This is a genomic window from Kineosporia sp. NBRC 101677, from assembly GCF_030269265.1.
GTDB lineage: Bacteria > Actinomycetota > Actinomycetes > Actinomycetales > Kineosporiaceae > Kineosporia > Kineosporia rhizophila.
This window is the reverse complement of the sequence record NZ_BSTA01000005.1, coordinates 287,481-402,823: the sequence shown is the minus strand read 5'-3', so window position 1 is coordinate 402,823 and position 115,343 is coordinate 287,481. Positions and strand designations below refer to the sequence as shown.

69 protein-coding genes, 2 pseudogenes and 1 riboswitch (2 of these 72 cut by a window edge) are annotated in these 115,343 nt (G+C 71.6%); of the genes and pseudogenes, 41 read left to right on the top strand and 30 right to left on the bottom strand.

The window, feature by feature from the left end; translation table 11 throughout:
• From QSK18_RS17660 to QSK18_RS17650, 4 genes and pseudogenes are all read left to right on the top strand, one after another.
• Positions 1-10,768 (top strand): annotated as a pseudogene (locus QSK18_RS17660) (SDR family NAD(P)-dependent oxidoreductase) (its annotated part extends 7,475 nt beyond the left edge of the window); the annotation flags it as partial.
• Positions 10,769-10,786: 18 nt separating this feature from the next.
• A complete protein-coding gene (locus tag QSK18_RS36275) occupies positions 10,787-14,749 on the top strand; it encodes an SDR family NAD(P)-dependent oxidoreductase (RefSeq protein WP_502894210.1) in 3,963 nt (1,320 codons plus the stop codon).
• A 44-nt stretch (positions 14,750-14,793) separates the two neighbouring features.
• Complete coding sequence (locus QSK18_RS17655) at positions 14,794-33,045, top strand: type I polyketide synthase (RefSeq protein ID WP_285620550.1); 18,252 nt, start codon at positions 14,794-14,796, stop codon at positions 33,043-33,045.
• Between the two features lie 244 nt (positions 33,046-33,289).
• Positions 33,290-33,982: a hypothetical protein gene (locus tag QSK18_RS17650; protein WP_285620548.1), complete on the top strand. Its 693-nt coding sequence runs from the start codon at positions 33,290-33,292 to the stop codon at positions 33,980-33,982.
• A gap of 48 nt (positions 33,983-34,030) precedes the next feature.
• On the opposite strand, the gene QSK18_RS17645 is transcribed toward QSK18_RS17650, so the two are convergent.
• Positions 34,031-37,033, bottom strand: a complete 3,003-nt coding sequence (locus QSK18_RS17645) for a non-ribosomal peptide synthetase (protein WP_285620546.1) — start codon at positions 37,031-37,033, stop codon at positions 34,031-34,033.
• Between the two features lie 231 nt (positions 37,034-37,264).
• On the opposite strand from QSK18_RS17645, the gene QSK18_RS17640 reads away from it, so the two are divergent.
• Positions 37,265-38,503 carry a monooxygenase gene (locus tag QSK18_RS17640; protein WP_285620544.1) on the top strand — a complete coding sequence of 413 codons (1,239 nt, stop codon included), beginning with the start codon at positions 37,265-37,267 and terminating at the stop codon, positions 38,501-38,503.
• A gap of 82 nt (positions 38,504-38,585) precedes the next feature.
• On the opposite strand, the gene QSK18_RS17635 is transcribed toward QSK18_RS17640, so the two are convergent.
• The 4 genes from QSK18_RS17635 to QSK18_RS17620 all read right to left on the bottom strand — a co-directional run bounded on the left by QSK18_RS17635 (position 38,586) and on the right by QSK18_RS17620 (position 43,605).
• A complete protein-coding gene (locus QSK18_RS17635; protein WP_285620541.1) occupies positions 38,586-39,785 on the bottom strand; it encodes a cytochrome P450 in 1,200 nt (399 codons plus the stop codon).
• 86 nt (positions 39,786-39,871) lie between these two features.
• On the bottom strand, positions 39,872-41,482 hold the full coding sequence (locus QSK18_RS17630) for an alpha/beta fold hydrolase (protein WP_285620538.1): 1,611 nt from the start codon (positions 41,480-41,482) through the stop codon (positions 39,872-39,874).
• Between the two features lie 39 nt (positions 41,483-41,521).
• Positions 41,522-42,277, bottom strand: a complete 756-nt coding sequence (locus QSK18_RS17625) for a thioesterase II family protein (RefSeq protein WP_232812100.1) — start codon at positions 42,275-42,277, stop codon at positions 41,522-41,524.
• Positions 42,278-42,450: 173 nt separating this feature from the next.
• Positions 42,451-43,605 carry a ParB/RepB/Spo0J family partition protein gene (locus QSK18_RS17620; RefSeq protein WP_285620530.1) on the bottom strand — a complete coding sequence of 385 codons (1,155 nt, stop codon included), beginning with the start codon at positions 43,603-43,605 and terminating at the stop codon, positions 42,451-42,453.
• A gap of 501 nt (positions 43,606-44,106) precedes the next feature.
• Between QSK18_RS17620 and QSK18_RS17615 the strand changes: the two genes are divergently transcribed.
• From QSK18_RS17615 to QSK18_RS17590, 6 genes are all read left to right on the top strand, one after another.
• Positions 44,107-44,880 (top strand): LuxR C-terminal-related transcriptional regulator, encoded by a 774-nt coding sequence (locus QSK18_RS17615; protein WP_232812098.1) that lies wholly within the window; start codon positions 44,107-44,109, stop codon positions 44,878-44,880.
• A 220-nt stretch (positions 44,881-45,100) separates the two neighbouring features.
• Positions 45,101-45,412 carry a hypothetical protein gene (locus tag QSK18_RS17610; protein WP_232812097.1) on the top strand — a complete coding sequence of 104 codons (312 nt, stop codon included), beginning with the start codon at positions 45,101-45,103 and terminating at the stop codon, positions 45,410-45,412.
• 119 nt (positions 45,413-45,531) lie between these two features.
• On the top strand, positions 45,532-47,271 hold the full coding sequence (locus QSK18_RS17605) for an ABC transporter ATP-binding protein (protein ID WP_285620525.1): 1,740 nt from the start codon (positions 45,532-45,534) through the stop codon (positions 47,269-47,271).
• Entirely contained in the window at positions 47,268-49,235 is a 1,968-nt protein-coding gene (locus tag QSK18_RS17600; RefSeq protein ID WP_285620522.1) for an ABC transporter ATP-binding protein, read from the top strand. Before QSK18_RS17605 ends, QSK18_RS17600 begins: the two co-directional genes overlap by 4 nt.
• A complete protein-coding gene (locus QSK18_RS17595; RefSeq protein WP_352396583.1) occupies positions 49,213-50,679 on the top strand; it encodes an acyl-CoA carboxylase subunit beta in 1,467 nt (488 codons plus the stop codon). The genes QSK18_RS17600 and QSK18_RS17595 overlap by 23 nt, the downstream gene beginning before the upstream one ends.
• A 64-nt stretch (positions 50,680-50,743) precedes the next feature.
• Positions 50,744-53,038: a putative bifunctional diguanylate cyclase/phosphodiesterase gene (locus QSK18_RS17590; RefSeq protein WP_285620517.1), complete on the top strand. Its 2,295-nt coding sequence runs from the start codon at positions 50,744-50,746 to the stop codon at positions 53,036-53,038.
• A gap of 4 nt (positions 53,039-53,042) precedes the next feature.
• Here QSK18_RS17590 and QSK18_RS17585 read toward each other — a convergent pair whose 3' ends face one another.
• The 4 genes from QSK18_RS17585 to QSK18_RS17570 are packed head-to-tail and all read right to left on the bottom strand — an operon-like array spanning position 53,043 to position 58,891.
• On the bottom strand, positions 53,043-54,317 hold the full coding sequence (locus tag QSK18_RS17585; protein ID WP_285620514.1) for an ABC transporter substrate-binding protein: 1,275 nt from the start codon (positions 54,315-54,317) through the stop codon (positions 53,043-53,045).
• 49 nt (positions 54,318-54,366) lie between these two features.
• The gene (locus tag QSK18_RS17580) at positions 54,367-57,132 is read right to left on the bottom strand and encodes an alpha-L-rhamnosidase (RefSeq protein ID WP_285620511.1); all 2,766 of its coding nucleotides are present in this window, start codon (positions 57,130-57,132) and stop codon (positions 54,367-54,369) included.
• Positions 57,129-57,950 (bottom strand): carbohydrate ABC transporter permease, encoded by an 822-nt coding sequence (locus QSK18_RS17575; protein ID WP_232812090.1) that lies wholly within the window; start codon positions 57,948-57,950, stop codon positions 57,129-57,131. The genes QSK18_RS17580 and QSK18_RS17575 overlap by 4 nt, the downstream gene beginning before the upstream one ends.
• Positions 57,947-58,891 carry a carbohydrate ABC transporter permease gene (locus tag QSK18_RS17570; protein WP_285620506.1) on the bottom strand — a complete coding sequence of 315 codons (945 nt, stop codon included), beginning with the start codon at positions 58,889-58,891 and terminating at the stop codon, positions 57,947-57,949. The genes QSK18_RS17575 and QSK18_RS17570 overlap by 4 nt, the downstream gene beginning before the upstream one ends.
• 227 nt (positions 58,892-59,118) lie before the next feature.
• Between QSK18_RS17570 and QSK18_RS17565 the strand changes: the two genes are divergently transcribed.
• Both QSK18_RS17565 and QSK18_RS17560 read left to right on the top strand, forming a co-directional pair.
• On the top strand, positions 59,119-60,183 hold the full coding sequence (locus QSK18_RS17565) for a LacI family DNA-binding transcriptional regulator (protein ID WP_232812088.1): 1,065 nt from the start codon (positions 59,119-59,121) through the stop codon (positions 60,181-60,183).
• Positions 60,184-60,415: 232 nt separating this feature from the next.
• A complete protein-coding gene (locus tag QSK18_RS17560; RefSeq protein WP_232812087.1) occupies positions 60,416-61,354 on the top strand; it encodes a DUF808 domain-containing protein in 939 nt (312 codons plus the stop codon).
• Positions 61,355-61,433: 79 nt separating this feature from the next.
• On the opposite strand, the gene QSK18_RS17555 is transcribed toward QSK18_RS17560, so the two are convergent.
• From QSK18_RS17555 to QSK18_RS17535, 5 genes are all read right to left on the bottom strand, one after another.
• Positions 61,434-62,945, bottom strand: coding sequence for a tripartite tricarboxylate transporter permease (locus QSK18_RS17555; protein ID WP_285620503.1), 1,512 nt, complete (start codon positions 62,943-62,945; stop codon positions 61,434-61,436).
• Between the two features lie 27 nt (positions 62,946-62,972).
• Complete coding sequence (locus QSK18_RS17550; protein WP_285620498.1) at positions 62,973-63,488, bottom strand: tripartite tricarboxylate transporter TctB family protein; 516 nt, start codon at positions 63,486-63,488, stop codon at positions 62,973-62,975.
• Positions 63,488-64,501, bottom strand: a complete 1,014-nt coding sequence (locus QSK18_RS17545; RefSeq protein ID WP_285620496.1) for a tripartite tricarboxylate transporter substrate binding protein — start codon at positions 64,499-64,501, stop codon at positions 63,488-63,490. The genes QSK18_RS17550 and QSK18_RS17545 overlap by 1 nt, the downstream gene beginning before the upstream one ends.
• Positions 64,502-64,645: 144 nt before the next feature.
• Positions 64,646-67,081 carry an RCC1 domain-containing protein gene (locus QSK18_RS17540; RefSeq protein WP_285620493.1) on the bottom strand — a complete coding sequence of 812 codons (2,436 nt, stop codon included), beginning with the start codon at positions 67,079-67,081 and terminating at the stop codon, positions 64,646-64,648.
• Between the two features lie 83 nt (positions 67,082-67,164).
• Positions 67,165-67,905 carry a GntR family transcriptional regulator gene (locus QSK18_RS17535; RefSeq protein WP_285620488.1) on the bottom strand — a complete coding sequence of 247 codons (741 nt, stop codon included), beginning with the start codon at positions 67,903-67,905 and terminating at the stop codon, positions 67,165-67,167.
• A 140-nt stretch (positions 67,906-68,045) separates the two neighbouring features.
• Between QSK18_RS17535 and QSK18_RS17530 the strand changes: the two genes are divergently transcribed.
• From QSK18_RS17530 to QSK18_RS17505, 6 genes are read left to right on the top strand one after another with little or no spacing between them, the layout of a single operon-like run.
• Positions 68,046-68,945: a TIM barrel protein gene (locus tag QSK18_RS17530; RefSeq protein ID WP_285620483.1), complete on the top strand. Its 900-nt coding sequence runs from the start codon at positions 68,046-68,048 to the stop codon at positions 68,943-68,945.
• A 17-nt stretch (positions 68,946-68,962) separates the two neighbouring features.
• Positions 68,963-69,889: a 5-dehydro-2-deoxygluconokinase gene (iolC, locus tag QSK18_RS17525; RefSeq protein WP_352396582.1), complete on the top strand. Its 927-nt coding sequence runs from the start codon at positions 68,963-68,965 to the stop codon at positions 69,887-69,889.
• Positions 69,886-70,779, top strand: a complete 894-nt coding sequence (locus tag QSK18_RS17520; RefSeq protein WP_285620476.1) for a Cgl0159 family (beta/alpha)8-fold protein — start codon at positions 69,886-69,888, stop codon at positions 70,777-70,779. The genes iolC and QSK18_RS17520 overlap by 4 nt, the downstream gene beginning before the upstream one ends.
• The gene (iolB, locus tag QSK18_RS17515; RefSeq protein ID WP_285620473.1) at positions 70,776-71,642 is read left to right on the top strand and encodes a 5-deoxy-glucuronate isomerase; all 867 of its coding nucleotides are present in this window, start codon (positions 70,776-70,778) and stop codon (positions 71,640-71,642) included. Before QSK18_RS17520 ends, iolB begins: the two co-directional genes overlap by 4 nt.
• The gene (gene iolD / locus QSK18_RS17510; RefSeq protein ID WP_285620469.1) at positions 71,639-73,552 is read left to right on the top strand and encodes a 3D-(3,5/4)-trihydroxycyclohexane-1,2-dione acylhydrolase (decyclizing); all 1,914 of its coding nucleotides are present in this window, start codon (positions 71,639-71,641) and stop codon (positions 73,550-73,552) included. Before iolB ends, iolD begins: the two co-directional genes overlap by 4 nt.
• A complete protein-coding gene (locus QSK18_RS17505) occupies positions 73,549-74,541 on the top strand; it encodes a Gfo/Idh/MocA family protein (RefSeq protein WP_285620466.1) in 993 nt (330 codons plus the stop codon). The genes iolD and QSK18_RS17505 overlap by 4 nt, the downstream gene beginning before the upstream one ends.
• Before the next feature lie 10 nt (positions 74,542-74,551).
• Here the strand turns inward: QSK18_RS17505 and QSK18_RS17500 are convergent, their stop codons facing one another.
• Positions 74,552-75,079 carry a GNAT family N-acetyltransferase gene (locus QSK18_RS17500; protein ID WP_285620463.1) on the bottom strand — a complete coding sequence of 176 codons (528 nt, stop codon included), beginning with the start codon at positions 75,077-75,079 and terminating at the stop codon, positions 74,552-74,554.
• A gap of 117 nt (positions 75,080-75,196) precedes the next feature.
• Here QSK18_RS17500 and QSK18_RS17495 point away from each other — a divergent pair, with 117 nt between their 5' ends.
• The 9 genes from QSK18_RS17495 to QSK18_RS35975 all read left to right on the top strand — a co-directional run bounded on the left by QSK18_RS17495 (position 75,197) and on the right by QSK18_RS35975 (position 84,438).
• Entirely contained in the window at positions 75,197-76,084 is an 888-nt protein-coding gene (locus QSK18_RS17495) for an endo alpha-1,4 polygalactosaminidase (protein WP_502894209.1), read from the top strand.
• A gap of 180 nt (positions 76,085-76,264) precedes the next feature.
• A complete protein-coding gene (gene glnT, locus QSK18_RS17490) occupies positions 76,265-77,587 on the top strand; it encodes a type III glutamate--ammonia ligase (RefSeq protein WP_285620457.1) in 1,323 nt (440 codons plus the stop codon).
• A gap of 25 nt (positions 77,588-77,612) precedes the next feature.
• Positions 77,613-78,512, top strand: a complete 900-nt coding sequence (locus QSK18_RS17485) for a class II glutamine amidotransferase domain-containing protein (protein ID WP_232812072.1) — start codon at positions 77,613-77,615, stop codon at positions 78,510-78,512.
• Complete coding sequence (locus QSK18_RS17480; protein WP_285620453.1) at positions 78,500-79,183, top strand: hypothetical protein; 684 nt, start codon at positions 78,500-78,502, stop codon at positions 79,181-79,183. The genes QSK18_RS17485 and QSK18_RS17480 overlap by 13 nt, the downstream gene beginning before the upstream one ends.
• Before the next feature lie 15 nt (positions 79,184-79,198).
• Complete coding sequence (locus tag QSK18_RS17475) at positions 79,199-80,542, top strand: FMN-binding glutamate synthase family protein (protein ID WP_285620451.1); 1,344 nt, start codon at positions 79,199-79,201, stop codon at positions 80,540-80,542.
• Positions 80,543-80,617: 75 nt separating this feature from the next.
• Positions 80,618-81,310: a helix-turn-helix domain-containing protein gene (locus tag QSK18_RS17470; RefSeq protein WP_285620448.1), complete on the top strand. Its 693-nt coding sequence runs from the start codon at positions 80,618-80,620 to the stop codon at positions 81,308-81,310.
• A gap of 102 nt (positions 81,311-81,412) precedes the next feature.
• A complete protein-coding gene (locus QSK18_RS17465) occupies positions 81,413-82,141 on the top strand; it encodes a FadR/GntR family transcriptional regulator (RefSeq protein WP_285620438.1) in 729 nt (242 codons plus the stop codon).
• 132 nt (positions 82,142-82,273) lie between these two features.
• Positions 82,274-83,041 carry a dienelactone hydrolase family protein gene (locus QSK18_RS17460; protein WP_232812067.1) on the top strand — a complete coding sequence of 256 codons (768 nt, stop codon included), beginning with the start codon at positions 82,274-82,276 and terminating at the stop codon, positions 83,039-83,041.
• Positions 83,038-84,438 carry a DnaJ domain-containing protein gene (locus QSK18_RS35975; RefSeq protein WP_352396574.1) on the top strand — a complete coding sequence of 467 codons (1,401 nt, stop codon included), beginning with the start codon at positions 83,038-83,040 and terminating at the stop codon, positions 84,436-84,438. The genes QSK18_RS17460 and QSK18_RS35975 overlap by 4 nt, the downstream gene beginning before the upstream one ends.
• Before the next feature lie 25 nt (positions 84,439-84,463).
• Here the strand turns inward: QSK18_RS35975 and QSK18_RS17450 are convergent, their stop codons facing one another.
• The 5 genes from QSK18_RS17450 to pdhA all read right to left on the bottom strand — a co-directional run bounded on the left by QSK18_RS17450 (position 84,464) and on the right by pdhA (position 92,284).
• Positions 84,464-86,272, bottom strand: coding sequence for an ABC transporter permease subunit (locus QSK18_RS17450; RefSeq protein ID WP_285620418.1), 1,809 nt, complete (start codon positions 86,270-86,272; stop codon positions 84,464-84,466).
• Positions 86,227-87,747: an ABC transporter substrate-binding protein gene (locus tag QSK18_RS17445; protein WP_285620415.1), complete on the bottom strand. Its 1,521-nt coding sequence runs from the start codon at positions 87,745-87,747 to the stop codon at positions 86,227-86,229. The genes QSK18_RS17450 and QSK18_RS17445 overlap by 46 nt, the downstream gene beginning before the upstream one ends.
• A gap of 28 nt (positions 87,748-87,775) precedes the next feature.
• Positions 87,776-87,997, bottom strand: a riboswitch (cobalamin riboswitch).
• Positions 87,998-88,114: 117 nt separating this feature from the next.
• Positions 88,115-90,094, bottom strand: a complete 1,980-nt coding sequence (locus tag QSK18_RS17440; protein ID WP_232814184.1) for a dihydrolipoamide acetyltransferase family protein — start codon at positions 90,092-90,094, stop codon at positions 88,115-88,117.
• A complete protein-coding gene (locus QSK18_RS17435) occupies positions 90,087-91,058 on the bottom strand; it encodes an alpha-ketoacid dehydrogenase subunit beta (protein WP_502894208.1) in 972 nt (323 codons plus the stop codon). Before QSK18_RS17435 ends, QSK18_RS17440 begins: the two co-directional genes overlap by 8 nt.
• Positions 91,059-91,114: 56 nt before the next feature.
• A complete protein-coding gene (gene pdhA, locus QSK18_RS17430; protein WP_285620410.1) occupies positions 91,115-92,284 on the bottom strand; it encodes a pyruvate dehydrogenase (acetyl-transferring) E1 component subunit alpha in 1,170 nt (389 codons plus the stop codon).
• 253 nt (positions 92,285-92,537) lie between these two features.
• On the opposite strand from pdhA, the gene QSK18_RS17425 reads away from it, so the two are divergent.
• The 3 genes and pseudogenes from QSK18_RS17425 to QSK18_RS35970 form a co-directional block, all read left to right on the top strand.
• Complete coding sequence (locus QSK18_RS17425; protein WP_232814181.1) at positions 92,538-93,674, top strand: sensor histidine kinase; 1,137 nt, start codon at positions 92,538-92,540, stop codon at positions 93,672-93,674.
• Between the two features lie 169 nt (positions 93,675-93,843).
• Positions 93,844-94,593 (top strand): response regulator, encoded by a 750-nt coding sequence (locus tag QSK18_RS17420; protein WP_285620405.1) that lies wholly within the window; start codon positions 93,844-93,846, stop codon positions 94,591-94,593.
• A gap of 94 nt (positions 94,594-94,687) precedes the next feature.
• Positions 94,688-95,563: pseudogene (locus QSK18_RS35970) on the top strand (glycosyltransferase family 87 protein); the annotation flags it as partial.
• Positions 95,564-96,106: 543 nt separating this feature from the next.
• Here QSK18_RS35970 and QSK18_RS17410 read toward each other — a convergent pair.
• Positions 96,107-97,033 (bottom strand): quinone oxidoreductase family protein, encoded by a 927-nt coding sequence (locus QSK18_RS17410; RefSeq protein ID WP_232814177.1) that lies wholly within the window; start codon positions 97,031-97,033, stop codon positions 96,107-96,109.
• A 332-nt stretch (positions 97,034-97,365) separates the two neighbouring features.
• On the opposite strand from QSK18_RS17410, the gene QSK18_RS17405 reads away from it, so the two are divergent.
• Together QSK18_RS17405 and QSK18_RS17400 are read left to right on the top strand one after the other, a co-directional pair.
• Positions 97,366-99,477 carry a methyl-accepting chemotaxis protein gene (locus QSK18_RS17405; RefSeq protein ID WP_232814176.1) on the top strand — a complete coding sequence of 704 codons (2,112 nt, stop codon included), beginning with the start codon at positions 97,366-97,368 and terminating at the stop codon, positions 99,475-99,477.
• 88 nt (positions 99,478-99,565) lie between these two features.
• A complete protein-coding gene (locus QSK18_RS17400; RefSeq protein WP_285620394.1) occupies positions 99,566-99,766 on the top strand; it encodes a hypothetical protein in 201 nt (66 codons plus the stop codon).
• Positions 99,767-99,778: 12 nt separating this feature from the next.
• On the opposite strand, the gene QSK18_RS17395 is transcribed toward QSK18_RS17400, so the two are convergent.
• From QSK18_RS17395 to QSK18_RS17385, 3 genes are read right to left on the bottom strand one after another with little or no spacing between them, the layout of a single operon-like run.
• Positions 99,779-101,302, bottom strand: a complete 1,524-nt coding sequence (locus QSK18_RS17395) for an MFS transporter (protein WP_285620392.1) — start codon at positions 101,300-101,302, stop codon at positions 99,779-99,781.
• Positions 101,303-101,350: 48 nt separating this feature from the next.
• A complete protein-coding gene (locus QSK18_RS17390) occupies positions 101,351-102,775 on the bottom strand; it encodes a DHA2 family efflux MFS transporter permease subunit (RefSeq protein ID WP_285620388.1) in 1,425 nt (474 codons plus the stop codon).
• Positions 102,776-102,834: 59 nt separating this feature from the next.
• Complete coding sequence (locus QSK18_RS17385; protein WP_232814172.1) at positions 102,835-103,911, bottom strand: enoyl-CoA hydratase/isomerase family protein; 1,077 nt, start codon at positions 103,909-103,911, stop codon at positions 102,835-102,837.
• Positions 103,912-103,995: 84 nt separating this feature from the next.
• Here QSK18_RS17385 and QSK18_RS17380 point away from each other — a divergent pair, with 84 nt between their 5' ends.
• From QSK18_RS17380 to QSK18_RS17365, 4 genes are all read left to right on the top strand, one after another.
• Complete coding sequence (locus QSK18_RS17380; RefSeq protein ID WP_285620383.1) at positions 103,996-104,958, top strand: aldo/keto reductase; 963 nt, start codon at positions 103,996-103,998, stop codon at positions 104,956-104,958.
• Positions 104,959-105,407: 449 nt separating this feature from the next.
• Entirely contained in the window at positions 105,408-105,833 is a 426-nt protein-coding gene (locus QSK18_RS17375; RefSeq protein ID WP_285620379.1) for a hypothetical protein, read from the top strand.
• Between the two features lie 117 nt (positions 105,834-105,950).
• Positions 105,951-106,673, top strand: a complete 723-nt coding sequence (locus tag QSK18_RS17370; protein WP_232814169.1) for a TNT domain-containing protein — start codon at positions 105,951-105,953, stop codon at positions 106,671-106,673.
• Positions 106,674-106,725: 52 nt separating this feature from the next.
• A complete protein-coding gene (locus tag QSK18_RS17365) occupies positions 106,726-107,181 on the top strand; it encodes a GNAT family N-acetyltransferase (protein WP_352396580.1) in 456 nt (151 codons plus the stop codon).
• 62 nt (positions 107,182-107,243) lie between these two features.
• Here QSK18_RS17365 and QSK18_RS17360 read toward each other — a convergent pair whose 3' ends face one another.
• From QSK18_RS17360 to QSK18_RS17350, 3 genes are all read right to left on the bottom strand, one after another.
• On the bottom strand, positions 107,244-108,377 hold the full coding sequence (locus QSK18_RS17360; protein ID WP_232814167.1) for a DUF1996 domain-containing protein: 1,134 nt from the start codon (positions 108,375-108,377) through the stop codon (positions 107,244-107,246).
• Positions 108,378-108,545: 168 nt separating this feature from the next.
• A complete protein-coding gene (locus QSK18_RS17355) occupies positions 108,546-109,175 on the bottom strand; it encodes a response regulator (RefSeq protein ID WP_285620373.1) in 630 nt (209 codons plus the stop codon).
• The gene (locus QSK18_RS17350) at positions 109,172-110,434 is read right to left on the bottom strand and encodes a sensor histidine kinase (protein WP_285620371.1); all 1,263 of its coding nucleotides are present in this window, start codon (positions 110,432-110,434) and stop codon (positions 109,172-109,174) included. Before QSK18_RS17350 ends, QSK18_RS17355 begins: the two co-directional genes overlap by 4 nt.
• Before the next feature lie 652 nt (positions 110,435-111,086).
• On the opposite strand from QSK18_RS17350, the gene QSK18_RS17345 reads away from it, so the two are divergent.
• Positions 111,087-112,130 (top strand): DUF1996 domain-containing protein, encoded by a 1,044-nt coding sequence (locus tag QSK18_RS17345; protein WP_285620369.1) that lies wholly within the window; start codon positions 111,087-111,089, stop codon positions 112,128-112,130.
• Here QSK18_RS17345 and QSK18_RS17340 read toward each other — a convergent pair whose 3' ends face one another.
• A complete protein-coding gene (locus QSK18_RS17340; protein WP_285620368.1) occupies positions 112,131-112,841 on the bottom strand; it encodes a maleylpyruvate isomerase family mycothiol-dependent enzyme in 711 nt (236 codons plus the stop codon). It abuts the gene before it with no gap.
• On the bottom strand, positions 112,838-113,344 hold the full coding sequence (locus tag QSK18_RS17335; RefSeq protein ID WP_285620367.1) for a MarR family winged helix-turn-helix transcriptional regulator: 507 nt from the start codon (positions 113,342-113,344) through the stop codon (positions 112,838-112,840). Before QSK18_RS17335 ends, QSK18_RS17340 begins: the two co-directional genes overlap by 4 nt.
• Positions 113,345-113,630: 286 nt before the next feature.
• Between QSK18_RS17335 and QSK18_RS17330 the strand changes: the two genes are divergently transcribed.
• The 3 genes from QSK18_RS17330 (at position 113,631) to QSK18_RS17320 (ending at position 115,009) form a co-directional block, all read left to right on the top strand.
• Positions 113,631-113,918 carry a hypothetical protein gene (locus QSK18_RS17330; RefSeq protein ID WP_232814161.1) on the top strand — a complete coding sequence of 96 codons (288 nt, stop codon included), beginning with the start codon at positions 113,631-113,633 and terminating at the stop codon, positions 113,916-113,918.
• Positions 113,919-114,028: 110 nt separating this feature from the next.
• Positions 114,029-114,259 (top strand): DUF397 domain-containing protein, encoded by a 231-nt coding sequence (locus tag QSK18_RS17325; protein ID WP_232814160.1) that lies wholly within the window; start codon positions 114,029-114,031, stop codon positions 114,257-114,259.
• Positions 114,260-114,592: 333 nt separating this feature from the next.
• Positions 114,593-115,009, top strand: a complete 417-nt coding sequence (locus QSK18_RS17320) for a GNAT family N-acetyltransferase (protein ID WP_285620363.1) — start codon at positions 114,593-114,595, stop codon at positions 115,007-115,009.
• Here QSK18_RS17320 and QSK18_RS17315 read toward each other — a convergent pair.
• Positions 114,986-115,343: the 3' end of an MFS transporter gene (locus QSK18_RS17315; protein ID WP_285620361.1), read on the bottom strand. The gene runs 899 nt beyond the window's last position; 358 of the gene's 1,257 nt are visible here — the last part of the coding sequence; its start codon lies beyond the right edge, outside the window; it ends in the stop codon at positions 114,986-114,988. The genes QSK18_RS17320 and QSK18_RS17315 overlap by 24 nt on opposite strands.

Below are 115,343 nucleotides of genomic sequence, written 5' to 3'. Positions count from 1 at the left end.
TCCCGGGCTGCTGGGTCTCGAAGGCGCCGGTGTGGTGCTCGAGACCGGCCCGGAGGTGACTTCGGTCGCGGCCGGAGATGCCGTGATGGGCCTCTTCGAGGCTGCTTTCGCGCCGATCGCGATCGCCGACGAGCGGCTGCTGGCGCCGGTTCCGGACGGCTGGACGATGGCCGAGGCCGCTTCCGCGCCGGTGGTCTACCTGACCGCCTGGCACGCGCTGGTCTCGGTGGCCGGGCTGCAGGCGGGCGAGTCGGTGCTCATCCACGCCGCCGCCGGTGGTGTCGGCTCGGCGGCCGTGCAGGTGGCCCGCCATTTGGGCGCCGAGGTGTTCGGCACGGCCAGCCCGGGCAAGTGGCCGATGCTGCACGCGGCGGGTCTGGACCCGGACCACGTGGCCAGTTCCCGCACCCTGGAGTTCGAGGACGCGTTCGGCCGGGTCGATGTCGTCCTGGACTCCCTGGCCGGGGATTTCGTCGACGCATCGCTGCGGCTGGCGGCCGGGCCCCAGGGCCGCTTCGTGGAGATCGGCAAGACCGACGTCCGGGATCCGGACGAGGTGGCCCGCGCGCACGACGGTCTGGCCTACTCGGCGTTCGACCTGCTCGAGCTCGACCCCGGTGCGATCGCCCCGATGTTCCAGGCGCTTTCGGCGCTCTTCGCCGACGGTTCGCTGCGGCCGTTGCCGGTGGCGGCCTGGGACGTGCGGCAGGCGGTCGAGGCGTTCCGCTACCTGAGCCAGGCCCGCAACGTGGGCAAGGTCGTGCTCACGCTGCCCTCGCTCCGGCGTTCGGGAACCGTTCTGATCAGCGGAGTCTCCGGTGCGCTGGGCGGCCTGGTCGCCCGTCATCTGGTGGCTTCCGGGAACGCCGCACGACAGTACGTGCTGCTGTCACGCCGCGGCCCGGCTGCGCCCGGAACCGCAGCCCTGGTGGCCGATCTGGCCGCGCGCGGGGTGAATGTGCAGCTGCTCGCAGCCGACGTCGCCGACCGCAGCCAACTGGCGTCCGTGCTTGGTGCTCTTCCTGCTGCGGCCCCGCTGCGGACCGTGGTGCACGCGGCGGGCGTGCTCGACGACGGCGTCATCGCCGCGCTGACCCCCGAGCGACTGCAGGCGGTTCTGCAGCCCAAGGTGGACGGCGCGTGGAACCTGCACGCCCTCACCCGGGGTGCGGATCTGGATCATTTCGTGCTGTTCTCGTCGGTGGCGGGGCTCTGGGGCAACGCCGGTCAGGCCGGCTATGCAGCGGCCAACACCTTCCTCGACGCCCTGGCCGCAGCCCGCCGGGCGGAAGGCCTTCCGGCCACGTCGCTGGCCTGGGGCCCCTGGCAGCTGGAAGCCGCTCAAGGCGGCGGCATGGCCGACGCGCTCACCGACGCCGACTGGCAGCGTTTCGCCCGCCAGGGCCTCGCGCCGCACACCGCCACCGAAGGGCTGGCACTACTCGACTCCGCCCTGGGCCTGCCGCACGCCCTGCTGGTTCCTGCTCGTCTGGCGTTGCGGTCGGTCCGTGGCTCCCTGCCTGCGCTGCTTTCCGGCCTCACGTCCGGGCAGACCACCGTCTCTCGTACCCGGCGCGTGGCCGGCGCGGCGAGCGCAGGTGGCACTGGGCTGGCCGGGCGCCTGGCCTCGATGAGCGAGGCCGACCGTGACCGCACGGTGCTCGACCTGGTGCGGGCGCAGGCCGCCCTGGTGCTGGGAATGTCCGGGGTCGAGGCGGTCTCGCCGTCCGCCGCGTTCCGCGACCTGGGCATTGACTCGCTCACCGCCGTCGAGCTGCGCAACCGGCTGGGCTCGGTCACCGACCTGCGGCTGCCGGCCGGGGTGGTGTTCGACTACCCCACGCCGACTCTGCTCACCGGCTTCCTGCGGGCCCGGCTGATCCCCGAGGACGTGGTCGCGTCCTCGGCCCGCGAACTGGTCCCCACAGTCGCTCGCACCGAGGAGGACCAGCTGGTCATCGTCGGCATCGGCTGCCGCTTCCCCGGGGGCGTCGGCTCTTCCGGCGAGTTCTGGCAGCTGCTGGCCGACGGCGTGGACACCGTCTCCACCTTCCCGGCCGACCGCGGCCCCACCTGGGACGGGGTGTTCGAGGGCGAGAGCCCGCACACCCGCACCGGTGCCTTCCTGCACGACGCGGGCGACTTCGACGCCCAGTTCTTCGGCATCAGCCCCCGCGAGGCGCTGGCCATGGACCCGCAGCAGCGGCTGCTGCTGGAGACCTCCTGGCAGGCGCTGGAAGATGCGGGGATCGACCCGGGCTCGCTGCACGGCAGCGCCACCGGGGTCTTCGCCGGCCTGATCTACCACGACTACGCGGTCGGCGGGGTGATGCCCGAGGAGGTCCAGGGCTACCTGACCACCGGTGGCTCGGGCGGGGTGGCCTCCGGTCGCGTCGCCTACGCCCTGGGTCTGGAGGGACCCGCGGTCACCGTGGACACGGCCTGCTCCTCCTCTCTGGTGGCCCTGCACCTGGCCGCCCAGGCCCTGCGCTCGGGGGAGTGCGACCTGGCCCTGGCCGGTGGCGTCACCGTTATGGCCACGCCCGGAACGTTCCTGGAGTTCGCCCGGCAGCGGGGGCTCTCGAGCGACGGCCGCTGCAAGGCCTACGCCCAGGCCGCCGACGGCACCGGGTGGGGCGAGGGCGTGGGCATGCTGGTGGTCGAGCGCCTGTCGGACGCCCGGCGCAAGGGGCACCGGGTGCTGGCGGTGCTCGCCGGTACGGCGGTCAACCAGGACGGCGCTTCCAACGGCCTGACCGCGCCCAACGGCCCCTCGCAGCAGCGGGTGATCCAGTCGGCCCTGGCCGCCGCCGGTCTCTCGGCGGCTGACGTGGACGTGGTGGAGGGGCACGGCACCGGCACCCGGCTGGGCGACCCGATCGAGGCCGAGGCGCTGATCGCTACCTACGGGCAGGCCCGCGACGACCGCAACCCGGTACTGCTGGGCTCGGTGAAGTCGAACATCGGCCACACCCAGGCCGCGGCCGGGGTGGCCGGTGTGATCAAGATGATCGAGTCGATGGCGCACGGCACGGTCCCCGCCACCCTGCACGTGGACGAGCCGTCCGCACACGTGGAATGGGACGCCGGGGCGGTGCGTCTGGTCACCGAGTCCACGCCGTGGCCGGATCGACAGGAAACCGGCCGCCCGCGCCGGGCCGCCGTCTCCAGCTTCGGCTTCTCCGGCACCAACGCCCACGTCATCCTCGAGCAGGCGCCGGCCGAGGACACCGCCCGCCGGGCCACCGTCGTCCCCACCGCCGACGGCTCCGCCGAGTCGGTCGTGGCGATGCCGGTGATCCCCTGGACGATCTCCGCCCGGGGCCGCGACAGCCTGGCCGCCCAGGCCCTCCGGCTGCGCGAGCACCTGCACGGACAGCCCGAACTCGACCCGCTGGACGTCGGCTGGTCGCTGGCCACCGCCCGGGCCCACCTGCCCGAGCGCGCGGTGCTCACCGGTAGCTCCCGCGACGAACTGCTCACCCGCCTGGACGAGCTGATCGCCGGCCCGGCCGGTGAGGGCGCCGTCGGCGGTGACCAGATCGCCTTCGTGTTCACCGGTCAGGGCGCGCAGCGGGCCGGCATGGGCCAGCAGCTTTACCAGGTGTACCCGGTGTACGCGAGGGCCTTCGACGAGGTCTGCGCGGCGCTGGAGGAGCACCTGGGCGGGCCGGGCTCGCTGCGGGACGTGCTCCTGGCCGGCGAGCAGATCGACCAGACGCAGTGGGCCCAGGCCGGGCTGTTCGCGCTCGAGGTGGCGCTGTTCCGGCTGCTGGAGTCCTGGGGCGTTCAGCCCTCGGCCGTGGCCGGCCACTCGATCGGTGAGCTGGCCGCCGCGCACGTGGCCGGGGTCTGGTCGCTGGCCGACGCGGCCGTGGTGGTCGCGGCCCGGGGCCGGCTGATGCAGGCACTGCCCTCCGGCGGCGCCATGCTCTCGGTGCGGGCCGGCGAGGACGACGTGCGGCTGCTGACCGCCGGTATCGACGCGCAGTTCGACGGGCTGAGCATCGCCGCGGTCAACGCCCCCGACGCGGTGGTGCTGTCCGGCCCGCAGGAGGCCGTCGCCGCCGCCGAGGAACACCTGAGCGCGCAGAACCTGCGGGTGCGCCGGCTGCGGGTCTCGCACGCCTTCCACTCGGCCCTGATGGAACCGATGCTGGCCGAGTTCGCGGCCGTCACCGCATCGGTCACCTACGCCGCGCCGCGCATCCCGCTGGTCTCCACCCTGACCGGGCTGCCCGCCGGGCCGGAACTGCTCGACCCGGCGTACTGGGTGCGCCAGGTGCGCGAGGCCGTGCGCTTCTCTGACGCCGTCACCGCCCTGCGCGACCTCGGGGTGCGCACCTTCGTCGAGATCGGCCCCGACGGCGTGCTCTCCGGCCTGGGTGCCGGGTTCGCCGCCGAGAACGAGGCCTGGATCCCGGCACTGCGCCGCGACCGCGACGAACCGAAGACCCTGGTCTCGGCCCTCGGCGCCGTGCACACGCGGGGCGGGCTCGTGGACTGGTCGGTGCTCTTCGCCGGCACCGGCGCCCGCCGGGTCACCCTGCCGCCCTACGCCTTCACCCGGCAGCGCTACTGGCTCGAGGCCGGAAGCGGCGCGGCCGACGCGGTCGGGCTGGGACAGGTCGGCGCCGCGCACCCGTTGCTGGGCGCGAGCACCACCATTGCCGCCGGCGGCGTGCTGCTGACCGGCCGCCTGTCGCTGCGCTCGCAGCCCTGGCTGGGCGAGCACGTGGTGGCCGGGCAGGTGGTCGTGCCCGGCGCCGCGCTGGTCGAGATGGCCGTGCGGGCCGGGGACGAGACCGGCCAGACCCGGGTGGCGGAGCTGGTGGTCGAGACCCCGCTGATCCTGCCGCCGGACAACGTGATGGCCGGCACTCGCGTGCAGGTCACGGTCGAGCCTGCGGACGACAACGGCCGCAGCGCCCTGGCCATCCACTCCCAGCCCGAGGGACGCACCGGCGCCTGGACCCGTCACGCCACCGGTGTGCTCGCGGTGCCGGACGACGTTCCGGCCCCGGCCCGGCTCACCGAATGGCCTCCGGCCGGTGCGGCCGAGACCGACCTGGACAACTTCTACGCCGACCTCGCCACCACCGGCCTGAGCTACGGCTCCCTGTTCCAGGGAGTGCGGCGCGGCTGGCGGCGCGGTGACGAGCTGTTCGCCGAGGTGGCTCTGCCCGAGCAGGCCCAGCTCGACGGATTCGCCCTGCACCCGGCCCTGCTCGACGCCTCGCTGCACCTGCTCGGCACCTCCGGGCAGCCCGGCGAAGGCCCACTGCTGCCGTTCGCCTGGACCGACGTGATGGTCCACGCCACCGGTGCGGACACCGTGCGGGTGCGTCTGGCCCCAGCCGCAGAGGGCTTCTCGGTCACCCTGGCCGACGAGAACGGTGACATCGTCGCCTCGGTCGCCTCGCTCGTCCTGCGCGCCCTCCCGGCCGACGGCCTGACCGGCGACAAGGCCGGTCAGGACTCGCTGTACGAGGTGAGCTGGGTGCCCGTGCGGGCTGCCGCAGCCGTCGCCGAGCGCACCTGGGCCGTGGTGGGCACCGACCTGCCGGGCTCGGAAGCGGTGCAGAGCTACGAGAGCCTGGCGCAGTTCGAAGCCGCCCTGGCCCACGGCGCCCCGGCACCGGACGTGGTCGTCGTAGCCGCCCACCCGAGCGCCCGCCCCGACGTTGCAGAGGTCGCCCACGACACTGCCGCCGAGCTGCTTTCCCGACTCCAGACCTGGCTGAGCACCGAGGCCTTCGGCGAGTCGCAGCTGCTGATCCTCACCGACCACGCACTTGACGCCGGGCCGGGCGCCGTTCCCGACCCCGCCGCGTCCACCGTTGTGGGTCTGGTCCGGGTGGCCTCGGCCGAGAACCCGGGCCGCCTCGTCCTGGCCGACCTCGACGGCACGCCGGAAGTCTTCGGCCTGCTGCAGGCCGGGATCGATGCGGGCGAGCCCGAATTCGCGGTTCGTCAAGGCGAGTTGCGCGTGCCGCGACTGACCCGACCGACTCAGCCCCTCGCCGTGCCCAGTTCCGAAAACAAGAATTGGCGGCTGGACTTCACCGCCCGCGGCACCCTGGAGAACCTCACCCTCGCCCCGGTCGAGACCAGCAACGTCCTGGCCCCGGGCCAGGTCCGGGTCGGCCTGCGGGCAGCCGGCGTGAACTTCCGCGACGTACTCAACGTGCTCGGCATGTACCCCGGCGACGCCGGGCAGCTCGGTCTCGAAGGGGCCGGCGTGGTGCTGGAGGTGGCGGACGGCGTCACCCGCCTGCAGCCCGGCGACCACGTGATGGGCCTCTTCACGGCCGCTTTCGGCCCCGAAGTGGTGACCGACGAACGTCTTCTGGTCGCCGTGCCCAACGGCTGGAGCCTGACCGAGGCGGCGGCCGCGCCCGTCGTCTATCTCACCGCCTACTACGCCTTGGTCGATCTGGCCGGGCTGGGCAGCGGTGAGCGCATCCTGATCCACGCGGCCGCTGGTGGGGTCGGCATCGCCGCCGTGCAGCTGGCCCGCTACCTGGGTGCTGAAGTGTTCGGTACCGCCAGCACCCCGAAATGGCAGACCCTGCGCGAACTCGGCCTGCCCGCCACCCACATCGCCTCCTCCCGCACCCTGGAGTTCGAAGACGCGTTCCGCGCGGTCACCGGGGGAGCCGGGGTCGACGTGGTGCTCGACTCCCTGGCCGGTGAGTTCGTCGACGCCTCGGCCCGGCTGGCCGCGGGCGGCCGGTTCGTCGAGATGGGCAAGACCGACGTGCGCGACCCGGAGGTGATGGCCGCCGCGCACGACGGGCTGCAGTACTGCTCGTTCGACCTGCTCGACACCAGCCCGGACCGGATCGCGCAGATGTTCGCCGCGCTGTCCGAGCTGTTCGCGGCCGGCGTCCTCACTCCGCTGCCGGTGGCCACCTGGGACGTGCGCCGGGCCCCGGAAGCCTTCCGTCACCTGAGCCAGGCCCGCAACGTGGGCAAGGTCGTCCTGACCATCCCGGCCGTCACCACGGCCCCCGGAACCGTCCTGATCACGGGTGCTTCCGGCGCCCTGGGCGGGATCGTGGCCCGCGACCTGGCCCGGAGGGGCGAGGCCGAGGCCCTGGTACTGCTCTCGCGCCGCGGCCCGGCGGCGCCCGGACTACCCGCTCTCGCCGCCGATCTCGCCGAGCTCGGGGCGGACGTGCAGGTGGTGGCGGCCGACGTCGCCGACCGTGCCCACCTCGGAAACGTCCTGGCCTCCACCCCCGATCTGCGGGGCGTGTTCCACGCGGCCGGTGTGCTCGACGACGGCGTGCTCGGCGCCCAGACCGCGCAGCGTCTGCACGCGGTGCTGCGGCCGAAGGCCGACGGGGCCTGGCACCTGCACGAACTCACCCTGGACCGGGACCTACGGCACTTCGTGCTGTTCTCCAGCATCGCGGGCCTGTGGGGCAACCCCGGGCAGGCCAACTACGCCGCCGCCAACACCTTCCTCGACGCGCTGGCCGCCCACCGCCGCTCGCGCGGCCTGGCTGCCCAGTCGCTGGCCTGGGGCCCGTGGTCGGCCGAGGGCGCCGGAGGCATGACCTCGGCCCTGGCCCAGGCCGACTGGGAACGGCTCAGCCGCTCCGGCACCGTGCCGCTGGCCAACGAGGAGGGCCTGGCCCTGCTCGCCGCCGCGGACGCGTTCGCCCGGCCCGCGCTGGTGCCCGTGCACCTGGACACGGTGGCGCTGGAGGCCCAGGAGAGCATCGCCCCCCTGCTGTCGTCGGTGGTCAGAAGGGCGGCCCGGCGCAAGGTCGGCGCCCCGGCCCGGGCCGGCGGCAACGCGCTGGCCGACCTGCTCGCCGCGCTGCCCGAGACCGAGCACGAACCGGCCCTGCTGGAAGTGGTCCACACCCAGACCGCACTGGTCCTCGGGTTGCCCGGAGCCGACGCGATCCAGGCCGGCGACACCTTCAAGGACCTGGGCATCGACTCGCTGACGGCGCTGGAACTGCGCAACCGGGTCAACGAGGTCACCGGTCTGCGGATGCCGGCCACCCTGGTCTTCGACTACCCCACGCCCACCGTGCTGGCCGCGCACCTGCGCGCCGAGATCGTCGGCCGGGCGAGTTCCGTCCCGGCCGGCCCGGCCGTGCCGGCCGGGGCCCGGGCCGCGGTGGCCGGGGACGAACTGGTGATCGTCGGGATCGGCTGCCGCTTCCCCGGCGGGGCCGGCTCGGCCCAGGAGTTCTGGAACCTGCTGGCCGAGGGGCAGGACGCGGTCGGCGGTTTCCCGGTCGACCGGGGCCCGCAGTGGGCCGGGGTGGTCGACCACGACCCGGACGCCGGTGGCAAGAGCTACGCCGCCGAGGGCGGATTCCTCTACGACGCCGGTGACTTCGACGCCCGCTTCTTCGGCATCAACGCCCGCGAGGCGCTGGCCATGGACCCGCAGCAGCGGCTGCTGCTGGAGACCTCCTGGGAGGCCCTGGAAGACGCCGGCATCGACCCCAGTGGGCTGCAGGGCAGCGACACCGGGGTCTTCGCCGGCCTGATCTACCACGACTACGGCGTGGGCGGCAGCACCCCGGACGAGGTCGAGGGCTACCTGAGCACCGGCACCTCCGGCGGTGTCGCCTCCGGCCGGGTGGCCTACGCGCTCGGGCTCGAGGGCCCCGCCGTCACGGTGGACACGGCCTGCTCGTCGTCGCTGGTCGCCCTGCACCTGGCGGCCCAGGCCCTGCGGGCCGGGGACTGCACGCTGGCCCTGGCCGGTGGGGTCACGGTGATGGCCACGCCCGGCACCTTCGTGGAGTTCTCCCGCCAGCGCGGCCTCGCGGCCGACGGCCGCTGCAAGGCCTACGCCGATGCCGCCGACGGCACCGGCTGGGGTGAAGGCGTGGGTGTCCTGGTGCTGGAGAAGCTTTCGGACGCCCGCCGCAACGGACATCGGATCCTCGCGGTTCTGCGGGGGTCGGCAATGAACCAGGACGGCGCCTCCAACGGCCTCACGGCACCCAACGGGCCCTCGCAGCAACGCGTCATCCGCGCCGCCCTGGCCTCGGCCGGGCTGGGTGTGGCAGACGTGGACGTGGTCGAGGGCCACGGCACCGGCACCCGGCTGGGCGACCCGATCGAGGCGCAGGCGCTGCTGGCCACCTACGGGCAACGCAGTCAGGAACGGCATGGGGCTGCTCCGCTGCTGCTGGGCTCGGTGAAGTCGAACATCGGCCACACCCAGGCCGCCGCGGGCGTCGCCGGGATCATCAAGATGATCCAGGCCATGCAGCACGGCATCGTCCCGGCCACCCTGCACGTGGACGCACCCAGCTCGCACGTGGACTGGGAGACCGGCGCCGTGCAGCTGGTCACCGAGCCGACCGCCTGGCCGGCCACCGGCCGTCCCCGCCGGGCCGGCATCTCGTCGTTCGGGTTCTCCGGCACCAACGCCCACGTGATCATCGAACAGGCGCCGCCGGTGCCCGAGCCGGAGGTGACGCGCGCCCCGATGCCGGTCGTGCCCTGGCTCGTGTCCGGTCGTGGCCCGGCCGGTCTGGCCGCCCAGGCCGCCCGGCTGGCCGACGCCCTGCCCGAGAAGCTCACCCCCGAGCACGCTGTCGACCTGGGCTGGTCGCTGACCACCCAGCGCCCCGACCTGACCCACCGCGCGGTCGTGCTCGGCCGCACCCCCGGCGAACTCGCCGAGGCGCTGCGGGACCTGGACGGGAAGGCGATCACCGGCCTGGCCGGGACGGTGGGCAAGACCGGGTTCGTCTTCACCGGCCAGGGCGCCCAGCGCCTGGGCATGGGGCAGGAGCTGTACGCCGCCCACCCGGTGTTCGCCGACGCCTTCGACGCGGTCTGCGCGGGCCTGGAGGAACACCTCGACCAGGCCGGTCTGACGCTGAAGACGGTGATCGGCGGCGAAGGTTCGCTGGACGACACGGTCTGGGCCCAGGCCGGGCTGTTCGCGCTCGAGGTGGCCCTGTTCCGGCTGCTGGAGTCGTGGGGAGTCAGGCCCGCGGTGATGGCCGGGCACTCGATCGGTGAACTGGCGGCGGCGCACGTGGCCGGGGTGTGGTCGCTGGCCGACGCCTGCGCCGTGGTCGCCGCTCGCGGCCGGCTGATGCAGGCCCTGCCCTCCGGCGGCGCCATGCTGGCCGTCGCCCTGCCGGAAAGTGCCGTGCTGGAACGGATCGCCGACTTCGACGGAATCGGTGTCGCAGCCGTCAACGGCCCGGCCGCGGTGGTCGTCTCCGGCGCCGCCGACCAGGTCGAGGCGCTCGCGGGCGAACTGGAGAAGGACGAGGTGCGGATCCGCCGGCTGCGGGTCTCCCACGCCTTCCACTCCGCACTGATGGAGCCGATGCTGGCCGAGTTCGCGAAGGTGACCCGCTCGGTCTCCTACGCCGTGCCGCGGATCCCGCTGGTCTCCACGCTCACCGGCGAACCGGTCACCGGGGCGGTGCTGGAGCCCGGCTACTGGGTGCGGCAGGTGCGGGAGGCGGTGCGCTTCGACGACGCGGTGAACGCGCTGCGCGAGTCCGGGGTGCGCACGTTCGTCGAGCTGGGCCCGGACGGGGTGCTCACCGGGCTGGGCTCGCAGACCGAGGCGGAGGGCGAGCTGTGGGTGCCCACCCTGCGACGCGACCGCGACGAGGCGATGACGCTGCTGAGCGCGCTCGCCCACGTGCACGTGCGCGGCGGCGACGTGGACTGGGCCAGCGTCTTCGCCGGCACCGGTGCGCAGCGGGTGGCCTTGCCCACCCGCGCCTTCGTACGACAGACCTACTGGCTCACCCCCGACACCGGCCGGCTCGACCTGGGGGCCAAGGGCTTCGAGTCCTCCGACCACCCCCTGCTCGGGGCCGCGCTCGACCTGTCCAACGGCGGCGGGGTGGTGATGACCGGACGGCTTTCCCTGCGCACCCAGCCCTGGCTGGCCGACCACGTGGTCGGTGGACGGGTGGTGGTGCCCGGGGCTGCCCTGGTCGAGATGGCGGTGCGGGCCGGCGACGAGGTCGGCTGCACCCGGATCGGGGAGCTGATCGTCCAGGCACCGCTGGTGCTTTCGGAGAAGGACGCCGCCCGGGTGCAGGTCACCGTCGGGGCGGACGGCCCGGACGGCGCCCGTGAGCTGACCATCCACTCCCGGCGCGAGGACGACCCGGGCGCCTGGACGCTGCACGCATCCGGAGCGGTCCTGACCTCCCCGGACCAGGCCTGCCTGGACCAGGCCCCGACCGACCTGTCCGAGTGGCCGCCGGTCGACGCCGAGCCCTACGACCTGGCCGGTTTCTACCCGGACCTGGCCGACGGTGGCCTGGCCTACGGCCCCCGGTTCCAGGCGGTGCGGGCGGCCTGGCGCCGGGGCGAGGAACTGTTCGCCGAGGTCGAGCTCGGCGACGGCCTGCCGGTGTCCGGCTTCGCGCTGCACCCGGTGCTGCTCGACGCCTCGCTGCACCTGCTCGGGACCACCCGTCACGACGAGTCCGGCCCGCTGCTGCCGTTCGCCTGGACCGACGTGGACGTGCACACCGCCGGCGCCGTCACCGCCCGGGTCCGCCTGACGCCCGCAGGCGACGAGGGCGTCTCGGTCACCCTGGCCGACGAGTCCGGCGACCTGGTCGCCACAGTGGGATCCCTGGTGCTGCGCGCCCTACCCAGCGGCATCACCGTGGGCAGCGCCCAGCTGGCCCGCGAGGCGCTCTACGAACTCGACTGGATCCCGGCCCGCGCCGACGAGACGACCGAGCACGACACCGACGGCTGGGTCGTGCTGGGCGGCACACTCGGTCTGCCCGGGATCACCCGCCACCCGGATCTGACCGCCCTGCTGGCCGACGTCTCGGCTCGTCCGCACACCGTGATCGTGCCGTGCATCCCCGAGGACGAGCCCACCGACGTCTCGGTGGAGCTGCCCGGCGCCGCCCGGGAGGCGGTCGCCGCGGTGCTCGGCACCCTGCAGGCCTGGCTGGCCGCCGACGAGCTGGCCGACAGCCGGTTGGTGCTGGTGACCCGGCTGGCCGTGGACGCCGGGGCCGCACCGGTCGACGTGACCGCGGCGGGAGTCTGGGGCCTGGCCCGGGTGGCGGCGGCCGAGAACCCCGGCCGGATCGTGCTGGTCGACCTGGAGACCCAGGACAACGCCATCGAGGCGCTGACCGGGGCCCTGGCCACGCACGAGGCCCAGGTCGCGGTGCGGGCCGGCCAGCCGCTGATGCCGCGCCTGGTGCGCGCCGCGGTCGGGCTCACCGTTCCCACGCTGGATGCTCTGGATGCTCTGAATGCTCAGGATGTGACCGAGGGAGGCGGGGCCAGCCGGTCCCCGGCGTTCGCGGGCGTGTCCGCACCGGCCGAGGGATCAGGCCCGAGCGCGGTCAGCTGGCGCCTGGAGTGCACCGGCCGGGGCACGCTGGAGAACCTGGCCCTCGTGCCCACCCGGGCGGGCACCCGTCCTCTGGCCCCCAACGAGGTCCGCGTCGCCCTGCGCGCCGCGGGCGTGAACTTCCGCGACGTGCTCAACGTGCTCGGCATGTACCCCGGCGAGGCCGGTCTGCTCGGCCTCGAAGGTGCCGGTGTGGTGCTGGAAGTCGGCGCCGACGTCACCGCGCTCAGGCCCGGCGACCGGGTGATGGGCCTGTTCGACGGCGCCTTCGCCCCGGTCGCGGTCACCGACTCGCGCCTGGTGGTGCCGGTGCCCGAGGGCTGGAGCCTGGCCGAGGCGGCGGCCGCGCCGGTCGTGTACCTCACCGCCTGGTACGCCCTGGTGGTCCTGGCCGGCCTCGGCGAGGGCGAGCGGGTGCTGATCCACGCCGCCGCCGGCGGTGTCGGGATCGCGGCCGTGCAGCTGGCCCGGCACCTGGGCGCCGACGTCTTCGGCACCGCCAGCCCGGGGAAGTGGCCGGTGCTGCGCGCTCTGGGCCTGGACGAGACCCGGATCGCCTCCTCCCGCACCACCGGGTTCGAGGCCGCGTTCCGCGCCCAGACCGGCGCCGCGGGCATCGACGTGGTGCTGGACTCACTGGCCGGCGAGTTCGTCGACGCCTCGCTGCGCCTGGCCGCCGGGCCCGGCGGCCGTTTCGTCGAGATGGGCAAGACCGACGTCCGCGACCCGGACGAGGTCCTGGTCGAACACGACGGTCTCAGCTACCAGGCGTTCGACCTGCTCGACTGCACCCCCGAACTGATCGCGGAGATGTTCGCCGCGCTGTCGGGCCTGTTCGCCGCCGGGGTGCTCAAGCCGCTCCCGGTGGCCGCCTGGGACGTCCGTCGTACCCCCGAGGCGTTCCGGCACCTCAGTCAGGCCCGCAACGTGGGCAAGGTGGTGCTCACCTTGCCCAGCTTCTCCCGCCGCAGCGGCACGGTCCTGGTCACCGGCGCCTCGGGCGCTCTCGGGGGCCTGGTGGCGCGCCATCTGGCCCACCAGAACAGCGCCCAGGACGACGACCTTCTGCTCCTGTCCCGGCGCGGGCCCTCGGCTCCCGGCGCGGCCCTGCTGGCCGCCGATCTGGCCGAGACCGGCGTCGGGGTGCGGGTGGTCGCCGCCGACGCGGCGGATCGCGCCGGGCTCGCGAGTGTCCTGGCCGCCGTCCCTTCGCAACGCCCGCTGAGTGTGGTGTTCCACGCCGCCGGGGTGCTGCAGGACACGGTGATCGGCTCGCTCACCGCCGAGTCGCTGGAGGAGGTGATGCGGCCCAAGGTCGACGGCGCCTGGAACCTGCACGAACTCACCCGGCACGCGGATCTGGACCGGTTCGTGCTCTTCTCGTCGGTCGCGGGCACCTGGGGCAACCCCGGGCAGGGCAACTACGCCGCAGCGAACACGGTGCTCGACGCACTGGCCGGACACCGCCGCCGCGCCGGCCTGGCCGCCACCTCACTGGCCTGGGGCCCGTGGGACCTGGACCCGGCTCTGACCGGAACCACCGGCGGCATGGCCGGCACCCTCACCGAGGGCGACCGCAAACGCTTGGCCCGCCAGGGCTTCGTACCGCTCACCGCGGCCGACGGGCTGGCCCTGCTGGACGTGGCCGTCGACGCCGTCGAACTCGAGGGCCAGACCCCGGGCGCAGGGCGGGCCCTGCTGGTGGCCGCCCGCCTGGACCGGGTGGCCCTGCGCAACCGCGACGCGGCGGGGCTGCCCCCGGTCGCGGCGGGCCTGGTCGCCGGGCCTGTCCCGGCTGCCGCCGCCCGGCGCACGTCGACCACCCCGATCAGCGGCGACGTGCCCGACGTGGCCGGCGAGAAGGACGTGGCCGCCGGGCTTCTCACCCTGGGCGCGGACGAACGGCAGAAGGCCATCCGCGACCTGGTGGTGGCGCAGGCCGCCCACGTGCTCGGGCTTCCCGGGCCGGAGGCGGTCGAGGTCAGCCGCTCCTTCCGGGAACTGGGCTTCGACTCGCTCACCGCGGTCGAGCTACGCAACCGGCTGGGCACGGCCACCGGACTGCGCCTGGGCGCGGCCGTGGTGTTCGACCACCCCACGCCGGACGCGCTCACCGGTCACCTGCACCGCCAGCTCGGCGGCGAGGACAGCGGCGAGAACGAGGTGCTGGCGGCGTTCTCCGGCCTGGAGAAGGTCGAGTCGGCGCTGGCCACCCTGCTGGCCGACGAGTCTGCCCGTTCCCGGGTCACCGCCCGGGTGGAGGAGCTGCTGACCGCCCTGCGGCGCAACCGGGCCGAGGACGACCAGGACAGCCCGGAGGTGTCCGTCGCCGATCGCATCGAAGCGGCCGAGGACGACGACATCTTCGATTTCATCGACAAAGAGCTGGGAATTTAGCGCTTCGGCGCTACGGATTCGTGGCAAGTGGAGAGGGTCGCCGGATGGCCAACGAGGACAAGCTTCGCGACTATCTCAAGCGGGTCACCACCGACCTGGCGCAGACGCGGGAGCGACTGCGCCGGATCGAGGAGGACCGGTTCGAGCCGATGGCCGTGGTGGGGATGGCCTGCCGGTTCCCCGGCGGGGTGGCCTCGCCGGAGGAGTTCTGGGATCTGCTCACCGCCGGCCGGGACACGGTCGGCGAGTTCCCGCAGAACCGGGGCACGCAGTGGGGCGAGGTCTACGACGCCGACCCCGAGGCGTTCGGCAAGAGCTACTCGCGTGAGGGCGCGTTCCTGCCCGGGGCGGGCGACTTCGACGCGCAGTTCTTCGGGATCAGCCCGCGCGAGGCCCTGGCCATGGACCCGCAGCAACGACTCCTGCTCGAGACCTCCTGGGAGGCGCTGGAGAACGCCGGGATCGACCCGGCCGGCCTGCACGGCAGCCCGACCGGCGTCTTCGCCGGCCTGATCTACCACGACTACGCCGCCGACGGGATCGACGAGGTCGAGGGCTACGTCAGCACCGGCGCCTCGGGCGGGGTCGCCTCCGGCCGCGTCTCCTACGCCCTCGGCCTGGAGGGCCCGGCCCTCACCGTCGACACGGCCTGCTCGTCCTCGCTGGTCGCGATGCACCTGGCCGCCGCCGCGCTGCGCTCGGGGGAGTGCAACCTGGCCCTGGCCGGCGGGGTCACCGTGATGGCCCGGCCGGGCACCTTCGTGGAGTTCTCCCGCCAGCGCGGCCTGGCCGCCGACGGCCGCTGCAAGGCCTACGCCGACGCCGCCGACGGCACCGGCTGGGGCGAGGGCGTCGGCGTCCTCGTGCTCGAGAAGCTCTCCGACGCCAAGAAGAACGGCCACCGCGTACTGGCCGTGCTGCGCGGCAGCGCGATCAACCAGGACGGTGCCACCAACGGCCTGACCGCGCCGAACGGCCCCTCCCAGCAACGGGTGATCCAGGCCGCGCTGGCCGGCGCCGGGCTCTCGGCCGGTGAGGTCGACGTGATCGAGGGCCACGGCACCGGCACCCGGCTGGGCGACCCGATCGAGGCCGAGGCCCTGCTGGCCACCTACGGGCAGGCTCATGACGACGAGAACCCGGTGCTGCTTGGCTCGGTCAAGTCGAACATCGGTCACACCCAGGCCGCCGCCGGGGTGGCCGGGGTGATCAAGATGATCCAGGCGATGCGCCACGGCGTGGTCCCGGCCACCCTGCACGTGGACTCGCCCAGCTCGCACGTGGACTGGGCCGCGGGGGCGATCGAGCTGGTCACCGAGCCGGTCGCCTGGCCGCGCCGCGACCGGCCGCGCCGCGCGGGCATCTCGTCCTTCGGGTTCTCCGGCACCAACGCCCACGTCATCATCGAGGAGGCCCCCGAGGAAACCTCGACGCTGGGTGACGCGCCGGCCGCCGAGAACCCCACCACGGCAATGGCCGTGCCCTGGCTGCTGTCGGCCCGCAGCGCCGAGGGCCTGGCCGAGCAGGCCCGCAGCCTGGCCGATTTCGTCCGTGAGCGCCCCTCCGGCGAAACCCTGCACGAATCCCCGCTGGGGCAGCGGATCGACCCGGCCGATGTCGGCTGGTCGCTGGCCACCGCCCGCGCCGGGCTCTCGCACCGCGCAGTGGTCGTGGGTTCGTCGGCCGCCGAGTTGGTCTCCGGGCTGTCCGATCTGGCTGATGCCCCAACAATGGACGTGGTGGCCGGCCCGGCGGGCCGGCTCGCGTTCGTCTTCACCGGACAGGGCGCACAGCGCCTCGCGATGGGTCAGCAGCTGCATGCCGCCTATCCGGTCTTCGCTCAGGCCTTCGACGCCGTCGGTGCCGAGCTGGACCAGCATCTCGACCGGCCGCTGGCCGACGTGATCCGCGGCGACGACCAGGAACTGCTGAACCAGACCCAGTACGCCCAGGCCGGCCTGTTCGCGGTCGAGGTGGCGCTGTTCCGTCTGCTCGAGTCCTGGGGAGTCCGGCCCGACCTGATGGCCGGGCACTCGATCGGCGAGCTGGCCGCGGCCCACGTGGCCGGGGTCTGGTCGCTCGCCGACGCCTGCACGGTGGTCGCCGCCCGTGGCCGGCTGATGCAGGCCCTGCCCTCCGGCGGGGCGATGCTCGCGGTCCAGGCCGACGAGGCCACCGTGCGCGAGGTGATCGACAGCATCGAGGGCGTCGACCTCGGCGCCGTCAATGGCCCGGCCGCTGTGGTGGTCTCGGGCCAGGCTGAGGCGGTCGCCCGGGTGCGGGAGCACTTCGAGGCCCAGGACGTGCGGGTGCGCAGTCTGCGGGTCTCCCATGCCTTCCACTCGGCCCTGATGGAGCCGATGCTGGCCGAGTTCGCCCGGGTCACCGCTTCGGTGGCCTACGAGCGTCCGCAGATCGCGATCGTCTCGACCGTCACCGGGCTGCCGGTGACCGACGAGCTCACCGATCCGGCCTACTGGGTCCGGCAGGTGCGCGAGCCGGTGCGGCTTGCGGACGCGGTGAAGGTGCTGCGCGAGCGTGACGTGCGTACCTTCGTCGAGCTGGGCCCGGACGGTGTGCTCTCCGCCCTCGGTGCCGACGACGCTGCTCAAGCGGGTGAGGCCTGGCTGCCGGTGCTGCGCCGCGACCGGGACGAGGCCACCTGCCTGATCACCGCTCTGGGCAAGGTGCACACCCGGGGCCTGACGGTGGACTGGCCGGCCTTCTACACCGGCACCGGTGCCCGCCGGGTGGACCTGCCGACGTACTCCTTCACGCACGAGCACTACTGGGTCGTCCCGCGCACCGACAGTGCCGATCTGGCCGGCCTGGGGCAGTCGGTGGCCGGGCATCCGCTGCTCGGAGCCACCGTCAGCCTGGCCGCCAGCGGCGGGCTCATGCTCACCGGCCGGCTGGCTCTGCACACCCAGCCCTGGCTGGCCGACCACCGGGTGGCCGGGCAGGTGGTGGTACCCGGCACGGCCCTGGTCGAGATGGCCGTGCGGGCCGGTGACGAGATCGGCCTGGGACGGCTCTCCGAGCTGGTGATCGAGGCGCCGATGGTGCTTCCGGCCACCTCCGGACTGCGCGTGCAGGTGGTGCTGGGGTCTTCCGGCCAGGTCTCGATCCATTCCCAGGCCGAGCACGACGACGTCACCGGCACCTGGTTCCGGCACGCCGCCGGCCTGTTGGAGCCGGCAGGGCCGGACACCGTCACCCAGTCCGCAACCACGCAACCGGCCGCCTGGCCGCCCGCTGGCGCTGATGCGTCCATTGTTGATTATCAAGCTCTTTCGGACACTGGGCTGAGCTATGGCCCGGTGTTCCAGGGAGTGAAGGCCGTCTGGCGCCGCGGTGACGAGGTGTTCGCCGAGGTCGCCCTGCCCGAGACGGTGGACGTTTCGGGCTTCGGGCTGCACCCGGCATTGCTCGATGCTGCCCTGCACGGCATCTCCGTGGCCGCCGGGGCACAGGTGCGCGTTCCGTTTGCCTGGAACGACGTGGTGGTGCACGCCACCGGCGCCCGTGCGGCCCGGGTGCGCATTGCTCCGGTCGGCGACGCCTACAGCGTGGATCTCACGGACGACTCTGGTCAGCCGATCGCGACTGTGGGTTCCCTTTCACTACAGGCTTTCACGGCTAAGAGCCAGGATGCCGGGCTGCTGCGCGAAGCGCTCTTCGGCCTCGACTGGGTGCGTGCCGAGGCCACTGAGACGCCGGTCGACGACTGGGCGGTGATCGGTGGGACGGGCCTCGAAGGAGTGCGGCGCTTCGACGATCTGGGCGAGCTGGTTGGGGCTTACCCCGAGGACGCGCTGCCGAAGACCGTCGTCGTGTTCTGCCTTCCCAACACGTCGGCCGTGGTGGCTCTGCCTGAGGGCGCGGCGACCGCTGTCACCGATCTGCTCGGAATGCTTCAGAGCTGGCTCCGGGAAACGGCTCTCGCCTCGTCCCGGCTGTTGGTCGTTACCGAGCGCGCGGTGGATGCCGGGGGAGTGCGGCTGAACCTGAGGGCTTCGGCCCTGACCGGTCTGGTGCGCGCAGCCGCAGCGGAGAACCCGGGCCGGATCGCCTTGGCCGACGTCGATGAGCTGGCCGACCTGATGGGCCCGGCGGGCGACGGCGACCGCATGGCTGCTTTCAGTGCCCTGCTCTCGGGCGGGGCCTCCCTCAGTGAGCCCGAGTTCGCCGTTCGCCAGGGCAAGATCCTGGTTCCGCGCCTGGTCCGTCCCGCTCAGGCGCTCACCGTGCCGCAGGGCAGCTGGCGCCTGGACTTCACCGGCCGGGGCACCCTGCAGAACCTCGAGCTGGCCCCGATGGAACCGGCCGCCGAGCTGCAGCCCGGCCAGGTGCGCGTTCAGTTGCGCGCCGGTGGCCTGAACTTCCGCGACGTGCTCAACGTGCTCGGCATGTACCCGGGCGATCCGGGCAAGCTGGGCCTGGAAGGCGCCGGCGTGGTCGTCGAGACCGCCGCCGACGTCACCGCCCTGCAGCCCGGAGACCACGTGATGGGTCTGTTCCCGGGGGTGTTCGGCCCCGAGGCGGTGGCCGACCAGCGCATGCTCGCCCCGGTGCCGCCGGGCTGGACCCTGGCCGAGGGCGCCGCAGCTCCGGTTGTCTTCCTCACCGCCTACTACGCGCTGGTCGAACTGGCCGACCTCAAGCGCGACGAGAAGATCCTGATCCACGCCGCCGCCGGTGGCGTGGGCATCGCCGCCGTCCAGCTGGCCCAGCACCTGGGCGCGCACGTGTTCGGCACCGCCAGCACCCCGAAGTGGCCGGTGCTGCGCGAGCTCGGACTGACCGACGACCACATCGCCTCCTCCCGAACCCTGGACTTCGAGCCGGCCTTCCGCGCCGTCAGCGGTGGCGGGGTGGACGTGGTCCTGGACTCGCTCGCCGGTGACTTCGTGGATGCCTCGCTGCGGCTGGCTGCGGGTGAAGGCCACCGGTTCGTCGAGATGGGCAAGGCCGACATCCGCGAGGCCGCCGACGTGGCCTGTGAGCACGAGGGCCTCTGGTACCAGGCGTTCGACCTGCTGGAGCTCGGACCGGACGAGATCGGCCGGATGCTCTCGGCGCTGACCGGGCTCTTCGCCACCGGTGCCCTGCGGCCCCTGCCGGTCGCCGCCTGGGACGTGCGCCAGGCCCCGGAAGCCTTCCGCTACCTGCAGCAGGCCCGCAACGTGGGCAAGGTCGTGCTCACCTTCCCATCGGCCGACCTGAGCGGCACCATCCTGCTCACGGGTGCCTCCGGCGCCCTCGGCGCGCTCGTCGCCCGGCAACTGGCCCGCCAGCTCGCCGCCTCCGCTGTCCTGCCCACTGGCAACAACACCGCGGCCTCCCCGGCAGCCGCCGCATCGACTACGCCGGGCACCACGCCTGCCGCCACGCCTGCCGCCACGCAGGGCAGCAAGCTGGCTGCCACGCCTGCCGCTACGCCCGCCAGCCCGCTGAGTGCCACGCCCGGCGTCGCTTCCCCGCCCGAACTGGTGTTGCTTTCCCGCCGCGGCCCCTCGGCCACCGGAACCGCCGCTCTCGCCGCTGAACTGGCCACCACCGGCGTCACCGTGCGGGTCCTGGCGGTGGACGCCGCCGACCGCGCACCCATGGCCGCCGTGATCGCCGGACTCAGGGGCCCTCTGAAGGGCGTCGTGCACGCAGCCGGTGTGATCGACGACGGACTGATCGGCGCCCTGACCCCCGAACGCCTGCGCCCTGTCCTGCGCGCCAAGATCGACGGCGCCTGGAACCTGCACGAGCTCACCCGTAGCACCGACCTCGACCTGTTCGCGGTCTTCTCCTCCGTCGCAGGCGTTCTCGGCAACCCCGGCCAGGCCAACTACGCCGCCGCCAACACCTTCCTCGACGCCCTCGCCGCCGCCCGCCGGGCCGAAGGCCTGCCCGGCGTCTCGCTGGCCTGGGGCCCTTGGCAGCTAACGACCGACAGCACCGCCGGAGGCATGACGGGGCACCTGACCGCGGCCGACTGGCAGCGCATGGCCGCGCAGGGCATGCAGCCGCTGAGCGAGTCCGACGGTCTCGCGCTGTTCGACGCGGTCAGCCGGACCACCCCCGCCCAGGCTCTCCTCGTACCCGCCCGCATCGACCGAGCCCGTCTGCGTCGCGCCACCGAGGTCCCGGCCCTGCTCTCCGGCCTGGCCCCGGCCCACTCGTCCCGGCGCGCTCTGAGCGCCACCACAACCACCACTGGGGAAGGCCTCGCCCAGCGCCTGGCCCCGCTCAGCCCCGCCGAGAGCGAAGAACTGGTACGCGACCTCGTCCTGAGCCAGGCCGCCACCGTGCTCGGCATGAACGGGCTCTCGGCCGTGGACACCGGCCGCTCGTTCCGAGAACTGGGCTTCGACTCGCTCACCGCGGTCGAACTGCGTAACCGCCTGGGCGCCGCAACCGGCCTGAAGCTCCCGGCCACTCTGGTGTTCGACTACCCGACCCCGACCGCGCTGGCCGCCTTCGTGATCCGCGAACTGGTGGACGACGTCCTTACGTCGGTCACCGTCCCGGCCCCGGAATCGGCCGCAGGGACGGCCGACGACCCAATCGTGATTGTCGGCATGGGCTGCCGATTCCCGGGCGGGGTCGGCTCGGCGGGCCAGTACTGGGACCTGCTCACCTCAGGCACCGACGCGATCACCGGCTTCCCCCGCGACCGCGGCCCGGCCTGGGAGGGCGTCGTCGACCCAGACCCGGCGGCCAGCGGCAAGACCTATTCGGGGGTCGGCGGATTCCTGCACGACGCCGGTGACTTCGACGCGCACTTCTTCGGCATCAGCCCCCGCGAGGCGCTGGCCATGGACCCGCAGCAGCGCCTGCTGCTCGAAACCTCCTGGGAGGCGCTGGAGAACGCCGGGATCAACCCCGAGTCGCTGCCCGGCAGCGCGACCGGCGTGTTCACCGGCCTGATCTACCACGACTACAGCACGGGTGATGTACCCGTCGAAGAGGTGGAAGGCTACGTCAGCACCGGCAATTCGGGCGGTGTGGCCTCGGGTCGGGTGTCCTACGTGCTGGGCCTCGAAGGGCCCGCGGTCACCGTGGACACGGCCTGCTCCTCCTCGCTGGTCGCCCTGCACCTGGCCGTTCAGGCGCTGAGGTCGGGGGAGTGCGACCTCGCGCTCGCCAGCGGCGCTACCGTCATGGCCACCCCCGGCACGTTCGTCGAGTTCTCCCGCCAACGTGGGCTGGCCGTGAACGGCCGCTGCAAGGCCTACGCCGACGCCGCCGACGGCACCGGTTGGGGTGAGGGCGTCGGTGTCCTTGTGGTGGAGAAGCTTTCGGACGCTCGCCGCAACGGACATCGGATCCTCGCGGTGGTGCGGGGGTCGGCTATGAACCAGGACGGCGCGTCCAACGGCCTCACCGCCCCGAACGGACCGTCCCAGCAACGCGTCATCCGGGCCGCTCTGGCCGGCGCCGGACTGGAAGCGGGCGACGTGGACGTGGTCGAGGGCCACGGCACCGGCACCCGCCTTGGCGACCCGATCGAGGCCCAGGCTCTGCTCGCGACGTACGGCCAGGCTCACGACGACGAGAATCCGCTGCTGCTGGGCTCGGTGAAGTCGAACATCGGCCACACCCAGGCGGCCGCGGGCGTAGCCGGGATCATCAAGATGGTCGAGGCGATGCGGCACGGCGTGGTCCCGGCTACCCTGCACGTAGACGCGCCCAGCACCCAGGTCGACTGGAGCACCGGCGCCGTCCAGCTCGTCACGGCGGAAACGGCCTGGCCGCAGACCGGCCGTCCCCGCCGGGCCGCCGTGTCGAGCTTCGGCTTCAGCGGCACCAACGCCCACGTGATCCTGGAACAGGCCCCGGACGAGCTCGAGCCGAAGGCGACCCCCGCCTCCGCCCCGCCCACTGCCTCCGCGACCGCCACGGTCACCGCCTCGGCGCGGTCCGCTTCGGCCGCCACCTCCACCGAACCCATCTCCGTCCACCCGACCCCCACCCCCGCGGCACCGGTGCTTCCCTGGCTGATCTCGGCCCGCAGCCGAGCCGGCCTCGCAGCCCAGGCTGCCCGCCTGGCCGCCGCCGTCCGCGAGGGCATCACCACCGGCACCGCCTCAGCCACTGGCACAGCCTCAGCCGCCGGCACAGCCTCGGCCGCCGACACTGCCTCGGCCACCGGCACTGCCTCGGCCGCCGACATTGCCTGGTCACTGGCCACCACCCGCGCCCAGATGGGCCACCGAGCGGTGGTCGTCGGTGCCTCCGAGGCCGAACTTCTCGACAACCTCCAGGCCCTCGCCGACGATCGGCCGGGCGAGCACGCCGTCGGGCACACCGGGGCCCTGGGCAAGGTGGCCTTCGTCTTCACCGGCCAGGGTGCCCAGCGGATCGGCATGGGGCAGCAGCTCCACGCCACCTACCCGGTCTTCGCCGAGGCCTTCGACGCGGTCTGCGCGGGCCTGGAAGAACACCTTGGTCAGCACCGCTCCGGACTCACGCTCAAGCAGGTCATCGCCGGGGAAGTCAGCGACAGTATCAACCAGACGGTGTGGGCCCAGGCCGGTCTGTTCGCCGTCGAGGTCGCCCTGTTCCGCCTGCTCGAGTCCTGGGGTGTGCGTCCGGCGCTGGTGGCCGGGCACTCAATCGGTGAGCTGGCGGCCGCGCACGTCGCCGGGGTCTGGTCATTGGCCGACGCCTGTGCCGTGGTCGCCGCCCGCGGTCGGCTGATGCAGGCTCTGCCCGAGGGTGGGGCCATGCTGTCGGTCGCGGCTTCGGAGGACGTGGTCCGGGAAGCCCTGAACAGTGGCGTGAGCATCGCCGCGGTCAACGGTCCCAACGCCGTGGTGGTCTCCGGCCCGGAAACCGACGTCGACCAGTTGGCCGAGCTCTTCACCCAGCGCGAGATCCGGGTGCGCAAGCTGCGCGTCTCGCACGCCTTCCACTCGGCCCTGATGGAACCCATGCTGGCCGAGTTCGGCCGGGTCACGGCCTCGGTCTCCTATGCCACGCCAAAGATCCCGCTGGTCTCCACGCTGACCGGCGCCCTGGCCGGCGACGAGCTGACCGACCCGCAGTACTGGGTACGTCAGGTGCGGGAAGCCGTGCGGTTCGCCGACGCGGTGAGCACGCTGCGGGAGAGCGGAGTCAGGACGTTCGTCGAGCTCGGACCGGACGGCGTGCTGTCCGGCCTGGGTGCGCAGAGCGCGGAAGAGGACGAGGCCTGGCTGCCGCTGCAGCGTCGTGACCGGGCCGAGGCCACCACCCTGGTCTCGGCCCTGGGCCGGTTCCACGTGCGGGGCGGCGGGGTGGACTGGCCACGGTTCTTCGCCGGTTCCGGCGCTCGCCGGGTCGACCTGCCCACCTACGCCTTCACCCGCCAGCGCTACTGGCTGAGCTCGGGCACCGGCCGCTCGGACGCCACCGGTCTCGGTCTCGGCTCCTCCGGCCACCCGCTGCTCGGCGCTGCCGTCAACCTCCCTGCCAGCGGTGGGCTGGTTCTTACCGGCCGGCTCTCTACCGTCGCTCAGCCCTGGCTGGCCCAGCACCAGGTGGCCGGCAGGATCGTCGTGCCCGGCGCCGCGCTGGTCGAGATGGCCGTCCGGGCCGGTGACGAGGCGGGCCGCTCGCAGCTGTCCGAGCTGATCATCGAGGCGCCCCTCGTGCTCGCGGAACAGGGCGGCGTGCGGGTGCAGGTGACGGTGGACGGCGACGACCTGGCCATCTACTCCCAGCCCGAACGGGAAGACCCGTCCAACGCCTGGACCCGACACGCTGTGGGCCGGCTCGGGGACATCGAAGACGGCGCATCTATCGGCGAGGCCGCGGTCTGGCCCCCGGTGACGGCCGAGCCTGAGAGCCTGGACGGCTTCTACGCAGGTCTGGCCGAGCAGGGCCTGAGCTATGGCGCCCTGTTCCAGGGGGTGCAGGCGGTCTGGCGTCGCGGGGACGAGCTGTTCGCCGAGATCCAGCTGCCCGAAGACACGCCCGTCAGCGGTTTCGGGATCCACCCCGCGCTCCTCGACGCCGCCCTGCACCCGATCGCGCTGGCCAGCGCCAGCGCCAGCGCCAACGCCAGCGACAGCAGCGGCAACGGCACTGGCAGCCGCCCCCGGTTGCCGTTCGCCTGGACCGACGTCACCGTGCACGCCACCGGCGCTCGCGCTGGTCGTGTGCACCTGACCCCGGCCGCTTCGGGAGACGGCACGGCGCTGACCCTGGCCGACGGCTCAGGCGTTCCGATCGTCACCATCGGCAACTTGGCGCTGCGTCCACTGGAAGCCCAGGTTGCCGAGACCGGCAGTGAAGCCCTCTTCACCGTGGAATGGGTCAACCCGCCGAGCGACTTCGCGACCGAAAAGCAGCACACCTCGTTGGGCAGTCTGGCCATCCTGCGACCCGCCAGCCCGGTGAAGGAGGCCCCCCTGGGCCTACCGGCTGCCACCCCGGTCCACTCCAGCGTCGCCCAACTCCTGGCCACCCTCGGCGACGAATCCGCAACCATGCCCGCCACCCTCGTCCTCAATCTGCCGGCCAACACCGACACGAACGCCGCAGCGCCGCTGCCAGAGCGAGTTCGGGCCACGGCCGCCCAAACCCTGCAGAGCGTCCAGGATTGGCTCTCGGAAACCCCTTTGGCCGGAACACGCCTGGTCGTCGTCACTCACAACGGCATCGCCGCCGGCCCCGGCCAGCACGACCTCGACCTGGCCGCGGCCTCGGTCTGGGGCCTGATCCGGGTGGCGGCGAGCGAGAACCCCGGCCGGCTGGCCCTGATCGACCTCGACGGCAGCGAGACTCCGGAGCAGTTCCAGACCGCGCTCGCCTCTGCCGAACCCCAGATCGCCGTCCGGGCAGGCCAGTTCCTGGTTCCCCGCCTGGCCCGCGCCACGAAGAACACCGCGCTGAAGACCCCCGCCGTGGACAACTGGCGGCTGGACTTCACTGAGCGCGGCACCCTCGACAACCTGACGCTGGCCGAGACCGAACCGGTCCAGCGGCTGAGCCCCGGCCAGGTCCGGGTGGCGCTCAAGGCTGGCGGAGTGAACTTCCGCGACGTGCTGAACGTGCTCGGCATGTACCCGGGCGAAGCCGGTCAGCTGGGCCTGGAAGGCGCGGGCGTCGTGCTCGAAACCGCGCCCGACGTTGCTGAGTTCCGGCCCGGCGACCTCGTGATGGGCCTGTTCACGGCCGCGTTCGCCCCTGAGGTGGTCACCGACCAGCGACTGCTGGCCAAGGTGCCCCAGGGGTGGAGCATCGCCGAGGCGGCCGCGGCCCCGGTGGTCTTCCTCACCGCCTACCACGCCCTCGTCGAACTGGCTGATCTGCAGGCCGGTGAGTCGATCCTGATCCACGCCGCGGCGGGTGGCGTCGGCATCGCCGCCGTGCAGTTGGCCCAGCACCTCGGCGCCACCGTCTTCGGCACCGCCAGCCCGTCGAAGTGGTCGGTGCTGAAGGATCTCGGCCTTGCGCCCGAGCGCATCGCCTCCTCGCGAACCCTGGACTTCGAGCAGGCGTTCCGGGCCCAGAACGGCGGTGTGGACGTCGTTCTCGATTCGCTGGCCGGTGAGTTCGTGGATGCTTCGCTGCGGCTGGCGGCCGGCTCGCACAACCGGTTCGTGGAGATGGGCAAGGCTGACATCCGCAACGCCGTGGACGTGGCCCGTGACCACGACGGTCTGCAGTACCAGGCGTTCGACCTGCTCGAGCTGGACCCGTCCGAGATCGGCCGGATGTTCGCCGCGCTCACCGACCTGTTCGCAGCCGGCGCCCTGCGGCCCCTGCCGGTGGCGGCCTGGGACGTGCGGCGGGCCGTCGACGCCTTCCGCCACCTCAGCCAGGCCCGCAACATCGGCAAGGTCGTGCTCACCTTCCCCCAGCCGCGGCGAGCCGGAAGTGTCCTCATCACAGGTGCTTCCGGGGCTCTGGGTGGCCTGATCGCACGGCACTTCGCCGACACCGGTCAGGCTGAGCGCATCGTCCTGCTCTCGCGCCGGGGCAACACCACCGATTTGGCCGCCGAACTGGTCGAGCTCGGGGTTGCAGTGGACGTGGTGGCCGCCGATGTGGCCGACCGCGCCGCTCTGGAGCAGGTCATCGCGGGCACGCCCAACCTCCGGGCCGTGATCCACGCGGCCGGCGTTCTGGACGACGCAGTGCTGACCTCGCTCACCCCGCAGGCCCTGGAAGCAGCGCTGCGGCCGAAGGTGGACGGCGCCTGGCACCTGCACGAGCTCACCCGGCACCTGGATCTGGACGCGTTCGTGCTGTTCTCGAGCATCGCCGGCATCTGGGGCAACCCCGGGCAGGGCGGTTACGCGGCCGCCAACACCGTGCTCGACGCCCTGGCCGCCCACCGCCAGGCCGCCGGGCTGCCAGCGACCTCCCTGGCCTGGGGTCCGTGGCAGCTTGCTGAGCAAGCGGGTATGGCCGGGAACCTGGGCCAGGCCGACTGGCAGCGCATGGCCGCCCAGGGCCTCGAACCGCTCAGCGCCGCTGACGGACTCGCCCTGCTCGACACCGCCGCGACCGACGACCGGGCCCTGCTCGTTCCGGCCCGGCTCGACCCCAGCGTCTTCACCAGCAGCAATGTGCCGGCCCTGATGGCGGGCCTGGTCACCCGCAGTCGCAGCACCCGGCGGGCCGCCACCGGCTCGGCCCGCCGCTCAGACCTTTCCCAGCTCACCGAGGCCGAACTGAAGACGCTGGTGCTCTCCCGGGCGGCAGCAGTTCTCGGGCTGGCCGGGCCTGAGGCGGTCGACGCCGACCGCTCGTTCCGGGAACTCGGTTTCGACTCGCTCACCGCAGTGGAACTACGCAACCAGCTCGGCGAGGCGACCGGACTGCGGCTGCCCGCCACGCTCGTCTTCGATTACCCGACGCCCACCGCGCTGACCGCCTACGTCCTCGGCGAGCTGGGTGGAGGCGCCGACAAGACCCAAGAGACCACCGATGGACGAGTGGTGGCGGCGGACGACGACCCGATCGTCATCGTCGGGATGGGCTGCCGGTTCCCCGGCGATGCCGACGGTGAGGTCGCCTCGGCCGACGAGTTCTGGCAGATGCTGGCCGAGGGCAGGGACGCGGTCGGGGGGTTCCCACTCGACCGTGGCCCCGAATGGGCAACGGTTTTCGACGCCGACCCGGCCGCAGTAGGCAAGAGCTACGCGCGGGACGGGGCCTTCCTGCGGAACGCGGGCGACTTCGACGCCCAGTTCTTCGGGATCAGCCCTCGCGAGGCGCTGGCCATGGACCCGCAGCAGCGTCTGCTGATGGAAACGTCCTGGCAGGCCCTGGAAGACGCCGGCATCGACATCGCGGGCCTGCACGGCAGCGACACCGGCGTGTTCACCGGCCTGATCTACCACGACTACAGCAGCGGCGGCGCCGTCCCCGGCGATGTCGAAGGCTTTGTCGGAACGGGCATCTCGGGCGGTGTCGCATCGGGCCGGGTGGCCTACGCACTCGGCCTCGAGGGCCCGGCCGTCACCGTGGACACGGCCTGCTCGTCCTCACTCGTGGCCCTGCACCTGGCCGCCCAGGCCCTGCGCTCGGGGGAGTGCACGCTGGCCCTGGCCGGGGGTGCCACGGTGATGGCCACGCCCAGCATCTTCGTCGACTTCTCCCGCCAGCGCGGCCTCGCGGCCGATGGCCGCTGCAAGGCCTACGCCGACGCGGCCGACGGCACCGGTTGGGGTGAGGGCGTGGGTGTCCTTGTGGTCGAAAAGCTTTCGGACGCTCGACGCAACAATCATCGAATCCTCGCGGTGGTGCGGGGGTCGGCAATGAATCAGGACGGCGCGTCCAACGGTCTCACCGCGCCGAACGGGCCTTCACAGCAGCGGGTCATCCGGGCGGCCCTGGCCAACGCCGGGCTTCAGCCCGGTGACGTAGACGTGGTGGAGGGCCACGGCACCGGCACCCGGCTGGGCGACCCGATCGAGGCCCAGGCCCTGCTCGCGACGTACGGCCAGGCTCACGACGACGAGAATCCATTGCTGCTGGGCTCGGTCAAGTCGAACATCGGCCACACCCAGGCAGCGGCCGGCGTGGCCGGGATCATCAAGATGGTCCAGGCCATGCAGCACGGCGTGGTCCCGGCCACCCTGCACGTGGACGAGCCCAGCCACCAGGTCGACTGGGAGGCCGGCAGCATCCGGCTGACCACCGAACTCACCCCCTGGCCGGACCGGCCGGGCACCGGGCGCCTGCGCCGGGCCGGGATCTCCAGCTTCGGCTTCTCCGGCACCAACGCCCACGTGATCATCGAGCAGCCGCCTGCCCCGGAACCGGAGGAGAGCATGCACAACGCCCTGCCTGCGCACGGGAACACGCACGGGAACGGTGCAATCGCAGCACCCGTCCTGCCCTGGGTGATCTCGGCCCGCGGTGAGGACCGGCTCGCAGCCCAGGCCCAGCGCCTGCGCGAGTTCGTCGCCGCCCGCCCCGGCCTGCGCGAGCAGGACGTGGCCTGGTCCCTGGCCACCAACCGCACTGCGCTGACCCACCGGGCCGTGGTGGTCGGCAGCGGCCGCGACGAACTGCTCGAGGGTCTGGCCGGACGTCTGGTGCTCACCGGCGCCACCGGAGAACTGGGTCGCCTGGCCTACGTTTTCACCGGCCAGGGCGCGCAGCGGGTCGAGATGGGCGAGCAGCTCTACGCCGCCTATCCGGTGTTCGCGCAGGCCTTCGACGCGGTCTGCGCCGGGCTGGAGGAGCACCTCGACCAGCCGGGCCGCTACCTGCGGGCGATCATCGGCGGCGACGGCTCGGGCGACAACGTGCTCGACCGCACGGTGTGGGCGCAGGCCGGTCTGTTCGCGGTCGAGGTCGCGCTGTTCCGTCTGCTGGAGTCCTGGGGCATCCGCCCCGACCTGGTCGCCGGGCACTCGATCGGTGAGCTGGCGGCGGCGCACGTGGCCGGGGTCTGGTCGCTGTCCGACGCCTGCGCCGTGGTCGGCGCGCGCGGCCGGCTCATGCAGGCGCTGCCCGCCGGTGGCGCCATGCTCGCCGTCCAGGCCACCGAGGCCGAGGTGGCCGAAGTGCTCTCAACAATGGACGGGGTGGCCGTCGCAGCGGTGAACGGCCCCACTGCGGTGGTCGTCTCGGGCGACGAGAAGGCGGTCGCCGAGGTCCGGTCGGTCTTCCGGGAACGTGGCGTATGGGTCCGGGACCTCCGGGTCTCGCACGCCTTCCACTCCCCGCTGATGGAACCCATGCTGGCCGAGTACGCGCAGGTCACGGCCTCGGTCTCGTACTCGCGGCCGAGCATCCCGCTGGTCTCGACGGTCACCGGGAAGCCGGCCGACGAGGAACTGACCGACCCGCAGTACTGGGTGCAGCAGGTGCGGGAGCCGGTGCGGTTCGCCGACGCCGTGGCGGGCCTGCGGGATCAGGGAGCCCGGACGTTCGTCGAGATCGGCCCCGACGCCGTGCTCTCGGCCCTGGGCCCGCAGACCGCCGAGGAAACGAGCGCTGGGCGGGCCGAGGCCTGGGTGCCGATGCTGCGCCGTGACCAGGCCGAGCCTTTGACCGTGGTGACGGCGCTGGGGCAGCTGTTCGTGCGCGGCGCATCGGTGGAATGGACGGCCTTCTACGCCGGCTCCGGCGCCCAGCGGGTGGAGCTGCCCTATTACTCCTTCACCCGGGAACGCTTCTGGCTCAGCACCAACCGCGCCCCGGTCGACGCTTCAGAACTGGGCCAGTCGGCCGCCGGGCACCCCCTGCTGGGGGCAGCCGTGGACCTGCCGGGCACCGGGGGAGTAGCCCTCACCGGCCGTCTGTCCCTGGCCGCGCAGCCCTGGCTGGCCGAGTACGCGATCGGCGGCACGATCGTGGTGCCGGAAAGCGCCGTGGTTGAGATGGCGATGCGGGCCGGGGACGAGACCGGCCACCAGCACCTCGCCGAACTCACCATCCAGGCCCCGCTGACCCTCACCGCCAGCAGCACGCTGCAGGTGCAGGTGGTTGTCACCGCGCCGACCGCGCCCAACACGGACACCGCGTCGGTCACAGCAGCGACCGTGCCCACCGCACTGGCCGCAGCCGGCGACCGCCGCGAGGTCAAGCTCTTCGCCCGCCCGGAACAGGGCACCTGGACCGAGCACGCAACCGGGGTCCTCACGCTCCGAAGAGACGACCAGACGCCGGTAACGGCCAACGAGTGGCCCCCCGCCGGCGCCCAGCCCGACCCCTCGGCCACCTTCCGCAACGTGAACGCGGTCTGGCGCCGAGGCGAGGAGACCTGGGCCGAGGTCACCCTGGCCGGCTCCACCGACGTCACCGGTTTCACCCTGCACCCCGACCTCCTGGACTCCCTCAAGCCCCTGCTGTCGGGTGACTCGGGTACTCCCGTGCTCACCGCCGCGTGGAACGGCGTGACCGTGACGGCCACCGGGGCGACGACCGCCCGGGCCCACCTGGCGCCGGCGGAATCCGGGGGCACCGCGATCACCCTCACCGACACCCAAGGTGAGCTCGTGGCGTCCATCGGTGTGGTAGTTCCGCGGGCTCTGGAAGCCGGTGAAATCGTTGCCGAAAGCCAGGAATCGCCGTTCCAACTCACCTGGACCCCGATCGGGACCGGCGCCTCCGAGATCGAGGCGCGCGACCCGTCCATAATTCAGGTTCGCCCGATCGCAGCCGGCACCGTGCCCGAAAGCACCCGCGCGACCGTGCAGGCCGTGCTCGCCGAACTGCAGCAGTGGCTGGCTGCAGCCGAACCGGGCCGACTCGTGGTCGTGACCCGGGGTGCAACGGCCGACAGCTCACCGGATCTGGCGGCGGCCGCGGTCTGGGGCCTGATCCGGGTGGCTCAGTCGGAGCATCCGGACCGGATCGTCCTGCTCGACCTCGACAGCGAAACGCTCGACCCCGCTCAGATCCCGGCAGCACTGGCCACCGGCGAACCACAACTTGCCCTGTGCACCGGGCAGTTCCACGCACCGCGCCTGGCCCGAACCCAGCCCACCAACCCCGCCGAACGCACCGTCGCCCCGGGCACCCTCCTCCTCACCGGCGCCTCCGGCGCCCTGGGCAAACTCGTCGCCCTCCACGTCGCGACCACCGGCCAGGCCGAACGCGTCGAGCTGATCACCCGCCAGGGCCCCCAGGCCTCCGGCCTGGCGGCCCTCGCGGCCCAGGTGGCCCAGGCCGGCGCCACCGCCAGCATCACCGCCGCCGACGTCACCGACCGGCCGGGCCTGACCGCCGTCCTCAAGCGCATCCCCGCCCAGACTCCGCTTCGCTCCGTCATCCATGCCGCCGGCGTGCTCGACGACGGCATCATCGACTCCCTCACCCCCGACCGCCTCGACACCGTGCTGCGTCCCAAGGTCGACGGCGCCTGGAACCTGCACGAGCTCACCCTCACCGCCGACCTCGACCACTTCGTCCTCTTCTCCTCCATGGCCGGGCTCTGGGGCAATGCGGGCCAGGGCAATTACGCCGCTGCCAACACCTTCCTCGACGCCCTCGCCACCCACCGCCGCGCCCTCGGCCGACCCGCCGTGTCGCTGGCCTGGGGACCGTGGCAGCTCGAAGACAGCACAGGCATGGCCGAGTACCTGGAAGACGCGACCCGCCAGCGCCTGGCCCGCTCCGGCCTGCACCCGCTGACCAGCCAGGGCGGCCTGTCCCGGCTCGACGCGGTGCTCAGCCACCAGACCTCGTCGGCCGTGCTGGTCCAGGTGCCCCTCGACGAGGCCGCCCTGCGCCGCCACAACGGCGTTGGGCTGCCGCCCCTCCTGGCCAGCCTGACCGGCTCCCCCTCCGGGGGCAGCACTCGCCGGGTGGTGGGTGCGACCGCCGCAACGCAGGAATCCCTGGCCGACCGGCTCACCGCTCTACCCCCGACCGCCCGCGAGCGCGCAGTGCTGGACCTGGTGCGCACCCAGGCCGCCCAGGTGCTGGGCCTCAACCGCCCCGACGCCCTGGACACCGGCCGCTCGTTCCTGGAGCTCGGCTTCACCTCCCTGACAGCGCTGCAGCTACGCAACCAGCTCACCGCCGAGACGGGCCTGACCATGCCCGCCAGCGTCATCTTCGACTACCCCACGCCTTCGGCCCTGGCGGGATACCTACGGGCGGGGGTCATGCCCGCCGAAGGGGACGCGGACGGCGCCGTCTTCGAGGGCATCGACCAACTGGAGACGCTCCTGGCCGGCGTGGGCCAGGACAGCCGCAAGCGCTCGGAGATCATCACCCGCCTGGAGGGCCTGATGCAGAACCTGCGCAGCCGCAGCACCACGCAGGAGTCGGCCTTGGAAGAACTGACGATCGCCACCGACGACGAGATGTTCGACCTGATCGACCGGGAGCTGGGGATCTAGAGGCGAACGCCTAGGAGGCCCCCGGCGAGATACCGACGGGGGCCTCCTAGGCAGGTAAAACAGCGATGAAAAGGTACCTCTGATCGGCTGATTGTCACGCACGGCGTTCGCGTGTCACTCTGCGTGTGGACCTGAGGTCGTACACGCGTCTTTACCGTTCCGCCGGGAGCTCATGGTGCGCACTCGAACGAGCTTGCTGTCGGCCGCCGCAGTGGCCGCTGTGCTGGTAGGTACGGTGGTGCCCGTGTCGCAGCCCGAGGAACCGGCCCAGCCCTCCACCCAACCTGCTGCGGTGCAGAGCCCGGCTCCTTCGAAGCCGGCCTCGGTGACCCCGGTTCGGAAGGAGAAGCACGGCTACAAGTCCGTGATTGTCCAGGGCCAGCGCACGGCCGCGCCCATGAGCGACGGCCTTCTGGATGACCTCCGCACCTACGCTGAGCAGAGCGGTGAGTCCTTCGACGACGTCGTCGCAGCTCAGTACGGCAACGAAGAGTTCAACACCCTGGCCAACGATCTCGAGGCCGACGCGAAGTCCGGATACGTGCAGTGCGCGTGGCACCGGAGCGTCTCGGTGTACCCATGGATCCGCTTCACCAAGAAGCCCGACGCAGCCATGCTGAAGCGCATCGGTGACGAGTCGGCCGTGGACGTCGAGGTGCAGTGGGGCGCCCCGCTCGCCGACAAGGACCTGGTGCGGATGTCCGAGACAATCTTCGGGGCCGTGGCCGACTACCCGGGCGTGGCGAACGCCGTCGGCGGACCCGAAAGTGACGGCAGCATCCAGGTCGCGTACCGGGTGGAGAAGGGTGCCACCGTCGACCCCGGCCGCCTGCGCAAGCGGGCCCTGAAGGCCGGGGCGAAGGTCAGCCCGACCGGGACCGTGCCGGTCAAGGTCCGGCTGGTGGAGTCACCGGGGCTCGAGACCAGGCTGGAGTGAGCGCACAGCGCCGGCGCCGGGCTCTGCCCGCCGCCGGCGCCGATGCAGCTACACCCGCTCGAGCGCCCCCACCTCCCGGGCCACGTCGGAAACGTTCGCCAGCGTCGGCCGCGCCACGATTTCGCCCAGCCGCCCCATGAACTCGTCTTCAGCCGCTGCGGGCAGCACCTCCCGGCACACGCCGGCCAGCATGTTCAGCAGGGCCACCGAGTCACCCCCGAGGTGATGGAAGTCCGCATCCGAAGCGATCCGGTCGGCCTCCACCCCCAGCACCTTCGACCACACGCTCGCGACCCCCAGTTCCACCTGGTCGCCACCCCGGTCGACCGGCGCCTCCACCGAAGAGGCCAGCGGATCGGGCAGAGCTCGGGCATCCACCTTGCCGCTGATGCTGTACGGAATGGCCGGAACCTGAATCACCGCAGCGGGAACCATGTATGCGGGCAGCCGCTCACCGGCGAAGGCCAGCAACTCGTCGGCCGAGACCTCGGAGTCGCTGAGCACATAGCCGTACAGCACCTTGCCGGTGGGCCCGGAGCGGGGCACGACCACCGCCCGCGAGACCTGCGGGTGCTCCTCCAGCACCGAGGCGATCTCGGCCGGTTCGACCCGGTGCCCGCGGATCTTCACCTGGTCGTCGATCCGGCCGAGGAACTCCAGCCCGCCCGAGGGCAGCCAGCGGGCCAGGTCACCGGTGCGGTACAGCCGGGTGCCGTCGACCAGGGTGGGGAAGCGCTCGGCGTTGAGGTCGGGCCGGCCCAGGTAGCCCCGGGCCAGCTGGGCACCGGCCAGGTACATCTCGCCGACCTCGCCGGTGGGCACGAAACGTCCACTGGGGTCGAGCAGATGCACCTGCGTGTTGGGCGCCGGAACCCCGATCGGCACCGTGCTGCGTTCAGCGTCCAGCACCGGGTCGAACACGTGCGAGGTGATGCCGATGGTGGCCTCGGTCGGGCCGTACTCGTTGATGATCCGGCACTCGGCGCCGAACATCTCCTGCGCCCGCGCGGCCACCTCGAGCCGTAGCGCCTCGCCGACCACCACGATGCTGCGGAACCCGGGCGGGGCGATGTCGAGGCGGCCGATGAGTTCCAGGTGTGAGGGGGTCAGGTTGAGCATGGTCGATCCGGTGGTGGTGAGCAGCTTGCGCAGCGACAGGTGATTGGGCTGCTCGCGCATCAGCACCACCGTGCCGCCGCTGATCAGGGGCAGGAACACCGAGGTGCCGGTGACGTCGAACGACAGCGACGTGAGCAGCGGGAGCCGGGTGTCGGCGGTGACCCCGAACTCCGAAAGACCCCAGTGCAGGTAGTTCATCAGGGCGCCGTGCTCGATCTGCACGCCCTTGGGCTTGCCGGTCGAGCCGGAGGTGTAGATCACGTACGCCAGGTCGTTCTCGCGCAGTTCCACGTCCTCGAAGACCGCCGTCGCCGGCAGTTCGTCGAGGTCGACCATCTGGCAGTCGTCGGGGAAGCACTTGCGGTCGCCGAACGGTTTCTGGGCCAGGCAGATGCGGGCGGACGTGTCTTCCAGCAGGTCCCGCAGCCGGGCGTCCGGGTTCTGCACGTCGAGCGGCAGGTACGCCGCCCCGGCGCGCAGAACGCCCAGCATGGCGGCGATGGCGGCAGGGGTGCGCTCGGTGAGCACACCCACCACGTCGCCCTGGCCCACGCCCTGGCCCTGCAGGTGCGTGGCCACTGCATCGGCCCGTTCGCTCAGTTCCTGGTATGTGACGTCGGCGCCGTCCATCTCGGAGAGAGCGACCGCCGTTGGTGTTGAAAGAGCCTGTTTGCGGACGCTTTCCACGACGTTCGGGTGGAACGGCCAGTCAGCGGTGCGTTGGTTGGCGGGCTGTTGCCGGTCGGCGGCCGGTGAGAGCGCCTCGACCAGTACGTCGAGAAGCTCCTCGAGCTTCTCACCCGCGCCCGGCACGTCGCGCCAGGTCACAATCAGCTCAGTGCGCCCGGCGGTCTCGACCACGTCGACGCTCGGGGGAGCGGCCCAGACCAGCGAGCCGAGGGTGTACATGGCGGTGGCCCGGAAGCCCTCGGCCGTGTACTCCTCCAAGGGCACGTGGCCCAGACTGGTGACGATGGCGGTGGCCAGGTAGCGGTGCTTCTTGGTGGCACCGGCCTCGAGGGTGTTGTGCAGCGAACGGACCACCGGCAGCGGCAGCAGCCGCATGGTGGCGGCGGTGCGCGAGGGTACCTCCCGGTTCTCGGCCAGGGCCCGCAACAGGTCGGAGTGCACCTCTTCCCAGTCGGCGCCGGGTGCGACGGTGAGCGGCAGAACCTGCGAGAGCCAGGCGGTGGAGCGCATTTCCGGCCGGTGGCGGCGCAGGTCGACCGAGATCATGAACTCGGACGGCGCATTCGGCTCGCACAGCGCCGAAAGGGCGGCCATGACGCGGGCGGTGGGGGCCGAGCAGATGCCGTCGATGCTGCGCCGCCGCCAGACCAGGCCGTGCCGGGGCCCGCTGCGGGAGGGCACCGCGGCCATGGTGGTGGGGTAGCGCGGCGTATCGGGCAGCTTGCCGATCGGCGGGAGTTCGGCACCGAACACCGAGGTCAGGAACTCGTCGCTGTTCAGTGACGAACGCGCGCCGAGCGGTGCCTCGCCGCGCAGCACCCGGAAGATGTCGGCGGCCCACAGCAGCAGGCCGCGCGCGTCGGTGACCCCGTGAAAAGCACGGAACACCAGGCGGAACGGTGCGCCCGGCACGAGCAGCACCTCACCGGTCGGCCCGCCCTCCATCAGGGTGGTCTGCAGGTCCGGGTGCTCCAGCAGTTCTTCACCCTCGGCCAGCTCGAGCACCCGCACCGGCCAGGGCTCACCGGAGTCGGCCCAGCGGCGGCCCTTGCGCACCAGGCGCATACCCGGAGACGCCTGGGAAGCGACGGCGACGGCCTCGGTGAAGGCCTCGGTGAAGGTAGCCAGGTCGAGAGTGCCGGTTCCCTCGAAGACGTGCTGGATGACGTTCGGCCCCATGCCCAGGTAGAGCCACTCGATCGGGGTCATCACCCGGCCGTACGACAGGCCCGAAGTGTTCACCGCAAGTCTCCTTGTGCTTCGAAAGGGCGTTTAACTGCGGGGAATGCGCAGTTGAACGCGTTCGGACGGCGTGAGAAGGCTCGTTACCATCGCCGTGATCCGCAGTGAATCGAACGGTTTCGTGCTGCCCGTCGTCGGGTGGTCGCCGCGCACCGGTGACCCGTACTCAGATCATGCTCAGATCATGCACTGCCCGGGCACTTCCCGGATACATCCCGGATTGAGGTTGGAATGACGAAACGTGAGAAGGCCCGGGTCAGGCTCGGCCTGCTGGCCGGTGCGCTGGTGGGCGTGCTGGCGTTGGTGGCCTGCGGCTCGGACACGGGCTCGGAGGAGCTGGAGGCCGCGGTGGCCGGCAGCTCGCCCTCCGCCTCGAGCGCAGACAGCGCCGGCAGCACCAGCAGCGCGAGTGCCCACGGTCACCCCGGCATCCCCGCCCCCGAGGTCGCGCTGCGCAACGGTGAGCGCTTCCTGGAGATCGGGATGCAGGAGGCCTACGCGCCCCAGGCGGTCAACGGCGGCACCGACGACTACCGGTGCTTCCTGGTCGATCCCGCCCTGGCCAAGCCCGAGTTCCTGATCGGCGCCCAGTTCGCGCCGTCCAACAAGGACATCGTGCACCACGCCAACGTCTACCTGGTCGACCCGGCGAACGTGGCGGCCGCCCGGCAGAAGGACGCCGACGACGAGGGCCAGGGCTGGCAGTGCTTCGGCACCGACGGCGTGCGCGGCCAGGCCGGGGAGTCGGCCTGGGTGGACACCTGGACCCCGAACGGCAAGGAGTCGCTGCTCACCCAGGACGTCGGGTTCCAGATGCAGCCGGGCAGCCTGCTGGTGCTCCAGGTGCACTACAACCTGCTGGCCACCGGGGGCAAGGAGGGTGCGGAGGACCGCTCCGGCATCCGGCTGCGGCTGTCCGACGGCACGTCCGAGACCAAGCCGCTGTACAACGTGCCGCTGATGGCACCGATCGAGCTGCCCTGCACCAAGGAGGAGTCCGGGCCGCTGTGCGACCGGGAGGCCTCGCTGAAGGACGTCTCGGAGCGCTTCGGGGCCGAGCTGGCGGCGATCGAGCCGGGTCTGGTGGCGCAGTGCACCGGCGGCAAGGTGAAGCCGGGCAACACCCAGTCCTGTGACACCCAGGTGCCGATGGAGATGACGGTCTACGCCGGCCGGGGCCACATGCACCTGCTCGGCGCCGCGCTGAAGGTCGAGCTGAACCCGGGCACGGCGAAGGCCCAGACCCTGCTCGACGTGCCGGTGTTCGACTTCGACAACCAGCAGCGGGTGGCGCTGCCCGAGCCGGTCAAGGTCGGCCCCGGCGACACCGTGCGGGTCACCTGCACGCACGACGCCTCACTGCGCTCGAAACTGCCCCAGTTGAAGATGCTTCCGCCGCGCTACGTGGTCTACGGCGACGGCAGCAGCGACGAGATGTGCATCGGCCTGATGTCGGTCACCATCCCGTAGGTTCAGAACGAAGGACGAGTGTCCCCGCACCTTGCGCTCAAGGTGCGGGGACACTCGTCCTTTGTTGGAAATCTCTGGCGGTTCAGGGGCGGTCGCAGACCACCACGGCGTTGCGCAGTTCGTAGCTGAGCAGTTCGGCGGTCCAGTCCAGGTCGGGCCGGCGCTGCAGCCGGATCCCGGGAACCCGCAGGAGCCGGTCGAGGAAGACCCGGGTCTCGTTCAGGGCGATCTGGGCGCCCGGGCAGCGGTGGGCGCCGTCGCCGAAACTCAGGTAGGAGTTGATCTTCCGGCGCTTGGCCCGGTCCGGGTCGAGCATGTGCGGGCACTCGCCCACCATCGCCTCGTCCACGTTGGCCTCGCGCAGGTTCAGCACCAGCAGCTCACCCTGCTCGACCGAACCGTCGGCCAGGTCGGCGTCGGAGGTGGTGCGGCGGGCGATCACGTTGACCACCGGGTCGATCCGCATGATCTCTTCCAGGATCGCGATCTGCTCGGCCTCACCGGCCTGCAGGAACCGCTCGCGCAGTGGGTCGTTCTCGAACAGGTGCCAGGCCGCCATCACGATGAACTCGCGGGTGGTGACCATGCCGGCCACCGCGTAGGTCAGGCACTCGATCAGGATGCCCTGCTCGGAGTAGCCCTCCTCGATCAGCTGGGAGATCACGTCGATCCGGGGCTCGGCCCGGCGCGCCTTCACCGCCGGCCCGACGTCCATGATCTGGAACCGCAGACCGTGGGCCAGCGTCAGCACCCGGCCGAAAGGTTTCTGCCACCAGGCCATCTGGGGCAGGCGCACGCCGACCAGGGTGGCCTGGATGCGCTTGGCCATGGCGCTCTGGTCGCTCTCGGTCAGCCCGACGATCTGGGCGGCCACGGTGACCGCGAGCTCGAAGCTCATCTCGTCGAGCCGGCCGCGGCCCTTGGCCTGCAGCCGGCCCAGGAGCTGGTCGCTGGTCTCCTCCATCACCACCCGGTAGCGGGTGCTGATCGCCTTGGGCGTGAAGAACTGGGAGATGGCCTGGCGTTTGCGCTTGTGCGCGTCGCCGTCGAGGAAGAAGACCGAGGTGTAGGTCGGGTCGGGCACCACCTCACCGTCGGCCCCGACCCCGGCCTGGCGGGTCAGGTTGCTGCGCAGCAGCTCCCGCACCAGGCCGAAACCGCCGATCACCCGCGCCTCCGGACCGACCACCAGCTTCCGGGAGACCAGCTCGGCGGACTTGCGGTCGTCGCACTCGGGCGGCCGGGCCCCGTCTTCGGGGGAGTAGGGGCATGTCGCGGTCATGACTTACCACCATTCGTGAAATACGGCAGCTGGGGCCGCCGGGTGTCCGGCGACCCCAGCTGCTGATGCTGGAAAACGGGTTTCGGTCAGTTCACGTTGGGCGCGAAGCCGGGCACCGCGCCGGTGCCGGCGGTGCCGCCGCCGGGGGCGGGCAGGTCGTTGGCCGGGCAGACCACGTCGGTCTGGTCGCCCTCGACCCGGTCGGGCAGCGTGCCCACCTTGAGGTAGTTGACCAGGGCGCCGCCCACGCAGGTGGTGGAGGTGCCGTCGGCCGGGACCGAGCCGCTGCTCTCCACCAGGACCGCCTTGGGGAAGTCCTTGCGGACCTCCAGCGCGCTGGAGTACTCGGTGTTCGCGTCGATCGTGGTGTCGATCAGCATCAGCGTCGGCGGGGCCTTCGAACCGTCCACGTCGAACGCCTTGTCGGCCTTGACCGGCCAGGACTGGCAGGGGGCGAAGTACCAGGTGTTCACCCAGGTGGCGAAGGGCGCGGTCTTCTGGCTCTTCTCCGACTCCTCCAGCCAGGTGTCCCAGTCGGCCGGCCAGGGGGCGTCCGAGCAGGAGATCGCCGACTGCATGGCCAAGAGGTTGTCGCTGGTGGTGGGGTAGTTGGCGTCGAAGATCTCCTTCAGCCGGGTGGTGTCCTGGTCGTTGACGTAGGTGGAGAACGCCATCGCCAGGGTGTTCCAGTTACCCGTGTTGTACGACAGGAGGAAGATCTCGTTCCAGGTGGCCGAGCCGTACTTGCCCTCGGCCGGCTTCTTCTTCAGCGCCGCCAGGGTGGTGTCGTACTTCTTGCGCACCTCGGCGGCGGTACCGCCCAGCCGGTAGACGCTGTCGTACTTCGCCACCCACTCGCTGAACGCGGTGAGGTTCTGCTCCAGCGGCTCGTTCTGCCCGAAGTTGAAGCCCCACCAGGCGTTCTCCTCGGAGATCGCGCTGTCCAGGACCATCCGCCGTACCCGGTTGGGGTACAGGGTGCTGTACACCTGGCCGAGGTAGGCGCCGTACCAGTAGCCGTAGTAGTTCAGCTGCGGGCGGCCGATCGCCTTGCGCAGGCTGTCCAGGTCCTTGGCGATGTCGGTGGTGTGCACGTGCTCCAGCAGCGGGCTGCCGGAGTCGGCGCAGGCCTTCGCGTAGTCCTCGGACAGCTTGATGTTGGCCTTGATCTCCTTCTGGTTCGCCGGGATGTACGAGGGCCGGTCGTAGGCGTTGACGTTCGGGTCGCAGCTGAGCGCCGGCTGGCTGGTGCCCACGCCGCGCGCGTCGAAGCCGTACCAGTCGTAGTCGGCGCGGGTGTTCTCGGGAAGCAGCTGCCCCCAGGCCGACTGGCCCACACCGGAGGCCCCGGCCGAGGTGAGGTTGGCCACCATCGCGCCCTGGTAGGAGTCCTCGGGGGCGGTCGCCTTCACCCGGGACACCGAGATCTTGATCTTCTCGCCGTCCTTGTCGGCGTAGTCCAGCGGCACGGTCAGGAATCCGCACTCGGCGCCCAGGCTGACCAGCGTCGGCAGGACGTCGGTGCAGGCACCCCACTGGATCGGCGGCGGGACGTAGTCCACCTCGGGCCCGGCCGACAGCTCGGCCAGCGCGTTCTCGCTGTCGGAGTCCGCGGAGGCGGGCGAGAGGTAGAAGGCCCCGGCCGCCAGGCCCGCGCTCGCGGCGACCGCGACCAGGGCGATCACAGTCTTCTTCATGGCTTTCCCATCGTTCGTCTGATCGGGCGGACGAGCTGCTCAGCCGCGCAGCTGCTGCTCCAGCAGGCGCATCACGGCGGCGGTCTGGTCGGTCAGGAAGAAGTGGCCGCCGGGGAAGACCTGCAGGTCGAAGTCGCCGGTGGTGTGGTCGGCCCAGGCCTTGGCGTCGTCGAGGGAGGTCTTGGGGTCGGCGTCACCGGTGAGCACGGTGACCGGGGCCTTGATCGTGGCGCCGGGCTCGCCCTGGTAGAGCTCGGCGGCCTGGTAGTCGGCGCGCAGCGCGGGAAGTGCGGCCCGCATCAGTTCGTCGTCGTTCAGCACGAGCGCGGAGGTGCCGTCCAGGCTGCGGATCTCGGCCAGGAGGCCGTTGTCGTCGAGCTGGTGCACCCGCTCCTCGCGGTAGACGGAGGGGGCGCGGCGGCCGGAGGCGAACACCCGGGCCGGGCCGGGGTGGCCGGAAGCCTCGAGCAGGCGGGCCACCTCGAACGCCAGCGAGGCGCCCATGCTGTGGCCGAACAGGAACAGCGGCAGGTCGGTCATCGGGCTGAGCAGCCGGTGCACGTGCTGGGCCAGCACCGCGATGTCGGGGATCGGGCGCTCCGCGCGCCGGTCCTGGCGTCCGGGGTACTGCACGGCCACCACGTCGGTGTGCGGGCTCAGCGAGGCCGCCACCGGGACGAAGAACGAGGCCGACCCGCCGGCGTGGGGCAGGCACACCAGCCGGGCGGCCGCCGTACTGCTGGGACGGTAACGGCGGAGCCACATCTCGGGGGCGCCGGAGGGCTGGGAGGACATGCCCACTCCAGATCAGGTCAGAGGGAAGTCGATGCGTAAAGAGGGGTGAAGCGCGGGATAAGGCGATGCTAGGGGGAGTGTTCAACTGCCCCGTGGCCGGTTGAACGTGTGGGGTTCACCACGTCGGCCGGTTCCCCGATTCCGGCAGCTTGCGCATCAGGTCCGGATGTGGTTCAGGATCCGCTGCCGATTCCGGGGCTGTATTCCATTCCACTTCTTCTGCGCCGCAATTCCTCGGCGAATTCGATCCATTCCTGACCGGCCTTGTCGGCGACCGTGCTGAGGGCGCCGAGCCAATGCGGCGGAACGGTTTCCACGAAGTCCCGCCATTCCCCGGAATTGATCACGTGCATGACCATCCAGCTCATGAAGGCGCGGCCGTTGTCGGTGTACTTCAGGGCCGGGTCGTTGGCCAGCTTCGGCGAGAGCGCAGGCCAGCTGGGCTGACGCCCGGCCCGCAGGCCCGCCGGGGCGCCGGGAGCGGCCGGCATCGCCGGGGTCATCGAGGGAGCGGGGCGACGGCCGGGCAGACCGGGGCGGCCGGGCCGGCCGGTGGTCGGGTTGACACCGTTGCCTTCGGCCGCGCGCTCGGCCGCGGCGGCGCGCCCGGTGGCGATCGGGTCCACCCCACGGCGGATCCGGGCGCGTACGTCCTGGGCGGTGGCGGGGGCCACGTCGGCCTCCCGGGCGATCTCGCGCAGGGAGGCATCGGGGCGCGCGAGGATGTACTCGGCGGCCCGGCGGCGGCCCTCGGCGGCGGTCAGCGGGCGCCGTTTCCCGTCCCGGCCCAGGCGCTTTCCCTCCTGCGGGGTGGAGCTGTCGCACATCCGGCGGCGAATCCCGGCGATGGTCTTGGCGCTCAGGCCGGTGGCCACCCCGATCGAGCGGTCCGACCAGTCCGGGTGCCAGGTGACGATCTGCCGGGCCCCGGCCATCCGGTCGGTGCGGCTGAGCGGCAGGCCGTGCCAGGTGTTGGCGCGCACCGCGAGGATGAACGCCTCTTCGTCGGAGCAGTCGACCACGCGCACCCGGATCTCCGCCTGACCACGCAGCCGGGCCGCGGCGTAGCGGTGCATGCCGTCGACGATCCGCGAGCCGTTGCGCTGCACCAGCAGGGGCGGCAGCTCGGTGCCGCCGGCCACCTCGGCCAGCAGCTGCACGTGGGCCTGGTCGGTGCCGATCCCGCGCACCGGCCGGCCGGGCTCCAGGCGGGAGAGCGGGAAGGTCTGGACCGGAAGCCTCTCGATCGCCTCGGCGGAGTCGAAGACCGGATTACCCAGCCCGGAATCGGCGACGGAAATATCGGTCGATGCGACGTTCAGGGGCATCGAGACTTCCTTTCCCGGGCTGGAGGGAACCCGTTTCAATCGAATAGCTGTGACCCGCGGCACACAGGCTGCGTCGGCTTCAGGACACGTTCAGGAGGCGACGACCGCAATGGAACGGGACATTAACCGGGCGAAATGACACCAAGCAATGTTACGCCCCCATCATTCGGTTGTCCGTTAACTTTCATTCATCTCGGGCGGGGACGCACGGGGACCGCGTGTTTCCCATACTTCTTTCGATACCTCCGGCCGTCCGGAATCGATACGACTATGCATCCGAATGTCCTCACGGCACACTGCCCGGTGGTCCCGCAGCGGCTCGCGAGGTCAGGGGTGCAGGGGTGCGCGTCGATGTCGTAAGAATGTTGATTGCTGCTCACCGGCAGGACGGCCCGGCTTGAGGCCGGGCTGGTTGTCTGTCGGGGGCCCGGCCGCCGAGCAGCGCAGGCCGGAAACACCTGTTCCACAACCTGGTTCGTCCCGCACGGGCCTGAGCACCGAATGAACGGAAGTAAGAGCACTCCGATGCGCTCCACCGCACCACGCACCAGTGTGCTGATCGTCGGCCGCTACGCCCTGCTCAGGGACGGGCTGCGAGCGATCCTGACCGGGCACGACGACCTGCGGGTGGTCGCCGACGCCGCCGACTGCGAGGCGGCGCTCGACCTGGCCGGGCGCTGCCACCCCGACGTGATCCTGCTCGACGTCGAGCCCCCCGCCGACGAGGCCGAGAAGGACGTGCTGCGCCTGCGCGCGGCCGCCCCCTCGGCCGACGTGATCGTCCTCGCCCCGAACGAGGACCCGACCCTGATCCGGGCTCAGCTGGCCTCCGGGGCAAGGGGTTTCCTGCTCAAGAGCATCCAGCGGCACGACCTGCTGGCGGCGATCCGGGCGGTCCGCGAGGACCGGCAGCTGCTGGTCCTCGGGGTCTCCGAGGACAGCGTGCGCCGGATCGACGTGAACCCGCCGCTGCGGTTCGAGGCCGCCGCCCGGCCCCGGCCCACCACCGAGCGGGTGGCCGGCCTGTCCGCCCGTGAGCTGGAGGTGCTGGCCCTGGTCGGCCAGGCCCTCAGCAACGGCCAGATCGCCTCCCGGCTGGCCCTCACCGAGGCCACGGTCAAACGGCACCTGCGCAACATCTTCGCCAAGCTCGGCGCGGTCTCCCGTCTCGACGCGGTGAACAAGCTGGCCGGTGCCCAGCCCGAGACACCCGAGACGCCGGAGAGCCGGGAGGGGCAGGGCATGCTCTGGCTCGGGCGCTGGTACCGCTCCTGAAAGTCCGCCGCCGCGCGTGTTCAACTGCAACGCGGCAGTCGAACACGCATCGTTGTCGCGGCGGCGGGCCTGCGGCTAGGGTCCAGCTCGCCCGGTGAAAAGCGTTCACCGGCCTTGATTGTCGTCGGCACCCGGACCGCGCGTCGGCGCGGCGGCGTGCCGGCCAGTCAGCCGATCAGCATCTGACATCCAGAACCCAGACATGAAGGGGTGATGAGCGGTGGGACACGTTTTCTCGCTGGTTCTCAACCGGGAGATCACTGACGACGAGGCCGCGGCGCTGCGCGAGGCCGGCTGCCAGGAGGCCGTTCTCGGCACCGACCAGCTGCCGACCGACGCCGAGGTCACGGTGACCAAGCTCGACTTCGACGACACGGTCTCGCCCTCGCTGGCCGAGGCCATCGAGAACGCGCTCGCCGCGGTCAGGACGGTCGAGGACCTCAGCGTCCCCGGCCTGACCGTGCCGGCCGTGAAGAAGAAGGACGACGTCCTCGAGGGCGAGATCGTCGAGACGGCCCCGGCCGCCCAGTAGGCACCAGCAAGACCCAGCAAGAACCGGCAAGACCCGGCAAGACCCAGTAGGGAACTGCCCGGCCGCCCGACCGCCTGCTCCGCGACGAACACGCGACGAACACAGGACGAAGACACCTGATGGTCAGTCTGCTCCGTACCTACATGCGCCCGTACGCCTGGCTGCTCGTCGCCGTCGTCGTCCTGCAGGCGATCGAGGCGGCCGGGAACCTCTACCTGCCCAACCTGAACGCGGACATCATCGACGACGGTGTGGTCCAGAGCGACAACGACTTCATCTGGAAGATGGGCCTGCGCATGCTCATCGTCTCGATCGTGCTCAGCGTGGTGGCGGTGATCTGCACCTACGTCTCCTCCTACGTGGCGGCGGGCACGGCCGACCGGATCCGCACCGCGATCTACCGCCGCGTGCAGTCGTTCTCGGCGGCCGAGATGAGCCGCTTCGAGGTCTCCTCGCTGACCACCCGCAGCGTCAACGACGTCCAGCAGATCCAGCTGTTCGTCCAGCTCGCCCTCAGCATGCTGCTGATCGCCCTGTTCACCAGCGGCGGGGCGATCGTGATGGCGGTGCGCGAGGCGCCCCGGCTGAGCCCGGTGCTGATCGCCACCATCGCGGTGCTGCTGGTGCTGACCGTGATCGTGGTGCTGCGGCTGCTGCCGATGGGCCGCGAGGTCCAGGAGCGCAGCGACCGGATCAACCAGGTGATGCGCGAGCAGATCTCCGGCGTCCGGGTCACCCGGGCGTTCCTGCGCACCCCGCACGAGCGCGAGCGTTTCGAGGTCTCCAACGCCGAGGTCACCGACGTCTCGATCCGCTCCGGCCGGCTCTTCGCGGTGGTCCTGTCGGTCGCCACCGGCGTGACCAACCTGGCCAGCGTGGGCGTGATCTGGTTCGGCGGCAAGCAGATCGCCGACGGCAGCCTGGAGATCGGCAACCTCACCGCGTTCATCCTGTACCTGCTGGCGATCCTGATCTACACGGTGATCGCGGTGGCGGTGCTGGCGATGGTGCCGCGCGCGGCGGCCAGCGCCGACCGCATCCTGCAGGTGCTGAACACGGTCCCGGCGATCGGTGACCCGCCCTCTCCCCAGCGGCCGCAGCCCGATTCCGCCGAGACCGGCCTGGTCGAGCTGCGCAACGTCGACTTCGGCTACGCCGGCAGCGAGCGCCCGGTCCTGCACAACATCGACCTCACCTTCCACCCGGGCCGCACCACGGCGATCATCGGCGGCACCGGCAGCGGCAAGAGCACGCTGCTGCGGCTGATACCCCGGCTGCTCGACGCCACCGGCGGCTCGGTCCGGGTCAACGGCCTGGAGGTGGGCGCCCAGCCGGTCGCCGACCTGCGCGCCGGCATCGGCCTGGTGCCGCAGACCGCGTTCCTGTTCGCCGGCACGATCGCCGGCAACCTGCGGCTGGGCCGGCCCGAGGCCGGTGACGACGAGCTCTGGCAGGCCCTGGAGATCGCCCAGGCCCACGACTTCGTCTCTGCCCTGCGCGACGGCCTGGACTCCCGGGTCGAGCGCGGCGGCGTGAACTTCTCCGGTGGCCAGCGCCAGCGCCTGGCCATCGCCCGGGCCCTGGTCCGGCGTCCCCGCCTGTACCTCTTCGACGACTGCTTCTCGGCCCTGGACGCGGCGACCGACGCCCGGCTGCGGGCCGCCCTGCGAGCAGGAACGACCGACGCGACGGTGGTCATCGTGGCTCAGCGAGCCAGCACGATCATGCAGGCCGACCAGATCATCGTCCTGGACAACGGGCGGGTCGACGGGATCGGCACCCACGACGAGCTCCTGGCCTCCTGCCTCACGTACCAGGAGATCGTGGCCTCCCAGCTCGGGGCGGGGGCGGCGGCGTGAGCGACACCGTGCAGACCCCGCCCGAGTCACCCGCTCCGCTGCTGCCGCCCCCACCCGCGGCGGTGAAGTCGCAGCGCGGAACCGTCTGGCGGGTGGCCGGTCTGCTCGCCCCCGAGCGTCCCCAGGTCATCGCCATCACCCTGCTCACCACCCTCTCGGTGGCGCTGCTGGTGGCCGGTCCCTGGCTGCTCGGCAAGGCCACCGACACGATCTTCGAGGGCTTCGTCGGCGCCCAGGCCCCGGCCGGGATGAGCAAGGACGAGGTCCTCGGCCTGCTGCGCCTGGGCGGCAACGAGCAGCTCGCCAAGATGATCTCCGGTGTCGACTTCATAGCCGGTGTCGGTATCGACTTCGGCGAGCTGGGCCGGATCCTGGCCTGGACCGGCGCCGCCTACGGTCTCAGCGCGGTGGCCAACTGGGTGCAGGCGCACATCCTGATCGGCGTGGTCCAGCGCACCGTGTACCGGCTGCGCGAGGAGGCCGAGGAGAAGCTCGGCCGGCTGCCGCTGAAGTACTTCGACACCCACCCGCACGGTGACATCCTCAGCCGGGTCACCAACGACATCGACAACTTCACCACCAGCCTCCAGGACGTCCTCAGCGGACTGCTGACCAACTTCCTCACCGTGGTCGGGGTGACGGCGGTGATGTTCTGGATCTCGCCGCCGCTGGCCCTGGTCGCGCTGTTCACCCTGCCGATCGTGATCGTCGTGGCGGCGTTCATCGCGATCCAGGCCAAGCCGCACTTCGTCGAGAACTGGGACCGCACCGGCGAACTCACCGGCCAGGTCGAGGAGACCTACGCCGGGCACGAGCTGCTGGCCGCCTACGGCCGGCAGGAGTCGGTGGTCGAGGACTTCACCGAGCGCAGCGGCAAGCTGCGCGACGCGGGCTTCCGGGCGCAGTGGCTGTCCGGGGTGATCCTGCCGGTGACCATGTTCATCGGGAACGTGAACTACGTGGCGGTGGCCGCGTTCGGCGGCTTCCAGGTCGCCTCCGGGGCGATCACGATCGGCGCGGTGCAGACCTTCATCCAGTACTCCAAGCGGTTCACCACCCCGATCGCCCAGGTCGCCTCGCAGATCAACATGCTGCAGTCCGGGATCGCCTCGGCCGACCGGGTCTTCGAGTACCTGGACACCCCCGAGCAGCCCGAGCTGGCCGCCGACGAAGAGCTTCGGAACCAGAGGACGCCGGTGGGCACCGAGGCCCGCAGCATCCGGTTCGAGAACGTGGGCTTCCGGTACGACCCCGACGTCCCCCTGATCGAGGACCTGGACCTGGAGGCGAGGCCGGGGCAGACCGTGGCCATCGTCGGCCCGACCGGGGCCGGCAAGACCACCGTGGTCAACCTGCTGATCCGCTTCTACGAGATCGACAGCGGCACGATCCGGCTGGACGGCGTGGACTACCGCGAGCTGTCCCGCGACCAGGTGCGCTCGGCCTTCGGGATGGTGCTGCAGGACACCTGGCTGTTCCACGGCACGATCCGGGAGAACATCGCCTACGGGCGCGAGAACGCCTCCGACGAGGACGTGGCCGCCGCGGCCAAGGCAGCCTACGTGGACGACTTCGTCTCCACCCTGCCCGACGGCTACGACACCGTCCTGGACAGCGACGCCACCAACATCTCGGCCGGGCAGAAGCAGCTGCTCACCATCGCCCGGGCGTTCCTGGCCGATCCCGGGGTGCTGATCCTCGACGAGGCCACCAGCAGCGTGGACACCCGCACCGAGGTGCTGATCCAGGAGGCGATGGCCCGCCTGCAGGCCGGCCGCACGAGTTTCGTGATCGCGCACCGGCTCTCGACGATCCGCAGCGCCGACACGATCGTGGTGATGCAGGCCGGCCGGGTGGTCGAGCAGGGCTCGCACGAGGAGCTGATCCGGCGCAAGGGCCTGTACCACAACCTTTACCAGAGCCAGTGGACCCAGGGAGCGGATCCGGACGATGGCAGTCACTGACACTCTTCCCGCAGGTGATCTCCGTGACCCGTTCCGGCGTCTCGGGCAGCTCTTCGACGAGGGGCGCTTCGAGCCGCTGAACCCCTCGGCGGCCGACGCGGCTGCTGGGGCGGCCGGGCACGTCGAGGTGCAGGTGGTGCGCGGTGAGATCGACGGTGTGAAGGTGATCGCCTTCTGCACCGACGCCACCCGGATGGGCGGCGCCCTCGGGCAGGCCGGTTCCGACCGGATCGTCGAGGCCACCGACACCGCCGTGGCCGAGAACTGCCCGGTGGTCGGGGTCTGGCACTCCGGCGGCGCCAAGCTGGCCGACGGCGTCGAGTCGATGAACGGCGTGGGCGAGATGTTCGCGGCGATGACCCGGGCCTCGGGCAAGGTCCCGCAGATCTCGGTGATCGTCGGCCCGGCGGCCGGCGCCGCCGCCTACGGCCCGGCGCTGACCGACGTGGTGATCATGGCCCCGGCCGCCCGGATGTTCATCACCGGCCCCGACGTGGTGCGCAGCGTCACCGGCCAGCAGATCGACATGGACGGCCTGGGCGGGCCCGAGGCGCACGGCCGGCGCTCAGGCGTCTCGCACGTCAGCGCGCACGACGAGGCCGACGCCTACCTGCGCACCCGTGACCTGGTGGCGCTGCTGGGCCGGCCCGGCCACTTCACCCCCGAGCCCGGGATGCCCGGCGAGGACCTCGGCGCCCTGCTGCCCGACTCGCCCCGCCGCGCCTACGACGTGCACCCGATCATCAACGCCGTGCTCGACCCGGCCGAGCACACCCGTGAGGCCGGCTCGGGCTTCTTCGAGCTGCAGGCGAAGTGGGCCCCCAACGTGGTCACCGGCCTGGGCCGGCTCGGCGGCGGCACGGTCGGCGTGGTCGCCACCAACCCGATCCGCAAGGGCGGCTGCCTGGACTCGATCAGCGCCGAGAAGGCCTCGCGCTTCGTGCGGATGTGCGACGCGCTCGGCATCCCGCTGCTGGTCCTGGTCGATGTGCCCGGCTACCTGCCCGGCGTGGGCGAGGAGTGGAACGGCGTGGTCCGCCGCGGCGCCAAGCTGCTGCACGCCTTCGCCGAGGCCTCGGTCCCGCGGGTCACCCTGGTCACCCGCAAGGCCTACGGCGGCGCGTACATCGCGATGAACTCCCGCTCGCTGGGGGCCACCGCCTACTTCGCCTGGCCGAACGCCGAGATCGCGGTGATGGGGGCGCAGGCCGCGGTCGAGGTGCTGCACCGCAAGAAGCTCGCCGCCGTCGCGCCCGAGGGCCGTGAGGCCCTGCTCGCCGAGCTGGTCGCGCAGCAGGAGCGGGAGGCCGGCGGCGTGAACCGGGCTCTCGCCCTGGGCGTGCTGGACGAGGTGGTCGAGCCGCACGACACCCGCCGCAAGCTGATCGAGACGTTCGGCGCACACCCCGCCACCCGCGGCCAGCACAAGAACATCCCGCTGTAGGTAACCGGCTCAAGATCCCCCCTCCGCCTGCCGACAACCAGCGACGGCGGCGGAAGGGGGACGGATGCGCACGGTGCGCGGGGTGTTCGCCTGCGTTCTGGCCGTCTCGGGGTTCTACACGCTGATGGTGGCGCTGCACTCGGCCGGCCTGGTCGACCTCTCGGCCGCCGTGATCGTCGGCTTCACCGTGGTCCTGATCAGCGGTTACGCCGTGGTCTGCTGGCTGCGGGCCGCCCTGGTGCCGGGAGACCGGGTGCCGTGGACGCTGATCGGCTGCGGGCTGGCCTCCTACGCCGCCGGATCGGTGCTGTGGCAGGCCGTCCTGATCCGCCGCGACCCGCCGCCCTACCCCTCCGTGTCCGACCTGCTCTGGCTGGCCATGGCGCCGTTGGTGGTGACCGGCATCTGGCTGATGGTCCGGGCCCGGGTCGGTCACCGCAACAGCTCCCTGCTCGACGGCCTGGTCGCCGGGCTGGGCGTGGCCTCGGTGGCCGCCCTGCTGTGGCTGCCGGGACTGACCGAGGAGGCCGGCGCCTCGTGGTGGACCAACGTGGTCAACTTCGCCTACCCCTTGGTCGACCTGGCCCTGGCCGCCTCGGCGATCGGCGCCATGGCCGCGGTCGGGGCCTGGCGGCGTCCGGCCTGGCTGCTGCTGAGCTCCGGGTTCCTGGTGTTCACAGCGGCCGACATCTGGTACCTGGTCCTGGTTCTGGAGGGCACTTTCCACGAGGGGGAGTGGAACGACTGGAGCTACCTGCTGGCGATCGGCCTGATCGCCTCGGCCGCGTTGGTCCCGCCGGAGCGGCCCCCGCCGGAGCAGGCGGCCGCCCCGCGCCGGTACGAGTTCCTCGTCCCGGTGGTGTTCGGTCTGCTGCCGATCGGGGTGCTGGTCGCGGGCTCGCTCACCGACACCCAGGCGTCCCCGGTCGCCGTCGGCCTGGCCGTGGCCGCCCTGGTCGCGGTGGCGGTGCGCACCGCCCTGGCGATCCGGGAGGTGGTCGCCCTCTCCGACCAGCGCCGCCTGGCCCGCACCGACAGCCTGACCGGCCTGCCCAACCGCCGGGCCCTCTACGACCTGCTGGAACAGCACCAGGCCGGGCCCGGGGCGGTGATGATCATCGACCTGGACCGGTTCAAGGAGATCAACGACGCGCTCGGCCACCAGGTCGGCGACGAGCTGCTGCGCCAGGTCTCGGCCCGGTTCACCGCCGCGCTCGCCACCCCGGCCCTCCCGCCCGGCTCACCGGGGCCCCCGGGCACGATCGCCCGGCTGGGCGGCGACGAGTTCGCCGTGCTGCTGCCGCACGCCCCGCGCGAGCAGGCGGCCGGTACCGCCGCGGCCCTGCTGCACGCCCTGAACGAGCCGTTCGTGATCACCGACACCCTGCTGCACGTGGGCGCCAGCATCGGGATCACCTCGCTGCGGCCGGGCCGCACGCTGGGCCGGGCGCTGGCCGAGGCCGACCTGGCGATGTACCGGGCCAAGACCGCCCGCACCGGGTTCGAGGTGTACGACGACAGCCAGGACAACACCGCCTGGGACCGGCTGGCCCTGGTCGAGGCGCTGCGGCTGGCCCTGGACCGGCAGCAGCTCTCGCTCGCCTTCCAGCCGATCGTCCAGGCCCGCACCGGCCGGGCCCGCTCGGTGGAGGCCCTGGCCCGCTGGAACGACCCGGAACGGGGCACCGTGCCGCCGGACGTCTTCCTGCCGCTGGCCGAGCACGCCGGGCTGATGCCCGCCCTCACCCGCAACGTCCTCGACCTGGCCTTCGACGAGGCCGCCGAGCTGCGCCGGCGCGGGCACGAGGTGGCGGTGTCGGTGAACCTGTCGGCCAGCGACCTGCTCGACGGCCGGCTGGAGCACGACATCGCCCGGCGGCTGCACGAGCGCGACCTGCCCGCCGCGGCGGTGAAGATCGAGATCACCGAGTCGCTGCTGGTCGACAGCGGCGGCCGGGCCGGGCAGTTCCTGCTGGCGATGCGCGAGCTGGGGATCGAGCTGCTGGTCGACGACTTCGGCACCGGCTACTCCAGCATGGCCTACCTGCACGACCTGCCGGTCTCCACGCTGAAGATCGACCGGGCCTTCACCAGCCGGCTGGCCACCGACCGGCGCACCGGGGTGATCGTCGCCTCGACCATCGAGATGGCCCACCGGCTGGGCCTGGACGTGGTCGCCGAGGGGGTCGAGACCGAGCAGGAACTGGCCTGGCTGCAGGCCGGCGACTGCGACCTGATCCAGGGCTACCTGACCTCCCGGCCGCTGTCCGCCGACGACCTGCACGCCTGGCTGGAGCGTGAGCCGGCCCTGCCGGTGGGGGCCGCGACCGTACCGGTCGCGGCCCCTCCGGATCAGTGAGGGATCACTCGCCGGCCTCGTAGTCGGAGTCCATCGCCGCGAACATCTCCTTGCCGGTGCTCTGCCCGCTGAAGATCTCCTGCAGCCCGCTGAGCATGGTCTGCTGCACCTTCGGGTTCGGCCACAGCTGGTCCATGAACGGCACGGTCCGGTCGTCGTTGATGTACGTGGCCACGTCCTGCAGCGTCGGGTCGACCTCGGCGCCGCTGTCCGGCAGGGCCGGGATGCCGCCCTGCGCCTCGACGAACAGCTTCATCCCCTCGGGCGACATCACGAAGCTGACGAACTTCAGCGCCAGGTCCTTGTTCTTGGTCTTGGCGTTGATCCCGTAGCCGGCCCCGGCGGCCGCCGGGATCAGCGTCTTCGCCTCGTCGTCGAGGGCCGGCAGCGGCTTGAAGGTGAACGAGGCGTCCGGGTTCTTCTCCTTCAGCAGCGACACGATCCAGTTGCCCTGCACCACGCCCAGCGTCCGGCCGTCCGCGGCCAGCGCCTGGGAGGCCTCGTAGCTGGTGCCCAGCGGGTCCTTCTGGAAGCAGCCGGCGTCGAACATCTCCTGGTACTTGGCCAGGGCCTGCTCCCAGGCCGAACCGGTGAAGGTGGCCTGCCCGTCGGCCATCCGGGTGTCGAAGTCCGGGTCGTCGGGGTAGAGCGTGCTGGCCACCAGGGAGTACAGGACGAGCTGGGTCACCCAGTTGTCCTGGATCCCCAGAGCGAAGGCCGGGGTATTCTTCTCGGCCGCGGCCTGGCAGAAGGGGATCACGTCGGACCAGGTGGCGGGCGCCTCCAGCCCGGACTTCTCCAGGGCCTCGACGTTGTAGATCGCGCCGATCGCGTTCAGCCCGTACACCGCGTTGTACGTCTTGCCCTCGTACTGGGTGACGGTCTTCAGTGCGTCCGGGTACTTCCCGGCCCAGGGCTGGTCGGAAAGGTCCATCAGGTAGCCCGGTTTGGCCAGCACGTAGGTGGCCCCCGGGTTGCCGTTGCCCGGCCAGACACTCATCACGTCGGGGGCCGTGCCGGAGGCCAGCTGGGTGCGGATCTGCTGCTGGTACTGGTCGGCGGCGCTGGTGGTGAACTCGACCTTCACCCCCGGGTTGGCCTTCTCGAAGGCCTGGACCACGGGCTCGATCGAACCCTGGTCGACCGAGGCCAGGGTCAGGGTCTTCGAGCCCCCGTCACCGTCCTCGGAGTCCGAGGCGGCCTGGGTGCCCCCGGCACAGGCGGCGAGCAGGGCGGCGGCAGCGCCCACGGCGACGAACTTCGGCAGCGTGCGATTCATGTCTCTCTCCTGCTGGACGACATTGTTGCAGCGGGAATTCGCGGAAACTTCAGTGACGCAGAGCGGTGGAACGGGCAGTGAACTCGTACGTTCCGGCGGCGAGCCGGAAGTGGGCGTTGCCCAGGGCCTCGACCCCTGGGCGGGTGGCGGCGGGGTCGCCGCCCTCGGTGACGCTCGACGGGTCGTCGGTGGGCATCTGCAGCACGGCCGTGCTGCCGGGCGGCACGCTCGCCGTCACGGTGACCGTGCCGGCCTGGTCCAGCGACCAGCCGCAGGCGACCCGGCCACGGGCCGTCTCCTGCGACCCCTTCGCCCAGGTCAGCCGGCCGCCGGGGGTGGGGCGCAGGAGCAGTTCGGAATAAGCCGTGGAGGCGGGGGTCTGGTCGATCCCGGCCACCCGCCCGAACAGCCAGTCCCCGATGCTGCCCAGGCTGTAGTGGTTGAACGAGTTCATCGAGGCCGACTGGAACCCGGCGTGCTCGGTCCAGCCGTCCCAGCGTTCCCAGATCGTGGTGGCGCCGTTGCGGATCGAGTAGCCCCACGAGGGGTACTCGTCCTGGTGCAGCAGCGCGTAGGCGACGTCGGCGTGACCGTGCTCGGTGAGCACCGGGCAGAGCAGGTTCACCCCCACGAAGCCGGTGGTCAGCCGGTTGCCGCGGGCCTTCAGGTCGGCCACCAGGTGCCCCGCGGCGGCCGCCACCAGGTGCTCGGGCAGCAGGCTGAAGCCCAGGGCCAGCAGGTAGGCGGTCTGGGTGTCGCCGTGCACGGTGCCGTCCGGCCCGACGAACGCCTCGATGAACGCCTCGCGGATCCCGGCGTGCAGCTGCCGGTACTTCTGCGCGGTCTCCGGGTCGCCCAGCACCTCGGCGGCCTCGGCCACGGTCTCGGTGCTCTTGGCGAACCAGGCGGTGGAGAGCACCGCCCGCGGCGTCCACGCATCCACCTGCAGCCAGTCGCCGTAGGAGTTTCCGGTGCGCTTACGCCACAGCAGGTCGGGGTTGTTCCGATGGATGAAGTCCACCCAGGCGCGCATACCCCCAAAGGCGCGTTCCAGCGTCCTTTGGTCGCCGTAGGCCCGCCAGAGGTGCCACGGGATGACAACCCCGCCGTCCCCCCAGACCGGGGCCGCCTGACGGTTGATCGACATCACCGGGGCGATGTCCCGGAACGCGCCCTCGTCGTCCTGACCGTCGAGCACGTCCAGTACCCAGCGGGCGAAGAAGGCCGACACGTCGGCGTTCCGGCTGGCGGTGGCCGCGAAGATCTGGGCGTCGGCCAGCCAGCCCAGGCGCTCGTCGCGCTGGGGGCAGTCGGTGGGCACCGACACCCAGTTCCCGCGCTGCCCCCACTCGATGTTCGACTGCAACTGGTTCACCGTGCTGTCCGAGCACTCGAACGACCCCGTCCAGGGGGTGTCGCTGTGCAGCACCTGAGCCTGCACGTCCCCCGCGTCCAGCTCGTACGGAAGCCCAGTGACTTCCGCGAAGCGGAACCCGTGGAAGGTGAACTGCGGCTCGAACACCTCTTCGGCCTCGCCGCGGGCCACATAGGTGTCGATGGCCTCGGCCCGACGCAGGTTGGCCACGTACAGCTCGCCCTGGTCGAGAATCTCGGCGTGCCGCAGGCGGATCCGGGTGCCCGCCGCAACGCCGCGTACAGTCAGCCGAACTCGTCCCACCAGGTTCTGGCCGAAGTCGACAATGCTCTTCTCGGTTGCGTTCTCGACCGAGACGGCGCCCACCGTCCGCGTCACCCGCACCGGCTCGTCCGGTTCGGCGACCAGCGGACCGGGCGTCTCGTCGACCACCGCGACCGCACGGAATCCGCTCCGGCGTCCACCCCAGCCACCGGGGTTGCCCTCCGAGGCCTCGGGGGAGTCGTCCTCGGTCACGTCCACGAAGCCCGGCGCGTCCCAGCCCGGCACCTGCGCCCGGGCGTCCACGTACTCGCCCATCAGCATGTCCGAGAACTGGATCGGGCCCGGCCCTTCCATCCACTCGCCGTCGGTGGTCACCGAACGCTGTGAGCCGTCTTCGAACCAGAGGACGAGGCGGGCCAGGAACGCGGGAGCGTCACCGTAGTGGGCGGCGGGTTTGCGGGGATCGAAACCCACGTACCCCGCCCACCAGCCGTCTGCCACCACCGCGCCGAGCACGTTCTCGCCCACCTGCAGGGAGGCCGTCACGTCGTGGGTCTGGTACTGCAGCCGATGCCGGTACTCCGTCCACCCCGGCGCCAGTTCGCTGTCCCCGACCCGGGAACCGTTGAGGCGGGCCTGGTAGATGCCGTGGGCGGTGGAGTACAGCCGGGCGCGCACGGGCTGACGCTCCAGCACGAACGATCGGCGCAGATACAGCGGCGGGGGCAGCGCGTGCGTGGCCACCGTACGGTCGTGGTCGGTGGGGGGATCCATCGGCGGATGGTTCACCGAGTCCCGCCCGATCCACACAGCCCTGCCCGCAGCCTGCCAGGCCTCAGGCCGCAGCAGACCGGTCTCGAACCAGGAATCGGCCGGTGTCGCCGGTTCTCCGGCCTGGTCCCAGACCAGCACCCGCCAGTGGTACCGGGTGGAGGGAGCCAGTTCCGGCCCGTCCCACTCGATCAGCAGCCCGGAAGACGACTCGACCTTCCCGGAGTCCCACAGCCGCCGCTCCGGCACGTCCAGGTCGCCGGCCTGGGCCGCGGCCACGATCTGGTAGGCGCTCTGGGCGGCGCCGCGCTCCTCGGAGCGCAGCTTCCACGACAGGCGGGGCCGGGCGACGTCCAGACCGAGCGGGGTGGTGCGCTGCTCGGTGGTCAGTGCGTAGGGCGTCATCCTTTGAGTCCTCCGGCGAATCCGTTGATGATGCTGCGCTGCAGCGCGAAATAGACCACCAGGATCGGGATCACGCTGATCAGCAGGGCGGCGAAGATGAGGTTCCACTCGGACACGTACTGCCCGACGAACCCGGCCACGGCCACCGGCATGGTCTGCTGGCCGCTGCCGCTCAGGTACAGCAGCGGGGTGAAGAAGTCGTTCCAGACGAACACGGCGTTGAGCACCAGCGCGGTCACCGTGATCGGGCGGAGCATGGGGAAGACCACGAAGCGGAAGGCCTGCCAGTAGCCGCAGCCGTCGATCAGGGCGGCGTCCTCGAAGTCGCGCGGCAGGCCGCGGATGAAGCCGACGTACAGGAACGTGGTGAAGGGCACCTGCAGGCCGGCGTAGAACAGGATCAGGGCCCAGGCCTGGCCGAGCAGGCCCAGGTCGCGCATGGTCTGGTACAGCGGCAGGGTGGCCAGCTGGAAGGGCAGGACCAGGCCGAGCATGATCAGCGCGAACGTGCCCCGTGACCAGTTCTTCTTCACCCGGGCCAGGGGGTAGGCGGCCAGGGCGGAGGCGGCCAGCACGATCAGCACGCTCACGGTGGTGACCAGCAGGCTGTTGCCCAGGGCCCCGCCGAGGGCGCCGTCGCGCCAGGCGTCGCTGAAGTTGGAGAGCGTGGGCGAGGTGGTCGGGCGCAGCGGGGAGGAGGTGTCCGACGGCGCTCGCACGGCCAGGTTGATCAGCACGTAGACCGGGAAGGCGATCACCAGGGCGACCGCGATCATGCCCAGTTCGAGGGCGAAGGTGGAACGGCGGTAACGGTTCACGAGAGATCGGCCTCCCGGCGCGAGAGGAACGCGTACTGCCCGGCCGAGATCACCGCGACGATGACGGTGAGGACCACGGCCAGCGCGATGCTGTAGCCGAACTCGCCGAGGGTGAAGGCGTCCTTGTAGATCAGGGTGGAGAGGGTGTCGGTGGCGTGCCCGGGGCCACCGCCGGTGAGGGCCCAGACCTGGTCGAACAGCTTGATGCCGCCGATGATCGAGAGCATCAGGTTGATCGTGATCGCCGGGGCCAGCAGCGGGCGGGTGACGTACCAGAAACGCCGCACCGAGCCGGCGCCGTCGATCGCCGCGGCCTCCTGCACCTCCCGCGGGATCGACTGCAGGCCGGCCACGAAGATGACCATCGAGTACCCGGCGAACTGCCAGACGATCACCGCGACCACCGACCACAGCGCCAGGTCGGGATCGCCCAGCCAGTTCTTCTGCAGCGACTCCAGCCCGAGCGCGCCGAACAGGGCGTTCACCGCGCCCTCGGGGCCGAGCAGGTTGCGCCACAGGTAGGCGGTGACGATCGGGGTGATCACGGCGGGGGCGAACAGCAGCACCCGCAGCACGTTGCGCGACTTGATCGCCGAGTTGACCCCCAGCGCCAGCAGCAGCCCCAGGCCGTTCTGGATCACCGTGATGGCGACGGCGATGATCAGCGTGTGCCGGATCGAGGCCAGTGCGTCCGGGTCGTCGAGCATGTCGCCGAAGTTGCCGAGGCCGACCCAGGCGAAGTCGGGGGACAGGCCGTCCCAGTCGGTGAAGGCGTAGTAGACGCCACGGGCGCTGGGAATGAGCACGACGAAGGCGAAGAGCAGCAGGGCCGGCGCGGCGAACCACCACGGAGGAGCGGACTGGGAGCGCCGCCCGCGCCGGGCGGCGGGGCCGGTTTCGGGTGGACGCGCCGGGGGATGCCCGGGCGAGGTGACCGTCATCAGGTGCCCTTTCCTCTCTGAAAGGTTTCAGACCCGTGCCGCACAGCACCGGCTCGATCAGCTTTGTGGGTAACGTTTTCCAACCGGTGCGCCGAACGTAGGTAGCTGGTGCGCGAACGGTCAAGAGGCGCGGATCGAGCGTGATCGGGACGTGCGACGAACGGTCATCGGCAGTTGCCTGCCGCGCGCCGGGCGTGTTAAACGTTGCCCACTCAATGAGGAGGGGCATGGATCCGGGAACCGGTCTGCGGCGGGTGACGATCGTCGACGTCGCAGCGCATGCGCAGGTGTCCACCACGGCCGTCTCCAAGGTGATGCGCAACGCCTACGGGGTCAGCCCGGCCATGCGCGAGAAGGTGAACGCGGCCATCGCGGAGCTCGGCTACCGGCCTCGGGCCGCGGCCCGGGGGATGCGTGGGCGCACGTACACGATCGGCGTGCTGCTGCCCGACATCCGCAACCCGTTCTTCCCCGAGATCGTCGACGGCATCACCGACCGCCTGCACGACACCGAGTACCAGGTGATGCTGGGCACCGGCAGCCGGATCCGGACGCCGGGGCTCAGTGCCTCCGACGCCGCCGCCGAGCTGCGGCTGATCGAGTCGATGGTCGACCGCGGGATGGACGGCATGGTGCTGGTGGCGCCGGCCTCCGGGCAGAAGCAGGTGGACGAGGTGGCGGCCGGGGTGCCGCTGGTGGTGATCGGGCGGCACATGCGCTCGGCCCAGCACGACACGGTGGTGGACGACGACGCCCGCGGGGCCGCGCTGGTGGTGGACCACCTGGCCGGGCTCGGGCACCGCCGGATCGCCCACGTCGACCAGCGCGAACCGGACAACGGCCGGTCCGCGACGATGCCGAACACGGTGCGTACCCGGGGTTATCGCGACGCGATGAGCGCGCGGGGCCTGGGGGCACAGATCGAGGTCGTCTCCACCGGCTACACCGAGGAGGGCGGCTACGCGGGCGCCCAGCAGCTGCTGGGGCGGGCCGTGCGGCCCACGGCGATCTTCGCCGGCGCCGACATCGTGGCCATGGGCGTGCTCACCGCGGTGGCCGAGGCCGGCCTGCGGGTGCCCGAGGACATCTCGGTGGCCGGGTACGACAACACCAGCTTCGCCGCGCTCGGGCCGATCGGGCTGACCAGTGTCGACCAGGCCGGGCACCAGATCGGCGCCGACGCGGCCCGGCTGCTGCTGGAGCGGATGGCGGACCGCGATCGTCCCTCGACGTTCATCACCACCTCGCCCACCCTGGTGGTGCGCCGCACCACCGCCGCCCCACCCGACTGACGTGCCCCGACCGGGCTGACCTGGCAAAGTTCCCGGCGGAGCGGGTGATGTTCATCGCGGCCCGAAACCGGCCGGAATCCGGCTGGTGACGGCCGGGCCTGCGGGATGCTGTGCGATCGGCGGCAGCGCGACCTCACCCGGCTGCCGCACGCGCACTGGAGCGGGCCGGTGGTTTCCGCAAGCATGGGTCACGCTCGTGTCAACCGACAGTACACACAGTTAAGGGAGTTCGATGGCAGGCGGTCTGGCGGCACTACTGGACGACATTGCCGTGCTGGCCAAGGCGGCGGCCGCGTCCGTGGACGACGTCGCCGCGGCGGCCGGGCGGGCCAGCACGAAGGCGGCGGGCGTGGTGATCGACGACACCGCGGTCACGCCTCGCTACGTGCACGGTTTCACCCCCGACCGGGAACTGCCCATCGTCTGGAAGATCGCGGTGGGCTCCCTGCGCAACAAGGTGCTCTTCATCCTCCCGGCGGCGTTGCTGCTCAGCCAGTTCCTGGACTGGCTGCTCACGCCGATCCTGATGTGCGGTGGTGTCTACCTCGCCTACGAGGGCGCCGAGAAGATCTACGAGCTGATCGCTCACCGCGACCACAAGAAGGAGGAGACGGCCGCCGAGCGCGGGCCGGAGGACGAGAAGGCGATGGTGCGCGGCGCCATCACCACCGACTTCATCCTCTCCGCGGAGATCATGGTGATCTCGCTGAACGAGGTCACCGACGAGCCGTTCGTGACCCGGGCGCTGATCCTGCTGGTGGTCGCGTTCCTGGTCACCGTGCTGGTGTACGGCCTGGTCGGGCTGATCGTGAAGGTCGACGACATCGGCCTGAAGCTGATCGAGACCAAGCAGGGCCTGATGTCCTCGGTGGGCCGGTTCCTGGTCGCGGCCATGCCCAGGGTGCTCTCGGTGCTGTCCACCGTCGGTATCGCCGCCATGCTCTGGGTGGGTGGCCACATCCTCCTGGTCGGCGTCGACGAGCTGGGCTGGCACTGGCCGTACGAGACGGTGCACCACTGGGAAGAGGCCGTGCACGGCGGCGCCCTGGGCTGGATCGTGAACACCTTCTCCTCGGCCGTGATCGGCCTCGTGGTCGGCGCCGTGGTGGTGCTGATCATGCACTTCATCCCGCGCAAGAAGAAGGATGGGGCGGCCGCCGAGGCGCACTGATCGAACAGTTCGCAACCACAAACTGAAGGACGCGTGCCCCGACACTCGGGGCACGCGTCCTTCAGTTTGTGGTTGCCTTCTACCCCACCGGCTCGCGTTCGCGTTCCCGGCGGGCCTGAACGGCCCGGATGCCCGGGAGCAGGGCGACGATGATGAAGGCGAGCAGCAGCACCCCGGAGATCGGGCGGGTGAGGAAGCCGGTGGGGTCGCCGTCGAACAGCAGCAGCGAGCGGCGCAGCGACTCCTCCAGCAGGGCGCCGAGCACGAAGGCCAGGACCAGCGGGCCGGGGTCGAAACCGGTCTTCTTCATCAGGTAGCCCAGCGCCCCGAAGGCGATCACCAACACGATGTCGAAGACGCTGTTGTTCACCGTGTAGGCGCCGATCAGGGTGATCAGCACGGTGATCGGGGCCAGGACGGCCGGGCGCACCCGCAGGATCCGGACGAACAGGCCGACCAGCGGGATGCTCATGATCAGCAGCAGCACGTTGCCCAGGTACATGGAGTTGACCACGCCCCAGAACAGTTCGGGGTTCTCCTCCAGCAGTTGCGGGCCCGGCCGCACGCCCTGGATCAGCAGCGCCCCGAAGATCACGGCCATCGTGGCGTTGGCCGGGATGCCCAGGGTCAGGAGCGGGATGAACGACGAGGTGGCGGCCGCGTTGTTGGCGCTCTCGGGGGCGGCCACGCCCTCCACCGCGCCCTGGCCGAAGCGCTCGGGGTGCTTGGAGCGGCGCTTCTCCACCGCGTACGCCGCCAGGGAGGCCATGACGGCCCCGCCGCCGGGCAGGATGCCGAGCACGAAGCCGAGCACCGAGCCCCGCCCGATCGCGCCGCTGGACTGTTTCAGGTCGGTGCGTGAGGGCCACACGTTGTGCACCTCGGTGGGGGCGTGCACAGCGGCCCCGGCGGTGCGCCGCTGTTCCAGGCTGTGCAGGATCTCGCCCAGGCCGAACAGGCCCATCGCGATCGGCACGAAGTCCAGGCCGTCGGCCAGTTCGAGGCTGCCGAAGGTGAAGCGCTCGCTGCCGGTGAAGGCGTCGCGGCCGACCACGGCCAGCAGCAGGCCCAGGGCGGCGGCGGTCAGGGCCTTGAGCCGGCTGCCGCTGGAGATGGTGGCCACCAGCAGGATGCCGAGCAGGGCCAGGGCGGTGTACTCGGGCGGGCCGAAGTCGAGGGCGAACCCGGCCACCAGCGGCGCCAGCAGCGAAAGGGCCACCACCGAGACGGTTCCGCCGACGAACGAGCCGATCGCGGCGATGCCCAGGGCGGTGCCGGCCCGGCCCTGGCGGGCCAGCGCGTGCCCGTCGAACACAGTGACCACCGAGGAGGCCTCACCGGGCAGGCGCAGCAGCACCGAGGTGATGGTGCCGCCGTACTGGGCGCCGTAGAAGATGCCGGCCAGCATGATCACCGCCCCGACCGCCTCGATCTCAAAGGTGATCGGCAGCAGGATGGCGATGGTGGCGGCCGGGCCGAGGCCCGGCAGCACCCCCACCAGCATCCCGATCACGACGCCGATCAGGCAGTAGAGCAGGTTCGCGGGCTCCAGCACCACGCCGAAACCGTCGATCACCGGGGCGAAATCCACGACGGTCCTTCCAAAGACCCAGAAAACTCAGAACAGGTGGGGGATCGGCACGGCCAGCGCCGCCACGAAGACCAGGTAGAACGCCACCACTGCGGCCAGGCTGGTCACCGCGGTGCTGCGCCAGCTCTCGTGGCCGAAGAAGCGCAGCCAGATCACCATCAGGGCGAGTGAGGGCAGTTCGAAGCCGATCGTCTCGATCAGGGCGACGAAGCCGATCATGGTGGCCAGCCCGGCGGGGACCACCGCCGAGGCGCGGGTGAAGACCTCGGTGTCCTGGTCGCGACGAGAACGCAGGGCCAGGGCCACACCCAGGACGACCAGCGCGAGACCGACGATCAGCGGCCAGGTTCCGGAGCCCGGCCGCTCGGGGCTGCCCACCCCGAGCCGCCAGGCCCCGACGAGGGCGGCGGCGCCCAGCGCGATCACTGTGAAGGCGACCACCGCATTGGTGAGCGGGCCCGCCGATGGCGCGCGCCCCTCGTCCTCAATTTCGGGTTGGTCTGCCCGGAGCCCGGCCTGCTGAGGGGGGAGAGGCTCGGGCATCACTCGCCGCCCAGGTCGATCTGGTGCTTCTCGGTCACCGCCCGGTAGCTGGCCAGGTTGTCGGTCCACTGCTTGCGCAGGGCCTCGCCGTCGATCTCGTTGGGGGTGAGCTGGTTGTCGGTGTTGAACTTCTGGTAGTTCTCGGCCTGGAAGGCGGTGCCGAAAGCCCCGGCCAGGGTGTCGATCACGTCGGCCGGAGTGCCCTTGGGGGCGAAGACGGCACGCGACTGCTGCACCGGGACGTCGTAGCCGGCCTCGACCGCGGTGGGGGTGTCGGACAGGTAGCTGACCCGTTCGGCGGCGAAGGTGACGATCGGGTTGAGGTCGCCGGACTCGATCTGCTCGACCGCCTCGCCCAGCTGGATCGAGCCGACGTCGACCTGGCCGCCGAGAACCGCGGTGAGGGTGGGGGATCCGCCGTCGAAGGGCACTGCGGTGGCCTCGATGCCGGACTGCGCGAACAGCAGCTCCTGGGACAGCTGGCTGCCGGTCCCCACGCCGGTGGTGCCGAACTTGACCGGCCGGCCCAGCTTCTCGAGGTCCTCGACGGTCTTCAGGTCCGAGTCGGCCGCGGAGACCAGCACGTAGTCGTCCTGGCTGATGCCGGTGACGATCTCGTAGTCGGCGATGTCGGGGGCCTCGCCCTCGGGCACGGCCAGCGGGGTGATGTAGGCCAGGGAGCCGTTGTAGACCATCAGGGTGTGGCCGTCGGCCTTCTTCCCGGCCAACTCCTGGGCGGCCAGGGCGCCGTTGGCGCCGGGCTTGTTCTCCACCGTGACGGCGACGTCGAGCTCGTTCTTGACCTCTTCGGCCAGGGCGCGGGCGATCAGGTCGGTGCTGCCGCCCGGGTCCTGGCCCACGTAGATGGTGATCGGGTCACCGCCGGGGAACTCGGCCGCCTCGTCCGAGGAGCCGCTGTCCAGATTGCCGCCGCAGGCGGAGACCAGCAGGCCGAGGGTCAGGACGGAGCCGAGCAGGGCCAGTCCGTGACGAGGGCGATGGGTGCGGGTCATGTCGTTCTCCCCTTCGAGAAGACCATGCCGAATCATCCCAATCGGGATTTGAGGGAGCCTAAGTACCTGCGGTCATGCGTGTCCAACTCCGTTCGGGCATGGCTGAATACCTTTTGCGCATCGGCTTCGGCAGTGGGCCGGAGGTCAGCGCAGGAGCCAGATCGAGACGCGGGACAGGTGGGTGGCCGTAGGTGTGGTGGCCGAGGTCTGGGTGGGGGTGGCGATGGTGGCGTTGTCCGAGCCCAGCCCGAGCTTGCCTCGCCAGTTGTGTCCCCAGCACCACAGGCCGCCGTCGGAACGGGTGGCGCAGGTGCTGTTGCCGCCAGCGGTCACCGAGGTCCAGGTGGTGCCGCTCGCGGGGGCTGCGGCGATGACGGGGGTGGCGGAGTCGGCGGTGTTGGCGGGGGTACCGAACTGTCGGTCGTTGTTGCGGCCCCAGCACCACAGCGTCCCCGCCGCATCGACGCCGCAGCTGTGGTCGTGGCCGACGGCGTAGCTCTTCCAGGCGCCGGTCACTGCGGCGGGCCGGGTGATCGCTCGGGGGGTAGGCACATTGCCGCCCGAGGTACCGGTGCCGGCCTGACCGTTGGCGTTGTTGCCCCAGCAGTAGAGCGCGGTGTCGTTGCGTTTCGTGGCGCAGGCGTGTTCGTTGCTGCTCACCTGTACCGACATCCAGTCGTTGCCTCCGCCGCTGACCTGGGTGGGCCGGTTGAGCGAGACGTTGGGGGTGCCGTTCCCGAGTACCCCGGACGACTGGGCGCCCCAGCACCACAGGCTGTGGTCGGAGCGGATGCCGCAGGTCGCGTTCTGGCCGGTGTCGAGGGAGAGCCAGCGGTCTCCGGTCACGCCGGTCACCACGACTGCGCCGGGGGTGTTCTGGGTGCCTGCGTTGGCGGTGCCCAGGCTGGCGCCGGAGAGGTTGCGGCCCCAGCACCAGGCTGCGCCGGTGGTGGCGATGGCGCAGGTGTGGTCGGAGCCGACGCTCACCTCCTCCCAGGAGCCGCTGACCTGTTGAGGGGTGCCGTGGCTGACGTAGTCGCCCTGGCCGAGCTGCCCGGTGGTGTTCTTACCCCAGCAGAACAGGTCCAGGCCGCGGAGGGCGCAGGCGTGGTTCTCCTCGCTGTCCAGGGAGCTCCAGCGGCCCGCGCCGGTGTTGGTGTCGCGCAGCGTGTTGCGGAACCAGGCGAGTCCGGTGCCGGGTTGGCCGAATTCGGCCGACCCCCAGCAGAACACCGTGCCGGCGGTGCTCAGGGCGCAGGAGTGGGAACGGGCTACCGATACCTGGGACCAGGTGGTGCCGGTGCTGTTGCCGACTGCGCCCCAGGCCGTGCGGTAGAGGATGGTGCCGTCGCCGGCCAGCCCCTGCACGTTGCCGCCCCGGCAGGACAGCGCGCCGCCCTCGATGCCGCAGAACGTGGTGGTGCCGTCGCCCCCGGCGTCGATCGCGCTCCAGCCGGTTGAGGTGCCTACCTGCTGGGGTGCGCTGGTGTTGGCCCCGCCGTCGCCGAGCTGACCCCAGCACCACAGCTGGCCGCCGGGCTTGGTGGCGTCGCCCGTGGCCGCGGTGATGCCACAGGTGGAGCGGCTGCCGGAGGCCAGAGAAGCCCAATTACGGACGCCGGTGCTCCCGGCGGCGAGGACCGGTGCCATGGTCGTCTGGCTGGCTGCGGTGCTACCGGTGCCCAGTTGCAGGTAGTCGTTCTTGCCCCAGCAGTAGGCCTGCCCCGGCTGTACGGCCGCGCCCTGCACGGTGCCCCCGGCCGCGACCGCGCAGGTGTGCAGCTGGCCGGAGGCCACGGACGAGAACGTGGCGCCGCTCTCGATGCGGGTAGGGGTGGAGCGGCTGGCAGTGGTGCCGTCACCGACCTCGCCGTCGACGTTGCGCCCCCAGCACCACAGGCCGCCGTCCTGGGCGATCGCACAGTTGCGGTCGCCGTCGCCGCTGAGCGACTGCCAAGTACCCGGTACCCCTCCGGTGGAGACGATCCGCGCGGGCACGGTCTGCTGCAGTGGGCTGCCGCCGTTGCCGAGCTGACCCAGCCCACCCCAGCCCCAGCACCAGATGCTGCCGTCGGTGGGACTGCTCTGCAGTGCGCAGGTGGTCTCGCTGCCGCCGGTCAGGGCCTTCCAGGTGGTGCCGCTGGGAGTGATCTCGCGTGGGGTGGCCTGCAGGGTGAAGGTGCTGCCGCGGCCGAGCTGGCCGCCGCTGTTGCGCCCCCAGCAGACCAGCGTGCCCGGCGGCTGGCCGGAGACCGTGGAGGAGCGGATGGCGCAGCTGTGGTGGTAGCCGGTGGCGAGGGCGGAGAAGGTGCCCGGGTCGTCGACCGCGTTCGCCGAGCGCCCGGCCACGCTGTCGCCGACGATGCCGGTCTCCCCGGCCGAGCCCGACTGGTTGTCGCCGGCCCAGGACACGCTGGAGACCGGGATCCAGTAGGCCGAGCCGAACGCGGCCGAGGCCGGGGTGCTGCCGGTGAACCCGGCTTCGACCCGGCCGGGCAGGAGGGCGGCGAACGTGAGCAGCACGAGGCACGTGACGGTGATGACGGCCCACCGTCGCGCCGCGACCTGGGGCCCACGCATGAGTTCCTCCTCGCGCGACCTCCTCGGCCGCTGCGGCCAGAACCTGAGGCTTCTGTGGTGGGAAGGGCCCGTTCAGCGCCGGATCAACGCTGGATCAGAGTGGTCTCGAAGCTGTAGAGGCTGGGCCGGTAGCCGTGCCGGCCGAGTTCGACCGGGCGCCCGCTGTGGTCCAGGACCGTCCGGCTCATGGTCAGCAGGGGTGCGCCGCGCGGTTCCCCGAGCAGGCCGGCCTCGGTGCGGCCGGCCCGGCGGGCGCCGATGCGCTGGTGGGCCACGGCCAGGGTGACGCCGGCCCGGCGCAGCGACGCGTACAGGCCCTGGTGTTCCAGGTCGAACGTGGACAGGTCGGCCACCGAGGCCGGCAGGTGGTTGCGCATCACGGCCAGCGGCTCCCCGCCCACGTGCCGCAGTCGTTCCAGCGCCCAGACCTGGGTGCCCGGCTCGACCTGCAGCTGGCCTGCGGTCTCGGCGTCGGCGGGGGCCAGATCCAGGCTGAGCACCCGGGTGCGGGGGTCCTGCCCGCCGCGGGCCAGGTCGTCGTGCAGGCTGGTCAGCTCCAGGGCCCGGCGCACCTGGGCGTGCACCACCTGGGTGCCGGCACCGCGCTTGCGCACCAGCAGGCCCTGGTCGACCAGCAGCTGGATGGCCTGGCGCACGGTGGGGCGGGACAGACCCAGCTCGGCGGCCAGGGCCACCTCGGTTTCGAGCCGGTCGCCGGGCACCAGGTCGCCGCCGGCCACCGCCTGCTCCAGCTGCCGGGCGATCTGCCGGTACAGCGGCACCGGGCTGGAGCGGTGGATCCGGATCACCGGTCCTCCGGGCATGGTGCCAGGCTACCGGTCGCGGCCGGGGACACGCTGCACTTTGTCTGAACAAACCTTGACACCCTCGGGAGTCGCGTCGCAGGATCGAGACCGCGCGCACCGTGAGCCGGACCTGCCCGCGACCGCCGAAAGGCTCGATGATGAGTGAAGTTTCGCTGTCCGTGCCGATCCGGATCGCCGGTGCCCCGATCTCGTGGGGGGTGTGCGAGGTGCCGGGCTGGGGCTTCCAGATGCCGGCCGAGCGGGTGCTGGGCGAGATGCGCTCGCTGGGCCTGACCGCCACCGAGTTCGGGCCCGAGGGATTTCTGCCCGACGATCCCACTCAGAAGGCGTTGCTGCTGAACGAGTTCGGGCTACGGGCGGTGGGCGGCTTCCTGCCGGTGGTCCTGCACGAGGCGGAGCACGACCCGCTGCCCGAGGTCGACCGGTTCGCCGACGCCTGCCAGGCCGCCGGCGCCGGGGTGGTGGTGCTGGCCGCGGTCACCGGTGGTGGCGGCTACGACGTGCGGCCGGAACTCGTTGATTCGCAGTGGAAGACGCTGCTGACCAATCTCGACGCCCTGTCGGCGCACCTGGCCGGGCGGGGTCTGCTGGCCGTGGTGCACCCGCACATGGGCACGCTGATCGAGAGCGACGCTGACGTGCGCCGGGTGCTCGAGGGCTCGCGGATCGCCCTGTGCATCGACACCGGACACCTGGTGGCGGCCGGGGCCGACCCGGTGGCGATCACCCGGGCGGCGCCGCAGCGGGTGGGGCACGTGCACCTGAAAGACGTTGACGCAGCTCAGGCGGCCCGGGTGGTGGCCGGTGAGATCTCGTTCTCGCAGGCTGTGGCCGAGGGGCTGTGGACGGTGCTCGGGCAGGGTTCGGTCGACCTGGGGGCGATGGTCGAAGCCCTGGAGGGGGCCGGCTACCAGGGCTGGTACGTGCTGGAGCAGGACGTGATGCTGAGCCAGGGCCCGCCCGCCGGTGAGGGCCCGGCCGCCGACGTCCGGCGCTGCCTGCAGTGGCTTCAGGACGAACTGGGGGCCCGGGCGTGACTTTCGACCTGATCACGATGGGCCGGGTCAGCGTCGACCTGTATCCCCAGCAGTCCGGCGTGCCGCTCGACGAGGTGAGCACCTTCGCCAGGTTCCTCGGCGGCAGCGCCACCAACGTCGCGGTGGCCGCGGCCCGGCTGGGCCGCCGCAGCGCCGTGGTCACCGGCGTCGGGGCCGACCCGTTCGGCCGTTTCGTACGCCGGGCCCTGCGCGGCTTCGGTGTGGACGACCGGTTCGTGCGCGAGGTGGCGCACCTGCCCACGCCGGTGGTGTTCTGCGAGATCTTCCCGCCCGACGACTTCCCGCTCTACTTCTACCGTTTCCCCAAGGCCCCCGACCTGGAGATCGGCCCGGACGAGGTGGATCTGGACCGGGTCCGCGCCGCCCGGGTGTTCTGGGTGACCGGCACCGGCCTGTCCCGCTCACCCAGCCGGGAGGCCACGCTGGCCGCGCTGCAGGCCCGCCCACCGGGCGCCATCACCGTGCTCGACCTCGACTTCCGGCGCTCGTTCTGGTCGTCGGAGGGGGCCGCGGCCCGGCAGATCGCCGCCGTCCTTCCCTACGTCACGGTGGCGGTGGGCAACCAGGAGGAGTGCCGGGTGGCGGTGGGGGAGTCGGCGCCCGAGGCCGCGGCGAAGGCCCTGCACGACGCCGGCGTCGAGCTGGCCGTGGTGAAGCAGGGCCCGGCGGGTGTGCTGGGCAGCCGCCGCTCCACCGGCGAACGCGTGGTCGTGCCCCCGCACCCGGTACAGGTGGTCAACGGCCTGGGCGCGGGCGACGCCTTCGGCGGGGCGCTCGTGCACGGCCTGCTCGACGGCAATGACCTGCGCAGCACCCTGGTCCTGGCGAACGCCGCCGGTTCCTACGTGGCCGGGCAGCTGGCCTGCGCCGACGCCATGCCCGACCTGCAGCAGCTGCAGGCGTACGCGGCGGCGAGCCGATGAGCCGCCGATCGGTCACCTCAGAGGATCTGGCCCGGATCGTGCGGGTGCGGGCCGAGGACCCCGGGCGCATCTCCCGCGCGGCCCAGGATCGGGTTCGGCCGGACGGGCTGCGCGGGCAGACCGGGCGGCTGCTGCTGATCGCGGCCGACCATCCGGCCCGGGGAAGCCTGCGGGCCGGGGCCGATCCGCTGGCGATGGGAGACCGGGCGGCGCTGCTGGACCGGATCGTGCGGGCGCTGGCCCGGCCCGGGGTCGACGGGGTGCTCGGCACCGCCGACGTGGTCGAGGAGCTGCTGCTGCTCGGTGCGCTGGAGGGCAAGGTCGTGCTGGGCTCGATGAACCGTGGTGGTCTGGCCGGCACCGTGTTCGAGATCGACGACCGGTTCACCGGCTACGACGCGGCCCGGATCGCCGCGGCCGGGCTGCAGGGCGGCAAGATGCTGCTGCGGATCGACCCGGACGACCGGGCCACCTCACCCACGCTGCAGGCGTGCGCGCAGGCGGTGCAGGAGCTCGCCGAGCGCGAACTCGTGGCCCTGGTAGAGCCGTTCGTGGCGGCCCGGGGCGGCGACGGGCGGGTGCGCAACGACCTGTCCACCGAGGCCGTGGTGCGCGCGGCCACGGTAGCCGCCGGTCTGGGGTCCACCTCGGCCTACACCTGGCTGAAACTACCCGTGGTGCAGGACATGGAGGCGGTCGCCGCGGCCACGTCCCTGCCGGTGCTGCTGCTCGGGGGTGAGGTCGCCGACGACCAGCCCGCCCAGCTCGCCGCCTGGTCCAAGGCGCTGGCCAGCGCCTCGGTGCGGGGCATGGTGGTCGGGCGCTCGCTGCTGTTCCCGCCCGACGGCGACGTGGAGGCGGCCGTGGATGCGACGGTGAGTCTGCTGTGAGCCTTTCTGACAGAGAACGTTACGTGCTGCGCGGGGGCGAGGAGCCGCTGCAGATCACGTCCGAATCGGCGGGGTGGCAGCGTTCCGGGCTACGGATCCTCGAGCTCGCCCCGGGCACGTCGGGCCGGGTGGTGTGCGGGGTTGCCGAGGTGGTCATCCTGTCCTTGGGCGGTTCGGCCACGATCACGATTGACGACGAGGTGAGTCTCGATCTCCTCGGACGTCCCGGTGTGTTCGCAGGGCCGAGCGATGTGATCTACGCCCCACGTGATTCCACGCTGACGGTGAACTCCTCTGAGGGAGGACGTTTTGCGATCTGCTCGGCGGTGTGCGAGCGGCGCCTCGCCCCGGTTCGTCTGGCCGCCGAGCAGGTTCCGGTGGAGCTGCGTGGGGCTGGGGTGGCCAGCCGGCAGGTGCACAACTTCGCGGTGCCCGGGGTGCTGGAGGCCGATCGGATCATTGCCTGTGAGGTGATCACCCCGGGCGGCAACTGGTCGTCGTGGCCGCCGCACAAGCACGACGAGGAGCGGCCGGGAGAGACGCGGCTGGAGGAGATCTACTACTACGAGATCGCCGAAGGTCCCGGTGGGGCGGCGGGTCTGGCGTATCAGCGGGTCTACGGGCCGGGGATCGACGTGCTGGCGGAGGTGCGCTCGGGGGATGCGGTGCTGATCCCGCACGGCTGGCACGGGCCCTCGATCGCGGCGCCCGGTCACGATCTCTACTACCTGAACGTGATGGCCGGTCCGGGCCCGCAGCGGGCCTGGCTGATCAGTGACGACCCCGAGCACGCCTGGGTGCGCCGGTCCTGGGCGCAGCAGCCGGTAGACCCTCGGCTACCGATCGCGGGAGGCCGGCGATGAGTGTGCGGCTGACGGTGGCGCAGGCGGCGCTGCGCTTCCTGGAGGTGCAGCAGGTCGAGCGCGACGGTGAACGTCATCCGTTCTTCACCGCCTGCTGGGGCATCTTCGGGCACGGCAATGTGGCCGGGGTCGGGCAGGCTCTGCTGGAACGGGCCCGCTCGGGCGAGCCGGGCGTCCTCAAGTATCGGCAGGGGCGCAACGAGCAGGCGATGGTGCACGCGGCCGTCGGGTACGCCCGTCACCGCGACCGGCTGGCCGCGCACGTGGTCACCTCCTCGATCGGGCCGGGGGCCACCAACATGGTCACCGGGGCGGCCCTGGCCACGATCAACCGGCTGCCGGTGCTGCTGCTGCCGGGCGACACGTTCGCCACCCGGACGGCCGAGCCGGTACTGCAGCAACTGGAGAGCGACAGTCAGGGCGACATCTCCGTCAACGACGCGTTCCGCCCGGTCAGCGCCTACTTCGACCGGGTGCACCGCCCGGAGCAGCTGCCGGCGGCCCTGCTGCAGGCTCTGCGGGTGCTCACCGACCCGGCCCGCACCGGGGCCGTCACCCTGGCCCTGCCCCAGGACGTGCAGGCCGAGGCTCACGACTGGCCCGAGGAACTGTTCGCCCCGCGGGTCTGGCCGGTGCCCCGGCCGGTACCCGAGCCCTCCGCGCTCAAGCGGGCCACCGACGTCCTCAAATCTGCCCGAAAACCGTTGCTCATTGCTGGTGGTGGGGTCATCTACAGCCGGGCCGAGGCCGCCCTGCGGGCTTTCGCCGAGGCCACCGGCGTGCCGGTGGCCGAGACCCAGGCGGGCAAGGGCGCCCTGCCCTACGACCACCCGCTCTCGGTGGGGGCGGTGGGGGCCACCGGCACCACCGCGGCCAACCAGCTCGCGGCCGAGGCCGACCTGATCATCGGCGTCGGTACCCGCTACAGCGACTTCACCACCGCCTCCCGCACCGCATTCGCCTTCCCTGGAGTGCGTTTCGTCAATCTGAACGTGTCCGGGTTCGATACCGCGAAGCTCTCGGCGGTGTCGCTGGTGGCTGATGCCCGGGAAGGGTTGCTGGCTCTGAGTGCAACTGTGGGCGAATGGACGGCCGACGCGGCCTGGTCGGGCCGCGCCACCGAGCTGGCGGGCGAGTGGGATGCGGTGGTGGGCCGGGCGTACGCGCACGAAAGTGCCCCGCTGCTGAGCCAGTCCGCGGTGATCGGCGCGGTGAACGAGCTCTCCGCGCCGCACGACGTGATGGTGTGCGCGGCCGGGTCGATGCCCGGAGACCTGCACAAGCTGTGGCGCACCCGGGACCGTAAGGGCTACCACGTCGAGTACGGCTATTCCTGCATGGGTTACGAGATCGCCGGGGGCCTGGGCGTGAAGCTGGCCGCGCTCGAGGAGGCCGCTGACGGGCGAGGGCCTGAGCGGGACGTGTACGTGCTGGTCGGCGACGGCAGCTATCTGATGATGTCCAGCGAACTGGTCACCGCCGTGGCCGAGGGGGTGAAGCTCATCGTGGTCCTGGTGCAGAACCACGGCTTCGCTTCGATCGGCGCCCTCTCGGAATCGGTGGGCGGGCAACGGTTCGGCACCAGCTACCGGTACCGCTCCGGGCTGAGCGGTGAACTGGACGGTGAGCGGCTGCCGGTCGATCTGGCTGCCAATGCGGCCAGTCTGGGAGCCGACGTGATCGCCGTGGCCGACCGGGCCGGGCTGCACGAGGCGCTGCGGGCCGCTCAGAAGTCCACCCGCACAACGGTGATCCACGTCGAGACCGACCCGCTGCAGCCCGGCCCGGACAGCGGTTCCTGGTGGGACGTGCCGGTGGCCGAGGTCTCGGCACTGGAGTCCACCCGTTCCGCCCGCGAGGTGTACGAGCGCGGCCGGGCCCGGCAGCGCACCCACCTGGAGGCGCCGTGAACCCGGTACTGCGCGTCGGGGTGATCGGCGCCGGGGCGATGGGCGCCGATCACGTGCGCACGATCACCAGCAGCGTGCCGGCGGCCCGGGTCACCGCGGTCTTCGACCCGGACGCCGAGCGGGCGGCCGCGGCCGCGCAACCGGCCGGGGCCCGGGTGGCCGGGGCCGCCGACGAGCTCATCGGTGAAGTGGACGCGGTGGTGATCGCCTCGCCCGACTTCACCCACGCCGGGCTGACCGTGGCCTGCCTGGGGGCGGGCCGGCCGGTGTTGTGCGAGAAGCCCCTGGCGGTGAGCGCGGCCGACGCCTGGCAGGTGGTGGAGGCCGAGCAGCGGGTGGGGCGGCGTCTGGTGCAGGTCGGGTTCATGCGCCGCTACGACCCGGGCTTCGCCGACCTGCGCCGGGCCGTCGGGGAGGGGTCGGTGGGGCAGGTGCGGCTGATCCACGCCGTGCACCGCAACGCCTCCAACGCCACCAGCACCGACGACGCGGGCCTGATCACCGGCTCGATGGTGCACGAGCTGGACATCCTTCCCTGGCTGGTGCAGTCGCCGATCGCGGCGATCCGGGTGGAGTCGCCGGTGCGCCAGGGCTTCCGTGACCCCCAGCTGGCCACGGTCTGGCTGCGCAACGGGGTGATGGCCAGCGTCGAGGTGTTCGTGAACGCCGGCTACGGGTACGACGTGCGGTGCGAGGCGGTGGGCACGCTCGGCACCCTGTCGCTGGCCGCCTCCTCGCCGGTGTCGTCGCGGATCGCGGGCATCGAGGGGCGGGTGGTGCGCAGCGACTTCGTGGCCCACTTCGCCGACGCCTACCGGGCCGAGCTGGGCGCCTGGGCGCTGGCCGCGGCCGCCGGCACCGCCACCGGGCCCAGCGCCTGGGACGGCTACGTGGCGCAGGCCGCGGCCGAGGCGGGGGTGCGCTCGCTGACCTACGGCGGTGTGGTGGAGGTGGACCCGGGGCCGCGGCCGGCGCTCTACGACGCGTGAGGTGCTGCGGCTACTTGGTGCGGATCATGCAGAGGCGAGGCCAGCGGTCCAGGCCGTGTTCGGCCTCCCGGCGGCGGATCCGGCGTAGTTCCGGGCCGGGCTCGGCGAAGTCGGTGAAGCCCAGACGCCGGTAGTAGGGGGCGTTCCAGGGCACGTCGGCGAAGGTGGTCAGGGTCAGCGCGGTGCCTGCAGCCTCTCTGGCGAGGTGCTCGATCAGGGCGGCGCCGACACCCCGGCGGGCGGCCCGCGGGTGCACCGTCACCTGCTCGATGTGCCATCGCTCGTCCACCACGTCCATCAGCAGGTAAGCCCCCGCCGCGACGGAATCGGTGCCCACCGACGTCCTCAAATCTGCTGGGGGGTCCCACTCGGCCACCCACGCCCGGCCGTGCTCCTGGTAGGCCGCCAGTTCCTCCAGGCTCAGGGGCTCGTCGTCGGCGATCTGCGGCATGCCGATTGCCCGGAACGACTCCCCGGCGGCGCGTTCCACGTCGGGGAGCAGCGGCAGGTCATCGGGGCGGGCCAGACGGATGTGCATGCCGCGCAGTCTCCGGGGCGCGCGGTCCTTGTGTCCCCTGAATTTCTGTCATTCCTGGCGGGCATCCCCAGGTTGACCTGCGCTGATCAGATCCGGAAGGGTGACCGGGTGCCTTCCCTGAACTCGAAGGCGAGCAAGCCGCTCGCCGCCCTTGTCGCACTGGCGGCCGCGCTGAGCGCTGTCGCCTACGTCGTTGTCGGTAGCCAGGACGCCGGCGCCGCGCCGAAACCGGTCGCTGCTGCCGCCGCCACTGCCGCCGCCCCTGCCGCCGCCACTGCCAAGAAGAAGATCCAGCTCCCGCCGGTCAACGGCAAGGCCGACTACCAGCTGGGCGGCGCCTACAAGCCGCCGGCCGGGGTCACCGTGCTCACCCGTGACCGTGAGGCCAAACCGGTCAAGGGTAAGTACAACATCTGCTACGTCAACGGTTTCCAGGCCCAGCCCCAGGAAGCCGGCTGGTGGAAGAAGAACCACCCCGAGCTGCTGCTGAAGGACGCGGACGGTGATTACGTGGTGGACGGCGCGTGGGACGAGCTCATCCTCGACATCTCGACCAAGAGCAAGCGCAAGAAGCTGGCCGGGATCGTGGGCAAGTGGTTCGACGGGTGCGCGGCCAAGGGCTTCCAGGCCGTCGAGCCCGACAACCTGGACTCCTACACCCGCTCGCAGGACCTGCTGACCAGGGCCCAGGCGGTGGCGTTCGGCAAGCTGCTGGCCGCCCGCGCGCACAAGGCGGGCCTGGCGATCGGGCAGAAGAACACGGTCGAGCTCGGTAAGCAGGGCAAGAAGGCCGGGTTCGACTTCGCCGTGACCGAGGAGTGCGGCCGCTACGACGAGTGCGGTGCCTACACCAAGGTCTACGGCCGCCACGTCATCGTGATCGAGTACACCAAGAAGGCCTTCGCCAAGACCTGCGAGGAGTTCGGCTCCAAGCTGTCCGTGGTCCGACGTGACCTGAAACTGGTGCCCAAGGGCCAGAAGGCGTACGTGTACAAGGCCTGCTGAGGCTGCTTCCTTCTGCTTCCTGCTGCGACGCGCTCGTCCCCGGTGGGGGCGGGCGCGTCCGGCGTTTTGCGGCAGGGGCGTCCGGGCTGGCATCTGCTGGTAATGGGTCTGCAACAATGCTCGGGTTCACTGACTGGAAACAGCGGTTCCTCTCGGTGGATCAGTGGAGCGGAGAATGCGATGACCTCAGAGCCCGGGAGCCTGGCCGAGCAGTGTGAGCGCAGCGGCACGAGGTTCGTCCTGGCCCTGTTCGTGGACCTGAACGGCAAGCCGTGCGCCAAGCTGGTGCCGGTCCGGTCGGTGGCCCAGCTGGAGAAGGAGGGCGTGGGCTTCGCCGGTTACGCGGTCGGGGCGATCGGCCAGCAGCCGCGCGACCCGGATCTGATCGCCGTTCCCGACCCGGCCTCGTTCACTCCGGTGCCGTTCGTGCGGGAGGGGCTGGCGATCGTCCACTGTGATCCGCACGTGAACGGCCGGCCCTGGCCCTTCGCGCCCCGGGTGATCCTGAAGTCGCTGGTCCAGCGGGCCGCCGACGCCGGGTTCGAGCCCCACGTGGGCGCCGAGGTCGAGTACTTCCTGCTGCGCAGAGACGCATCCGGGCTGGTGCCGGCCGACCCGCACGACACCGCGGCGCAGCCCTGCTACGACGCGCGGGGCGTGACCCGGATGTACGAGCACCTGACCACGATCAGCGCCGCGATGAACGCGCTGGGCTGGGGCAACTACGCCAACGACCACGAGGACGGCAACGGCCAGTTCGAGCAGAACTTCGACTACGCCGACGCGCTGACCACGGCCGACCGGGTGATCACCCTGCGGTACCTGCTGTCGGTGCTGGCGGCCGAGAAGGGCATGATCGCCACGTTCATGCCCAAGCCCTTCGCCGACAAGACCGGCACCGGGCTGCACCTGCATCTCTCGCTGACCAGCGGGGGCAGCACGGTCTTCCCGGCGGGTGAGGGCGTGGACGACGCGAACGGGCTGGGTCTCTCACCCACCGCGTACGCGTTCGTGGCCGGCATCCTGGAGCATGCCTGCGCACTGCAGGCGGTGATCGCGCCGACGGTCAACTCCTACAAGCGCACGCGGGCCACCGCCACCGCGTCCGGAGCTTCGTGGGCCCCCAGCCGTCCTACGTACGGCGGCAATGACCGCACCCACTACGTGCGCGTGCCGGACGAGCAGCGCATCGAACTGCGGGGTGCGGACGGGTCGGCCAACCCCTATCTCGCCGTGGCCGCTGCCCTCGCGGCCGGGCTGGACGGGATCAAGCGCAACCTCACGCTCGGCGCCGTAGGCACAGGGCCCGACTCGGCGGCGCTACCGCTGACGCTGCTGCACGCGGTGGACGAGTTCCGCGCCGATCCGGTGATCACCGGTGCGCTGGACAGCGTGGGTGAGGGGGTGGCCGAGTACTTCGCCGAACTGAAGACCAGCGAGTTCTACGAATGGCACTCCGCGGTGGGTGCGTGGGAGCACGAGCGTTACCTGACGGCGTTCTGAAAGTGGTTGCAAGGAGGTTGATCTGATGTGCGGAATCGTAGGTCTTCACCTGCGGGACGAAACGCTCTACCCCCGGCTCGGGGAGCTGCTCACCGGCATGCTCTGCGAGATGGAAGACAGGGGGCAGGATTCGGCGGGGGTAGCGGTCTACGGCGACCCGGTCTGGTCACCTGAGGGGCACAGTTGCGTTTCCCTACTGTCTGAGGACGAGTCAGGGCTGGCTGAGGCGGTCACGGCGCGGCTCGGATCTGTGGTCCCGTTGGTCTCGGTCGAGCGGTTGGGTGACACCACGCTGCTGACGGCACCGGTCGCCTCGGAGGAGCTCCTGGCGGCAGTGCGGGCGGTGCGCCCGGACGCTCTGGTCGCGGGGTTCGGTTCCGATCTGACCGTGCTGAAGGGGGTGGGGCACCCGCGTGCGCTCGCGGCCACCTGGCAGCTGGAGAAGGCTCAGGGCTGGCAGGGCGTGGGGCACACCCGGATGGCCACCGAGTCGGCCGTCACCCCCTCCGGCGCCCACCCCTACGCGGTCGGCCCGGAACAGTGCCTGGTGCACAACGGCTCGTTCTCCAACCACGCCACGATCCGCCGTGAGCTGCGGGCCGCCGGGGTGCGTTTCGACAGCGAGAACGACACCGAGGTGGGCGCCCGGTTCGTGGCCCACCAGCTGGAACAGGGCCGTGACGTGCAGAGCGCGCTGAAGGAGCTGTGTGCCACCTTCGACGGCTTCTACACGCTGCTGGTCTCCAACTCCGACAGCTTCGCGGTGGTGCGCGACGCCATCGCCTGCAAGCCCGCGGTGATCGCCGAGACCGAGGCCTGGGTGGCGATGGCCAGCGAGTACCGGGCCCTGTCGGGTCTGCCGGGGGTCGCCGACGCCCGGATCTGGGAGCCCGAGCCCGAGGTGGTGTACGCGTGGACCCGCTGACCTTCGACCTGGCCCGCACGCCACTGCGGGAGGTGAACGCCGCGCTGCACGCGCCCGGCCTGTCCGGCGATTTTCTCGTGGAGAATCCGGCCGGGGCACACAACCTGGCCGTGGGTCTGACGTGTTCAGTGAGTGTGACGATCCGAGGGCACGTGGGCTACTACGCGGCCGGTATGAACCAGCGGGCGAGCGTGGTCATCGAGGGCAACGCCGGCACCGGCGTGGCCGAGAACATGATGAGCGGCACGGTGGTGGTCAGGGGCAACGCCTCGCAGTCGGCCGGAGCCACCGCGCACGGCGGCCTGCTGGTCGTGGAGGGCGATGCGGCCGCGCGCTGCGGCATCTCGATGAAGGGGGCCGACATCGTGGTGGGCGGCAACGTGGGGCACGGCAGCGCATTCATGGCCCAGGCGGGGCGGCTGGTGGTCCGGGGGGACGCGGGAGACGGCCTGGGCGACTCGATCTACGAGGCCCGCCTGTACGTGCGGGGTTCCGTGGCCTCGCTGGGGGCCGACTGCGTGGCCAAGGAGATGCGGGCCGAGCACGTCGAAGAGCTCGCGGGGCTGCTGAAGGCCGCCGGGTTCGAGGGGGACGACCCGGCCGGCTACACCCGCTACGGCTCCGCCCGCAGGCTGTACCACTTCCAGGCCGCCAACTCGGCCAGTTACTGAGAAGGGCTCTCCGTCATGACTTTCAGCCACGACGACCGGGCCCGGCTGGGGCTGCGCGAGTCCGCCACGTTCGACCGGGCCACCATCGCCGGCATCCAGCGGGCAGCCGAGACCGGGGTGTACGACATCCGCGGCTGGGGGGCCAAACGGGCCCTGCCGCACTTCGACGACCTGCTCTTCCTGGGCGCCAGCATGTCCCGCTACCCGCTGGAGGGCTACCGCGAGCGCTGCGGCACCGACGTGGTGCTCGGCGGGCGCAACGCCAAGTACCCGCTGCACCTGGACATCCCGGTGACCATCGCGGGCATGTCGTTCGGGGCTCTGTCCGGGCGGGCCAAGGAGGCGCTGGGGCGGGGGGCCTCCGAGGTCGGCACCTCCACCACCACCGGTGACGGCGGGATGACGCCGGAGGAGCGGGGCCAGTCGAAACACCTGGTCTACCAGTACCTGCCCAGCCGCTACGGGATGAACCCCGACGACCTGCGCAAGGCCGACGCGATCGAGATCGTGCTCGGGCAGGGGGCCAAGCCCGGCGGGGGCGGCATGCTGCTGGGGCAGAAGATCTCCGAGCGGGTGGCCGGTATGCGCACCCTGCCGCAGGGCATCGACCAGCGCAGCGCCAGCCGGCACCCGGACTGGACCGGGCCCGACGACCTGACCATCAAGATCCTCGAGCTGCGGGAGATCACCGACTGGGAGAAACCGGTCTACGTCAAGGTCGGCGCCAGTCGCACCTACTACGACGTGAAGCTGGCGGTGCACGCGGGCGCCGACGTGGTGGTGGTGGACGGCATGCAGGGTGGCACCGCCGCCACGCAGGACGTGTTCATCGAGCACGTGGGCATCCCCACGTTGGCCGCCGTTCCGCAGGCGGTGCAGGCGCTGCAGGAGCTGGGGGTGCACCGCAGAGCTGATGGGGTGCAGCTGATCGTCTCGGGCGGCATCCGCACCGGCGCCGACGTGGCCAAGGCCCTGGCGCTGGGGGCCGACGCGGTGGCGATCGGCACGGCCGCGCTGGTGGCCCTGGGCGACAACCACCCGCGCTGGGCCGCCGAGTACGAGAAGCTCGGCAGTGCGGCCGGTTTCTACGACGACTACCAGGACGGGCGCGACCCGGCCGGGATCAGCACGCAGGACCCGCAGCTGGAGCAGCGGCTCGACCCGGTGGAGGGCGGCCGGCGGCTGGCCAACTACCTGCGGGTGCTGACCCTGGAGGCGCAGACCATCGCCCGGGCCTGCGGCAAGGCGCACGTGCGGCACCTGGAACCCGAAGACCTGGTGGCGGTCACCATCGAGGCCGCGGCGATGGCGCGGGTTCCGCTGGCCGGTACGGAATGGATCCCGGGGCGCGCGTTCTGAGCGTTTTGGTCCGGGCCGGCGCTGGTGGTGGCGCCCTGAGGGTGGGCGGGCAGGCGTCGTGGGAGGGTGGCTGTCGTGTCTGATGTACCGCTGACCCGCGCCGGGCTGCCCTCTGCTGAGCCGGCGCCTGCTGCGCTGATCCGTAACGAGTCCGGGATCGCCCGTGACCGGGATCCTTCGGAGCCGCCGGAGGAGCTGGAGCTGGAGGCCGCGATCGCCCGCAACGTGCGCCGGTTGCGGCAGCAGATGGGGCTGACGGTGGCCGACATGGCGGTGCGGGTGGGCATCTCGAAGGCGATGATGTCGAAGATCGAGAACGCCCAGACCTCGTGCAGCCTGAGCACCCTGGCCATGCTGGCCCGGGGGCTGGACGTGCCGGTGACCTCGCTGCTGCGCGGGGCCGAGACCGAGCGCCCGGCCTCGTACGTGCAGGCCGGGCAAGGAACCCCGATCGTGCGGCACGGCTCACGGGCCGGGCACGAGTACCACCAGCTGGGGGCGCTGCGGGGCGAGCACAAGCGGCTGGAGTGTCTGCACGTGACGCTGACCAGCAAGAGCCAGGAGTACCCGCTGTTCCAGCACCCGGGCACCGAGTTCCTGTACATGCTCGAGGGCGAGATGGACTACGCGCACAGCCGGGCGGTCTACCGGCTGCGCCCGGGCGACTCGCTGGTCATCGACGGTGAGGGGGCGCACGGGCCGGTCGATCTGGTCGAGGTGCCGATCCGGTTCCTGTCGGTCATCGCGTTTCCCGACGCCTCGGTCTGACCCTCGCCTGCTCGCCGGTGCGGCGGTGCGGGATTGGGGTGGCTGGGCTGCGGTCGGTTGGGCACCGCGGTCGACTTGTCGGTCTTCGGTACGGTTGCCCGCATGTCCGCCCCCACCGGCCCGCGTCCGCTGGAGTACGAGCGTGTGGCCGGGGAACTGCGCCGGATGATCGTGGACGGGCACCTGCGGCCCGGCGACCGGCTGCCCGCCGAGGGGGAGCTGACTGCACGGATGGGGGTCAGCCGGGGAACTCTGCGCGAGGCCCTGCGGGTGCTCTCCGCCCAGAAGCTGCTGACCTCGGCGCGGGGCGTGAACGGCGGCACCTTCGTGGCCGAACCCTCGCCCGACGACGTGGTCGGCCACCTGGAGACCTCGCTGACCCTGCTCTCACGGGGCCGGGTCAGCGCCGGGCACCTGCTGGAGATGCGCTCGCAGCTGGAGGTTCCCGCGGCCGAACTGGCCGCGCGGCGGCGCACCGAGGACGACCTGCAGCAGTTGCAGCTCAGCGTCACCGGCCTGGCCGAGGCGAAGGACCCGCAGCGCCTGCACATGAACAGCAGCTTCCACCTGTTGCTGCTGCGGGCCTCGGGCAATCCGCTGCTGGAGATGATGGCCCGGCCGGTCTTCACCGTGCTGCGTGAGCGTTTCCACCGCGACGAGCCGGGCCCGGACTTCTGGGGCCGGGTGGCCTGCGAGCACGAGGAGATCCTGCAGCAGGTGCGCGAGGGCAACAGCCGGGGTGCCCGCCGGGCGATGCGTTCGCACCTGAGCGGACTGCGCGAGACGTACATCCGGATCGACGTGACCGGCTGGGTGACTGACGGGTGCTGAGTCGCCGGTCGAGGCCGGGCCAGTATTGTTGAGAAAGCAACCAAACGCCCGCCGGTGACCTGGGGGGCCGTCGGTGGCCACCGGCGTCCTCAAGGTCGTTGTCCGGCCCGTTCTCGAACAGGGAGTCCTGGAGTGACCGACTTTTCCCCCGTCCACGCCGAGCTCGTCGACCGCGTGCCGCTGGGACCGGACTCGCGGATCGAGGAGGAGGTGGTCAACTACGACCACGACGGCGCGCCGCTCGAGGGGTTCCTCGTGCACGACGCCGCCGTCCCCGGCCCGAAGCCCACGATCGTCCTCGTGCACGACTGGCACGGCCTCGGCGACTACCCCAAGGCCCGCGCCCACATGCTGGCCCGGCTCGGCTACCTGGTGTTCTGCGCCGACGTGTACGGCAAGGGCCGCCGGTTCGAGAAGCAGGAGGACTGCGAGGCCGAGGCGGGCAAGTACTACGGGGACCTGCCGCTGCTGCGCGCCCGGGTGGGTGCGGCGTACGACTGGGTGGTGCTGGACCCCCGCACCGACAACGCCCGTATCGCGGTGATCGGTTACTGCTTCGGGGGTAGCGCTGCTCTGGAGTTCGCCCGTACGGGAGCCCCGCTCGCGGCCACGGTCTCGTTCCACGGTGGGCTCATCTCGCACGAGCCGGCCGACGTCGACAAGATCACCGGCCCGTTGCTGATCCTGACCGGCGGTGCTGACCCGGTGGTGCCCGACGAGGCGGTGGTGAAGTTCCAGGAGGAGATGCGTACCCGCGAGGACCTGGACTGGACCATCACCACGTATGCCGGTGCGCCGCACGCCTTCACGCTGCCGGGGCTGCCGGTGTACCGGGAGAAGGCGGACCGGCGTAGCTGGCGGGCGATGCTCGACCTGTTCGGTGAGACGCTTGGCGGGTGATCTCAGCCCGCTTCCACGAGCTCGACGGCCGTAGCGCCTACCAGGTGCTGGGTGTGTTCGAGACGGCTGGGCGGGAGGAGGTCAACAAGGCCTACCGCCGGCGCATGCGCGAACTGCACCCGGACCTGGGCGGTGGCCAGGGCGACCCGCAGGAGGCGCAGCACGTCTCCATCGCCCATCGCTGGCTCACCCGCCATCGCAGCGAGTACGAGCGGTTCGTGTTCGACCGGCGCCGGGACGATCCGCAGTGGGGTCGGGTCCTGGCGCCGGTCGTGCCCGATTCTCCGCCCCGTACTTCTCCGGGGACGGGGTCGTTCCGGACGGTTGCCCAGGAACGGATGGCCGAGCGGGCGGCGGAGTGGGCTGAACGGCAGCAGCGGGACGGCCGGGGTAGCCGGGCTGGTTGGCAGGCGCCGCGGGTTGCGGCTCCGTGGGGTGAAACCGCCGAACCTACAGACGATCGGCGCGGCGACAGTGCGCGTTGGGCTGGGGGTCAGGCGCGTCAGCAGTGGGAACGTGACGGTGAGGGGCGTCGCGAGTGGGCGTCGGGGCCGCCTACTGCGGAACAGACTCTCCTGGAGGTCAGCCGAGCTGAGGTAGCGAGGCGGCGGGAACAGCGATTGCAGGCGGATGCCGCGCGGCGGGCTGCTTCGGCGGCCGGATCGGCGGGCTCGGAGGAGGCCTTTTCGCCTCCTGGGGCCGCGTCTGGATCGGCTGCTGCGCCTTCGGCGTCTGCATCTGCGGGCGATGAGGATGGGGCGTCTTCGGCGGGCGGCGCTCGGGCGACCTTTGCTTCGGGTGGCGTTGCGGGGGCGTCTGCGCCGGATAGCGCGGCTAGAGCTTCTGCGCCGGATAGCGCGGCGGGGGCCTTTTCGCCGGATAGCGCAGCAGGGGGCTTTCCGGCGGACGGCCCCTCGGGGGCTTTTTCGCGGGACGATGCGGCGGGCGCTTCGGCACGGGACGGCGCGGTGAGGGATTCTGCACCGGTCCGCGCGGCGGGGGCCTTTGCGTCGGGCAGCGCCGCGGGGGGCTTTGCAGCGGACACGTCTGGCCCGCCTGGTGCCTCGGCCGCGGCTGGCTCACCGCCTAATCCGGGCCCGGCTGCAGCTCCATTCCGGCCTATCTTCTCTTCCGCTGGCGCTGGGGGTCGGCCGAGTTCACGTCGGCGTCGGCGTATCCGCCTTCCCCGGCTGGGTCTTCCTCCCTTGCCGCGTCTCGGACTTCCCTCCGCACCCAGGCTGGGGCTGCCTACTCTGCCGCGTGTAGGTGTGCCGCGTCTCGGGGTTCGTGTGTTCCCGCAGCGGAGGCGCCGTGCCGGGATACGGGTGGAGTCTCTGGTGCTCGCCGTGCTCGTTCTGGTTCTCGGGCTGCTGGTGGCTGTGCGCATCCCGTTCTGATGCTTCGCTCTTCAGCGCTGGCGGGTCAGCGTTCGGGGCGGTCGGAACTGGTGAGGACGGCCAGGATCACGAGTACGCCGGCCGGGCCGATGACCAGCCAGGGGGCGCTGGAGAGGTATCCGACGCCGGCGGCGAGCATGGCGCCCAGTTCGGGGCGGTCGGGGTCGGCGCCGAGTCCCAGGAAGCTCAGGCCCGCGATGCCCAGGGCGGCCGCGGGCAGGCGGACCAGGGCGTGGCGCAGCAGGGGAGAAAGTACGGCGGGCAGGATGTGCACTCGCAGGAGACGCCATGGGGTGGCGCCGGCGAGGACGGCGGCGCTGATGTAACCCGCGGAGCGGGTTTCTGCGGTCAGGGTTCGGGCGTGCACGGCCAGGGGAACCCATGCGACCAGGAGCACCGCCAGGCACGCCCCGGCCAGGCCAGGACCCAGAGCGGCGGCCACCAGCAGACCGGCCAGGTTCGCGGGCACCGTGGCCAGTACGTCCAAGGCGCCCGGGGCAGAACCCGAGCGGGTCAGGCCCCCCACCGTTCCAACCAGCGCACCGATGAGCAGGGCCAGGGCGGAGATCCCGGCGGCCAGCGAGACGGTCAGCAGGGTGCCCTCGGCCAGCCGTCCCCACTGGTCGTGCCCCACGGCGTCGGCGCCGAAGGGGTGCGCCAGACTGGGAGAGGCCAGGCGCAACGACAGATCGGTCACGGTGCCGTCGCGGAAGAGGCCGCCCGCGATGGTGAGAACCAACAGAGTGAGCAGTGCGACGGCTGCCCAGCGCCGACGTCCATAGTTCCCTGACCCCAACTGGGCGGCTACCCCGATGGTGCGCTCCGCCTCGGGCACGGCGAGTGCCCGGTGCACTGCCGCAGCTACCGCCGCAGCGGCCAGCCCGACCATCACGAAACTGGCGAGCACTGCCTGAACGACGGGCAGGTCTTCGGCGAGGACGGCGTCGAGGGCGAGCGTGCCCGCGCCGGGGATGGAGAACACCTTCTCCACCGCGACCGACGAGCCCACGATCGACATGCCGACCACCACGATCTGCGGCGCTCCCATCGCGACCAGACGCCGCACCACAGCCCGCCGTAGGGGACGCCGGTCCAGCCCGCTCGCCCGCCAGCTGCGCACCCAGGGGTCAGACAGGGTCTGCTCTGCCGTGGCCGTGAGCATCCTGGCCAGCAGCCCGCCGGCGGGCAGTCCCAGAGCCAGACCCGGGAGAACCGCGCTCGCCGGGCCGTTCCAGCCGAAGACGGGCAGCACGTTCCAGGTGACGGCGAAAAGCAGGACCCCGCTGACGGCGAGCACTACTTCCGGCAGGGCTGCGAGTGCTGCCGGGACCGGGCCTGTGAGCAGCCGGGCTGTTCTGGACGGTCGTTGTTCCAGGGCAGGGGTCAGCAGAAGACCGGCGACCAGTACGGCGATCACCAAGGCAGTTCCGGCCAGCGTCAGGGAGGTGCTCAGCGCTGGGCGCACCAGGTCGTCGACGGGCTGACTGCTGACCCAGCTGGTGCCGAAGTCTCCCCGCAGGGCGTTGAGCAGCCAATTCAGGACACCGGAGAACGGGTTGGACGGCAGGTCAAGTTGCCGGCGCAGCGCCTCGACGGCCTGCGGGTCGTCGCCTCGGGCGGTGTAGCGCACCCGCAGCACGGTCTGGGCCGGGTCTTCGCCGCGCAGCCAGGGAAGTGCCGCGACGACGAGCAGAAGCAGCAGGAACGCCCCGACCGTACCGGGGGCCGCGCGGACGAATCGGCCCCCGGTACGCAGGTGACTGCCCAGGTTGCTGCCCAGGTTCGCGGTCAGTCGTCCAGCTCGGTCGCGGCGGTGATCACGGCGCGCTCCCACGGGTCGGCGGCCAGGCCGGTGAGGCCGTCGGCGACACCGAACTGGGTGCGGTCGTGGATCAGCGGGATGACGGCGACCTGGGAGAGCACCGTGTGCTCGGCGGCCACGGCGGCCTGGTTGCGGGTCTCGACGTCGGCCTGCCCGGCGGCCTCGGCGAGATCCTGGTCCAGGTCCTGGTCGCAGTACCGGCTGAGGTTGTAGCCGCCTTCACAGCCGAAGTCGGCCTGCAGGTAGCTGATCGGGTCGGCGGTGTCCTGGCCGTAGGAGCGGCTCATGATCACCGCGTCGTAGGTGCCCTTGAGGTAGTCGGACTCCATCTGGTTGTACTCCTGCACCACCGTCTTGACGTCGAAGCCGGCCTTGCGCCACTGGTCGGCCACGACGGTGGCGATCTCGGCCAGCTCCGGCCGGTCGGCGAAGGTGGCCAGGGTGATCTGCTTCGGGGTCTGGCTCGCGCCCCACGGCTCGGCCTGCGGGTAGGTGGGGGCCGGGCGGTTCTGCGCCCAGGTGGAAACCGTGGAGAACAGGCCCTGGGCCGGGTCGGCGGCCCCGGCGTAGATGGTGCCGGCCAGGTCGAGGCCCTCGATCGCCTCGCGGGCCAGTTCGCGCTTGCCGGGGTCGGAGAACACCGGGGAGCTCTGGATCAGGTGCACCGAGACGGTGCGGGGCAGCGGCACGGCCAGCACGTTCTCGGCCCCGACCGGCTCGAGCTGGTCGGCGGGCAGGGCCTGGGCCAGGTCGGTCTGCCCGGCCCGCAGCGCCGAGGCCCGTTGGTCGCCGTCGGCCACGAAGCTCAGTTCGATCCCGGCCAGCGCCGGCTCGCCGCCCCAGTAGGCCGGGTTCGCGCTCAGGTCGGCCGAGGTGGTGCCGTTCAGGGCGGTCATCGTGTACGGGCCGGTGCCCGTGCCGACCACCGAGGGCGAGGCCGGGTCGGCGTAGGCCTTCTCGGCCAGGATGGCCAGCTCGGGGGAGGTGAGGCGCTGGACGAGCACCGGGTCGGGGGTCTTGGTGACGATCCTCACCGCGTTCTCGCCGACGGCGCTCACGGTCAGCTCGGTGCCGGACAGGGCGCGGGGGGCGGGCTCGGCCTCGGCGGCGTTGGTCAGGGACGCAGCGACGGCCTCGGCGTTCATCGCGGTTCCGTCCTGGAACTTCACTCCGTCCCGCAGGGTGAGTTCCCAGGTGGCGGGGTCGGTCTGCTCCCAGCCGGTGGCCAGTGAGGCGGCCGGCGCACCGGAGGCGTCGAGCTTGACCAGCGTCTCCGTGGCGCCCACGCCGTAGCTGGTCACCGCGTCGTCGCTGTAGGGGCTGAGCGCGGCGACCGGAGTGAAGGCGTACGCGTAGCGCAGCGTCTTGCGTTCTCCCGAGCCGCTTGCGGCCTGGTCGTCGGAGCCACCGCCGCAGGCGGCCAGTGAAAGGACGATTGTCGCCCCGATCAGCGTCGTGATCGTCTTGGCAGAACGTGCAGGGTCCATGGAACGGACCGCCTCCAGCACCTCGTGGTTGCGAAACAGTGCCGTGGCCGGTCTCCTGGCTCTCGGGTCGAACGCTGCCGGTGCACCTTCCCAGGCCTGCGCGCCACCTCGACGAGCTCGTCGGGGCGTCGTGCCGGGCCCAGTGGCGCCCGATTCGGACTACGCGAACCGGCACCTTCCCGATCACAGTGGCGAGGGCCGCTCCGGTCCTGCACCGGAATTCCCGAGCACCACGGCCTCGTCAACCTAGATCACCGGTGGCGGTGGCGGCAAGGCGGGCCGAAATGCATGAATGCCTGTTCATCTCATCAGGTTTCGCCTCCGTCGGGGGTGGGCGGGCTGCGACGGCCGAGGGCCGGGCCGGGGTTCAGAGGTCGCCGAGGGCGGTGACCGGGTTCTCCACGCAGTCGGCGACGAACCGCAGCAGCCCACCCGCGGTGGCCCCGTCGCAGACCCGGTGGTCGAAGCTCAGCGTCAGCTGGGTGACCTTCCGCACGGCCAGTTGCCCCTCGAGCACCCACGGCCGGTCGACGATGCGCCCGATGCCCAGGATGGCGGCCTCGGGATGGTTGATGATCGCCGCGGCCCCGTCGGTGCCGAACACCCCGTAGTTGTTGACCGTGAACGTGCCGCCGGTCAGATCGGCCGGAGTGATCCGGCCGTCGCGGGCGGCCGCGGTCTTCTGCTGCAGGGCGGCGGCCAGCTCCCGAGTGGTGAGCCGGTCGGCGTGACGCACGACCGGCACCACCAGCCCCCGGTCGGTCTGGGCGGCGAAGCCCAGGTGGACGGCGTGATGACGGTGGATCTCGCCGTCCTCGACGGTGGCGTTGAGCTCGGGGAAGCGGCGCAGGCCGGCCACCACGAACCGGGCCAGCAGGGCGACGAGGCTGACCGGCTGGGCCGGGGACGCCCAGTGGGCCGGCGCCCCGCCTGACCGCTGGCTGCTGCCGGCGGCGTTGTGGGCGGAGCTGTTCAGGGCGCTGCGAGCGGCCAGGAACGGTGTGGCGTCGGCGTCGACCCAGATGGTGGCTTCGGGGATCTCACGGCGGGAACGGGAGAACTTCTCCGCAGCGAAACGACGGACGCCGGTGAGGGGCAGGCGGTCAAACCCGAGGACGTCGTCGGCCGGGTCTGCGGGCCCGCTCCTCAGTGCGCGCTGCGAGTCAGCAGCGGGCCGTGAGTGGGTGGTGGCCTGCGAGTCGGTAACGGGTCCAGCGTCGACAGTGGCTCGTGCGTCGGCAGTGGGGCGTGAATGTGCCGCGGACCGTGAATGTGCAGCAGGCTCGGCATATTCGGCGGGTGCACCCACGCCGCTGCGAACCCCCTGCTCGGAGAGGTCAGCGGACCGGCTGGTTGCCCGGGCGTCCGCACCACGTTCCTCGAGGGCACGACGGATGTCGGCGCGCATGATCAGGCCGTCCGGTCCGCTGCCGGTGACCAGTCGCAGGTCGAGCTGGGCCTCGCGAGCGATCCGGCGGGCCAGGGGCGAGATGACGCGCACAACAGTGCTGTTCGCATGTCCCGGCGCCGGCTCAGGTCGTGGCTCCTGCCCCGGCTCCAGTCGTCGCTCAGGCTTTCGCCCAGGCCGTTGCTCCGTGCCCGGCTGGTTGCCCGGTTCATTCAGGGTGGGCTCGAGCCGTCCGTCGAGGTCTGGTGTTCTCGTTCCGGGCGCGGCCCAGCCGGTCCGGATCGGCCTGCGGCGCCGGGTTCGGGCGGTAGCCGGCGTGCCGTAACCGATCAGCACGTTGCCGCTCGCCTCACCGGCGCCGGTGCCTCCGCCGACGCTTTCGCCGGTGCCTTCGCCAGGGTCTGTGCCGGTGCTTGTGGGCTGGGGCGGGGCGATCTCGATGCCGGGTTCGCGTAGTCCGCCCATCGAGCCGATCTCGGCTTCGCCGATCCTGTCGGCGTTGTCAGCCTCCCCGATCCTGTTGACCCCGGCGGCCTGGCCAGCCCTGTTGGCCTGCTCGGTCCCGGTGATCCCGCTGGCCCAGCCGATACTGCTGCCCTCGACAACGGTGCCGCCGCTGCTGCCGCTGCTGCCGTGGTCCCGGTGGTGAGCACCGCTGTCACCACCAGCCTCGGTGCCGGCTCTCCCCAGCGCCTCGTCGGCTCCCTTCTCGGCCACGCTGATGAGTGGTGCGCCGACGGGCAGCATCACCCCGGGTTCGGCGTGCAGCACCGTGACGGTGCCGGCGAACGGGACCGGTACCTCCACCGAGGCTTTCGCGGTCTCCACCTCCACCACCGGCTGGTCGATGGTGACCTCGTCGCCGACCTGCACCAGCCAGCCCACGATCTCCGCCTCGGTCAGGCCCTCGCCCAGGTCGGGCAGCAGGAAGTCAGGCATTCTCGTCCTCCCACTGCAGGCGGCTCACGGCGTCGAGGATCCGGTCGGGGCTGGGCAGGTGGTGGGCCTCCAGTTTGGGTGGCGGGTAGGGGATGTCGAATCCGGTGACGCGCAGGATCGGTGCGGCCAGGTGGTGGAAGCACTGCTCGGTGAGGCGGGCGGCGACCTCGGCGCCGTAGCCGCAGAAGCCTCCGGCCTCGTGCACGACGACGGCGCGGCCGGTGCGGCGCACGCTGGCGGTGACGGTCTCGTCGTCGAACGGGTTCAGGCTGCGCAGGTCGACGACTTCCAGGTCGTAGCCCTCCTCGGCGCCTGCCGTGGCGGCCTCCAGCGCGGTGGCCACGGTGCCGCCGTAGGTGATGACCGTGACGTCCCGGCCCGGCCGCACGATCTGGGCCTGCCCGATCGAGGGGCCGTCGGTGGTGAGCTCGGTGGTCTCCTTGGCCCAGTAGCGGCGTTTGGGTTCGAGGAAGATCACCGGGTCGGGGCAGTCGATGGCCTGGCGGAGCAACCGGTAGCCGTCGCCGGGGGTGGAGCAGGTGACCACGCGCAGGCCGGCGGTGTGGGTGTAGTAGACCTCGGAGGAGTCGCAGTGGTGTTCGACCCCACCGATGCCACCGCCGTAGGGGATCCTGACCACCATGGGCAGGGCCACTCGTCCTCTGGTTCGGTTGTGCATCTTGGCGAGGTGGCTGGTGATCTGCTCGAACGCGGGGTAGGCGAAGGCGTCGAACTGCATCTCGACCACGGGACGCAGGCCGTTCATGGCCATGCCGATGGCGGTGCCCACGATGCCGGACTCGGCCAGCGGCGTGTCCCACACCCGGGTGTCGCCGAAACGCGCGGCCAGGCCGTCGGTGACCCGGAACACGCCGCCCAGCGGCCCCACGTCCTCACCGAGGACCACCACGCGCTCGTCCTCGGCCAGGGCGTCGCCCAGCGCGCGGTTCAGGGCCCCGGCCAGGGAGAAGGACTGTGCCGCGGCACTTTCGACGGCCTTGACGGGCTGCACGGTGGTACTCACGCGGTGGCCTCCTCGTCGCGCTGGAGTTCGTCCTGCAGATCGGCCCGCTGCCGGGCGAGGGAAGCCGGTGGGTCGGCGTAGACGTGCTCGAACAGGGCGCCCGGTTCGGGTGCGACGCCGCCGGTGCTGCGGGCTCGCACGCTTGCGGCCACCTCTTCTGCTTCGGCGGAGATCTGCACCAGGTCGAGCGGGTGCCCCTGGTGCTCGAGGAACAGTTCGAGGCGGCGCAGGGGGTCGCGTTCCAGCCAGTAGGCGACCTCGTCGTCGTGCCGGTAGCGGGTGGCGTCGTCGGCGTTGGTGTGGGCCTCGACGCGGTAGGTGCGGGCCTCGATCAGGACCGGGCCTCCGCCCGCGGCGGCGTGCTCGACGGCCTGCCGCACGGCTGCGTACACGGCCGCCACGTCGTTGCCGTCGACGAGGTGGGAGGGGATGCCGTAGCCGATGCCCTTGTGGGCGAGGGAGGGGGCCGCAGTCTGCTTGGCCAGGGGGACGCTGATGGCGTAGCCGTTGTTCTGGACCAGGAACACCACCGGGGCCTTCCAGACCGCGGCGAAGTTCAGGGCCTCGTGGGTGTCTCCCTCACTGGTGGCGCCGTCGCCGAGCAGGACCAGGGCGACCGTGTCCTGCCCGCGTAGCCGGGCGGCATGGGCCAGCCCCACCGCGTGCAGGGTGTTCGTGGCCAGCGGGGTGCACTGCGGTGCCACCTGGTGCTCGTACGGGTCGTAGCCGCAGTGCCAGTCCCCGCGGAAGCTGACGAGGACCTCGTGCGGGTCGACTCCGCGCGTGAAGACGGCCACCGAGTCGCGGTAGGTGGGAAACAGCCAGTCCTGAGCGCGCAGTGCCAGCGCGGCGCCCACCTGGCAGGCCTCCTGCCCGCGGGAGGACGGGTAGACCGCCAGCCGCCCCTGTCTGGTGAGGGCCGTGATCTGGGCATCGAGACGGCGGCCGACGGCCATCGCCCGGTAGAGGCGGGCCAGGGTCGCGTGATCGGGCCGGGAGAGGGCGGTCTCGGCGCAGGCAGCCCCCGACGGGTCGATGAGCTGCACGGGAGCCGGGGCAGGCAGCAGGCCGGGACGGGCGTCGGTGGGCGCTGGCGTGGGGCCGGGCCGGTCATCCTCCTCGTGCCCGCTGGGCCCGTCGTGCCGGGACTGCTGCGTACTGCTCATCAGGCTCCACCTTCGACGTTGAAGACGCGAAAACCCCTGCCGTGCGGTGACCAGTCAAGGTGGTCGGGGGTGAGGCGTCAATGCTTACGGACGGCGACTTGCCCGGAATGCCCGTCGCACCTGTTGAGACACGTGCGGGTGGGCCGGAGGTTGAGGCGTGGTCCAAACTTTCTTCTCCGGACGGGGGTTGTGGCCTGTGGGCGTACGCCTGCGGGCCGATGTGTGTGGGGGCGGTTCTGGCTACCTTGACCGGGTGGACACCTTGACGGCTCGGCCCGGGCGAGGGGCGACCAGCCGGCGCTGGGCGGGGCGCATCCTGCGGGGCGCCGGGCTCCTGGCCGTGTTCGTGGTGGTGGTGGGTTCGTTCGGGCCGAACGCGATGGTCACCACGGTGCTGCTGCTGGGGTCGGCGCTGTACCTGCAGTTCAGCCGGCCGGTGACCTGCTGGGCGGTCACGGTGGCCATGGCACCGCTGCTGGCCACCTGGTACTCCCACGACGAGGGGGTCACCCTCCTGTCCCTGGCCTCGATCAACGTGGCCGTCGCCGTCCTGGCCTGGCGCCGTACCTGGCGGGTCTCGCTGCCGGCGCTGCTGGTGTCGGCGGTGGTGCAGGGGCTGCTGTTCGCCTGGCAGATGAACGGCATCGACCTGGCCCAGGCCGCGCCGGTGGTCCTCCTGGTCCTGCTGGTCGTCTGGCTGGTGGCCAACTCGGCCGGCGACGCCCGGCGTCGCGCCGTCGCGGCCCGGCTGCGGGAGACCGAGCTTGCCATCGAGGCCGAGCGGCTGCGGATCGCCCGGGAGATGCACGACCTGATCGCGCACAGCCTGGGGGCGATCGCCTTCCAGGCGGGCATGGGCAGCCGGGTCATCGAGACCCAGCCCGCCGAGGCCCGCAACGCTCTCAGCGCGATCGAGGGCCTCAGCCGGCAGACCCTCGCCGAGCTGCGGCGTACGCTCGCGGCCCTGCGCCGGGCCGATCCGGAAGGTGCGCCGATGGCCCCCGCGCCCGGGTTGGGCGACCTCGGGCGGCTGGTCGGCACCGCGCGGGAGGCCGGGGTGGCCGTCGAGGTGGAGCGGCTGGGCGCGGTCCGGGACCTGCCGGGCGACCTGGAGCTGTCGGCGTTCCGGATCGTGCAGGAGTCGGTGACCAACGTGATCCGCCACGCCGCTACCCCACGGTGCCTGGTGCGTCTCGACTTCACGGCCGAGGAACTCGCGATCGAGGTGCTCGACGAGGGCCGTGGCAGCGCCGAGGCGGGCGGTGCCGGGTACGGCCTGGTCGGCATGCGCGAGAGGGCGGTGCTGCTGGGCGGGCAGTTCAGCGCGGCACCGCGGGCCGAGGGCGGCTTCCGGGTCTCCGCCCGCCTGCCCATCCCCGCGAGCGGCTGAACCGCCCCGCCTGCGGTGGGGTGAGTTCTCGGCCGGCTCGAACCTGCTCGACCGGCTGGACTGGCTGGACTGGCTGGACTGGCTGGACTGGCTGGACTGGTTTGTCGCGCGGGTGTGCTGCCGATGGTGGCTCTCGGTACGGGGGCTGCGGCGGTGCGAGGATGAGCCGGTGAGTGTGACCGTGGTGCTGGCGGACGATCAGCCGCTGATCCGGGCCGGGCTTCGCGTGCTGCTGGCCGAGACCGACGACCTGAAGCTGGTGGGCGAGGCCGGTGACGGTCTTCAGGCCGTCGAGCTGACCGAGAGCCTGCGGCCCGACGTGGTGGTGATGGATCTGCGCATGCCGCGGCTGGACGGCATCGGGGCGACCCGGCTGATCGCCGAGCGGCATCCCGCCACCCGGGTCCTGGTGCTGACCACGTTCGACGACGACGAGTACCTGTACGGGGCGCTGCAGGCCGGGGCCAGCGGATTCCTGGTGAAGGACGTGGCGCTGGACGACATGCTGGCCGCGATCCGGGTGGTCGCGGCGGGAGACGCGCTCATCGCGCCGAGCCTGACCAGGCGGCTGGTCGACGACCTCATCGGGCGTGGCCCGGCCCCGGCCGAGGGGGAACGACGGGCCGGTCGCGGGCGCTGGGCCGGTGCTGGCGCGGGCCGGAGGCCGGACCCCGACCCGGGTGACGGGCCGGTGCAGCCCGCGGCCGCGTCCCTGAGCGCCGTCACCGAGCGCGAGAAGGAGGTCCTGACCCTGGTCGGCAGCGGCCTGTCGAACGCCGAGATCGCGACCCGGCTGGTGATCAGCCCGGCCACCGCCAAGGCGCACGTGGCCCGCCTGCTGACCAAGCTCGATGCCCGCGACCGGGTGCAGCTGGTCATCCTCGCCTACGAGTTCGGGCTGGTGGCCCCCGGGCGCTGAGCGGGTCCCCGGTCGTCGGGTGGCCCGCAGGCGTACTCCTGTGGGATGCCGGTGGGGATGCCGGTGACGCCTGCGGGATGCAGTCCGTGGGCCGATGTGCCGGTGGGGGCGCTGGGGCCAGCCTGTGGGCATGGCGAAAAGCAGGCTCTGGCAAGGAATCCTGGGCACACTCGACCGAGTCGGCCCGGGCCGGGTACTGGGTTTTCAGGTGCTCGCGGTGGTGGTCTTCAGCCTGCTGTGGAACCCGCTCGACTTCTTCATCTACCGGCTCGGCGGGCAGGCCGTCGGTTCCGGCAGTGAGCTGTACCTGCAGCGTCAGGCCGGGTTGTTCTTCACCTACACGCCCTTCGCGGCCGCGGCCTTCGGGCCTCTGTCGTGGCTTGCGCTGGTGCCGGCCCGGCTGCTGTGGGAGTTGGCCTCGGTCGCCGCCTTCGCGTGGGCCTGCCGCGAGATGCTGCTGCTGGCCCGGATCCGGTTGTCCCGCAGAGCGTTCGGCTGGTGTGTGGCGGGTGGTCTGCTGCTGGAGCCGGTCTGGCACACGCTGTTCCTCGGCCAGATCAATCTGTTCCTGCTCGCGCTGGTGCTTTTCGATGTGCGCCGGGCCGCCGAGGGCCGGGGGCGAGGAGTGGGCGTGGGCCTGGGGGTCGCGATGGCGATCAAGCTGACGCCGGGGGTGTTCGTGGTTCTTCTGCTGCTGGCCGGCCGGGTGCGCGCGGCGTGCGTGGCTGGGCTGACCTTCCTGGTCTGCACTCTCGCAGGAGTTCTGGCTGATCCGGAGGCGTCGTGGCTGTACTGGCGGGAGGTGTTCTACGACTCCTCGCGGGTGGGTGTTCCCTATATCAGCAACCAGTCTCCGTTCGGGGCGGTGGTGCGGCTGGCCGGGGGCCGGGAGAACGTCGGTGACTGGTTCCTGCTGGTGCCGCTCCTGTTCCTGGCGGGTGGGCTGGCGCTCGCGATCCGTTATGCCCGCCGGGGTGACTGGGCCGCTGCCTTCGCCGCGGCGGGCCTGACCAGCTTGATGGTCTCGCCGGTCTCGTGGAGCCATCACTGGGTGTGGGCGCTGCCGGCCCTGGTCGTGCTGGTCAGGGACGGACGGGTGTGGGCGGCCCGCGGGGTGGGTGCGGTCCTGGTGCTGTCGCCGATGTGGTGGCTGCCACGTGACCTCGGGCCGATCCCGCTCGTGCCGGTCACGAACGCGTACCTGGTGATCGGCCTGGCAATGCTGGCCTGGCTGACGGTCCGGGCTCTTCCCGTCCGGGACCGCCCGGCCCCGACTGGAGGCGTCCGAGCCCCCGGCGGCCCAGGCTCGGCCCGGGCCGGCGCCGACCGCATCCACCCGCAGGCCACCGGGCTCAGTGCTGCCCCAGCCGGAACCGTCCCAGCGGCATCCGTTGCCGCCGGGGCGGCCTCAGTGGGATCCGTTGCAGCTGAAGCCGTCTCAGCAAGGGCGCTCCGAGCGGCCCGTTCCCTCTCGGGCCGGGCCTGCCCAACGGACCCTGGTCGCCGGGTCGGCCTAGACGGTCAGGGCGAGCTTGCCGGTACCGTGCCCGCCGATCAGCGCCTCGACGGCGGCCGGTGCCTCGTCCAGGGCGAAGGTGCGCCCGACCGGGACCTTGAGGTCACCGGCGGCGGCCAGTTCGAGCAGGGGCCGGCGGGCCCGGTTGCGGAAGTCCCGGCTTTCCGGGGTGGTGCCGCCCACGGCGAGGAAGCCGTCGCGGCGGGCCCGGGCGAAGTTGGCGATCGTGACGATCCGCCGCCGGTCCGGGACCAGGTCCAGCGACACGTCCGCGGCCTCGTCGGTCCCGGCGGTGTCCAGCGCCGCGACGTAGCGCTGGGGTGCGACCTCGCGCAGACGTTCGGCCAGCCCGTCGCCGTAGCGCACGGGGATCGCGCCGAACGAGCGCACCAGGTCGAAGTTGCGCTCGGAGGCCGTTCCCACCACTCGGGCGCCGAGCAGCCGGGCCTGCTGCAGCAGGCTCACACCGACCGCGCCGGAGGCTCCGTGGACGACGATGGTGTCGCCTGAGATCACGCCGGTCACCTGCAGCATGTCCGCTGCCGTGACCCCGGTCAGCAGAAGGTTCGCCGCTTCGGGAAAGCTCATCCCGGCCGGCTTACGGAACACGTCGCCGGCCGGCACCGTGATGCGGCTGCTGTACCCGCCGCGCACCTGGTACGCCAGCACCTCGTCGCCGACCGCGAACCCCGCGCCTTCGCCGACGGCGTCCACCACTCCGGCCACCTCCAGGCCGATCACCTTGGGCAGCACCGCCGGATCCTTGCCCGCGCCTGCGGCGAAGCCCTTGACGTCCGCCGGGTTCATCCCGGCCGCCCGCACCGCGATCCGCACCTCGCCGGGTCCTGGGGCGGGCGCTTCGAACTGCTGCAGTTCCAGTACCTCAGGCCCACCGAAGGCAACAGCCACCCAGCGACGATCCACGACAACCCCTTGTTACTCGGAACTCGGACACTCCTGCGACTACGCACCTGATCCTGCCGGGCCGGGCGCCGGGCGGGCACGACGACACGGCCGTGACCGGTCGGGCGGCAGGGAGGCCGGCCGGGGCGGGCGTGGCCGGTTGCGGGCCGATGCCGGGCAACCCCACGTGTTCGGGGAACGCCGCAAATGTCCACCAAACCGGGCGTTCGGACGTCCATACGTAGCTGCCCGTAGCCGCGCTAGGGCCATTTGGGGGTTTATCCGCCCAGATTCTTGTTTCAGTCCCGTGGGAGTGCGGTCGATGGAGTGGCGTGAGAAGACTGTCGCGGACCGTGTCCTTGCGGACCACCCTGCTGCTCCTGGGCGTCGGGAGCATCGTTCTGACCTCTGTCGTGCTGGGGGGTGTGGCGGCCTGGCAGAGCCGTGTCTTCAGCGACAAGGCCGACGAGACGATCGCCGGGCAGCGGGACAACGAGCTCGACAGCCTGGCGTCCCAGGTCTACCAGCTGGTGTCGAACGCCGGGGCGGCCACGCAGGAGAGCGTGAACCGGGCCAACACGGTGCTGCTGGCCGACCTCGCCGAGAAGGGCGGTCTGCAGCTCGGCGGCCCCTCGGTCACCTGGAACGCGGTGAACCAGGTGACGCAGAAGGCCCGGAGCGTGAGCCTGCCCCGGGTCAGTGTGGACGGCACCTGGCTGGGCCAGAACCGCAACGTGAAGCGGGCCACCCCGACCGTGGACTCGATGGCCGCCAAGGTCGGTGGCGCCGTCACGATCTTCCAGCGGATGAACGCCGACGGCGACCTGCTGCGGGTGGCCACGAACGTCCCGAACGCCGACGGTCAGCGGGCCATCGGCACCTACATCCCCTCGGTCGGTGCCGACGGCGCCCCGAACGCGGTGGTGGCCGCGATCAAGGCGGGCAAGCCCTACCGGGGTGTGGCCCAGGTGGTGGGCACCTGGTACGTCACGGCCTACGACCCGCTCAAGAACGCCGACGGCGACGTGGTCGGCGCCGTCTTCTTCGGGGTCCCGCAGGCCGACGCGATCAAGGAACTCACCGAGAGCATCGCCGCGACCAAGATCGGTCAGCACGGTGGTATCTCGATCTACAGCAATGGCGCCGCCGACCGTGGCCGGATCATCGCCTCGGGGCTGCCGGCCCCGGCGGGCGACCAGCCGCTGGAGGCGGTGGACGCCGACGGCAAGCCGTACGTGCAGCAGATCGTCGATGCCGCCGCCGACCTGGGCGAGGGCGAGTCGTGGTCGGGTGATTTCCGCCTACCGGGTACCGACAACGTTCCGGCGGCCGACAGCACGATGCGGGTCATGTACTACGCCCCGTACACCTGGGCCATCGCCGTGCAGACCTACAACCCCGACTACGCCGCGGCCGCGCAGGCTCTGAGCGACGGCCGTACGAGCATGCTGACCATCTTCGTCATCGCCGCGGTGCTGCTGGCGGTGGTCGGTGGCGGTCTGGCCTGGTACTGGGCCCGGCGCACGGCCAACCGGCTCTCGACGCTCACCGGGGCCCTGGACAAGGTGGCCCATCGTGACCTGAACGTGCAGGTCACGGAGGGCACGGACGAGATCGGCCAGATGAGTGCGGCGCTGAACACGGCGGTGGGGGAGATCCGCTCGCTGCTGGCCGACATGGCCACCACCGCCACCGGTGTGGCCCGGGCGGCCGGTCAGGTCTCGAGCGTGGGTGACGAGGTCTCGGGGGCGGCGGACGCGGTGGCGGCGCGCACCGGGCACGTGTCGTCCGAGGCCGACGAGATGTCCCGCACCATGCTGACGATGGAGGCCGGGGCGACCGAGATGTCCGCGGCGATCGGTGAGATCGCCCGCAACGCCACCCAGGCGGCGTCCGTGGCCCAGGAGACCGTGCAGCGCACCGAGCAGGCCCGTACGGTGATCGACCGGCTGGGTAACTCCAGCGCGCAGATCGTCGACGTGATCGAGGTGATCAACGCGATCGCCGGGCAGACGAACCTGCTGGCGCTGAACGCCACGATCGAGGCGGCCCGGGCCGGTGAGGTCGGCAAGGGCTTCGCGGTGGTGGCCAACGAGGTGAAGGAGCTGGCCCGGCAGACCGCCGAGGCCACGGTCGACGTCACCTCGCGGGTGAACGCGATCAAGGCGGACACCGACGATGCGGTGGCGGCGATCACGGCCATCGGGGAGGCGATCGAGCGGGTCAGCGGCTACCAGGACGCCATCGCCGGCGCGGTGGAGGAGCAGAGCGCGGTGACCGCCGAGATGAGCCGCAGCGTGCAGATCGTGACCTCGGGAGGGTCGCAGATCACGGTCGGCATCAACGAGGTCAAGGACACGGTGGCCAGCACGCTGCAGGCCGTCGGCAGTTCCCGTGACGCGGCCCGGACTCTGGACGAGAACGCCAAGGAGCTGACCCGCCTGGTGGACCGCTTCGCGCGCTGAGCACGACCTTTGACGACGGTGGCCGTGGGCATCCCACGGCCACCGTCGTCTGTTGATAACAGGCTAAGAGCCGCAAAAAACTAGTGTCGTGAAGAGCGTCCGGTCCGATGCGGCCGTGTCCTGGTCGGGGACGCTTCTCGTGGCCGACGAGGTGCGGGTCGTCGGCGACAACCCTGGCCACCAGTCACTGCTGGCCCACTTTCCCGACAGCCGCATCGATCTGGTGGTGCTGTCCAACGATGAACAGCCCGGGATCGACGCTGCTGTCGCATGCGCGCCTGGGCCCTGAGCGACCAGCGACCTAGGCCGGTTCGGACTGGGCCGTCGGGCCCACGGTCGGCTCCGGCTCCTCGGCGGTGGGGCCCTTGCGCAGCAGGGCGAACGCGATGGCCGCTCCAACGATCCCGACCAGCCCGGCGACCAGGAAGGCGCCGTGCAGGCCGCTGGCGAAGGCTTCGTGGATCGCCTGCTCGACCTGGGCCTGCTGCCCGGCCGGTACGGCCTGGATCACGGTGTGGGTCTGTCCTCCGGACACCGCGGAGGCTACGTCCGAGGCGGCAGGCACCTTGTTGTCGGCCAGGGTGTCGGCGGCCAGGGAGGTGAAGACCGAGCCCAGGATGGCCACGCCGAAGGCGGTGCCGAGCTGACGGGAGGTGTTGAGCACGCCCGAGGCCATCCCGCTGCGCTGCAGGGGCACGGAGGAGAGCGCCGCGGAGGTCAGGGGTGGGGCGGCGAGGCCGACGCCCAGGCCGACCACGAGCAGGCCGGGCAGCAGGGCGGTCCAGGAGCTGCCGGGTTGCACCAGCAGCATGAGCAGGCTGCCGCAGCCGATCAGGAAGAGTCCGGCGCCGATCGGCCGGGCCACCGGGACGTGGTGCAGGCGGCTGCTGAGGCCGCCGGAGACGGCGAACGACACCAGGGACAGGGGCAGCAGGGCCAGGCCGGCGGTCAGGGGGCTGAGGTCGACGACGGACTGCAGCCAGATCGAGATCAGGACGCTGGAGCCGAACGCGGCGCACGAGAGGACGGCGGCGGCCAGGACGGCTCCGGCGAAGACGGGCCGGGCGAGCAGGCCCAGGTCGATCAGGGGGTTCTCGCTGCGGCGCTGCAGCACCACGAACAGGGCCAGGGCCAGGAGGCCGCCGAGCGCGGTGAGGACGGGGACGCGGGCGGTCCACCCCTGCTCGCCGGCCTCGATGATGGCGTAGGTGACCAGGGCGGCCGCGGCGGTGAAGGTGAGCATGCCGGGTACGTCGAGCCGGACCCGGCGGCGGGCGGTCTCGGTGAAGACCATGAGGGTCAGGACCACTGCGAGGACCGAGACCGGCAGGTTGACCCAGAACGCCCAGCGCCAGGAGAGCAGGTCGGTCAGGATGCCGCCGATGACCAGCCCGGCTCCGGCTCCGGCGCCGCTGACCGCGCCCCACAGGCCGAAGGCGGTGGCGCGGTCGCGGCCTTCGTAGGAGACGTTGATCAGGGCGACGGTGGTGGCGAACATGGCGGCGCCGCCGATGCCCTGGACGGCGCGGCCGGCGATCAGGGTGTCGACGTCCTGGGCCAGGCCGCAGGCCACCGAGGCGGCGGCGAAGATGGTCAGGCCGGCGACGTAGACGCGCCGCCGGCCGATCGCGTCGGCCAGTCCGCCGGCGCCGAGCAGCAGCGCGGCGAGGCTGAGTGCGTAGCTGTCGATCACCCACTGGACGTGGCTGAAGTCGGCCTGCAGGTCGCTGGTGATGTCGGGCAGGGCGACGTTGACGATGGTGATGTCGATGAGCAGCATGAAGGTGCCCATGCAGACCGCCAGCAGCGGTGTCCACTTACGCATCCGGGCAGCATCGACCCTTCTTCGGTGCGCCGCACGCCACGGTGCCCCTCAGGCCGGTGCGCGCGTGTCGGCCGAGGCGGGTGTTGCGGTGGGGCGTCGGATGGCGGAGCCGGCGTCGGCGTCCTTGATGGTCTGGGCGATGGCCAGGGCGATCAGGGCGCAGCCGGCGGCCACGGCGAAGGCGACCCGGTAGGCGTCCACGTTCGGGGCTCCGGTGGCCGTGGTGGTGCCGACGGTGATCATGCTGGTGGTCAGGAACGCGACGCCGGCGGCGCCGCCGATCTGGCGCAGGGTGTTGAAGAGGGTGGAGGCCTGGCCGGTCTGGGCCGGGGAGATGGTGGCGAAGGCGACGGCCTGGCTGGTGACGAACACGTGGGCCATCGACAGGCCGAGCGTGACCATGTAGAGGCGCGCCGGCCAGAGGCTGGTGCCGGTGCCGAGGGTGGCCAGCAGGGCGCAGCTGAGGGTGACGCCGATCAGGCCGAGGCTCACGGTGAGGCGGGGGCCGAGGCGGGGGAAGACCAGGCGGCTGGCCATCTGGGCGCCGATCATCACGCCGACGGCCTCGGGGAACACGGACAGGCCGGCCTGGAGGGGGTCCATGCCCCGCCCGTCCTGGAAGTACAGCGAGATCGCGTAGAGCGTGCCCAGGAAGGCCATCGACGCGGCCACGCTGACCAGGCTGGCCGAGCGCAGCAGCCGGTTGCCGAGCAGGCGGACGGCGACCATCGGCTCGCGGGTGCGGCTCTCGGTGATCACCGCGGCGCTCAGGACGGTCAGGCCGCCGATCAGGGTGGCCAGGATCTCCGGGGAGGCCCAGCCGCGTTTGGGGCCTTCGGACAGGCCGAACATGAACGTGGCCAGGCCCACCCCGCACAGCAGGAAGCCGGGCAGGTCGAAGCGCCCGGCCTGCTCGCGCGGGGGCTCCTGGAGGAAGAGCAGGCCGAACCCGAGGGCGGCGATGCCGATCGGGATGTTGACCCAGAACACCCAGTGCCAGGAGTAGTGGGTGACCAGCAGCCCGCCGAGGACCGGTCCCAGGGCGGGGGCCAGGGCGGTGGGGATGGTCAGGATCGAGGAGGCCCGGACCCGTTCGTGCGGGGGGAAGGCGCGGAACAGCAGGGTCATGCCGACCGGGGCGAGCATGCCGCCGCCCACGCCCTGCAGGATCCGGAAGGCCACCAGCTGGCTGAGGTTCGTGGCCAGTCCGCACAGCGCCGAGGCGATGGTGAACAGGGCGATGGCGGTGAGCAGGACGCGGCGGGCGCCGAAGCGGTCGCCGAGCCAGCCGGAGGCCGGGATGAAGACGGCGAGGCTGACCATGTAGGAGATGGCGACGCTGTCGATGGCGGTCGAGGTGGTGCCGAAGTCCCGGGCCATGCCCGGCAGGGCGACGTTGACGATGGTGGCGTCGAGGATGTTGATGAACATCGCCGAGGTGAAGACGACGCTTACTGCGATCTTCTGGTTCAAGGGGGTCCGTTCCACAAGTGGTTGTTCAAGGAAACTGAACCCGCATTGTCACCCGGACGTCAGGAGAAGGTCAGGTCCCCGCCGGGGGCCGGGGTGAAGGCGTGCGTCACCACGGCCGGGTCCACGTCCTGCACCTGGGCCGGGTTCCAGCGGGGGTTGCGGTCCTTGTCCACCACCTGGGCGCGGATGCCCTCGCGGACGTCGTCGCGGTCCAGGCTGTGCGACATCACCTGGTAGTCCTGCGTCAGGGTCTCGCGCAGGTCCTGGTGCCCGGCGGCGCGGCGGATCGCGGCCAGGGTGATCTGCAGAGCGGTGGGCGAGCGGGTGAGCAGGACCTGCGCCGCGGCCCGGGCCTGGGGGTGCGGGTCGTTGTGCAGGCGCTCGATGATGGCGGCCACGTCGTCACCGCCGTAGCAGCGGTTGATCCATTCGGCGTCGGCGGCCAGCGCGGCGGGCTCGGGCGTGTCGGCCTGGGTGTCCAGGATGTCCTGGGCGGCCTTCCAGGAGGTGGCGGCGGCGAGTTCGGCGAAGACCTCGAAGGGCGTTTGGACGTCGGCCAGCCCCAGGTGGATCGCGTCGCCGGGTCCTACGGGCAGTCCGGTCAGGGCCAGGTGGGTGCCCAGCTCGCCTCGGTCGCCGGCCGGGTCGCGCGAGAGCAGCCACAGTCCACCGACGTCCGGGACCAGCCCGATGAGGGTCTCGGGCATCGCCATCCGGGTGTCGTGGGTGACCACCCGGGGTGTGCTGTGGCAGCCCAGGCCCACCCCGCCGCCGAACGTGACGCCGTGCATGAGGGTCATCACCGGTTTCGGGTACCGGGCCAGCTGCTCGTTCATCCGGTACTCGTCCCACCACAGGGCGCGGGCGCCGACGCCGCCGTCGGACAGGGCCGAGATGGACACGGCCTTGATGTCGCCGCCGGCGCAGAATCCGCGGGGGCCCTCGGCGTCGATGATCACGCAGTCGATCGACTCGTCGGCGGCCCAGGCGCTCAGGGCGGCGGCGATCGTGCGGATCATCTCGTGGGTGAGCGCGTTGATCGCCTGGGGGCGGGTGAGCGTGATGCGCCCGGCGCTGCCCTGGCGGGTCACGCGGACGTGCTCGGTGGTCTGCGGCGTCGTCGTCGTTTCAGACATCACCCCCGGAACCTATCGGCACCAACTGTGGAGAACGGCGGACGGACGCCGGGCGGACGCCGGACGTGCGGGAGGATCGGCTCCATGACGCGTGTGCCGAGCCGCATCGGGATCGGGCTGGCCGCAGCCGGCCGTCCGGCCTACATCACTCCTTCCCGGGCCACTGATCTGGGTGGCGGACGCGACGTGGAGCAGTTGCGCTCGCTGACGCACGACCTGCTCGAGGCCGCGTACGCGGGCGGGGTGCGTTACGTCGACGTGGCCCGTTCCTACGGGCGGGCCGAGGAGTTCCTGGCCGGGTGGTTGCGGTCACGTCCAGAAATTGAGGACGTGGTGGTCGGCTCCAAATGGGGCTACCGGTACGTGGGTGGCTGGGAGATGGAGGCCGACACCCACGAGGTCAAGGACCACTCCCTGTCCGCGTTCTCCGAGCAGTACCAGCTCAGCCGCGAGCTCCTGGGTGATCGTCTGTCGATCTATCACATCCACTCCCTGACCCCCGACTCCCCGGCCCTGGGAGACCGGGCGCTGCTGCGGGCTCTGTCAACGCTGCGCGCCAGTGGCTGCCGGCTGGGGTTCTCCACCTCCGGCCCCCGGCAGGGGGAGGTGATCCGGCGGGCGCTGGAACTGGAGGTGGACGGGCGGACGCTGTTCACGTCGGTGCAGGCCACCTGGAACGTGCTGGAACCCTCGGCGGGTCCGGCGCTGGCCGAGGCGGCGGGCAACGGGGTCACCGTGATCGTGAAGGAGGCCCTGGCCAACGGCCGGCTCAGCCCGGCCGAGACCGACCTCGCCCCGGCCGCGATGGCCGCCCGGGCGCTGGCCGGTACGCACGGGGTGAGCGTCGACCAGGTGGCGATAGCTGCGGTTCTGGCGCAACCGTGGGCCTGGCGGGTCCTGTCCGGAGCCGTGACGAAGCAGCAGTTGACGGCCAATCTGGCGGCGGGCGCGCTGCAGCTGAATCCGCTCGAGGTCGGCCGGCTCACTGCGCTGGCGCAGTCTCCGGAGGAGTATTGGGCCCAGCGATCGGATCGTGCCTGGCGGTGACCATAAGGGATCCGTCCTAGCCTGAAGTGGATCCAATCTGTCAGAGTGGATGGATGGACGAGCGGGAGAGGCCGATGGGGGACATGTCCGCTGTGCCGTCGGGCTCACCCACGTGGGACGCCGGCGGCGGGGTCGCGCTCGCCAAGACGGGCCGGACGGGGCTGACAGGCCTGAATGGGCTGACCGGGCTGGCTGTCGGGGCGGCCGGGCTGACGCGTTCCCGGGCCGACCGGGCTGCACGCTGGCTGACCATGCCCGTGTCCTCGGCGATGGGCTGTACGAACCGTCAGGAAGCTGCGAGCGCGAGTGCTGGGTTACCGGCGTCCACGGTGGAAGGAACGGCGGCGACGAAGCACGCCAGTGTTAGTGCTGGAGCCAGCGCCGGGGCATCAGCGTCAGAACGTGCACGCCACCCGTACCCGAGTGCGCCGGGTGCCTGTTCCAAACCGGTGGCAAACCTGATCGCGGGGCTCTGTGCGGCGGGAGGTCTGGCGCATCTGGCCACACTCACTCCCGGCGCCACCGGCGCGCTCGGTGTGCACGGGTGGGTCTTCGCCGCCATGGCGGTGGCCTGCCTGCTGTGCGCGGTGCACCTGCTGTGGGCGCGTTCGTGCCATGCCCTGGGCATGACGGTGGCGATGGCCGCGCTCATGCTGGTCGTGCACACCGGATATCTGCTGGCTGTCGCGCCCGGCTTCGCTCTCGCTGAGACGGGTCATGCCCACCGGTCCGCCGGATCGATCGTCCACCTCGCTCCGGCGCAGCACGCGTCGCACGCTCTGACGTCGCCGGGTACAGCAGCGCCGATGCTGGCCGAGCTGGCGGTGCTTGTGGTGGCGGTTCCCGTGTTGCGCCGCTTGCGTCTGACCCGCTGACGCAACGCCACCCCCACCGGGCGGCGCCTGCGGGGTACCCGGAGGTTCGGCGGCTATGGTCGCCGCGACATCGGAGGAGGCCGGAGCGAGTCCGGCCTGGTTTCGGGGGGAGCCGAAATGCAATACAAGCATGCCGTTTTCAGGCGTCTACGAGGTGCCTCGCTCGGTCTGGGGGCGCTCGCTCTGGCTCTGGGGTCGGTCCTCACACCGGCCGGTGCCGCGCAGGCGGCCCACCTGTCAGCTCCGTCAGCACTGTCGGCCCAGCAGCCGGCTCAGCTGTCCCGGCAGGTGACGAGCACCTGCTCGGCGGACTTCAGTGAGGGGGACCGCCGGCTGGGTCCGGCCACCTTGCCCAACTCGGGCACCGTCGGCTGGGAGCTGAAGGGCTACAAGCGCACCGGAGGGCTGACCTCGGCCGAGTTCCTGGCCCAGTACTACGACGCCTCGGCCAACAGCTGGATCTACCCACCGCAGAACGGCTACCAGGTGCGGGCCGACGGTTCGCCGATCATCTGGCGTAAGACGCTCGCGGTGGGGCGGGAGTTGGATCGCTTCGGTAGTGAGTACGGGGGCTTCCTGAGCCCGGCCGGGACTCCGTACGCCGAGCGCGCCATCCCGCCCTCGAACCTGGCCGGTACCCCGGCGGAGGGCTGCAACTACCGCCGCTACCGGGTGCTGAAGGCGTTCGAGGTCTCCGCGGGCCCGATCGCTGCCTGGTTCGAGCAGCGTGGTGACGGGTGGCAGTACCAGCTGACGGGGGCGTACGTGGCGGGGGCACCCGCGACGCTCAACGTTCTGTGGCTCGTGGACAACGGCTACCTCGAGCGGGTCCCCCTCTGACCACCGTCCGAAGGGTGCCACCGCTTCTGCCACGATGATCCCCGTGGCAGAAGTGGTGATCTCCCTGGACGACGTCTCCGATCCGCAGGTCGTGGCCCTGCTGGAGGGGCATGTGGCGCAGATGCGGGAGGTGTCTCCGCCGGAGAGCGTGCACGCACTGGACGTGGAGGCGCTGCGCGCGGCGGAGATCACGTTCTGGGCGGCGCGCGACGGTGACGAGGTGGTCGGTTGTGTGGCGCTCAAGCGCCTCGACGAGGACCACGTGGAGCTGAAGTCGATGCGCACGCTGCCGTCGCGGCTGCGTCAGGGCATCGCCGGTCAGCTGCTGCGGCATGCCGTGAACGAGGCCCGGCAGGCCGGGTACAAGCAGGTCAGCCTGGAGACCGGCAGCGAGGACTTCTTCGAGCCGGCCCGCACCCTGTACGCCCGCTACGGGTTCCTGCCGACCGGTCCGTTCGCCGGTTACACCGACGACCCGAACAGCTCGTACTTCACCCTGCGCCTGTGAACCCCGCCGCCCGGTAGCGGCGACGGGGTTCACCGGCGGCGTGGTTCAGCAGTGGCGGGCGTTCAGCTCGCCAGTTCGTACTTCTCGTTCAGGGCAGCCCCACGCCCGGGCTTGTACTGGTCGAAGCCGCGCGGGTCGCACTGCAGGCCGCCGTTGATGCAGTGGCTGACCAGGGCCTTGAGGGTGGGCTGGTCCCAGCCGTTGAAGAAGTCGTAGTGCCAGCTGTGGTCGGTGCCGCTGGAGAGGCGGACCTTCGTCATGTCCCCGGAGACGTTGAAGGCCATCTTGAACTCGATCATCGGCACCGCCACCGGGTGCCCGGCCGGGCAGACGCGGCGGTTCTTCTCCACCACGGGGTAGGCCATGTGGCTCTGGTGGTCGGCGGAGTCCAGGTGCACGCCGTCCCAGCAGCTGGGGGCCTGCATGCGGATGTTGAGGTAGGAGCCGGGGGTGCAGTGCTCGGGGATCTGCCAGTTGTTGGCGCTGTTGCCGCATTCCCAGCCCTCGACAGTGCCGGGGTGCTCGCGGAACTGCTGCTCGGTCTGGGTGGGGCTGCCGACGACGTAGCGCAGTCCCTGGGGGAAGGCCCGTACGGTACGGAAGTCGGAGACCCCGGACTTGTAGTAGATGGTCTGCTTGTACTGGGTGGTGACGAGCTTGTCGCCGTTGTAGAGCGAGGGGTGCCAGTACCCGGACCTGTCGCCGGGGGTGATGCAGCTGGTCTTCGCCGCGCCGGTCAGTGAGCCGGTGGTGCTCTTGGCGTCGGTGCCGGAGGCGCCCATGAAGGTGTGCATGTGCGCGGCGCCGCTCATCCCGGGGTAGACGATCGGGTCGTCCGGGGCGTGGTGGCTCATGTAGCAGTTGGCCTGGAACTCGCGGTGGGTCACCTGGTCGGGGCCGGGGTTGAAGCTGTGCTCGGGAGCGATGCCCTGGACGGCGGGGGACACCTGGTCGGACTCGCCCGGGTCCAGGTTGGGTCCGTAGGCAGGCTGCTCGGCCATGCCGGCCATGGCGTGCCCACCGGCCGTAGCCGTCGTGGCAGCCGCGGCCGTTGAGGCCGGAGCGGCTGCCCGGGTGCCGTGGTGGCCGGTGCCCGGCTGGGCGCTGAACGCGGGAACCCCGGAGGAGACGGCGATCAGGACTGCCGCGACGGTGGCGCCGACGGCGCCACCGGCCACTGTGTAGCGTCTTTTCACTGTTCAGGGTTCCCTTCGGGACGTCCGTCAGGCGCGGACGGTTGAGCCGGACGTGCCGAAGTCTGGCTGTGCAGCGACTGTGCGCTCGCCGGTCAGGGGGCCCAGATCACGGACGTCCGGGGCCTATTTCCATGGGTCCCCCCGGCTCACGGGGGTCCGCAGTCGGGTTCAGGCCCGGCCCTGCCACCGCGCGACGGCCTGGGTGCGGTGACCCACACCGAGCTTGGCGTACACGTGGTTCAGATGGTTCTTCACGGTCTTCTCGGACAGCACCAGCTGGGCGGCGATCTGGCCGTTGGTCAGCCCCTGCACCAGCAGATCCATCAGCTCGCGCTCGCGGCGGGTGAGGTCGAAGCGGATCCGGGCGGCGGACTCGCGTTCGGCGCGCTCGCGTAGCTGGCGTACGGCCACAGCAGCGGCCACGGGGGCCAGCCAGCCTTCCCCGGCATGCACGGCGCGTACGGCCTGCAGGACGTCCTCACGGGAGAGCCCGTTGTGGGACAGGAAGCCGCTGGCCCCCTGCGCCAGGGCGGAGCTGATGACCTCGGAGCTGTCGTCGGAGGTCAGGAGGATCACGCGGGTGAGGTCGGCCAGGCGGGCAATCACCTCGAGACCGTCGGCGACCGGCATGCGGTGATCAAGGAGGGTGACGTCGGGACGGTGGCGAGCGACGGTGTCCAGGGCGGCCAGCCCGTCGGCGGCCTCGGCGACGACGTCCAGCCCGCCCAGTTCGAGCATGGCCCGCAGCCCGGCGCGCACCATCGGGTTGTCGTCGACAACCGCGACCCTGATCGTCATGGGCGGACCCTCTCAGACGCCGGCCCGCCGCCGGCGGCCGGTGTCCACAGCACCACCTGGGTGCCGCCCACGGCGCCGAGATCGGCGCCGGAGAAGACCTTGAGGCGTCCGCCGATCTGCTGGGCCCGCTCGGCCATCCCGACCAGGCCGTAGTGCCCGGCGGCGGAGAGGGCGGTCAGGTCGGCCGGGACGGTGAAGCCGCGGCCGTTGTCCCCGATGGTCACGCGCAGGGTGCGGGGTTCGAGGGCGAGCTCGACCCAGGCCTGGGTGGCACCGGAGTGGCGGGCGACGTTGCCCAGGGCCTCGCGCACGATCCGCAGGACCTCGTGGCGCACCGGCAGATCCACCTCGGCGCTACCCACCTGCCCCGGCCGGGCCAGTCCGCCACCCCTACCACCTCCGTCACGTCCGGTCCGGTCGCCCAGATCAGCGAGTACGGCCAGGTCGGCCAGATCTGTGTGCACGGGCAGTCCGGTGCGGGCCGAGAAGTCCCGGCAGGCCCGTTCGAGGGCCTCGGCCAGCGTTGCGTCCAGGTCGTCGGCACGCAGCATGCCCAGCAGTTCGCGGGCTTCGTCGGCCGCGGTGCTGGCGCCCTCGGCGACGGTGCGGGCCAGTTCGGCGGCGAGCTGGGGCCGCTGGTGCACGGCGTCGGGCAGGGAGCCGGCCGCGAAGGACAGTCCACGCAGGGTCTTCTCGACCGAGTCGTGCAGTTCGCGGGCCATCCGGGTGCGTTCGGCGGCGACGGCCGAGCGCTCGGTGGCGTCCAGGGCGGAGCGGGCGAGGTTGACGTGCCGGACGACGGCCGCGCGGGCGGTCGCGGCGGCCAGGCCGATGAGCACGTAGAGGGTGGGCACGCCGGTGAGGTAGACGGCCAGGGTGGCCGGCACGGGGGCGCCGTCGTTGCCCAGGCGGACGATCCAGGCCACCACGGCGTAGGCGGCCACGGTCTGCGCGACCCAGACCGGCCAGGCGCGCAGGCCCGCGACCACGCCGAAGACGGCGGCCGAGCCGCAGGAGAAGGAGAAGAACACCGGTCCGCCCTGCATGAGCGCCACGATCGCGGCCCCGGCGGCCAGCTCGAGCACGACGAAGAACGGCCAATGGACGACGGCGGCGGGCCGCCGCACGAGGACGGCCAGTTCCGCGGTGGTCACCACGGCGGCGACGAGCGTGCCCAGCAGGAGCCGGCGGGGGTGGGGATCGATCAGGACAGCCGCCACGACCAGCATCAGGGTGGCGCCCAGCCGCAGCAGGAGCACGAACTGGCACAGCCCGGCGATACTCTCGGTCGCGCTGCTGACCCAGTGCTGGGGCTCGACCAGGTCACGGGCCCTTCCAGACCTCCTGCCGGATCGGGTGCCAGATCTGGCACGAGCTCTGAAGCCGGATCCAGGTCCGGATCCAGGTCCGGATCCAGGTCCGGGTTCGGGGCCAGGTCCGGGCCGAGGTTCGGATGCAGGTCCGGGGCCAGGTTCGGGTTCGGGGCCGGGCCCGGATGTGGTGCCAGGTCTGTTGGCCCTGGGCCGACGTCGGCCCCCGGTACGCGTCTGCGGTCCGGCGGGCTGGGCGGGCTGGGCGCGCTGACCTGCCCCGGGCTGTGAGGCCGGGGGTGGTGCGGAGGCTGGGCCGGGGGCCGACCTCGGTGTCGGCCGGGTCACCGGTGCAGCATAGGCAGCCGACAGGGGGGGCAGGAGACGTCGGCCGGGCGAGCTCAGGTCCGGGCGGCTCCGGGCGGCGCCGCACCTGGCAGGGACAGGGGCAGGGCAGAGTTCGCGGGCAGAGTTCATGAGCAAGGTTGACGTGGGGCAGGGTGCGCGAGAGGCGCCGGGCAGGCGTGGATCAGGTTGGGCAGACGTTTTGTGGCGTGAGACAGGAGCGCGGTTGATGCGGTTGCCCGGCGGTGTGCCCGGCGTGAGGGACTGGACGTGGCGCCAGGTCGTCCTCGGGGTGGTGCTCCTGGTGCTGTTCGTGGCAGTGGCCGCGTTGGTGCCGGTGCTGATCCAGCCCGACGATTCCGGCCCTGAGGCGGGCTCTACGCCGGGAACCTCGAGCGGAATCCCTGCCCCCAGCGGCGTGGGCGTGCCCACTGCGTCGCCACCGACGTCCACTGTTTCGCCTGTTTCGCCGACCCCTGCGCCGGAGAAAAGCACCTCGGACTTCCAGGTGCGGCCCGCAGTGAAGGCGCGGCCGGTGGGGGACCCGCCGCGCGCGGTCTACCAGGAGTTCCCCAGCGCCTGCGCGCTCGTACGCGCCAGCAGCAAGGCGCCGGTGGCCGGGCTTTCCTCTCCGGGGGCGGGAGAAGGCGCGTACGACGTGTTCGGCAGCACGCGAGCGAAGCCGGCCGAGCCCGGTCAGGTTCCCTCGGGCGCCACCTCGTGCCTGAACCCGGGAGACCGGTCCACGTACTGGGTGCCGCAGGTGCTGCAGGGGGGCCGCGCGCTGGAGCCGGAGTCGTTCCAGGTGCTCTACAAGGCGGCAGTCAGCGACTACACCAGCGTTCAGCCGTTCCCTGCGGGGCTGCGCGTTCTGGCCGGCGGGCAGGCAGCTGCTCCCTCCGCTGCGGACGGCAGCGCCGTGTCCTGGTCGTGCACGGGGTACGACGAGCCGCGCCTGCCCGTCGCGTCGACCTGCCAGGAGGGGGACCGGCTGATCGGGCGGATCGCGGCGCCGGGATGCTGGGACGGACGGCACCTGGACGTTCCCGGGCACCGCTCGCACCTGGCCTGGGCCGCCTCGGGGCGCTGCCCGGGCAGTCATCCGGTGGCCGTGCCCACGCTGCTGGTGCGGGTGGCGTACCCGATCGACGTGACGCAGGAGGTTCGGCTGTCAGGGCTGCGGGGGCAGGACTTCGGGTTCGGTGTGGTCACCGGGTGGCAGCCGAAGGTGCTGCGCGACCTGGTGGGCGACTGCATCAATGCCGGTGAGCACTGCGGGGAGACCGGCAGCCCGAACTAGCTACTTCTCCTGCAGGCGCCGGCGCAGCGTCTGCGCCCCCGGCCCGGTCAGGTCGTCCAGCGCCGCTGCTCGTCCGGCGACGGCCAGGGCGAGGGCCTCCGCGGGCCCCTCGACGACCTCCCGGCCGGATTCCTGGCCGGACTTCTGGGTGGATTTCTGGCCGTCGGGACGCCAGGTGTGGTCCAGGTCGGTGGCGTGCAGCGTCAGGCCGTCCAGGGAGCGCACGCCCAGCAGCGCGGGGGCGGGGTTCGGTGAGGCGAGGTAGTCCAGCACCAGCCGCCATTGGTGGGCACCGACGTCCGTAGGTTCGTTGGTGGTTGTGATGACGTCCAGGCCCAGGGGGCGGGCCAGGTCGCGCAGGTGGATGCAGGTGTCCACGTAGGGGCCCATCGGGCCGACGCGGGGCGGGTCGAGCCGGTCGTCTGCGTGCCTGCGCAGTTCCCGCACGAGTTCCGCCCGGGGGCGCCGGGCGATGCGGCGGGTGATGTGGTCGATGGTCCGGTCGGTGTTGCCGCGATAGCGCAGGGCGACCAGGAATACGTGGGCGAAACCGGTGATGCTGGGCTGCAGGAGGTGAGCGGCCATCTCCTGGGCGCTCCACCCGGCGCACAGGGTCTGGGTGTGCCACTGCTGCTCGTCCAGGGACTCCAGCAGGTCGGCCAGCTTGCGGCGGTTGGCGGCCGTCAGCGCGTAGATCTCCTCGACGTTCACGGATTCTCCTGGGGTAGGGCCTCGCGCAGGTGCTGGGCGTGGGCACGTACGTCGCGATTGAGGGCCTGCAGCACGCGCAGGGCCGTCTGCAGGTCCTCGGCGCTGCAGTCGAGGGCCGTGTGCCCCTCCAGGCGCTCGCGCTCGGCCGTCATCAGCCGGGCGAACACGTCCCGCCCCTGCCCGGTGACGGCGATCAGGACGGAGCGGCGGTGACCGGGATTGGTCTGGCTCACCACCAGGTGCAGCGCGGCGAGATCGTTGACGTGCCGCTGCACGCCCTGACGGGCCAGGTCCAGACGCTCGGCGATAGCCGGCACGGTGAGCGGCCCCTGCTGCTGCAGGATCTGCAGGACCGCGCGCATCCCGACCGTGACGCCCTCGGGCCGCCACAGCGCCTCGAGCGCCCGCGCGGAGTTCAGCACGAGCGGCCTCACCTCGCCCAGCACCGCTTCCAGGAGACGACCCCGCGGGCTCGCCACCGACGTCCTCAGATCGCTCTGCATGACAACAATGTTGTCATGCTTGCGCTCGCGAGGCCAGTGAGAGGCCAGTGCCGCTCCGTGATCGTTTTACCCACTAGTCACTAAGAGCAACAGGGGCACCTGCCCCTGCGACGGATACCAGAACTGTGGGCACAGGCCGCGCCACCTGTAGTGACGACACATCGGCTTAATGGCTGAACTGGGATTTTCCCCGAGCGGCGGGCTATCTTTCTCGCGAGCCGAGAGGTTTTCGGCCGGGTGTCACCAGCGCCTCGCGCGCAAAAGATTCACTACGAGGAGTAACGGGATGGATATCGACATCGTCACCACCACCGGGGAGCGGTCGATCGTCACGCTCACCCGCAGCGGTGACGGAGCGAACGTCGATGTCTGGTACTGCGACGTGCAGCACGCCCACATCCCGATCGACGAACTCCGGGGCTGGCTGGCCCGCCGCGGCCCGATCCGGGAACCGGGCCGCTGGGGGCGGGTGGAGTTCACCATCCAGGAGGGACGCACACTCCTCACGGTCCGGCCGGAGGTCGTCGACCAGCCGCTCGTGCTGACCGAACTGTCCCGCCTGACCAGCGTCTGAGTACCACCCGACCAGCCCCTGAACCGCACCGCCGGGCCTGCCCATCCGTAGACAGAACGGTCCGGGCGGCCACCAGAACCACTGTTGAACCGAGTGATTGGAGAGCGGTCATGTCCGCAACCGAAGTCAGCCTGCACAGTTCCGACGAGAACCTGGAATGGCGCAAGTCGTCGTTCAGCGCCGTCAACGGCAACTGCGTGGAGGTCGCCTTCCGCAGCGGCGGCGACGTCGCCGTGCGCGACAGCAAGGCCAAGGGCCTGGGCCCCGTGCTCAGCTTCGGCAACGACGAGTGGGCGGCCTTCCTCGACGGCATTGCCGCCGGCGAGATGCACGGCGTCTGAAGCGGATCCGGATCGCAGCGACGAATCCGGCGCACCACCAGGACCGGCCCACGGCCGGGCAGCACAGGTGACGAGTACAGGTCTGCACGCAGGCAACCGGGTCCACCGACGAACCGGCAACCTGCGGTGGAGGAGAGACGGCCCAGCCGGGCGCATCAGCACCGGCGGCCGTCCAGACCTCGTACCCGGCACCCAGACGCAGGTGGGGTGACGAGCGCAAGGCGGGGGCGGCCCGCTGCTCGTCGGGACCACTCTAGGTGCCCACCGCTCACCCTGTCCGGCAGATGAAGAGCTCATGACCGAACCGTGACCTCCCGCACCTAGGCTCACGCCGTGATCACCCTGCGCACCGCCCGGCCGGGCGACCTGGACGCCGTCCTCGCCTTCTGGCAGGTCGCCGCCGAGAACGACAACCGGCCCGCGGACTCCGCCACCGCCCTGGAGAACCTCCTGGCCCGCGACCCCGAGGCCCTCGTCCTGGCCCTCGACGACGACACCGTCGTCGGCAGCGTCATCGCCGGCTTCGACGGCTGGCGCTACCACCTCTACCGCCTCTCCGTGGCCCCCGGCCACCGCCGCCAGGGCATCGCCACCGCCCTGCTCGAACACGCCGAGAACCGCTTCCGCGCCCTGGGCGCCACCCGCAGCGACGCCATGGTCCTCGACGAGAACGTCACCGCCCAGAGCGCCTGGTGGGCCCGGGGATACCGGGTGCAGGAAGACTGGTCACGCTGGATCAAACCCCTCTGACCCCTCTGCTGGATCTGCTCGATCTGACCGCAGGGCCCGGGCGCCCACGACCACCAGGGCGCTCGCGGCCAGAACCAGACCGGCGAACAACGCCACCACCCCGGGCCACTGCCAGCCGCCGAAGAACACCCCGCCGACCCACCCCAGCACGCTCGAGCCCAGGTAGTAGAAGAGGGTGTACAGCGAAGCCGCCTGGGCCCGGCCGACCTCGGCCCGGGCACCCACCCAGCCCGAGGCGATGGCGTGGGCACCGAAGAAGCCTCCGGTCACCACCAGGAGCCCGGCCGCGATCGCGATCAGGTTGTCCACCAGCGTCAGGCCGATCCCCGCGAGC

Coding starts and splice junctions, on each gene's coding strand:
- QSK18_RS17330 (WP_232814161.1), top strand. CDS start 113,631: ATGGATATCGACATCGTCACCACCACCGGGGAGCGGTCGATCGTCACG.
- QSK18_RS17640 (WP_285620544.1), top strand. CDS start 37,265: ATGACGAAACGTGAGAAGGCCCGGGTCAGGCTCGGCCTGCTGGCCGGT.
- QSK18_RS17395 (WP_285620392.1), bottom strand. CDS start 101,302: ATGCGTAAGTGGACACCGCTGCTGGCGGTCTGCATGGGCACCTTCATG.
- QSK18_RS17380 (WP_285620383.1), top strand. CDS start 103,996: ATGACGCGTGTGCCGAGCCGCATCGGGATCGGGCTGGCCGCAGCCGGC.
- QSK18_RS17560 (WP_232812087.1), top strand. CDS start 60,416: ATGGCAGGCGGTCTGGCGGCACTACTGGACGACATTGCCGTGCTGGCC.
- QSK18_RS17540 (WP_285620493.1), bottom strand. CDS start 67,081: ATGCGTGGGCCCCAGGTCGCGGCGCGACGGTGGGCCGTCATCACCGTC.
- QSK18_RS17445 (WP_285620415.1), bottom strand. CDS start 87,747: ATGGACCCTGCACGTTCTGCCAAGACGATCACGACGCTGATCGGGGCG.
- QSK18_RS17565 (WP_232812088.1), top strand. CDS start 59,119: ATGGATCCGGGAACCGGTCTGCGGCGGGTGACGATCGTCGACGTCGCA.
- QSK18_RS17385 (WP_232814172.1), bottom strand. CDS start 103,911: ATGTCTGAAACGACGACGACGCCGCAGACCACCGAGCACGTCCGCGTG.
- iolD (WP_285620469.1), top strand. CDS start 71,639: ATGAGTGTGCGGCTGACGGTGGCGCAGGCGGCGCTGCGCTTCCTGGAG.
- QSK18_RS17590 (WP_285620517.1), top strand. CDS start 50,744: ATGCGCACGGTGCGCGGGGTGTTCGCCTGCGTTCTGGCCGTCTCGGGG.
- QSK18_RS17605 (WP_285620525.1), top strand. CDS start 45,532: ATGGTCAGTCTGCTCCGTACCTACATGCGCCCGTACGCCTGGCTGCTC.
- pdhA (WP_285620410.1), bottom strand. CDS start 92,284: ATGAGCAGTACGCAGCAGTCCCGGCACGACGGGCCCAGCGGGCACGAG.
- QSK18_RS17630 (WP_285620538.1), bottom strand. CDS start 41,482: ATGAAGAAGACTGTGATCGCCCTGGTCGCGGTCGCCGCGAGCGCGGGC.
- QSK18_RS17530 (WP_285620483.1), top strand. CDS start 68,046: ATGAGTGAAGTTTCGCTGTCCGTGCCGATCCGGATCGCCGGTGCCCCG.
- QSK18_RS17355 (WP_285620373.1), bottom strand. CDS start 109,175: ATGACGATCAGGGTCGCGGTTGTCGACGACAACCCGATGGTGCGCGCC.
- QSK18_RS17620 (WP_285620530.1), bottom strand. CDS start 43,605: ATGCCCCTGAACGTCGCATCGACCGATATTTCCGTCGCCGATTCCGGG.
- QSK18_RS17535 (WP_285620488.1), bottom strand. CDS start 67,905: ATGCCCGGAGGACCGGTGATCCGGATCCACCGCTCCAGCCCGGTGCCG.
- QSK18_RS17625 (WP_232812100.1), bottom strand. CDS start 42,277: ATGTCCTCCCAGCCCTCCGGCGCCCCCGAGATGTGGCTCCGCCGTTAC.
- QSK18_RS17545 (WP_285620496.1), bottom strand. CDS start 64,501: ATGACCCGCACCCATCGCCCTCGTCACGGACTGGCCCTGCTCGGCTCC.
- QSK18_RS17465 (WP_285620438.1), top strand. CDS start 81,413: ATGTCCGCCCCCACCGGCCCGCGTCCGCTGGAGTACGAGCGTGTGGCC.
- QSK18_RS17550 (WP_285620498.1), bottom strand. CDS start 63,488: ATGCCCGAGCCTCTCCCCCCTCAGCAGGCCGGGCTCCGGGCAGACCAA.
- QSK18_RS17335 (WP_285620367.1), bottom strand. CDS start 113,344: ATGCAGAGCGATCTGAGGACGTCGGTGGCGAGCCCGCGGGGTCGTCTC.
- QSK18_RS17655 (WP_285620550.1), top strand. CDS start 14,794: ATGGCCAACGAGGACAAGCTTCGCGACTATCTCAAGCGGGTCACCACC.
- QSK18_RS17485 (WP_232812072.1), top strand. CDS start 77,613: ATGTGCGGAATCGTAGGTCTTCACCTGCGGGACGAAACGCTCTACCCC.
- glnT (WP_285620457.1), top strand. CDS start 76,265: ATGACCTCAGAGCCCGGGAGCCTGGCCGAGCAGTGTGAGCGCAGCGGC.
- QSK18_RS17635 (WP_285620541.1), bottom strand. CDS start 39,785: ATGACCGCGACATGCCCCTACTCCCCCGAAGACGGGGCCCGGCCGCCC.
- QSK18_RS17520 (WP_285620476.1), top strand. CDS start 69,886: ATGAGCCGCCGATCGGTCACCTCAGAGGATCTGGCCCGGATCGTGCGG.
- QSK18_RS17615 (WP_232812098.1), top strand. CDS start 44,107: ATGAACGGAAGTAAGAGCACTCCGATGCGCTCCACCGCACCACGCACC.
- iolC (WP_352396582.1), top strand. CDS start 68,963: ATGGGCCGGGTCAGCGTCGACCTGTATCCCCAGCAGTCCGGCGTGCCG.
- QSK18_RS17370 (WP_232814169.1), top strand. CDS start 105,951: ATGCAATACAAGCATGCCGTTTTCAGGCGTCTACGAGGTGCCTCGCTC.
- QSK18_RS17440 (WP_232814184.1), bottom strand. CDS start 90,094: ATGCCTGACTTCCTGCTGCCCGACCTGGGCGAGGGCCTGACCGAGGCG.
- QSK18_RS17500 (WP_285620463.1), bottom strand. CDS start 75,079: ATGCACATCCGTCTGGCCCGCCCCGATGACCTGCCGCTGCTCCCCGAC.
- QSK18_RS17585 (WP_285620514.1), bottom strand. CDS start 54,317: ATGAATCGCACGCTGCCGAAGTTCGTCGCCGTGGGCGCTGCCGCCGCC.
- QSK18_RS17475 (WP_285620451.1), top strand. CDS start 79,199: ATGACTTTCAGCCACGACGACCGGGCCCGGCTGGGGCTGCGCGAGTCC.
- QSK18_RS17570 (WP_285620506.1), bottom strand. CDS start 58,891: ATGACGGTCACCTCGCCCGGGCATCCCCCGGCGCGTCCACCCGAAACC.
- QSK18_RS17580 (WP_285620511.1), bottom strand. CDS start 57,132: ATGACGCCCTACGCACTGACCACCGAGCAGCGCACCACCCCGCTCGGT.
- QSK18_RS17325 (WP_232814160.1), top strand. CDS start 114,029: ATGTCCGCAACCGAAGTCAGCCTGCACAGTTCCGACGAGAACCTGGAA.